Origin of the sequence: Streptomyces griseochromogenes, assembly GCF_001542625.1 — a bacterium.
GTDB lineage: Bacteria > Actinomycetota > Actinomycetes > Streptomycetales > Streptomycetaceae > Streptomyces > Streptomyces griseochromogenes.
In genome coordinates, this window is record NZ_CP016279.1 from 2,680,567 (window position 1) to 2,795,909 (window position 115,343).

101 protein-coding genes and 1 pseudogene (2 of these 102 only partly in view) are annotated in these 115,343 nt (G+C 71.7%); 61 read left to right on the plus strand and 41 right to left on the minus strand.

Annotated features, from left to right (window positions below; all coding sequences use genetic code 11):
• Both AVL59_RS11400 and AVL59_RS11405 read left to right on the plus strand, forming a co-directional pair.
• A protein-coding gene (locus tag AVL59_RS11400; RefSeq protein WP_067302348.1) for a nuclear transport factor 2 family protein crosses the window boundary here: on the plus strand, positions 1 to 63 show its final stretch. It extends 306 nt beyond the left edge of the window; the window shows 63 of its 369 coding nt (coding positions 307–369); its start codon lies beyond the left edge, outside the window; the stop codon is at positions 61 to 63.
• Between the two features lie 92 nt (positions 64 to 155).
• On the plus strand, positions 156 to 1,727 hold the full coding sequence (locus tag AVL59_RS11405) for an MmgE/PrpD family protein (protein WP_079146643.1): 1,572 nt from the start codon (positions 156 to 158) through the stop codon (positions 1,725 to 1,727).
• 9 nt (positions 1,728 to 1,736) lie between these two features.
• Here AVL59_RS11405 and AVL59_RS11410 read toward each other — a convergent pair whose 3' ends face one another.
• Together AVL59_RS11410 and AVL59_RS11415 are read right to left on the minus strand one after the other, a co-directional pair.
• A complete protein-coding gene (locus AVL59_RS11410; RefSeq protein WP_067302351.1) occupies positions 1,737 to 2,984 on the minus strand; it encodes a helix-turn-helix domain-containing protein in 1,248 nt (415 codons plus the stop codon).
• A 7-nt stretch (positions 2,985 to 2,991) separates the two neighbouring features.
• Positions 2,992 to 3,789 (minus strand): GntR family transcriptional regulator, encoded by a 798-nt coding sequence (locus AVL59_RS11415; protein WP_067302354.1) that lies wholly within the window; start codon positions 3,787 to 3,789, stop codon positions 2,992 to 2,994.
• Positions 3,790 to 4,102: 313 nt separating this feature from the next.
• Between AVL59_RS11415 and AVL59_RS11420 the strand changes: the two genes are divergently transcribed.
• From AVL59_RS11420 to AVL59_RS11460, 9 genes are all read left to right on the plus strand, one after another.
• Positions 4,103 to 5,383 carry an extracellular solute-binding protein gene (locus AVL59_RS11420; RefSeq protein WP_067302357.1) on the plus strand — a complete coding sequence of 427 codons (1,281 nt, stop codon included), beginning with the start codon at positions 4,103 to 4,105 and terminating at the stop codon, positions 5,381 to 5,383.
• A gap of 91 nt (positions 5,384 to 5,474) precedes the next feature.
• Entirely contained in the window at positions 5,475 to 6,473 is a 999-nt protein-coding gene (locus AVL59_RS11425; RefSeq protein WP_067302360.1) for a carbohydrate ABC transporter permease, read from the plus strand.
• Positions 6,470 to 7,300: a carbohydrate ABC transporter permease gene (locus AVL59_RS11430; protein ID WP_067302363.1), complete on the plus strand. Its 831-nt coding sequence runs from the start codon at positions 6,470 to 6,472 to the stop codon at positions 7,298 to 7,300. Before AVL59_RS11425 ends, AVL59_RS11430 begins: the two co-directional genes overlap by 4 nt.
• 8 nt (positions 7,301 to 7,308) lie before the next feature.
• Entirely contained in the window at positions 7,309 to 8,820 is a 1,512-nt protein-coding gene (locus AVL59_RS11435) for a glycoside hydrolase family 3 protein (RefSeq protein WP_067302365.1), read from the plus strand.
• Positions 8,821 to 9,011: 191 nt separating this feature from the next.
• On the plus strand, positions 9,012 to 10,031 hold the full coding sequence (locus tag AVL59_RS11440; RefSeq protein WP_067302368.1) for a phytanoyl-CoA dioxygenase family protein: 1,020 nt from the start codon (positions 9,012 to 9,014) through the stop codon (positions 10,029 to 10,031).
• Entirely contained in the window at positions 10,028 to 11,341 is a 1,314-nt protein-coding gene (locus AVL59_RS11445; protein WP_067302371.1) for a DUF6271 family protein, read from the plus strand. Before AVL59_RS11440 ends, AVL59_RS11445 begins: the two co-directional genes overlap by 4 nt.
• On the plus strand, positions 11,338 to 12,543 hold the full coding sequence (locus tag AVL59_RS11450) for a type III PLP-dependent enzyme (RefSeq protein ID WP_067302374.1): 1,206 nt from the start codon (positions 11,338 to 11,340) through the stop codon (positions 12,541 to 12,543). Before AVL59_RS11445 ends, AVL59_RS11450 begins: the two co-directional genes overlap by 4 nt.
• 1 nt (position 12,544) lies before the next feature.
• Entirely contained in the window at positions 12,545 to 13,048 is a 504-nt protein-coding gene (locus AVL59_RS11455) for a GNAT family N-acetyltransferase (protein ID WP_067302377.1), read from the plus strand.
• Positions 13,048 to 14,232, plus strand: a complete 1,185-nt coding sequence (locus AVL59_RS11460; RefSeq protein WP_067302380.1) for an MFS transporter — start codon at positions 13,048 to 13,050, stop codon at positions 14,230 to 14,232. Before AVL59_RS11455 ends, AVL59_RS11460 begins: the two co-directional genes overlap by 1 nt.
• A gap of 3 nt (positions 14,233 to 14,235) precedes the next feature.
• On the opposite strand, the gene AVL59_RS11465 is transcribed toward AVL59_RS11460, so the two are convergent.
• Together AVL59_RS11465 and AVL59_RS11470 are read right to left on the minus strand one after the other, a co-directional pair.
• Positions 14,236 to 15,081 (minus strand): SDR family oxidoreductase, encoded by an 846-nt coding sequence (locus AVL59_RS11465; RefSeq protein WP_067302382.1) that lies wholly within the window; start codon positions 15,079 to 15,081, stop codon positions 14,236 to 14,238.
• 43 nt (positions 15,082 to 15,124) lie between these two features.
• A complete protein-coding gene (locus AVL59_RS11470) occupies positions 15,125 to 16,114 on the minus strand; it encodes a GlxA family transcriptional regulator (RefSeq protein WP_067302384.1) in 990 nt (329 codons plus the stop codon).
• Between the two features lie 146 nt (positions 16,115 to 16,260).
• On the opposite strand from AVL59_RS11470, the gene AVL59_RS11475 reads away from it, so the two are divergent.
• The 6 genes from AVL59_RS11475 to AVL59_RS11500 all read left to right on the plus strand — a co-directional run bounded on the left by AVL59_RS11475 (position 16,261) and on the right by AVL59_RS11500 (position 22,280).
• On the plus strand, positions 16,261 to 16,851 hold the full coding sequence (locus tag AVL59_RS11475) for an isochorismatase family protein (RefSeq protein WP_067302387.1): 591 nt from the start codon (positions 16,261 to 16,263) through the stop codon (positions 16,849 to 16,851).
• A 239-nt stretch (positions 16,852 to 17,090) separates the two neighbouring features.
• Positions 17,091 to 18,239: a hypothetical protein gene (locus AVL59_RS11480; protein WP_067302390.1), complete on the plus strand. Its 1,149-nt coding sequence runs from the start codon at positions 17,091 to 17,093 to the stop codon at positions 18,237 to 18,239.
• Between the two features lie 133 nt (positions 18,240 to 18,372).
• A complete protein-coding gene (locus AVL59_RS11485; protein ID WP_067302393.1) occupies positions 18,373 to 19,596 on the plus strand; it encodes a CynX/NimT family MFS transporter in 1,224 nt (407 codons plus the stop codon).
• 103 nt (positions 19,597 to 19,699) lie between these two features.
• The gene (locus AVL59_RS11490; protein ID WP_067302395.1) at positions 19,700 to 21,067 is read left to right on the plus strand and encodes an MBL fold metallo-hydrolase; all 1,368 of its coding nucleotides are present in this window, start codon (positions 19,700 to 19,702) and stop codon (positions 21,065 to 21,067) included.
• A gap of 71 nt (positions 21,068 to 21,138) precedes the next feature.
• Positions 21,139 to 21,537, plus strand: coding sequence for a rhodanese-like domain-containing protein (locus AVL59_RS11495; protein ID WP_067302398.1), 399 nt, complete (start codon positions 21,139 to 21,141; stop codon positions 21,535 to 21,537).
• Positions 21,534 to 22,280, plus strand: a complete 747-nt coding sequence (locus tag AVL59_RS11500) for a sulfite exporter TauE/SafE family protein (RefSeq protein ID WP_067302401.1) — start codon at positions 21,534 to 21,536, stop codon at positions 22,278 to 22,280. Before AVL59_RS11495 ends, AVL59_RS11500 begins: the two co-directional genes overlap by 4 nt.
• A 31-nt stretch (positions 22,281 to 22,311) precedes the next feature.
• Here AVL59_RS11500 and AVL59_RS11505 read toward each other — a convergent pair whose 3' ends face one another.
• Entirely contained in the window at positions 22,312 to 22,599 is a 288-nt protein-coding gene (locus tag AVL59_RS11505) for a metal-sensitive transcriptional regulator (RefSeq protein ID WP_067317157.1), read from the minus strand.
• Positions 22,600 to 22,679: 80 nt separating this feature from the next.
• Between AVL59_RS11505 and AVL59_RS11510 the strand changes: the two genes are divergently transcribed.
• The gene (locus AVL59_RS11510; protein ID WP_067302404.1) at positions 22,680 to 23,267 is read left to right on the plus strand and encodes a rhodanese-like domain-containing protein; all 588 of its coding nucleotides are present in this window, start codon (positions 22,680 to 22,682) and stop codon (positions 23,265 to 23,267) included.
• 101 nt (positions 23,268 to 23,368) lie between these two features.
• Here AVL59_RS11510 and AVL59_RS11515 read toward each other — a convergent pair whose 3' ends face one another.
• Positions 23,369 to 25,102 (minus strand): aminotransferase class V-fold PLP-dependent enzyme, encoded by a 1,734-nt coding sequence (locus AVL59_RS11515; RefSeq protein WP_079146644.1) that lies wholly within the window; start codon positions 25,100 to 25,102, stop codon positions 23,369 to 23,371.
• Positions 25,103 to 25,578: 476 nt separating this feature from the next.
• Here AVL59_RS11515 and AVL59_RS11520 point away from each other — a divergent pair, with 476 nt between their 5' ends.
• From AVL59_RS11520 to AVL59_RS11545, 8 genes are all read left to right on the plus strand, one after another.
• Entirely contained in the window at positions 25,579 to 27,471 is a 1,893-nt protein-coding gene (locus AVL59_RS11520) for an asparagine synthase-related protein (protein ID WP_067302407.1), read from the plus strand.
• Positions 27,452 to 27,709, plus strand: coding sequence for a lasso peptide biosynthesis PqqD family chaperone (locus tag AVL59_RS11525; protein WP_067302410.1), 258 nt, complete (start codon positions 27,452 to 27,454; stop codon positions 27,707 to 27,709). The genes AVL59_RS11520 and AVL59_RS11525 overlap by 20 nt, the downstream gene beginning before the upstream one ends.
• Positions 27,706 to 28,119, plus strand: coding sequence for a lasso peptide biosynthesis B2 protein (locus AVL59_RS11530; protein ID WP_067302413.1), 414 nt, complete (start codon positions 27,706 to 27,708; stop codon positions 28,117 to 28,119). Before AVL59_RS11525 ends, AVL59_RS11530 begins: the two co-directional genes overlap by 4 nt.
• 68 nt (positions 28,120 to 28,187) lie before the next feature.
• Positions 28,188 to 28,310: a lasso RiPP family leader peptide-containing protein gene (locus AVL59_RS52060; protein ID WP_159399895.1), complete on the plus strand. Its 123-nt coding sequence runs from the start codon at positions 28,188 to 28,190 to the stop codon at positions 28,308 to 28,310.
• A gap of 52 nt (positions 28,311 to 28,362) precedes the next feature.
• A complete protein-coding gene (locus tag AVL59_RS51235) occupies positions 28,363 to 28,485 on the plus strand; it encodes a keywimysin-related RiPP (RefSeq protein ID WP_107407362.1) in 123 nt (40 codons plus the stop codon).
• A gap of 122 nt (positions 28,486 to 28,607) precedes the next feature.
• Positions 28,608 to 30,308, plus strand: a complete 1,701-nt coding sequence (locus AVL59_RS11535) for an ABC transporter ATP-binding protein (RefSeq protein ID WP_067302415.1) — start codon at positions 28,608 to 28,610, stop codon at positions 30,306 to 30,308.
• Positions 30,309 to 32,219: an ABC transporter ATP-binding protein gene (locus tag AVL59_RS11540; protein ID WP_067302418.1), complete on the plus strand. Its 1,911-nt coding sequence runs from the start codon at positions 30,309 to 30,311 to the stop codon at positions 32,217 to 32,219. It begins immediately after the preceding gene.
• Positions 32,216 to 32,872 carry a response regulator transcription factor gene (locus AVL59_RS11545; protein ID WP_079146647.1) on the plus strand — a complete coding sequence of 219 codons (657 nt, stop codon included), beginning with the start codon at positions 32,216 to 32,218 and terminating at the stop codon, positions 32,870 to 32,872. Before AVL59_RS11540 ends, AVL59_RS11545 begins: the two co-directional genes overlap by 4 nt.
• On the opposite strand, the gene AVL59_RS11550 is transcribed toward AVL59_RS11545, so the two are convergent.
• Positions 32,855 to 34,168, minus strand: a complete 1,314-nt coding sequence (locus AVL59_RS11550) for a hypothetical protein (protein ID WP_067302420.1) — start codon at positions 34,166 to 34,168, stop codon at positions 32,855 to 32,857. The genes AVL59_RS11545 and AVL59_RS11550 overlap by 18 nt on opposite strands.
• Positions 34,161 to 35,339: a sensor histidine kinase gene (locus AVL59_RS11555; protein WP_159399896.1), complete on the minus strand. Its 1,179-nt coding sequence runs from the start codon at positions 35,337 to 35,339 to the stop codon at positions 34,161 to 34,163. The genes AVL59_RS11550 and AVL59_RS11555 overlap by 8 nt, the downstream gene beginning before the upstream one ends.
• Before the next feature lie 196 nt (positions 35,340 to 35,535).
• Here AVL59_RS11555 and AVL59_RS11560 point away from each other — a divergent pair, with 196 nt between their 5' ends.
• Complete coding sequence (locus AVL59_RS11560) at positions 35,536 to 37,434, plus strand: AfsR/SARP family transcriptional regulator (RefSeq protein WP_067302426.1); 1,899 nt, start codon at positions 35,536 to 35,538, stop codon at positions 37,432 to 37,434.
• Positions 37,435 to 37,518: 84 nt separating this feature from the next.
• Here the strand turns inward: AVL59_RS11560 and AVL59_RS53210 are convergent, their stop codons facing one another.
• Positions 37,519 to 37,695, minus strand: coding sequence for a cold-shock protein (locus AVL59_RS53210; protein ID WP_167549298.1), 177 nt, complete (start codon positions 37,693 to 37,695; stop codon positions 37,519 to 37,521).
• Positions 37,696 to 38,216: 521 nt separating this feature from the next.
• Here AVL59_RS53210 and AVL59_RS11565 point away from each other — a divergent pair.
• On the plus strand, positions 38,217 to 38,405 hold the full coding sequence (locus AVL59_RS11565) for a WD40 repeat domain-containing protein (RefSeq protein WP_067302428.1): 189 nt from the start codon (positions 38,217 to 38,219) through the stop codon (positions 38,403 to 38,405).
• A 110-nt stretch (positions 38,406 to 38,515) separates the two neighbouring features.
• Here the strand turns inward: AVL59_RS11565 and AVL59_RS11570 are convergent, their stop codons facing one another.
• Both AVL59_RS11570 and AVL59_RS11575 read right to left on the minus strand, forming a co-directional pair.
• Positions 38,516 to 40,045: a helix-turn-helix domain-containing protein gene (locus tag AVL59_RS11570; protein WP_067302431.1), complete on the minus strand. Its 1,530-nt coding sequence runs from the start codon at positions 40,043 to 40,045 to the stop codon at positions 38,516 to 38,518.
• Between the two features lie 145 nt (positions 40,046 to 40,190).
• Positions 40,191 to 40,526, minus strand: a complete 336-nt coding sequence (locus AVL59_RS11575) for a hypothetical protein (protein ID WP_067302434.1) — start codon at positions 40,524 to 40,526, stop codon at positions 40,191 to 40,193.
• A 246-nt stretch (positions 40,527 to 40,772) separates the two neighbouring features.
• Here AVL59_RS11575 and acnA point away from each other — a divergent pair, with 246 nt between their 5' ends.
• Both acnA and AVL59_RS11585 read left to right on the plus strand, forming a co-directional pair.
• Positions 40,773 to 43,490, plus strand: a complete 2,718-nt coding sequence (gene acnA, locus AVL59_RS11580; RefSeq protein ID WP_067317163.1) for an aconitate hydratase AcnA — start codon at positions 40,773 to 40,775, stop codon at positions 43,488 to 43,490.
• 170 nt (positions 43,491 to 43,660) lie between these two features.
• The gene (locus tag AVL59_RS11585; RefSeq protein WP_067302437.1) at positions 43,661 to 45,172 is read left to right on the plus strand and encodes a sensor histidine kinase; all 1,512 of its coding nucleotides are present in this window, start codon (positions 43,661 to 43,663) and stop codon (positions 45,170 to 45,172) included.
• Positions 45,173 to 45,178: 6 nt separating this feature from the next.
• Here the strand turns inward: AVL59_RS11585 and AVL59_RS11590 are convergent, their stop codons facing one another.
• Positions 45,179 to 47,872 (minus strand): SpoIIE family protein phosphatase, encoded by a 2,694-nt coding sequence (locus AVL59_RS11590; protein ID WP_079146650.1) that lies wholly within the window; start codon positions 47,870 to 47,872, stop codon positions 45,179 to 45,181.
• A 574-nt stretch (positions 47,873 to 48,446) separates the two neighbouring features.
• On the opposite strand from AVL59_RS11590, the pseudogene AVL59_RS56825 reads away from it, so the two are divergent.
• Positions 48,447 to 48,675: pseudogene (locus tag AVL59_RS56825) on the plus strand (hypothetical protein); the annotation flags it as partial.
• A gap of 66 nt (positions 48,676 to 48,741) precedes the next feature.
• Here the strand turns inward: AVL59_RS56825 and AVL59_RS11600 are convergent.
• Positions 48,742 to 52,545, minus strand: a complete 3,804-nt coding sequence (locus tag AVL59_RS11600) for a GH92 family glycosyl hydrolase (RefSeq protein ID WP_237281481.1) — start codon at positions 52,543 to 52,545, stop codon at positions 48,742 to 48,744.
• Positions 52,546 to 52,886: 341 nt separating this feature from the next.
• Here AVL59_RS11600 and ngcE point away from each other — a divergent pair, with 341 nt between their 5' ends.
• From ngcE to AVL59_RS11615, 3 genes are read left to right on the plus strand one after another with little or no spacing between them, the layout of a single operon-like run.
• Positions 52,887 to 54,332, plus strand: coding sequence for an N-acetylglucosamine/diacetylchitobiose ABC transporter substrate-binding protein (gene ngcE / locus AVL59_RS11605; RefSeq protein ID WP_067302442.1), 1,446 nt, complete (start codon positions 52,887 to 52,889; stop codon positions 54,330 to 54,332).
• A gap of 28 nt (positions 54,333 to 54,360) precedes the next feature.
• Entirely contained in the window at positions 54,361 to 55,287 is a 927-nt protein-coding gene (locus AVL59_RS11610; RefSeq protein ID WP_067302445.1) for a carbohydrate ABC transporter permease, read from the plus strand.
• Between the two features lie 4 nt (positions 55,288 to 55,291).
• Entirely contained in the window at positions 55,292 to 56,215 is a 924-nt protein-coding gene (locus AVL59_RS11615; protein ID WP_067302448.1) for a carbohydrate ABC transporter permease, read from the plus strand.
• Positions 56,216 to 56,221: 6 nt separating this feature from the next.
• On the opposite strand, the gene AVL59_RS11620 is transcribed toward AVL59_RS11615, so the two are convergent.
• Complete coding sequence (locus tag AVL59_RS11620) at positions 56,222 to 56,542, minus strand: hypothetical protein (RefSeq protein ID WP_237281482.1); 321 nt, start codon at positions 56,540 to 56,542, stop codon at positions 56,222 to 56,224.
• 463 nt (positions 56,543 to 57,005) lie between these two features.
• Between AVL59_RS11620 and AVL59_RS11625 the strand changes: the two genes are divergently transcribed.
• From AVL59_RS11625 to AVL59_RS11655, 7 genes are all read left to right on the plus strand, one after another.
• Positions 57,006 to 58,217 carry an ROK family transcriptional regulator gene (locus AVL59_RS11625; RefSeq protein ID WP_067302450.1) on the plus strand — a complete coding sequence of 404 codons (1,212 nt, stop codon included), beginning with the start codon at positions 57,006 to 57,008 and terminating at the stop codon, positions 58,215 to 58,217.
• A 133-nt stretch (positions 58,218 to 58,350) separates the two neighbouring features.
• Positions 58,351 to 59,454, plus strand: a complete 1,104-nt coding sequence (locus tag AVL59_RS11630) for a sugar ABC transporter substrate-binding protein (RefSeq protein WP_067302453.1) — start codon at positions 58,351 to 58,353, stop codon at positions 59,452 to 59,454.
• A 187-nt stretch (positions 59,455 to 59,641) separates the two neighbouring features.
• Positions 59,642 to 60,433 (plus strand): ATP-binding cassette domain-containing protein, encoded by a 792-nt coding sequence (locus AVL59_RS11635; RefSeq protein ID WP_067302456.1) that lies wholly within the window; start codon positions 59,642 to 59,644, stop codon positions 60,431 to 60,433.
• Positions 60,430 to 61,746 carry a sugar ABC transporter permease gene (locus AVL59_RS11640; protein WP_067302459.1) on the plus strand — a complete coding sequence of 439 codons (1,317 nt, stop codon included), beginning with the start codon at positions 60,430 to 60,432 and terminating at the stop codon, positions 61,744 to 61,746. The genes AVL59_RS11635 and AVL59_RS11640 overlap by 4 nt, the downstream gene beginning before the upstream one ends.
• Before the next feature lie 204 nt (positions 61,747 to 61,950).
• On the plus strand, positions 61,951 to 63,888 hold the full coding sequence (gene dxs / locus AVL59_RS11645; protein WP_067302463.1) for a 1-deoxy-D-xylulose-5-phosphate synthase: 1,938 nt from the start codon (positions 61,951 to 61,953) through the stop codon (positions 63,886 to 63,888).
• A 151-nt stretch (positions 63,889 to 64,039) separates the two neighbouring features.
• Positions 64,040 to 65,566 (plus strand): amino acid permease, encoded by a 1,527-nt coding sequence (locus AVL59_RS11650; protein ID WP_067302466.1) that lies wholly within the window; start codon positions 64,040 to 64,042, stop codon positions 65,564 to 65,566.
• Between the two features lie 85 nt (positions 65,567 to 65,651).
• Positions 65,652 to 65,942, plus strand: coding sequence for a hypothetical protein (locus AVL59_RS11655; protein WP_067302469.1), 291 nt, complete (start codon positions 65,652 to 65,654; stop codon positions 65,940 to 65,942).
• Positions 65,943 to 65,957: 15 nt separating this feature from the next.
• Here AVL59_RS11655 and AVL59_RS11660 read toward each other — a convergent pair whose 3' ends face one another.
• Positions 65,958 to 66,350 carry a PIN domain-containing protein gene (locus AVL59_RS11660; RefSeq protein WP_067302472.1) on the minus strand — a complete coding sequence of 131 codons (393 nt, stop codon included), beginning with the start codon at positions 66,348 to 66,350 and terminating at the stop codon, positions 65,958 to 65,960.
• A gap of 72 nt (positions 66,351 to 66,422) precedes the next feature.
• Here AVL59_RS11660 and AVL59_RS11665 point away from each other — a divergent pair, with 72 nt between their 5' ends.
• Positions 66,423 to 67,439: a PLL family lectin gene (locus AVL59_RS11665; protein WP_067302475.1), complete on the plus strand. Its 1,017-nt coding sequence runs from the start codon at positions 66,423 to 66,425 to the stop codon at positions 67,437 to 67,439.
• Between the two features lie 10 nt (positions 67,440 to 67,449).
• Positions 67,450 to 67,842, plus strand: coding sequence for a hypothetical protein (locus tag AVL59_RS11670; RefSeq protein ID WP_067317170.1), 393 nt, complete (start codon positions 67,450 to 67,452; stop codon positions 67,840 to 67,842).
• 59 nt (positions 67,843 to 67,901) lie between these two features.
• Here the strand turns inward: AVL59_RS11670 and AVL59_RS11675 are convergent, their stop codons facing one another.
• The 5 genes from AVL59_RS11675 to AVL59_RS11695 all read right to left on the minus strand — a co-directional run bounded on the left by AVL59_RS11675 (position 67,902) and on the right by AVL59_RS11695 (position 74,637).
• On the minus strand, positions 67,902 to 70,031 hold the full coding sequence (locus AVL59_RS11675; protein WP_067302477.1) for a 3-hydroxyacyl-CoA dehydrogenase NAD-binding domain-containing protein: 2,130 nt from the start codon (positions 70,029 to 70,031) through the stop codon (positions 67,902 to 67,904).
• Complete coding sequence (locus AVL59_RS11680) at positions 70,028 to 71,248, minus strand: thiolase family protein (RefSeq protein WP_067302480.1); 1,221 nt, start codon at positions 71,246 to 71,248, stop codon at positions 70,028 to 70,030. Before AVL59_RS11680 ends, AVL59_RS11675 begins: the two co-directional genes overlap by 4 nt.
• Positions 71,249 to 71,568: 320 nt before the next feature.
• A complete protein-coding gene (locus AVL59_RS11685) occupies positions 71,569 to 72,858 on the minus strand; it encodes a ribonuclease D (protein WP_079146651.1) in 1,290 nt (429 codons plus the stop codon).
• Between the two features lie 158 nt (positions 72,859 to 73,016).
• The gene (locus AVL59_RS11690) at positions 73,017 to 73,676 is read right to left on the minus strand and encodes a response regulator transcription factor (RefSeq protein ID WP_067302484.1); all 660 of its coding nucleotides are present in this window, start codon (positions 73,674 to 73,676) and stop codon (positions 73,017 to 73,019) included.
• Positions 73,677 to 73,956: 280 nt separating this feature from the next.
• A complete protein-coding gene (locus AVL59_RS11695) occupies positions 73,957 to 74,637 on the minus strand; it encodes a DUF3000 domain-containing protein (RefSeq protein WP_067302487.1) in 681 nt (226 codons plus the stop codon).
• 207 nt (positions 74,638 to 74,844) lie between these two features.
• Here AVL59_RS11695 and hemE point away from each other — a divergent pair, with 207 nt between their 5' ends.
• Positions 74,845 to 75,912: a uroporphyrinogen decarboxylase gene (hemE, locus tag AVL59_RS11700; protein ID WP_067302490.1), complete on the plus strand. Its 1,068-nt coding sequence runs from the start codon at positions 74,845 to 74,847 to the stop codon at positions 75,910 to 75,912.
• 10 nt (positions 75,913 to 75,922) lie between these two features.
• Here hemE and AVL59_RS11705 read toward each other — a convergent pair whose 3' ends face one another.
• Positions 75,923 to 76,747 (minus strand): rhomboid family intramembrane serine protease, encoded by an 825-nt coding sequence (locus tag AVL59_RS11705; RefSeq protein ID WP_067302492.1) that lies wholly within the window; start codon positions 76,745 to 76,747, stop codon positions 75,923 to 75,925.
• A gap of 115 nt (positions 76,748 to 76,862) precedes the next feature.
• Between AVL59_RS11705 and AVL59_RS11710 the strand changes: the two genes are divergently transcribed.
• A complete protein-coding gene (locus AVL59_RS11710; RefSeq protein ID WP_067317171.1) occupies positions 76,863 to 77,123 on the plus strand; it encodes a hypothetical protein in 261 nt (86 codons plus the stop codon).
• A 27-nt stretch (positions 77,124 to 77,150) separates the two neighbouring features.
• Here AVL59_RS11710 and AVL59_RS11715 read toward each other — a convergent pair whose 3' ends face one another.
• Positions 77,151 to 78,545 carry an FAD-dependent oxidoreductase gene (locus tag AVL59_RS11715; protein WP_067302494.1) on the minus strand — a complete coding sequence of 465 codons (1,395 nt, stop codon included), beginning with the start codon at positions 78,543 to 78,545 and terminating at the stop codon, positions 77,151 to 77,153.
• Between the two features lie 27 nt (positions 78,546 to 78,572).
• Positions 78,573 to 79,529 carry a DUF4349 domain-containing protein gene (locus AVL59_RS11720; protein WP_067302496.1) on the minus strand — a complete coding sequence of 319 codons (957 nt, stop codon included), beginning with the start codon at positions 79,527 to 79,529 and terminating at the stop codon, positions 78,573 to 78,575.
• A gap of 158 nt (positions 79,530 to 79,687) precedes the next feature.
• On the opposite strand from AVL59_RS11720, the gene hemG reads away from it, so the two are divergent.
• Both hemG and hemQ read left to right on the plus strand, forming a co-directional pair.
• Complete coding sequence (hemG, locus tag AVL59_RS11725) at positions 79,688 to 81,142, plus strand: protoporphyrinogen oxidase (protein WP_067302498.1); 1,455 nt, start codon at positions 79,688 to 79,690, stop codon at positions 81,140 to 81,142.
• A gap of 5 nt (positions 81,143 to 81,147) precedes the next feature.
• The gene (gene hemQ, locus AVL59_RS11730) at positions 81,148 to 81,879 is read left to right on the plus strand and encodes a hydrogen peroxide-dependent heme synthase (RefSeq protein ID WP_067302501.1); all 732 of its coding nucleotides are present in this window, start codon (positions 81,148 to 81,150) and stop codon (positions 81,877 to 81,879) included.
• 103 nt (positions 81,880 to 81,982) lie between these two features.
• Here the strand turns inward: hemQ and AVL59_RS11735 are convergent, their stop codons facing one another.
• From AVL59_RS11735 to AVL59_RS11765, 7 genes are all read right to left on the minus strand, one after another.
• On the minus strand, positions 81,983 to 83,617 hold the full coding sequence (locus AVL59_RS11735) for an alpha/beta hydrolase (protein WP_067302504.1): 1,635 nt from the start codon (positions 83,615 to 83,617) through the stop codon (positions 81,983 to 81,985).
• Positions 83,618 to 83,765: 148 nt separating this feature from the next.
• On the minus strand, positions 83,766 to 84,557 hold the full coding sequence (locus AVL59_RS11740; RefSeq protein WP_067302507.1) for a TIGR04222 domain-containing membrane protein: 792 nt from the start codon (positions 84,555 to 84,557) through the stop codon (positions 83,766 to 83,768).
• 98 nt (positions 84,558 to 84,655) lie between these two features.
• Positions 84,656 to 85,423: a DUF4142 domain-containing protein gene (locus AVL59_RS11745; RefSeq protein WP_067302510.1), complete on the minus strand. Its 768-nt coding sequence runs from the start codon at positions 85,421 to 85,423 to the stop codon at positions 84,656 to 84,658.
• Positions 85,424 to 85,728: 305 nt separating this feature from the next.
• Entirely contained in the window at positions 85,729 to 87,030 is a 1,302-nt protein-coding gene (locus AVL59_RS11750) for an MbnB/TglH/ChrH family RiPP precursor modification enzyme (protein WP_067302512.1), read from the minus strand.
• Positions 87,031 to 87,145: 115 nt separating this feature from the next.
• Positions 87,146 to 87,754 (minus strand): TIGR03086 family metal-binding protein, encoded by a 609-nt coding sequence (locus AVL59_RS11755; protein WP_067302515.1) that lies wholly within the window; start codon positions 87,752 to 87,754, stop codon positions 87,146 to 87,148.
• 77 nt (positions 87,755 to 87,831) lie between these two features.
• Positions 87,832 to 88,470, minus strand: coding sequence for a TetR family transcriptional regulator C-terminal domain-containing protein (locus tag AVL59_RS11760; RefSeq protein ID WP_067302517.1), 639 nt, complete (start codon positions 88,468 to 88,470; stop codon positions 87,832 to 87,834).
• A 9-nt stretch (positions 88,471 to 88,479) separates the two neighbouring features.
• Entirely contained in the window at positions 88,480 to 89,196 is a 717-nt protein-coding gene (locus AVL59_RS11765; RefSeq protein ID WP_067302520.1) for a peptidyl-tRNA hydrolase, read from the minus strand.
• 105 nt (positions 89,197 to 89,301) lie between these two features.
• On the opposite strand from AVL59_RS11765, the gene AVL59_RS11770 reads away from it, so the two are divergent.
• Together AVL59_RS11770 and AVL59_RS11775 are read left to right on the plus strand one after the other, a co-directional pair.
• The gene (locus tag AVL59_RS11770) at positions 89,302 to 90,183 is read left to right on the plus strand and encodes an ABC transporter ATP-binding protein (RefSeq protein ID WP_067317173.1); all 882 of its coding nucleotides are present in this window, start codon (positions 89,302 to 89,304) and stop codon (positions 90,181 to 90,183) included.
• Positions 90,180 to 90,851, plus strand: coding sequence for an ABC transporter (locus AVL59_RS11775; RefSeq protein ID WP_067302522.1), 672 nt, complete (start codon positions 90,180 to 90,182; stop codon positions 90,849 to 90,851). Before AVL59_RS11770 ends, AVL59_RS11775 begins: the two co-directional genes overlap by 4 nt.
• Positions 90,852 to 90,889: 38 nt before the next feature.
• On the opposite strand, the gene AVL59_RS11780 is transcribed toward AVL59_RS11775, so the two are convergent.
• Positions 90,890 to 91,636, minus strand: coding sequence for a dienelactone hydrolase family protein (locus tag AVL59_RS11780; RefSeq protein WP_067302525.1), 747 nt, complete (start codon positions 91,634 to 91,636; stop codon positions 90,890 to 90,892).
• Between the two features lie 112 nt (positions 91,637 to 91,748).
• Here AVL59_RS11780 and AVL59_RS11785 point away from each other — a divergent pair, with 112 nt between their 5' ends.
• Positions 91,749 to 92,231, plus strand: coding sequence for a MarR family winged helix-turn-helix transcriptional regulator (locus tag AVL59_RS11785; protein WP_067302528.1), 483 nt, complete (start codon positions 91,749 to 91,751; stop codon positions 92,229 to 92,231).
• 78 nt (positions 92,232 to 92,309) lie between these two features.
• On the opposite strand, the gene AVL59_RS11790 is transcribed toward AVL59_RS11785, so the two are convergent.
• The 6 genes from AVL59_RS11790 to zapE form a co-directional block, all read right to left on the minus strand.
• On the minus strand, positions 92,310 to 93,188 hold the full coding sequence (locus AVL59_RS11790; protein ID WP_067302531.1) for a polysaccharide deacetylase family protein: 879 nt from the start codon (positions 93,186 to 93,188) through the stop codon (positions 92,310 to 92,312).
• Positions 93,189 to 93,277: 89 nt separating this feature from the next.
• Positions 93,278 to 93,844, minus strand: coding sequence for a YbhB/YbcL family Raf kinase inhibitor-like protein (locus AVL59_RS11795; RefSeq protein ID WP_237281483.1), 567 nt, complete (start codon positions 93,842 to 93,844; stop codon positions 93,278 to 93,280).
• Between the two features lie 10 nt (positions 93,845 to 93,854).
• Positions 93,855 to 94,655 (minus strand): slipin family protein, encoded by an 801-nt coding sequence (locus AVL59_RS11800; protein ID WP_067302534.1) that lies wholly within the window; start codon positions 94,653 to 94,655, stop codon positions 93,855 to 93,857.
• Between the two features lie 438 nt (positions 94,656 to 95,093).
• The gene (locus tag AVL59_RS11805; RefSeq protein WP_067302538.1) at positions 95,094 to 96,611 is read right to left on the minus strand and encodes a SulP family inorganic anion transporter; all 1,518 of its coding nucleotides are present in this window, start codon (positions 96,609 to 96,611) and stop codon (positions 95,094 to 95,096) included.
• Positions 96,612 to 96,619: 8 nt separating this feature from the next.
• Positions 96,620 to 97,198 (minus strand): carbonic anhydrase, encoded by a 579-nt coding sequence (locus tag AVL59_RS11810; protein WP_067302541.1) that lies wholly within the window; start codon positions 97,196 to 97,198, stop codon positions 96,620 to 96,622.
• A gap of 668 nt (positions 97,199 to 97,866) precedes the next feature.
• Positions 97,867 to 98,970 carry a cell division protein ZapE gene (gene zapE / locus AVL59_RS11815; protein WP_067302544.1) on the minus strand — a complete coding sequence of 368 codons (1,104 nt, stop codon included), beginning with the start codon at positions 98,968 to 98,970 and terminating at the stop codon, positions 97,867 to 97,869.
• A gap of 37 nt (positions 98,971 to 99,007) precedes the next feature.
• Here zapE and AVL59_RS11820 point away from each other — a divergent pair, with 37 nt between their 5' ends.
• The 8 genes from AVL59_RS11820 (at position 99,008) to AVL59_RS11855 (ending at position 106,625) form a co-directional block, all read left to right on the plus strand.
• Entirely contained in the window at positions 99,008 to 99,880 is an 873-nt protein-coding gene (locus tag AVL59_RS11820) for a pyrimidine reductase family protein (RefSeq protein WP_079146653.1), read from the plus strand.
• Between the two features lie 127 nt (positions 99,881 to 100,007).
• A complete protein-coding gene (locus AVL59_RS11825) occupies positions 100,008 to 100,481 on the plus strand; it encodes an indole-3-glycerol phosphate synthase (RefSeq protein ID WP_079146654.1) in 474 nt (157 codons plus the stop codon).
• 167 nt (positions 100,482 to 100,648) lie between these two features.
• Positions 100,649 to 102,040 (plus strand): UDP-N-acetylmuramate--L-alanine ligase, encoded by a 1,392-nt coding sequence (murC, locus tag AVL59_RS11830; RefSeq protein ID WP_067302547.1) that lies wholly within the window; start codon positions 100,649 to 100,651, stop codon positions 102,038 to 102,040.
• A 14-nt stretch (positions 102,041 to 102,054) separates the two neighbouring features.
• The gene (msrB, locus tag AVL59_RS11835) at positions 102,055 to 102,462 is read left to right on the plus strand and encodes a peptide-methionine (R)-S-oxide reductase MsrB (protein ID WP_067302549.1); all 408 of its coding nucleotides are present in this window, start codon (positions 102,055 to 102,057) and stop codon (positions 102,460 to 102,462) included.
• 79 nt (positions 102,463 to 102,541) lie between these two features.
• Positions 102,542 to 103,834, plus strand: a complete 1,293-nt coding sequence (locus AVL59_RS11840; protein WP_237281484.1) for a PP2C family protein-serine/threonine phosphatase — start codon at positions 102,542 to 102,544, stop codon at positions 103,832 to 103,834.
• Between the two features lie 345 nt (positions 103,835 to 104,179).
• Complete coding sequence (locus AVL59_RS11845) at positions 104,180 to 105,310, plus strand: ABC transporter ATP-binding protein (RefSeq protein ID WP_067302555.1); 1,131 nt, start codon at positions 104,180 to 104,182, stop codon at positions 105,308 to 105,310.
• Positions 105,307 to 105,960, plus strand: a complete 654-nt coding sequence (locus tag AVL59_RS11850; protein WP_067302559.1) for an ABC transporter permease — start codon at positions 105,307 to 105,309, stop codon at positions 105,958 to 105,960. Before AVL59_RS11845 ends, AVL59_RS11850 begins: the two co-directional genes overlap by 4 nt.
• On the plus strand, positions 105,957 to 106,625 hold the full coding sequence (locus AVL59_RS11855; RefSeq protein ID WP_067302562.1) for an ABC transporter permease: 669 nt from the start codon (positions 105,957 to 105,959) through the stop codon (positions 106,623 to 106,625). Before AVL59_RS11850 ends, AVL59_RS11855 begins: the two co-directional genes overlap by 4 nt.
• A gap of 6 nt (positions 106,626 to 106,631) precedes the next feature.
• On the opposite strand, the gene AVL59_RS11860 is transcribed toward AVL59_RS11855, so the two are convergent.
• The 4 genes from AVL59_RS11860 to AVL59_RS11875 are packed head-to-tail and all read right to left on the minus strand — an operon-like array spanning position 106,632 to position 110,523.
• Positions 106,632 to 107,231: a GTP-binding protein gene (locus tag AVL59_RS11860; protein ID WP_067302565.1), complete on the minus strand. Its 600-nt coding sequence runs from the start codon at positions 107,229 to 107,231 to the stop codon at positions 106,632 to 106,634.
• Entirely contained in the window at positions 107,218 to 107,628 is a 411-nt protein-coding gene (locus AVL59_RS11865; protein WP_067302568.1) for a DUF742 domain-containing protein, read from the minus strand. The genes AVL59_RS11860 and AVL59_RS11865 overlap by 14 nt, the downstream gene beginning before the upstream one ends.
• A 16-nt stretch (positions 107,629 to 107,644) precedes the next feature.
• Positions 107,645 to 108,121: a roadblock/LC7 domain-containing protein gene (locus AVL59_RS11870; protein ID WP_067302570.1), complete on the minus strand. Its 477-nt coding sequence runs from the start codon at positions 108,119 to 108,121 to the stop codon at positions 107,645 to 107,647.
• Positions 108,118 to 110,523, minus strand: a complete 2,406-nt coding sequence (locus AVL59_RS11875) for a sensor histidine kinase (protein ID WP_067302573.1) — start codon at positions 110,521 to 110,523, stop codon at positions 108,118 to 108,120. Before AVL59_RS11875 ends, AVL59_RS11870 begins: the two co-directional genes overlap by 4 nt.
• A gap of 217 nt (positions 110,524 to 110,740) precedes the next feature.
• On the opposite strand from AVL59_RS11875, the gene AVL59_RS11880 reads away from it, so the two are divergent.
• The 3 genes from AVL59_RS11880 to AVL59_RS11895 form a co-directional block, all read left to right on the plus strand.
• The gene (locus tag AVL59_RS11880; RefSeq protein WP_067302576.1) at positions 110,741 to 111,700 is read left to right on the plus strand and encodes an ABC transporter substrate-binding protein; all 960 of its coding nucleotides are present in this window, start codon (positions 110,741 to 110,743) and stop codon (positions 111,698 to 111,700) included.
• 620 nt (positions 111,701 to 112,320) lie between these two features.
• The gene (locus tag AVL59_RS11890; RefSeq protein ID WP_067302580.1) at positions 112,321 to 114,381 is read left to right on the plus strand and encodes an NAD(+) synthase; all 2,061 of its coding nucleotides are present in this window, start codon (positions 112,321 to 112,323) and stop codon (positions 114,379 to 114,381) included.
• A gap of 143 nt (positions 114,382 to 114,524) precedes the next feature.
• On the plus strand, positions 114,525 to 115,343 hold the 5' portion of the coding sequence (locus tag AVL59_RS11895; RefSeq protein ID WP_099053045.1) for an MFS transporter. It continues 609 nt past the right edge of the window; 819 of the gene's 1,428 nt are visible here — the first part of the coding sequence; the start codon lies at positions 114,525 to 114,527; the stop codon falls past the right edge of the window.

Consider the following 115,343-nt stretch of genomic DNA (forward strand, 5'->3'; position numbering starts at 1 on the left):
ACCGACGGCGCGGGCAGGATCAAGGGCGTCTACGGCTTCCTCGACAAGGTTCCGGCCGCCTGAGGCCCCGACTCGGCGGGAGCACCGGGGTGCCGGTGCTCCCGCAGTCGTGTTCCCTCCCTCGACGCACGCACGGCAAGGAAGGTAGCCGCCTCATGACCGCTGTCCTCGCGGAGAGCGTCGCCCGGACCCTGTGCGCCGACTGGGCCGACCTGACCGACACTCTGCCCCGGGCGGCCGCACGCGGCCGCGGGCCCGCCGACACCCCGCTGCGCGAACTCTCCCACTGGGCGGCGACGTTGCGCCCGCAGCACATCCCGTGCCGGGTGCTCAAGCTCGCCGCGAGCCAGGTGCTGTCGCAGATCGCCTCGATCCGGGCCGGTCTCCAGCACCCCCTCGGCAGAAAGCTGGTGGCCGCCTTCGGACATCCGATGCAGCGCGACCCGCGGCAGGCCGCGGGCGTCTTCGCGGCGCTCGGCTCCTGGCTCAACCTCGACGACACCGCGTACGCCGGGCACCTGTCGAACTCCACGGTCGCCGTTCCCCTCGCCTTCGCCCACGCCCGGCAGCTGGACGGACTCTCGCTGCTCACCGCGGTGGTCGCGGCCAACGAGTGCGCGGCGCGTATCACCGCCTCCGCGACCCTCGGCCCCTTGCGCGGCCAGAGCGCGGTGCACACCCATCTGGCCGGTGCGGTGGCGGGCCGGCTGCACTGCGACCGTGCCTCGGCGAGCCTGTTCGAGAACGCCTTCGGACTGGCCTTCGCCATGCCCAACTGGCCGCTGATGCGCGCCTTCCTCGCCAGCGACGCCCGCCTGTTCAACACCTTCACGCCGGTGCGCACGGCGATGGACGCCTGCGACGCGGCGTACGCGGGGCTGCGCGGGGCGCCCGACATCCTGGAGCACGGCGACGGCTTCCTGGCCCGGTTCGCGACCGTGCCGCTTCCGCAGGCGGTGGCGAAGGGCCTCGGCCGGCGCTGGCACACGGACACCCTGTCGTTCAAGATGCACCCGGGCGGGCCCGGCATCGACGCGGCCGTGGACTGCGCGGCCGAGATCCACAAGGAACTCGGCGCCCTGCGGGCGCGGGACGTGACGGAAGTCGTCGTCGAGGCCTCCCTGTACACGCTGTTCGCGGGGGAGCGGGCCGCCCGGTACGTCACCGGCCCCGGCTCCCCGCTGGGCGCGCTGGTCCTGGACGTGCCCTACCCGGTCGCCACCACGCTGCTCACCGGGGAGTTCTCGGTGGACGACTTCTCCTCGCCGTATCTGGACGACCCCGACCGCTGGGCGCTGGCGCAGCGGATCCGGCTGGAGCACGACACGGAGATGACCCGCCAACTGTTCCTGTCCGACGCCCCGTTCGGAGAAGCGGTGCGGGAGGCGGGGGAGCTGGCCGTGCCGTGGCTGCGCGGCTTCGGCGGGGACGAACTCGTGGACCTGGTCGGCGCGTCGCGGGCCGACGACAGGGACTTCTCCCGGTCCACCAAGGCCACCGGCGCCCGGGTCACCGTACGGCTCGCGGACGGCCGCACGGTCTCCCGCACCCGGCTGATCCCGGTGGGCGCCGCCGGTCCGGAGACCCGGGCCGGCCACGCCGACCTGGTGCGGGAGAAGTTCCTGTCGGTCGGCGGCTCCCAGGAGGTGGCGGACACGGTCGGCCGACTGCACCGGATGCGTCCGCGGGCGGTCCGCCGCTGGATCGAGACGGCGTTCCTGGACTGAGCGGTCGCGTCAGGCGCGGTGCGTCACGTACAGGCGCACCGCGTCGTGCAGACGGTGGCGGACCCGGCCGGCCGGGTCCGGCTCGCCGGCCCGGATCATCTGCCGGTGCAGCAGTTCCTCCAGCAGGTCCGTGGCGACCCGCCGGGACGGTGTCACCCGGGACAGCAGCTCGTCGACGCCGAAGTCGCCCGGCACATCCTGGAGTTGGTGCAGCGATGCCTTCAGCGGAGGCGGCAGGGGCCGGTGGTACGCGGCCACGCTCGCCCGAAGCGACAGATCCCCGACGGACAGCGTGTCCAGCCGGTCCCGCTCGTCGGAAAGCCGGTCCGCCAGGTCGCCGAGCCGCCGGTGCGGGCGCGCCGTCAGCCAGAGTCCGGCGATGTGCAGGGCCAGCGGCAGCGCGCCGCAGTACCGCACGATGTCCAGCGCGGCCGGCCGCTCGGCCCGGACGCGTGCCGTACCCACCAGGTCCGCCAGTACCTGATACGCCTCCCGTCGGCCGAGCGTGCCGATCCGGTGGCACAACTGTCCCGGCAGCGCGGGCAGTTCACGGCGCGCGGCCACCAGGACGGCGCTGCGCCCGCCGTCCACGAGCAGCGGACGGACCTGCGCCTCGGTGACGACGTTGTCGAGGACCACCAGCACCCGCCGTGTGCTGAGCGCGTCCCGCAGCCGGGCGCGCGCCTCCTCGGGGCTCAGCGCACCGGACGCCCGGCCGAGGGACCGCAGGACGCGGCGGACCAGCTGGTCGGGGGTGAAGGGGAGGCAGGACGTGGGGTGCAGGTCGACGAAGACCTGGCCGTCGGGGAACCGGCCGAGCGCCGTACGGGCGGTGCGCAGGACCAGTGAGGTCTTCCCGGCGCCCGGGGGTCCCACCACGACAGCGGGGTGGCCCTGACCGGGAAGCCGGGCCGTCAGCGCGTCCGCGAGCGCTTCCCGGCCGACGAGGCGGTGGCGGGGGGCCGGGGGCAGCTCGGCCGGCACGGCACAGCCGGCCGGTGCGGGCGGCTGTCCGTCCCTGGGCAGCCGTAACAGCCGGCGCGCCTCGGCGGGCGCCAGCCCGAGCGCCTCGGCCAGCAGCACCAGCGACTGTCTGCGGGGCCGGGCGGTGTGCCCGGTCTCCAGGTTCCGTATGGCCCGCACGCTCAGCCCGGACCGCACGGCCAGCTCGTCCTGGGTGAGACAGGCCGCCTCCCGCGCCCGCACCAGCGCGACGGCGAGACTCGGCCGGGGCCCCGGGGATTGCTGGAACGTCACCCGTTCGTCACCCGTTCTCCCGGGCGGGCACCACGGACGGTCCGTCCGCCGGCCGGCGCAGCGCGGCGACGAACTTGTAGCGCGAGCCCCGGTACACGGAACGCACCCATTCCACCGGTGTGCCCTCGGCGTCCCGGGAGTGCCGGGACAGCAGCAGCATCGGCAGGCCCACGTCGGTGGCGAGGAGCTGGGCCTCGCGGGGCGTCGACAGCGAGGTCTCGATGGTCTCGTCGGCCTCCGCGAGATGCACGCCGTACACCTCGGCGAGGGCCGTGTACAGCGACGGGTACGTCGCCAGTGACTGCCGCAGCCCCGGAAAGCGCCGTACGGACAGATGGGTCGTCTCGATCGCCATGGGATCGCCGCTGGCCAGCCGCAGCCGCTCGATGCGCAGGACCCGTTCGCCGACGCCGATGCCGAGCAGGCCCGACAGCTCGGCGTCGGCCGCGACCTCGCCGATGTCCAGCATCTGCGAGGCGGGCTCCAGACCCTGGGCGCGCATGTCCTCGGTGTGCGAGGTGAGCTGGAGCGTCCGGTACAGCTTGGGCTGGGCGACGAAGGTGCCCTTGCCCTGGACGCGGTCGAGCCGGCCTTCCCCGACCAGCTCCTGCAGCGCCTGCCGGACGGTGGTGCGCGAGGTGCCGAGCCGGACGGCGAGCAGGCGCTCCGCGGGCATGGCCGAACCGGGCTCCAACGCCCGCGTCATCTCCAGCACCTGCTGCTTGATCCGGTAGTACTTCGGCACGCGCGCGGTGCGACCGGGCGCCCTCATGGGCTGTTGGGCGCTGCTGACGTCGGTGGTCATGCCTGCCTTCCCGGCTGGGTGGGTGGGCTCCCGTTATAGCGACCAACTGCCCTATGGTCTAGTCCAACCGATCCTGGAGGTCTAGTCCAGTAGGCGCGACGCGGCAAAGGGGGCGGACGCGCTCCGATGACTTTCTCGTAACGGCCGGGACCGCTTCCCGAACCACCCTTGACACCTCAAAAGGTCTAGGCCAAGCTCCACCGTACTGGTCTACACCATTAGTGGCCAGGTCCCGAGCCCTACGTGCAACAGCGTCGTACGCAGGTCACCGCCGAGGGCGTGGGGGGTTAGTGGCATCCCTGAGGAGGGTGGCGTGAAGCGCAAGCTTGCTGCCGCGATCGTGATCGCGGGCATGATGGTCTCCGTCTCGGCGTGCGGCGGCGACGACGGCAAGGACACGGGCAAGGACGCGGGACCGGACAGCTGGAAGGGCCAGACGCTGACCGTCTGGACGATGGACGGCTCGGCGCCGCCGCAGTGGACGAAGGACGTCCAGGCGGCTTTCGAGAAGAAGACCGGCGCGAAGCTGAAGTTCGAGATCCAGAAGTGGGACGGGATCCAGCAGAAGATCACCACCGCCCTCTCCGAGTCCAACCCGCCGGACGTCCTGGAGGTCGGCAACACCCAGACCCCGGCCTACGCCGCCACCGGCGGACTCGCCGAACTGGGCGACCTCAAGCAGCAGATCGGCTCCGACTGGACCCCGTCGGTCTCCGCGTCCTCGGTCTACGACGGCAAGCAGTACGCCGCCCCCTGGTACTTCGCCAACCGCGTGGTCATCTACAACAAGAAGATCTGGGCCAAGGCCGGCATCAAGGACACCCCGAAGACCCGTGACGAGTTCTTCAAGGACCTGGAGGCCATCGGCAAGAAGACCGACGCCGAGCCGCTCTACCTGCCCGGCCAGAACTGGTACTTCTTCGACGGCCTGACCATCGGACAGGGCGCCGACCTGGTGAAGAAGAACGGCGACAAGTACGTCTCCAACCTCGCCGACCCGAAGGTCGCCGCGGCCATGGACATCTACAAGAAGTACGCCGCCTACTCCAAGGCCCCCAAGGACAAGGACGAGGCCACCCCGCAGCAGGCCCAGGTCTTCGCCAAGGGCAAGACCGGCGCGTTCATCGGCATGGGCTGGGAGGCCGGCACCGCGATCCAGGCCAACAAGGCCATCGAGAAGGACCTCGGCTACTTCACCATCCCGGGTGCCACGGCCGGCAAGCCCGAGGGTGTCTTCCTCGGCGGCTCCAACCTCGCCGTCGCCCAGGGCAGCAAGAAGCAGTCCCTCGCCCAGGAGTTCCTCAAGCTCGCCCTGTCCGACCAGTACGAGGGCGAGCTGGCCAAGCTGAACGGCGTCATCCCGAACAAGCAGTCCCTTCAGACCAACCTCAAGGGCAACGCCGTCGCCGAGGCCGCCGCTCCCGCCGCGGCGGTCGGCGGCACCACCCCGCTGATCCCCGAGTGGGCCGCGGTGGAGAACACCCCGAACCCGATCAAGTCCTACATGACCGCGGTGCTCGGCGGTAAGTCCCCGGCGGACGCCGCCAAGCAGGTCGAGGGCGAGATCAACAAGCGCCTGGCCCAGCAGAACTGATGACCCGCGCCGGGGGTGCCCGAGGGCGCCCCCGGCTCAGTCGTTCGCAGGGCCGATGCGGCCCAAGCCGCCACGGAAGAGATGGCAACTCATGTCAGTGCAGACCAAAGGCACGGACACGGCCGGGAAGCCCGCTGTCCGCAAAGCCCGGATACCCGGGCCGCCGGCGGGTGAGGACCGCGGCTCCCGGTCCCCGTCCCGCCGCGGCGCAGCCGCCCCCTATCTGCTCCTGCTGCCCGCGCTGCTGGCCACCCTGGTGCTGCTCGGCTGGCCCCTGGTGAAGAACGGCATGCTGTCGTTCCAGAACCTCAATCCGCGCCAGCTCATCCAGCACCTCACCGAGTGGAACGGGGCCGACAACTACAAAGAGGTCCTCACCGGCGCGGACTTCTGGCACGTCGTCGAGCGCTCGGTGGTCTTCACCGCGATCAACGTCGTGCTCATCATGGTGCTCGGCACCCTGATCGGGCTGCTGCTCGCCAGGCTCGGCAGGAAGATGCGGCTGCTGCTCATGGTCGGCCTCGTCCTCGCCTGGGCGATGCCGATCGTCGCGGCCACCACCGTCTACCAGTGGTTGTTCGCGCAGCGCTTCGGCGTCGTCAACTGGGTCCTGGACAAGCTGGGCTGGCACTCCATGGCCGACTACAACTGGTTCGGCACCCAGACCTCCACCTTCTCCGTGATCATCCTGCTGATCGTCTGGGAGTCGGTGCCCTTCGTGGCGATCAACCTCTACGCCGCCACCACCACGATCTCCAAGGAGCTGTACGAGGCCGCGTCCCTGGACGGCGCCGGTGCCTGGAAGAGCTTCACCTCGGTGACCTTCCCGTTCCTGCGGCCCTTCCTGTACGCCACGACCTTCCTGGAGGTCATCTGGGTCTTCAAGGCGTTCCCGCAGATCTTCGCGCTGAACGAGGGCGGCCCGGACCACCTCACCGAGACCCTGCCGATCTACGCCTACGTCCAGGGCGTCGGCAACCAGCACTTCGGGGTCGGCGCGGCGATCTCGTTCCTGACCATCGTGGTCCTGCTCGTCATCACCTCGTACTACCTGCGCATGGTGCTCAAACAAGAGGAGGACGAGCTGTGAAGCGCTCGCTCTTCGGCCGTATCTGGCCCAACGCGACCGCCGTCGTCCTCTTCGCCGGCTTCGTGTTCCCCGTGTACTGGATGTTCGCCACGGCCTTCAAGCCGACCGGGGACATCATCTCCGAGGACCCGGTGTGGTTCCCGGCGAACCTCACCTTCAGCCACTTCCAGAAGGCCGTCGACGCGGACAACTTCTGGACGCTGGTCGCCAACTCGGTCACCGTCACGGTCTGCTCGGTGCTGCTGTCCCTCGTCATCGCCCTGTTCGCCGCCTTCGCCCTCGCCCGGCTGCGGTTCAAGGGCCGGCGCGGCCTCATCGTCACCTTCATGCTGGCGCAGATGGCCCCCTGGGAGGTCATGATCATCGCCATCTACATGATCGTGCGTGACGCCGACATGCTCGACAGCCTGGTCCCGCTCACCGTCTTCTACGCCGTCATGGTGCTGCCCCTGACCGTCCTGACGCTGCGCGGCTATGTGGCCGCCGTGCCGAGGGAGCTCGAGGAGTCCGCGATGGTCGACGGCTGCACCCGCACCCAGGCCTTCGTCAAGGTCATCTTCCCGCTGCTGGCGCCCGGTCTGATGGCGACCTCGCTGTTCGGCTTCATCACCGCCTGGAACGAGTTCCCGCTCGTCCTGATCCTCAACAAGGCCAACGACAAGCAGACCCTGCCGCTGTGGCTGTCGCAGTTCCAGACCGCCTTCGGCGATGACTGGGGCGCCACGATGGCCGCCTCGTCCCTGTTCGCGCTGCCCATCCTGATCCTCTTCATCTTCCTGCAACGCAAGGCTGTCGGCGGTCTGACCGACGGCGCCGTGAAGGGATGACATCGCCGATGACCACATTCGCCACGACGGGATCCGACAGCGGCTCCGCCGCGGGCAACACCCTCACCCGCGACGCCCTCGCGGTGCTGCAGCCGGGCTTCGACGGCACCACCGCGCCGGACTGGGTGCGCCGCCGGCTCGGCGAGGGGCTCGCCTCCGTCGCCCTGTTCGGCCGCAACGTCGTCACCGAGGAGCAGGTCACCGCGCTCACCGCCGAGCTGCGCGCCGAGCGGGAGGACCTGCTCGTGGCCATCGACGAGGAGAGCGGCGACGTCACCCGCCTGGACGTGCGCACCGGCTCCTCCTTCCCCGGCAACCACGCCCTCGGCGCCGTCGACGACCCCGCCCTCACCCGGGGAGTGGCCCGCGAGCTGGGCCGGCGCCTGGCCGCCTGCGGCGTCACCTTCGACTGGGCGCCGTCCGCCGACGTCAACGCCAACCCCGACAACCCCGTCATCGGCGTGCGCTCCTTCGGCGCGGACACCGCCCTGGTGGCCCGGCACACCGCCGCCTGGGTCGAGGGCCTGCAGTCCACGGGCGTCGCCGCGTGCACCAAGCACTTCCCCGGGCACGGCGACACCAACGTCGACTCCCACCACGCGGTCCCGCGCATCGACGTGGACGCCGACACGCTGTACGAGCGCGAACTGCCCCCCTTCCGTGCCGCCATCGAGGCCGGCACCCGGGCCGTGATGAGCGCCCACATCCTCGTCCCCGCCCTCGACGCCGAGCGCCCCGGTACCCTCTCCCGCCGCGTCCTCACCGAGCTGCTGCGCGGCGAACTCGGCTTCCAGGGCCTGATCGTCACGGACGGCATGGAGATGCGCGCCATCTCCGGCACCTACGGCCTGGAGCACGGCGTGGTCCTCGCGATCGCGGCGGGCGCGGACGCGATCTGCGTCGGCGGCGGCCTGTGCGACGAGGCCACCGTGCTGAACCTGAGGGACGCGCTGGTCGCCGCCGTACGCTCCGGTGAACTGCCCGAGGAACGCCTGGCCGACGCGGCCGCCCGGGTGCGGGAGCTGGCCCGGTGGACGGCCGAGACCAGGAAGGACGCCGAAGCCGTCGTACCCGAACCGGAGATCGGACTCGTCGCGGCCCGCCGCGCCCTGGCCGTGACCCGGGCCGGCTCCGCCGCGCCGGTCACCGAACCGGTCTTCGTCGCCCAGTTCAACCCGGCCCCCAATATCGCCGTCGGCGGCCAGACCCCCTGGGGCGTGGCCGCCGAGCTGCGGCGGCTGCTGCCGGGCAGCGCGGAGGGCTCCTTCAGCGGACCCGACGCGGGCGGTGCGGCTCTCGCGGCGGCGGGCGGCCGCCGGGTCGTCGCCGTGGTCCGCGACGAGCACCGGCACTCCTGGATGGGCACCGCCCTCGACGCGCTGCTCGCCGCCCGCCCGGACACCGTCGTGGTCGAGATGGGCGTCCCGCAGGCACCGCCGCGCGGCGCCCCGCACATCGCCACCCACGGCGCCGCCCGGGTCTGCGGCGTGGCGGCGGCGGAGGCCGTCGTCGCGGGCTGAACCACACCGTCACCCGCTCGGGCCGGCACCGGAACCTCACCGGTGCCGGCCTTCGCTTTGCCCAACGGGCGGCAGTTGTGCGGCAGTTGAGGGGCACTTTAACGGGGCTACCGACCGGTAGTCGTTGACAGCTCAATTGGTCTAGTCCAGCTTGAAGGGGCGCTTCGGTTCGATCACCATGGAGTGACGGCATGCACCAGCCCTCCCCCTACCTCCACCGAGCGGCGTCCGGCCGCCCCTACTTCAGCGCGGACGGCGAGAGCTATCTCGCCCCGACCCCTCTGCGCGACCTGGAGAAGTCCCGGCCCCTGCGAGTGCTGTCCGAGGAGGACTTCGCCTTCTGGCAGACCTACGGCTATGTCGTCGTCCGGGAGGCCATCACCCCGGGCGAGGCGAAGGGCCTGCTCACCTTCGCCTGGGACTTCCAGGGCCTCGACCCCGACCGTCCCGAAACCTGGTACGAGGAACCGGAGTTCCGTTCCGAGCTCGACCGGCACCTGTTCATCTACGGCTTCGTGGAGGCCTACCACCACCAGCTCCTGTGGGACAGCCGCCAGACCCGGCGCGTCTACGACGCCTTCGTGGACGTGTGGGACTGCGAGGAGCTGTGGGTCACCCTGGACCGGCTCAACCTCAACCCGCCCAACGTCCGCACCCGTTCCCGCTCCCTGATCGAACCCACCGACGAGGGCTTCGACATCGAGCTGCACTGGGACGTCGACACCACTCTCGCCGTGCTGCCGCAGCGGGTGCAGGGCATCATCGCGCTGGGCGACGCCCGGCCCGAACTCGGCGGCTTCCAGTGCGCCCCGGAGCTGTTCCGCCGCTTCGAGCGGTGGCGGACCGCCCAGCCGGCCGGCCGCGACCCGGTCCGGCCCGGGACCGACCGCGCCGAGTTCCCCGTGGTCCGGCCCGAACTCCAGGCCGGCGACCTGCTGATCTTCAACGGGCTGCTGGCGCACGGCGTGGCGCCGAACAGCTCCGCGGGCGGCGTCCGTGCCGTCCAGTACCTGTCGATGATGCCCGCCCTGGAGGAGCACACGGAGCTTCGCGGATCGCGCGTCGAGTCCTGGCGCACCCTCGCCACCCCCGACTGGAACGCCACCCTGCTCGGCGACGCGCGCAGGCCGGAGGCCCTCCGCTACGGCACCGCCGAACTGAACGACCTGGGGCGGAAGTTGCTGGGACTCGACTCCTGGGCGGCACAGTGAACCGGATCTGCCTGTGCCTGCCCACCAACCGGGCCTGCCCCGCCACCATCACCGCTGTCCACCGGGAAGCGGCCTACGCCGCCGACCGCTTCGGCGCCGACGTCCAGCTCCTGATCCTCGACTCCAGCGACGCCCGCACCCGCGCCGAGCACGCCCGCGTCGCGGCAGCGCTGCCCCGGGCGGCCGGGGTCACCGTGCACCACCTCGACGAGCGGTCACAGCGGGCCTTCCTGCGCCGGGCGATCGCACGGACCGGCCTGCCCGGCCCGGACCGGTTGCTCGGCCTCCTGCTCCCGCCCGGCGTCTCCTACGGCTCCTGCACCGACCGGGCGTTCCTGCTGGCCGCCGCGCTCGGCTGCCACTCGGTGCACCGCCGGGACTCCGACAGCACCTACCAGCTCCTCGACGGTGAGCCGGTCCACCCCGTCCACCACGAACTGCCGTGGCTCGGCCGCCCGGCCGCCGAGGCCTCGGCCGCCGTCACCCGCACGGACCTGGACCCGGCCCACGCCCACCGCCCGGTGTCGATGGCCGGGGCCTCCTTCATCGGCGAACTCTCCGTCGACATCGGTGAGATACGGCACCTGGACGAGGGCGTCTACCACGACGTGGTCGGTCTGTGGGCGCCCGCCGACGCGTCACCGGAGCAGCGGTGCGCGCTGGTCGAGGAGTCCTTCACCGGAGCGGGCACGGCCCCCTTCACCGGCGACCACTCCACCCTGACCCTCGTGGACCCGATGCGGGTCGACATGTGCAACATCGCCTTCCACCGGGACGTGTACGAGCGGATCCCACTGCCCCCGGCCACCGACACCATCGGCAGCGACTACTTCCTCATCCACCTGGTCCACGACGCCACGCTCCCCGGCATCCTGCACAACCGGCACATCGAGAACTTCTACACCCCCGAACGCCGCACCGACGCGGGCTTCTCGGCCTACCAGACGCGCTTCGTGAAGTTCCTGCTGTCGATGCTCCACTTCCACCACGTCTACGACCGGATGACCGCCGAGGGGCCCCGGCTCCTCGACGACCGGCAGCATGTACGGGCGGACCGGATCGTCGCGTTCCTGCGCGACAGCACCTGGCTGGACCCCGCCGAGAACGTGTGGCGCCTGGACCGCCTCGACACCGGCTACCGCAAACTGGGCGGCCGCTACGAGGAGTTCGCCGAGCACCTCGCGGGACGCCGCGAGCGGCTGCTGGCCGAGGCCCGCCGGGACATCGAGGACTTCGCCCTGCTCGTCGAGGCCTGGCCCGCACTGGTCGACGCCGCCCGGCGCACCGGACTCGGACCCGGGGGCCGGTGACCGTGGAGATCAGCGCGCGGCTGGCCGCCGCACTGGCCGCCGCACCGGCCGACCGCCTGGTCTACGACCTCGACGGCATCGAGGCCCAGTACGACCGGCTGCCGGCCGAGTTGCCCGGCGTCCGGGTCCGCTTCGCCCTGAAGGCCTGCCCCGTGGACGAAGTGCTGCGGTGCCTCGCGGACCGGGGTGCCGGCTTCGACGCGGCGAGCCCCGCCGAGATCGTCCAGGCCCTGCACACCGGCGTGCCCGTGGACCGGATCCACTACGGCAACACCGTCAAGTCCGACGCGGACATCGCCGCGGCCCACCGGCTCGGCATCCGCACCTTCGCCACCGACAGCGTGCAGGACGTGCGGGCGATCGCCGAACACGCCCCGGGCGCCCGGGTGTTCTGCCGCCTCGCCACCAGCGGGGACGGTGCCCTGTGGGGCCTGAACCGCAAGTTCGGCTGCTCGGCCGAGGACGCCGTCCGGATCCTCACCACGGCTCGTGCGTGCGGCCTCGTCCCTGCGGGCCTGTCCGTGCACGTCGGCTCCCAGCAGCTGACGGGTGAGGCCTGGCAGCAGGCCTTCGACGCGCTCGCCGGCGTACTGGTGCCGCTCGCGGGGCTGGGGATCGTACCGGACCACGTGAATCTCGGCGGCGGCCTGCCCGCGCTCGGCTACCTCGACCGGCACGGCAACCCCCTCGACGCGCCCCTGGACAAGATCCTCACCGTGATCCGCGAGGGCATGGAGTACCTGAGCGGCCTCACCGCCGCCCCGCTCGCCTTCGTCATGGAACCGGGCCGCCACCTGGTCGCCGACCACGGCGCGGTCCGCGCCCATGTGTACCGGCTGACCGAGCGGGCCCAGCCGGACGGGACGCGCGCCCGCTGGCTGTACCTGAGCGTCGGCAAGTTCAACGGCCTGTACGAGATGGACCAGGTGCGGCACCGGCTGGTCTTCCCCACGCGGGCGGACGCGGACGGCGAAGACGACGCGGCGTACGTGTCCGCCGTCGTCGCGGGCCCGACCTGCGACAGCGACGACGCCTACGGCGGCGGCCGGCATCCGGTGCGCGTACCGCGTGCCCTCGCCTCCGGCGACCCCGTCTGGATCCTGTCCGCCGGCGCCTACGCCACCAGCTATACGACCCAGGGCTTCAACGGCATCCGCCCACTGCCGTGCGTGTGCGCACGCGGCCCGGAAGGACACCACTGACATGAGAGACGTCATACGGAGCATCACCGAGGCCGACTGGCCCGAGGTCGCCGCCCTGGAGGCCGGGGCGTACGCGGACACCGCGCTCGCGGAGGGCGAGGCCGCGCTGCGGTCCCGGGCCTCGGCGGGCACCTGCTTCGTCCTGGACCTCGACGGCCGGCTCGCGGGTTATGTGCTGGCCCTGCCGTACCCGATGTTCCGCTACCCCGACCTGGCCCGGGCGGAGCGGGTCGCCCACCACTCGCCCAACCTCCATCTGCACGACCTCGTCATCAGCGCGCCCCTGCGGCGCAGGGGACTGGGCAGCCGGCTGGTGGGGCACCTGACCGACGCGGCGGGGGCACGCGGCTTCCGGACGATGTCGCTCATCGCGGTCGGCGGCAAGGAGCCGTTCTGGCGGGCCAACGGCTACCGGGCCCACCGCGGGGCCCGGCTGCCGGCCGGTTACGGCAGCGACGCCGTGTACATGTCGACGCGGCTGGCCGCGCACCGGGAGGCGAGCTGATGTCGGACGTCTCCGGCTTCCGCCGCGCCAAGTGGGCGATCGCGGCGCTGTTCTGTTTCCTCGGCTTCCAGTACGCCACCTGGGCCGCCCGGCTGCCCGCGCTGAAGGCCAGGCTCGATCTGGGCGCGGGCGAACTGGGCCTGCTGCTGATGGCCTGCGGCGCGGGCGCCGCTGCCTCCTTCCCGCTCGTCGCCGTCCTGATGCGCCGCCTCGGCTCCCGGCGACTGTCGCTCGCCTCCGCCCTGTGTCTCCTGGCGCTGCTGGCGGCCCTGTCGGTGGTGCCGGACTACCCGCTCGCCCTGCTGGTCATCTGCGGTGACGGCATCGCGGTCGGCTGTCTGAACGTCGCGATGAACGCCCAGGGCGCCGCCCTGGAGACCGAGTACGGCCGCACCGCCATGTCCCAGCTGCACGCGACGTTCAGCGCGGGCCTGCTCGCCGCCGCCCTCCTGGCCTCCGGAGTCACCGCCGTCACCCCGTCCGTGCCGGCCCACTTCGCCGTGGCCGCCGCCCTGTTGCTGCTCCTGCTGCTGTACGCGCGCCGGGGTCTGCTGCCGCACACGGAATCCGCTTCCGCCGGCCCGGACACACCGAAGAAGCGGGCACGGCCGGTCCTGCCGGCCGGCAAGACCCTGCTGATGGGCTGTGCCATGGCGTTCGGCACCATCACCGAGGGCGCCATGAACGACTGGTCGACGCTCTACATGAAGGACGTCGTCGAGGCATCCCCGGCGGTGGCCCCGCTGGGCATCGCGGTCGTCTCGGTCATGATGCTGCTGGCCCGGGTGCGCGCGGACCGCTGGCGCAGCCGCTGGGGCGACGGACGCGTGGTGCGCACCGGCAGCGCCGTGGCGGGCCTGGGCCTCGCCCTCGCCCTGTCGGCCGGAGGGGTGGTGCCCACCCTGCTCGGTTTCGCCTGCGTCGGCCTCGGCGCGGCGGCCGTGACCCCGTGCGTGTACGTCGCCGCCGCCGGACGCGGCTCCGACGCGCTGGCCCTGGTCGCCGCGACGGGCACGACAGGACTGCTGGCGGGACCCGCCCTGATCGGCTTCGTCGCGGGCGTCGGCGGCCTCACCCTCGGCATGGCCACGGTCGCCGCCTCGGCCCTGATCGTCACCCTGGCCGCCACCCGCATCCCGTGGCGGGAGAGGGCGCCGGTGGCGGCCGGGGCGCCGGCGCCGTGACGGTCACTCGAAGAAGCGGCGGTTCTCGCGCACGAAGTCGGCGAACCCGAGGGCCGCACGACCGGTGAGATCGGGCACGGCCGAGGTGACGGTCTCCGCGCCGCCGTCGCGGTAGGCGCGGGCGACCTCGATCAGGGCGTCCACGTGGAACTCCGGCATTCCGCGGCTCAGCATCGCCGCGCGCGCCTCGTGGTCGGGCAGGCCCACATAACGCACCGGCCTGCCGAGGACGCCGGAGAACGCCTCCGCGGCCTCGGCGTAGGTCAGTGCCTCGGGCCCGGTGAGGTCGTAGACGCGGCCGTCGTGCCCGTCGCCGGTGAGCACCCGCGCGGCGGCCCGGGCGATGTCGCCGACGTCGACGAAGCTGATGGGCGCGGTGATCAGCGGCAGCATGAACTCCCCGGCCTCGCGGACGGAGGACTGGCGCAGGAAGTTCTGCAGATAGAAGTTGGGCCGCAGGATCGTCCAGGGCAGCCCGGACGCCACCAGCGCCTCCTCGACGGGCCGGTGCAGCCGGGCGATCGGCGAGAGCCCCTCGTCGGCCCGCCAGACCGACAGCTTGACCACCCGGACGCCCGCCGCCCGGGCGGCTTCGACCATGTTGAGCTCGTGGGCCGTCTGGTCGGGGCCCGTCGCGCCGATGAGGAACACGGTCTCCACGCCCTGGAGCGCGGGCCCGAGCGTGTCCGGCTCGGCCAGATCGAGCGTCACCGCCCGTCCGCCCGACCCGGTCACCTCGGCCGTGGCGCGCGGATCACGGTAGGCCGCCCGCGCGGCCACGCCGTCGGCGTGAAGACGAGCGAGCAGAGCCGTTCCGACATTTCCGCTCGCGCCGGTCACCAGAATCATCGTCACATCCCCCTAGCGGTGCGGTTGCGTACCGTCGGCCACCCTAGACGGAGTGCCTGAAGCGGCTCCGGTACTCCGTCGGGGTCGTGTTGAGCCTGCGCCTGAACGCCCGGATCAGCGTGTCGACGGTGCCGAAACCGCAGACGGACGCGACGCGTTCGAGGGTCTCGGCGGTGGTTTCCAGCCGGTTGCGGGCCACTTCGACGCGGGCGGACTCGATGTAGGCGGCCGGGGTTGTGCCGAGTTCGGTCTTGAAGATCCGGGTGAGCTGCCGTTCGCTGACGTGGGCGTGCTCGGCGAGGTCGGTGATGGTCAGGGGACGGGCGATGTTCTGGGTGATGTGGTGGCGCAGGCCGGCCATGCGCCGGGTGGTCGAGACCGGCTCGATGGGGACGCTGAACTGGCTCTGCCCGCTGGGCCGTTTCAGGTACATCACGAGCTGCCGGGCCACCCGCAGCGCCACGGCCTCGCCGAAGTCCTCGGAGACCAGGGCGAGGGAGAGATCGAGACAGGCGGTGATGCCCGCCCCGGTCCACACGTCGCCCGCCCGGATGAAGATGGGGTCGGCGTCGACCTCGACGGCCGGATGGTCGGCGGCGAGCTGCTGCGCGGTCGACCAGTGCGTGGTGGCGCGCTTGCCGTCCAGCAGACCGGCGGCGGCGAGGAGGTGCGCGCCCACACAGACGGACGCCACGCGCCGGGACCGGCCGGCGAGTTCCTTCACCCGGCCGACCACGGCCGGGTCGGTCAGGGCGTGCACCCGCCGCTGGTCGTCGATGTCGACCGAGCCGGGAACCATCAGGGTGTCGATCCTCTTCCCGGACACCTCCCGGAAGGTGATGTCGGGCAGGACGCGCACCCCGGCCGAGGTGGTGACGGGGTCCATGGTCTCGGCGGCCAGGACGACGTGATACCCCGTCTCGTCGTCGGTCTCCCGCCGCAGCAGGGCGAACACCTCCGGGGGACCGGTGACGTCGAGCAGGTCCACGCCGTCGAAGAGGACGACGACGATCAGCCGTTCCACGCTGCCCAAGGGGGACTCCGTCCGACGCTGGAGAAGGGGTGTCCGTATCTGCAAGTTACATGACATTGCTGCCATGCGGGGCGGCTCCTAGCGTGGAGTCCGGCCGCCGAGGAGTGGCCACGACCTTCCGACGCACAGACCCAGAAGGGGCGGCAATGCCTACCACGACCCTCCGTGAACTCAACGGCTTCGACCAGACCCCGGCCTCGCTGGCCGACGCCACACTGATCCTGATCGACTACCAGAACACCTACACCCGTGGCGTGATGGAGCTGGAGGGATGGGAGCCCGCCCTGGACGCCGCCGCCGACCTCCTCGCCCGCGCCCGTGCCGCCGGTGCGAAGGTCGTCCACGTCATCAACGACGGCGGCGAGGGCACCCCGTACGACATCCGGGCCGAGATCGGCCGGATCCACCCCCGGGTCGCCCCGGCCGACGGTGAGACGGTCGTCGTCAAGCAGGTGCCCAACGCCTTCCTGGACACCGACCTGGGCGACCACGTCGACGCCGCCGGCCACAAGGACGTCGTCGTCGCCGGGTTCATGACCCACATGTGCGTGCTCTTCACCGCCCAGGGCGCGTTCCTGCGCGGCAACCGGCCCACCGTCGTCGCCGACGCCTCCGCGACCCGTCCGCTGCGGACGGCGGTGGCCGAGGTGAGCGCGGGTCAGGTCCACCACGGCGCGCTCGCCACGATCGAGGACCTGTGGGGGGTCGTCGTGCCGTCGGCGGACGCGCTGCGCTAGCTGAGCGCCGCATCCGCGCTCGGAATTCACTGTTCCGAACCCCGGATTTTGAATCCAGGATTCCGAATCGAATACTCCGAATCCTGGATTCCGGAATTACGTGCAGTCTGATCGCACAGGGCGTCAATCGGAGCGCTGTGTCATGGGACGGTATTTTCTTTCCCTCATGGCGGGATAACGTCATTCCCGCCCGGCGCGGATGGGGATCCGCGCACCGTTTCGAGGGGGAGAGAAAGAACGTGGCAACACGCAGAACATTTATCGGCGGCGCCGGCGCGGTCGGTGCCGCGGCACTGGTCGGCAGCACCGCTCCGGCGTCGTCCGCGGCGAGCGGCCCGTCCGCCGCGGACCCGGCGCAGGCACAGAGCCAGGCCCGCGACGCGATCCGCGCGGTCAATGCCGACATGCGGCGCAACTACGCCGCGCTCAAGTCGGAACTGATCACACACCTGGGCCCGGTCATCATCGTCCAGAACGACTCCCGGGGCGGGAAATACTTCCTGGTCCACAATGGCGAGACTATTTCCGAGCAGCCGGTTTCCGAGATATTCGAGCTGGCCAAGTCGATCGCCCACATTCCGCTGGGCATCTTCTCCGTTCTCGCGCCCTATCTGAACAAGCGGGTGCCGGCGCAGCACGCCGACGACATCGACCCGCACGATCTGGAGATGGTCGCGTTCAAGGGTCCCGAGACGGACGGCTGGGTCCAGCCGCTCCAGGACTTCGCCAAGACCGTCACCACCGCCCGGCAGCAGCTGGCGGCGGCCGACCTCCCCGCGAAGCTCCAGGCCTCCAGCACGCACATCCTCGACGGCGCGCTGAAGTTCGTCGACGAGGCCACCAGGCGCCGTGCGTTCGACATGAAGTCCTTCGAGGACTTCTCCGGCGGTGTGTACGGCGACATCCGCACCAACATGTACCACGCGGCCAAGGCGCAGATCGCGGGCGTCAAGGACATCATGACCCGCTGGAGGGCGAAGGTCGGGGACAAGGCGTGGCCGGGCCTCTACGTGGTCGTCCTGTCCATCTGGACCACGTCCGTGCTCAACCAGAACAGCATCATCGTCAAGAACTACATGGACCAGGACCGGGTCGGGACCCATCTGATCGACCTGCCCACCGCCCAGGTCCCGGTCGACCCGGTCCTCATCGCGCTCGACAACCTCGCCCGCATCGTGCAGGACAACGTCGCGGCCGAGATGGTCTTCCCGGTGGACCAGGAGATCGCCGACGCGCTCAAGGGCAAACAGGACCTGCTCTCCACGGAGATCGAGGACCAGCTGGGCGCGGGTGCGAGCGCCGCCGTCGCGGGCGGCGCCGCGGACCCCGCGGCCTGTCCCTTCCGCCACAGGACGGCACAGCGCGCGGGCGCGCGGCTGAACGCGTAACAGTCATCGGGCGCGCCCGGCTGGGGGGCCGGGCGCACCGGTGAGACACCGGACACGGCTTCCTCCCGGGCGGGCCGGCGCGAACCGCCGGCCTCGGGAGGGAGCCGTTGTCATGTGACCGACGGGGGGACCCATGGCCTTCGCTCTCACCATCAAACGTCTGTCCGCTCTGTGGCCCGTCGCCGGGCTGGTGCTGCTGGCAGTGAACCTCCGCGCGGCGATCACGGGAGTCCCGCCGCTGCTGGACCAGCTGCGGGCCGTGACCGGGCTCAGCGGGCTCGACGTGAGCGTGCTCTCCACACTGCCCGTGCTCTGCCTGGGCGGATTCGCCTGGCTCGCACCGCCGTTGGCCCGCCGGGTGGGCCTGGACGCGGCGCTGGCGGGCGGCCTCGCGCTGATCGCCGGGGGAGTGCTGCTGCGGTCGGTGCCGTCACCGCTCGCGCTGTTCGCCGGCACCCTGCTCGCCGGCGCCGGTATCGCCATCGGAAACGTCCTCATGCCGGTGGCCGTCAAGCGTCATTTCCCCGACCGGACAGGGGTGTTCACGGGGCTCGCGATGATGCTGATGGCCGCCAGCGGCGCGCTGGCGGCCGCCATGGCCGTACCCCTCGGCACCCTCGCCGGCTGGCGCGTGGCCCTTGCGGTGTGGGCGGCCCCCGCCCTGCTCGCCGTGCCGGCCTGGGCAGTGCCGGCCTGGCAGGGCCGTCGTGAACGCCCCGAGCCGTTCCCGTCCGCGCCGCGGGCCGCGCAGGGTTCGCTGCTGCGCTCCCCGCTCGCCTGGTCGGTGGCCGCTTTCCTGGGCACCGTGTCCCTGATGTTCTACGTGCTGGTGGCCTGGCTGCCCACGATCATGCGCGACCACGGCTTCCCGCCGGCCGAAGCCGGAGTGATGGTCTCGGCCCTCCAGATCATCAGCATTCCCCTGGGTCTCGCCGTCCCCGTGGCCGCCGCCCGGATGTCCGGCCAACGGCCCCTGGTCATCGGCGTGGTCGTCGCCATGGCGGTGGGACTGGCCGGTCTGCTCCTCGCGCCCGCGGCGGGCTGGCTGTGGGTGGCCGTCCTCGGGCTCGCCACCGGAAGCGCCTTCCCGCTGGCCTTCACACTGCTCGGCCTGCGCTCGCCGAGCCCGCAGGTCGCCGCGCGCCTGTCGGGCATGGCGCAGACCATCGGCTATCTGACGGCCGGCGCCGGCCCGCTGACCGTCGGTGTGCTGCACGAAGTCACCGGCGGCTGGCGGATCCCGCTGCTGCTCCTGCTCGTCCTGCTGCTCCCCGAAACCGCCTTCGGCCTACTGGCCGCCCGCTCCGGCCATGTTCGCCTCTCCGTCGGGGGCCGCCCGCGACACACGACGAGGTGATCCCGAGGCCTTTCCCCGCTCTTGAAAATACCCCCGGGGGTAATCATGCTACCGTCGAAGACATACCCCCTGGGGTAATTCATCGACGGAAGGAGTCACCCCCGTGTTCTTCGTCGACACGATCGAGGTGTCGGGACTCGGCAACCGCTGCTATCTGGCAGGCGGCGAGCGGACGGCGGTGGCGGTCGACCCGCCGCGCGACATCGACCGGGTGATCACGGCGGCGGCGCGGCGCGGGGTGCGGATCTCGCACGTCGTGGAGACGCACATCCACAACGACTACGTCACCGGCGGCCTGGAGCTGGCCCGGGTCACCGGCGCCGCCTACCTCGTTCCCGCCGGGGCCCGCGTCTCCTTCGAGCGCACACCGGTCGGCGACGGCGACCGTACGGTGATCGACGCCGCCGCGGGGTTGACCCTGCGCGCGGTCGCGACGCCCGGGCACACGCCGCACCACATGTCCTATGTGCTGGAGGAAGGCGGCACGGCCGTCTCCGTGTTCACCGGCGGTTCCCTGCTGATCGGCACCGTCGGCCGCCCGGACCTCGTGGAGCCGCGACTGACCGAGCGCCTCGCTCGCGCCCAGCACGCCTCCGTGCACCGCCTGGCCACCGAGCTGCCCGACGAGACGGCGGTGCTGCCCACACACGGCTTCGGCAGCTTCTGCTCGTCCGCCCAGGCACAGGGGCAGTCCACCACGATCGGCAAGGAGAGGGCGTCCAACGAGGCCCTCACCCGGGACGTGGACACCTTCGTCGCCGACCTGCTGGCGGGCCTGGACGACATACCGGCGTACTACACGCACATGGGTCCGGCCAACGCCGCCGGGCCCGCGCCCATCGATCTGACCCCGCCCGCCGTGGCGGACGCGGACGAGATAGCCGCCCGGCTGGCCGCGGGGGAGTGGGTGGTGGACCTGCGCAACCGGGTCGCGTTCGCCGCGGGGCACGTCCCGGGCTCGTTCAACTTCGAGGCGGTGGGCCAACTCGCCTCCTATCTGGCCTGGCTGATCCCGTGGGGCAAGCCGGTCACACTGCTCGCGGAGTCCGCCGAGCAGCTCGCCGACGCGCAGCGCGAGCTGGTCCGCGTCGGCATGGACCGCCCGGCCGCCGCGGCCACCGGGGAACCGGGCGGCTGGGTCCGCCCGCACGAAGCCCTGGCCTCCTTCCCCCGGGCCGCCTTCGCCGACCTCGCCGGCCGGTACCCGGCGCCGGACGTCGTCCTCCTCGATGTGCGGCGGACCTCGGAGCGCTCGGGCGGGTTCGTCGAGGGCTCGCTCCACATACCGGTGCACACCCTGCACCGCCGCCTCGGCGAGATACCCGCCGGCCGCGTGTGGGTGCACTGTGCGGGCGGCATGCGCGCCGCCATCGCCGCCTCCCTGCTGGACGCGGCCGGCCGTGATGTCGTCGCCGTGGACGACGTCTTCGGCGCGGCCGAGGAGGCCGGGCTCCCGGTCCGCACCGGTTGAGCGCGCCGGATGCCGGACACATCCGCGACGACACTCCGTACCGACGAGGGAAACAGGAGCGCAGAGCCACGATGAGCGACTTCCGATCAGACCCGCGCGTCCCCGGCCGGGTGACCGTCCAGGAGGCTGCGACCCGCACCGGCCACGGGAACACCGTCGAACGCGGTGCGGGCGGTGCGGACTCCGTGCTGCTCGACGTCCGCGAGCCCGCCGAGTGGGAGGCGGGCCATGTGCCGGGAGCGGTGCATCTGCCGCTGTCCGCGCTGGCCGCCGGGGCCGGGCTGCCCGCGCCCGCGCAGGCGCGGCCGCTGGTCGTGATCTGCCGTTCGGGCAACCGCTCCCGGCAGGCGGCCGAGCTGCTCGTCGCGCGGGGCGCGGACGCCGTGGACGTGATCGGCGGCATGCGGGACTGGGCCGGCGCGGGACTGCCCGTGGTGGACGCGCGAGGCGGGAACGGGACCGTCGCGTGAGCGCTGTGCTGTTCGCGCTGGCCGCCGGGGCCGTCATCGGCCTGGCGCTCGGCGCGCTCGGCGGCGGCGGCAGTGTCCTCGCCGTCCCGGCCCTGATCTACCTGCTCGGCTTCACCCCGGTCGCGGCCACCACCGCGAGCCTCGTGGTCGTCGGAGTCACCTCCGCCACCGCGCTGTCCGCGCACGCCCGGGACGGCCATGTCCGCTGGCGTACCGGGCTGTTGTTCGCCGCGGCCGGGACCGTCCCCGCGATGCTGGGCGGCGCGCTCGCCGGGCGCCTGCCCGCGGCCGTTCTGACGGCGGCCTTCGCCGTGGTGGCAGCGGCGGCCGCGGTGCGGATGCTGCGGCCCCGGCCCGCGTCGGACACCGCGGTGCCGGTGCGACCGGGCCGGGCGGCGGCCGCGGGCGCGGGGCTCGGCGCGGTCACGGGTGTCCTCGGCGTGGGCGGCGGCTTCCTCGCCGTGCCCGCGCTGGTGAGCGTGCTCGGCATGCGGATGCGCGACGCGGTGGGCACCAGCCTGCTGGTGATCACCGTCAACTCGCTGGCCGCGCTGGCGATGCGGGCCGGTACGGCCGACGGTCTGGACTGGGCCGTCATCGCGCCCTTCGCCGGAGCCGCGATCCTCGGCGCCTGGGACGGCAAGCGGCTGGCCGCCAAGGTGTCCGGATCCGCACTGCAGCGCACCTTCGGCCTGGTGCTCCTGGGCGTGGCCGCGTTCATGATGGTCGACGCGGTGCTGTGATGCGCGGTCGCACAACGGCCCGCGCGGGCCCTCATGCCAGCGACAGGAAGAGCCTCTCCAGACGGGCCCGCATCTGCTCGGGATCCTCGCCGCTCTTGGCGCCGGACTCCATGTCGGCGATGCACCGCTGCAGGCCGGTCGCGATGATCGCGAAACCGGCGCGGTCGAGTGCCCGCGACGCGGCGGCCAGCTGTGTGACCACCTCCTCGCAGTCGCGGCCCTCCTCGATCATCCGGATCACGCCGGAGATCTGGCCCTGCGCGCGGCGCAGACGGTTCAGGACGGACTTCAGCTCCGCACCCGCGAGTTCCAGTTCCACCATCGCTCCTCGAACAATACCCCTAGGGGTACTGTACGTCCCGGTTCGGGACGGCGTCGACCACCAAGGATCTCCTTGCCATGACCGCTCCCCTCGCCCCCGTCACCCTTCACACCGACCAGGTCCACGCCCGGCTGCCCGAGCTGACCGTCATCGACGTGCGCACCCCCGGTGAGTACGCTTCCGGCCATCTGCCCGGGGCCCTCAACATCCCCCTGGACCGGGTCCGGCGCGCCCTGCCCGAGCTCCGGTACGTGGCCGGGCGCGGCGGCGTCCTGTTCGTGTGCGCCTCCGGGGCCCGCTCCGAGAACGCCGCCAGGCTGCTGGCCGGGCAGGGGGTCCCCGCCGCCACCCTGGCCGGCGGCACCGGCGCCTGGGCCGCGGCGGGCCAGGACCTGGAGCGGCCCGCGGCCTGCGACACCCGGGCCGGGTGGAGCATGGAACGGCAGGTCCGCTTCACCGCGGGGGCGCTGGTGCTCGTAGGGATCGCCCTCGGCCTGCTGGTGCATCCGGCCTTTCAGATCCTGTCGGCGGGCATCGCGGGCGGTCTCGTCTTCTCCGCGCTCACCGACACCTGCGGCATGGCGGCCGTGCTCGGCAGGCTGCCGTACAACCGGCCGCGCGCGGCCGATCTCGACGCCGTGCTCGCCGCGCTGCGCGGCCGCTGAGCCGCGCGCACCGAGGGCGCCCGCGTACACCGCGCGGGCGCCCTCGGCCGTCGTGACGGTGCTCCGCACCCTCCTCCCGTATACCCTGGGGGGTATATCCGTCAGCCGGTGCCGAGCGGGGTCCGTTCCAGGCAGACGGGAGGCAGCGGGAACCAGCGCATGCGCTCGAAGTCCTCGGACAGCCCGGTGGGGCCCTCGTCGAGGCGGCCGGAACGGGAGCGAAGCAGTTCGCGGGCGCGGTCGAGCTGGCCGGCCAGCGCGTCCTCGCTCAGCCGGCGGCGAGGGGCGGCCGGGGCGGTGATCCGTCCGTCGGCGGCGAAGCGCACATCGGTCAGCCGCAGCAGGCGGCCGGCGGCGCCGGCGTGGTGGTGCCACTGGCCCGTGTGCGGGTCGAAGCGGTAGTCGGGCAGGAGCCGGTGGCCGTGCGTGGCGATCAGATCGACGGCGTCGACCAGATAGTCGCGCACGGCGTCGCTGATGAAGTAGTTGAAGTTCAGGCGGATCCAGCCGAGTTTGATGCCGTCGCAGCCGCGCGCGACCTCGTCGAGCAGGGCGTGCGAGGTGGCGGCGTCGATCGCCAGCAGACGGTGTCCGTACGGGCCCGCGCAGGAGCAGCCGCCGCGGGCCTGGATGCCGAACAGGTCGTTGAGCAGGGCGACGACGAAGTTGTGGTGCAGATGCGAGCCGTCACGGTGGCGGATGCGGAAGGAGACGATGGACAGCCGGCGGGCATGCCGGTTCCCGAGGATCTCCATGCGGGGGTTGGCGGCCCAGCGTGCCAGCGCATGGCGCAGATGGCGTTCCTCGGCGGCCTGGATCGTGGCCGTGCCCACGGCCTGCTTGAGCGTGAAGACCAGCCCGGCCCGGACGGACTCGACGATCGCCGGTGTGCCGCCCTCCTCGCGGGAGACCGGGTCGTCGAGATAGCGATGGCCGAGCGGGTCGACGAAGGTGACCGTACCGCCGCCGGGCGTGGTGGGCACACGGTTGCGGATCAGGTCCCGGCGGATGACGAGGACACCCGGAGTCTGCGGGCCGCCGACGAACTTGTGCGGGGACAGGAAGACCGCGTCTTTGTGGTCACCCGCGCCCGGCGCGCTCGCCGCGACCCGGATCGGGACGTAGGGGGCGGCGGCCGCGTAGTCCCAGAACGACAGGGCGCCATGGGCGTGCAGCAGCCGTGCCACCCGGTCGGTGTCGGTCAGGATCCCGGTGACGTTGGAGGCGGCCGAGAAGCTGCCGATGCGCAACGGGCGGTCGGCGTACCGGCGCAGGCCCGCCTCCAGCGCGCCGAGGTCGATGTGGCCGTCGGGGTCCTCGTCGATCACCACCACGTCGGCGACGGACTCGCGCCAGGGCAGTTCGTTGGAGTGGTGCTCGTACGGCCCCACGAACACCACGGGCCGTTCGGCCGGGGGCGGCGGGTCCGGGCGGCGCAGTTCCAGGATGCCGACCAGCTTGTTGACCGCGGCGGTGGCTCCCGAGCCGCAGAAGATCACGAGGTCGTCGTCGGTGCCGCCGACCGCGTCCCGGACGATCCGGCGGGCGTCCTCGCGCAGCACGGTCGTCTGCAGTCCGGTACGGGAGCTCTCCGTGTGGGTGTTGCCGTAGACCGGGAGCACCCGCTCGCGGATGAAGTCCTCGATGAAGTCGAGCGAGCGGCCGGAGGCGGTGTAGTCGGCGTAGACGATCCGCTTCGGGCCGTACGGGCCGTCCAGCACCTCGTCGTCGCCGACGAGCCCGCGGCGTATGCGCTCCAGCAGCGCCGACGAGGCCGGTAACGACGAGGCGCTCACGACCGCGGCCCGATGTCGCTCGTGGGCGGCCGTCGGCATATGTCCACTTCTATGTCTGCTTCATGGCGCTGCGCTGAGCTGCCGGTCATGGCCGGGCCTTTCGCGTCGGCGCCGGCCGCTGCCGACGTCCGGTCGGCCGCGGACGGCGCGGCGGATCAAGAGGTCGACGGGGCGCGGCGAGGACCGTGACGCCCTCGTGCGAACCGTCGCGAGAACATACCCTACCGGGTATCCCGCCAGGGGGAACGGGGTGAATCAGCCGCCCGCCCGGACGAGGCGCACGACGGGCGAAGAGCCGTGCCGAGCCGTCTGCGCACCCCTGGACACCCCTGCTGTCCGCAGGAGTTCGCCGTCGCCGGCGCGGCCGGCACGCCGACCCCCACGGCTCGCGTGGCCTCTTCCCCCGAGCGGTTTCGGCCGCCGGCCACAGGAGTGCCACGGCAGTGCCACCGCGCCCGCGAAGGATGAAGTCATCGCCACCGAGGCGAACGGACTCGCAGAGGAGGGATGCGCTCGTGGACGGCTGGTTCTTCGTGGTCCTGCCCGACTGCGAGGGCGCACGGCACATCGCCGGGCGGCTCGCACCGCACACACGGCTGGTCCAAAGCCACCCATCGGGCCGCCCGCTGCTGCTGGCCGACGTGCCCTCGGCGCAGTTGGTGACGGCGCGGCGGGGGCCCGCGGCGGCGGCCGTGATCGGAATGTCGTCGGCGACCGAGCGGCTGCTGGGCGGAGCGCTGGGCGCCCACCCGACCACGGACGTGCTCGACCGGCTCGCCCACCGCCTGGCCGGCAGCTTCCATCTGGTCGCCGCGGACGGCGACCGGCTGCGGGTGCAGGGGTCGGCGAGCGGACTGCGGCGGGTGTTCCACGCCGTGATCGACGGGGTGCGGGTGGTCTCGGACCGGGCGGACGTGCTGGCCCGGCTCGGCGGATTCCCGCTCGACGACACCTCGCTCGCGGTACGCCTGCTGCGGGTGCTGCCGCATCCCCTGGGGGAGCGGCCGATGTGGCGCGAGGTGAGCGCCGTACCGCCGGGATCCGCCCTCCTGCTGGACGCCCCGGGCGGGCGGACCCGTACGACCGTCTGGTGGCGCCGCCCCGAGCCCGAACTCGACCGGCGCTCCGGTGCCCTCGGACTGCGGGCCGCCCTCGAAGCGGCGGTGCAGGTCCGCACGTCGGCCGGTGGCACGGTGCACTGCGACCTGTCGGGCGGCCTGGACTCCACGCCACTGTGCTTCCTCGCGGCCGAGAGCGGCGCGGACGTCGTCGCCACGACGATGTACAACGACGACCCCGGCGGACGCGAGGACCTCCTCTGGGCCCGCCGGGCCCTGCCGGCCATGCCGGGACTGCGGCACGAGGTGGGCCGCCTCGACGACATGCCGCAGTTCTTCGAGGGCATGGAGGGGATCGGGCAGCGCCTGGACGAGCCCTCGCAGGCGTACCTGACGTCACCCCGCATCCGGTACAGCGTCGAACGGGCGGCCGCGAACGGAGCCACGGTCTACGTCAACGGCCTGGGCGGCGACCATCTGCTGCACGGCCTGCCGGTGTGGGAGCACGCGCTGCTGCGCCGCCGTCCGCTGCTCGCCCTGCGCCGGGTGCGCACCACCATGGGGCTCGACGGCCGGCCGGTCCTGCCGGTCCTGCGGGAACTGCTCGACCGCGAGGGCTACGGCGCGTGGCTGCGGCGCTCGGTCGGCGCCGCCCGCCCGGTGCGCGAACAGAAGTCGGACCTGCGCATGGAGTGGGACCAGCCGGTCGCGCTGCCCCGCTGGCTGACCCCGGACGCCACCGGCGCGCTGCTGGCCCGGCTGCGCGAACTCGCCGCGGACGCCGAGCCGCTGGGACCGGACCGGGCCCGGCACGCGGAGCTGGCCATGGTGCGCGACGGCAGCCGGATCGTACGGGGCACGCAGCAGTTCGCGGCGACCCTGGACATGCCCTTCGAAGCACCCTTCTTCGACGACCGGGTCATCGAGGCGTGCTTCGCGGTACGTCATGAGGAACGCGACTCCCCGATGGAGTTCAAACCGCTCGTGAAGGCGGCCATGCGGGGCGCGCTGCCCGACGCATTCCTGCGGCGGGGTACGAAGATGGGCGGCAGCGTCCAGGCCGCCCGAGGACTTCGCGACCACTGGCCCACCGTCCTCGCCCTGTGCGAGCACTCACCGCTCACCACCCGCGGTGTCATCGACTTCTCCGCCCTGGCCTCGGCCGAGTCGCCCGAGCACATGGGGACCCGCGACGCGTTCCTCGACGCGACCGTCAACTGCGCGGTGTTCGCCCGCAACCAGGAGGCGCCCGAGGACCGGGAGGGGACCCGGAGCCCACGGCGGCACGAGGCCGGCCCGGATCGCGACCACGACAGCAAGGAGCACACCCATGACCCTGCGGCTGCATGACCACGTGTCCACGACCGAGACCGAGTACGGCGTGGTCGCCCTCGACCAACGCACCGGCCGCTACTGGCAGCTCACGGCCTCCGCCGCCGTGGTGGTCACCGCCCTGGCACGCGGCGCCACCGCGGAGGAGGCGGCGAAGGCCCTCACCGACCGCTACGACGTCGACGCGGAGCGGGCGCGCGGGGACGTGGAGGCCCTGATCGGATCGCTGCGCTCGGCCGGGCTGGTGGCGCGATGAGCATCCCGGTCCTGCCCGCCGAACCGGTCCGTGTGCCACTGGGGCGGCGCCTGGCCACGCACGCCGCGGTGGGCGCGGCGCGGGTGCTCGCCCGCCGCCCGCCCCGCCAGATCCGCGCGGTGCTGCTGCGGGTGCGGCGCGGCGCGCGCCCGGCGACCGTCACGGAGGCCTCCTGGGCACGGGACACCGTGCTCACGGTCAGCCCGCGGTGCTGCGGCTCCCGCGCGTGCCTGGTGCGCTCGATCGCCACCTGTCTGCTGTGCCGGACCCGTTCGGCGTGGCCGGTCTGGTGCGTCGGGGTGCTCAAGGCCCCGCCGTTCGCGGCGCACGCCTGGGTGGAGGCCGAGGGCGAGCTGGTCGACGAGGCCACGGACGGCTCCTGCTACACGCGCCTGATCACCGTCGAGTGACAGGCCCCGGACTTCCGCCGGAATCCCGGCGGTGTACGACGACGAACCGCGGAAGGGAGGTGAACGGCATGGACAAGGAGACCTACGAGGTTCCCGCCGTGGTGGAACTCGGCTCCTTCGGCGAGGAGACCGGTGTCTTCGGCATCCGCAACGGTGACGAGATCACCTGGTTCTTCGACACCTGGCAGTGAGCCCGAGGCACCGACCACCGCTTTCACAACACCGTATGAGGAGGTGACACAGATGCAGAAGGACGTTTACGAGGTGCCGGCGCTGGTCGAGCTCGGCACGTTCGAGGAGGAGACCGGATTCTTCCGGAACGGGGCCAACGAGGCCTTCTTCTTCTTCCAGAACCAGAACGACTGACCCTCGTCGGTCGGCTGGTGAGACGGTCCGCCGGGTGCGGTGGGACACGCCCGTGTCCTCACCGCACCCGGCGGGCCTCGCGAGAACGGACGGGACGAGCGATGGACGGGGGAAGGGGGCGCATGCGCGCGAGTGACCGGCTGCTGCTGTCGACGGTGGCACGCCAGAAGGGGCTGTTCGCGGCCCTTGCCGCGGTCCGGCTGTGCGAGACGGCCGCCGGCCTGCTCCTGCCGTACGCCGTCGCGCGGGCGATCGACACGGTACTGCGCCGCGGCGACACGATCGCCCCCCTGGTCCTGGTCTGCGCCCTGCTGCTCCTGACCACCGTCACGGAGATGGCCGGCCAGATCGCCGAGGCGCGGGTGCGGGCCGGCAGCACGGCGCGGCTGCGCGACGACACGTTCGCGCACCTCTTCCGCGTGGGGCTCGCGGTGCGCGGCCGGTTCGGCTCCGGCGACCTGCTGAGCCGTGCGACGGACTCCACCGCGCAGGCCGGCGGCGCCGGACCCGGCCTGCTGCAGGCACTGTTCTCCGCGCTGACCGCCGCCGGAGGACTCGTGGCCCTGCTGCTCATCGACTGGCGGCTGGTGCTCGTCTTCGTCCTCGGGATTCCGGTGGTCGTGCTGCTCGCGCGGGTGCTCATCCGCCGCAGCACCGTGCTGACCCTCCAGTACCAGCAGGCGCAGGCGGAACTGTCCGAGCGGTTCGTCGACGCCGTCGGCGGCGCGCGCACCATCCGCGCGGCGGCCGCCGTGGAGGGGGAGACCGCGCGGGTCCTGGTCCCGCTTCCCCGTCTGCGCGCCGCGGGGACCGGATTCTGGGAGGCCCAGCGCCACGCCGGGTGGTATCTGGCGCTGCTGGCCCCGAGCCTGCAGATCGGGGTGCTGGCCACCGGCGGGTACGGGGTCGTCTCCGGACGCCTCACGGCAGGTCAGCTGCTGGCCGCCCAGATGTACTTGACGTTCGCGATGCGGCTGATGTCACAGGTCGGGATCTTCGCCGAGCTCGGGCGGGTGCGTGGCTCGGCCGAGCGACTGCGGGAGGTCTTCGCCGTGCCCGCCCCGCGCACCGGGAACGGCGCGCTGCCGCCCGGGGAGGGCACGCTCGTGCTGTCCGGCGTCACGGTGCGCACCGCCGACGGGGTGCCGGTGCTGGACCGGCTCTCGCTCAGCGTGCCCGCCGGCGGCACCCTCGCGGTGGTCGGCGCCTCCGGCGCGGGCAAGACCACCCTGGCGCTGGTCGCCGGGGGTGTGCTGGAACCGGACGAGGGGACGGTGACGCTCGACGGCGCAGACCTCGCCGCGACCCGCCGGTCCGAGGTCGGCGCCGCCGTCGCGTACGCCTTCGAACGCCCGCATCCGCTCGGTGGCACCGTCGCGGAGATGATCGGCTACGGCGACCGGCCGCCGCCCGCGTCCGCGATCCGCGCCGCCGCACGCGCGAGCCGGGCCGACGGCTTCATCCGCCGTCTGCCCCGGGGCTACGACACGCCCGTTGACGAACTGCGGCTGTCCGGCGGGGAGTTGCAGCGCCTCGGGATCGCCCGCGCGGTGTGCCGCGGCGCCCGGGTCGTGATCCTGGACGACGCGATGTCGAGCGTGGACACGGCGACGGAGAGCGAGATCGCCCGGGCCCTGCGCGAGTCGCTGGGCCGCACCACGCGCATGGTGGTGGCCCACCGGATGTCCACGGCCGCGGCCGCCGACCGGGTGGCGTGGCTGGAACGGGGCCGGATCCGGGCCGTCGGCCGGCACGACGAACTCTGCGCCGATCCGGCCTACCGCGCCGTATTCGGCGTCGGCGCCCAGAACGCGGAGGTCTGAGTGCCGAACTCGCCACGTCACGCACACGACCGGCAGGACCAGCAGCACAACGCGGCGGGCGGCCCCCTGACGGTCCGCCGGCTGATCGGGCCGGTGCTGCGCTCCCACCGCGGGCACCTCGGTGCCCTCGCCGCCTGGTCCGTCGTCGAGACCGGGCCCGTCCTGCTGTCCGGCACGATCGTCGGGGCCGCGCTCGACCGCGGGTTCCTGGCCGGGCGCCCGGGCCTGGGACTGCTGCTCCTGCTCGGATACGGCGGCTGCCTGGTGCTCGGCACGTTCGGCACCCGCCAGGCCATGCCGCACGCGGCGGCCGTCGTGGAGTCGCTGCGCGACGCCCTGACCCGGCACGTGGTCCGGGCCGGGCTGTGCCGCGCCGTGTACGGCGACGGTGCGGCCCCGGGGCCGTCCGCCGACGTCTCCGCCGTCACCCGGGCGACCCGTCAGGTGGAGACGGTCCGGCAGCTGGCCGGCGGGCTGCTGCTGACGCTGCGCACGGTGGCCTTCGGCGTGGTCGCCGCCCTCGTCGGCCTGTTCGCGCTCGATCCGGTCATCGCGGCCGTCACCGGCGGCTCGGTGCTGGTGGCCGGCGCGCTCATGACCCGGCTGACCCCGCTGCTCAGGCGGCGTCATGTCGCCCTGCTGGAGGCCCAGGAGGAGCTGGCCCGGCGGGCGGGACCGCATCTGTCGGGCATCCGGGACGTGGCGACCTGCGGCGCGTGGGAGACGGCGACGCGGACGGTGGGCGGGTGCGTCGACGCCGAGGCGGCGGCCCTGCTGGCGGAGGCCCGCGCCGGTACCGGACGCATCGCCGTCATCGCGGCGGGCGCGCGGCTGCCGTTCGCGGTGGTTCTGCTGTGCTCGGCCTGGCTGGTCCGCTCGGGGCTGCTGACACCGGGCGCGCTGATCGGCGCGATGGTGTACCTGCTGCAGGGCATCGAACCGGCGCTGCGCGCCTTGGTGCAGACCGTCGGCACCATGGGGCTGCAACTGTCGGTCACCCTGCGCCGCACGGCCGCGTTCGCCGACGTCGTCCCGCCCCGCCCGGGCGGTACCGCCCCGGTCACCGGCTCGGACGTCGCGCTGACCGACGTGTCGTTCGCCTACGGCCCCCACGCCGAGCCCGTCCTGTCCCGGGTGACGCTTCGGGTTCCGGACGGCTCGCATCTGGCGGTGGTCGGGCCGAGCGGCGTCGGCAAGTCCACGCTCGCCCTGCTGATCGGCGGCATCGAGCATCCGGCCGGCGGAACGGTGACGCTCGGCGGCACACCGGTCGGCCTGCTGGACACCGCGGAATTGCGCCGTCACGTCGCCGTCGTCCCCCAGCAGTCGTACATCTTCGCCGGGACGCTGCGGGAGAACCTCACGATGCTCTCTCCCCACGCCACCGACACCGAACTCGAAGCCGCTATCAGCCTGTTGGGCCTGGAGGGGACCGTGCGGCGGCTCGGCGGGTACGGCGCCCGGATCTCCGGATCGGCGCCCCTGTCCCAGGGAGAGCGTCAACTGATCACCCTCGTACGGGTGTATGTCTCCCGCGCCCGGATCGTGATCCTCGACGAGGCGACCTGCCATCTGGAGCCGGTGGCCGAGAAGCGGGCGGAGGAGGCCTTCGCCGCCCGGCCCGGCACCCTGATCGTGGTGGCACACCGGCTCTCCTCGGCGCTGCGCGCCCGCCGGATCGCCGTGGTCGCGTCGGGCCGCCTCACCGTGGGCACACACGCCGAACTCCTGGACCGCGCACCGGAGTACGCGGCGCTGATCGGCCACTGGCGGTCCGGTGATCCGCTCGGCCGGAGGGAACCGGTGCGGTACGGCCCCGTCGGTAGAGTCGGAGCGCGTCCGGGTACCCGCACCGGTGGCGGGACCGCCCCGGCCGCCCTGACGGAGCCGGACGTGGAGGCAGAGCCGTGAGCAGTGACCGTTCCATCGGCGTCGTGCTCATCGACGACCATCCGGTGGTGCTGGCCGGTATCGAGTCCTGGGTGGCGCACGCGGACACGGGGGTACGGGTGGTGGCCAAGGGCGCCGATGTGTCGGTCGCGGTCACGGGAGCGGGGCGGGACGCCGACGTGGTGATCCTCGATCTGCAGCTCGGCTCGGGGGTGCCCGCGTACGCCGCCCTGCGCCGGCTCGTCGCGGAGCACCGGCAGGTGATCGTCTACACCATGCAGGACAGCCCGCAGGCGGCCCTGACCTGTCTGGACATAGGCGCGTTCACCTACCTGACGAAGGCGGAGGGTGAGGAGCACCTGCTCCAGGCCGTGCTGGCCGCGGCCGAGGGAGTGCCGTACACACCGCCCGCGCTGGCCGGGGCGTTCGGCAGCGACACCCGGCGCGAGCGCCCGCGGCTGGCCTCCCGCGAGATCGAGGTGCTCCTCGAATGGTTCCAGTCGGAGTCCAAGGCGATGGTCGCCGAGAGCCTCGGCATCTCGGTGCGTACCGTGAACACCTATCTGGACCGGGTGCGGATCAAGTACGCGAACGCGGGACGGCCCGCGACGACCAAGGCGAACCTGGTCGCCAAGGCGGTGCAGGACGGGCTGATCTCACTGGAGGAACTCTGACCGGTCCGTCCGCGGGGCGGCCGGATGCGCGTGGCCCTCGACGACGTACACGGACTCCACCCACAGCCGGCCGCGGTCCTTGACCGTGCGGATGCGCACGCCGTGACCGGGGTCCGGCACGGGCGGCGCGTCGGCACGGTCGATGACCGCGCTGACCCGTACCAGACGCGCACCGCGCACGACCGTGGTCCTGGCGGTGTGCTCGGCCGCGACGAGCGCCGCGAGCACCGGTTCCGTCAGCGCCTGCCGCACCGGCCGGGGCAGCTCCACCGGGTCGCCGCGCACGGCCAGATGAACGCTGGCGCCGCCGCGTTCGGCGGCGTCGATGCACGCGCGCAGCTCGTGCACCAGGGGGTCGGCGGCGTAGTCGTGCTCCGCGAACAGCCTGCGCAGCCTGGTGGCCTGGAGCGCGCACCGGCGCCGTACGGACTCCTCGCGCGGGTCGACCGAGCCGTCGGCGAGCCCGGCGAGCAACGGCAGCACACTGCGGTCCAGATCGTGGTAGCGGGCCTGCTGGTCGGCGTGCATGTGCGCGGCGACGGCCGCCTCCGTCTCCCACCGCTCCCGCTCGCGCAAGGTCGCCGAGGCCCGGGCCGCACGGTCCGAGAGGAGCTGTACGGCGAGCGCCGTCGACACCTGGAAGGTACAGATCGCCAGCGCGCTCACGGACATGCCCGCGATGACGGAGCGGGACGGCAGCCCCGCGTGCACCAACTGCCCCACCGTGACGGCCAGATGGCAGCCGAGGAACAGCCAGGTAGCCGTGCGGGGCCGGTCGAGCAGGAGGACGACACCGAACCAGCCGACCTCGAGGAACGACCAGTGGGCGTTGCCCATGAAGGACTCGGCGGGCAGCCGGCTCGTCGCGGCGACGGACGCCGCGAGCGTGACGGCGACCATGGCCGCCGTCCAGCCGCGGGAGGCGGGCCCCGCCGTCCCCGGGCGGGCGCGGGCCTTGCGGCGGAGCCAGGGCCCCTGGCGCAGGTTTCGCCAGGCATCCGCCGCGAGAACGGCGCTGAGCAGGGCGAACGCGGTGAGGTCCAGCCAGGCGCCGGAGTGGTCGCCGAGGTGGGCGAGCATGAAGGGAAGGGCGAGGCCGCAATGGATGACGGCGAGGATCAGCAGCGCCGCGAGGTGCAGCCCGCCGCGCATACGGGCCTCGATCTGCCGGGCCACCTCGACCTGGCGGGACGCATCCGCCCGTCCGGTCGCCCCGGGGCCGCGGGGCGTCTCGGCGTCCTGCCCCCGACCGGCCCGCTCGGGCGGCTCGTGCCCCTCGGCCGACGGGTCAGCCACGAGGCCACTCCATCCGTACGGTCGTCCCTTCACCGGGCCGCGAGGCGACCGTGGCGCGGCCTCCGACGGTGTGCATGCGCGCGACGACGGACCGGGTGAGCCCGTGCCGATGGCCGGGCACGACGGCGGAGTCGAAGCCGACGCCGCGGTCCCGGACGGTGACGACGGTGCGGTGACCGTCCCGGCGCGCGCTGACCTCGGCACGGTCGACTCCCGCGTGCCGTGCCACATTGCGCAGGGCTTCCCCCATGCTGCCGCGCAGGGCGTCGGCGGCCGGCCGCCAGGTGGACCCGAGGTCCGTGCCGAACCGGACGCTGACCTGCAGCGGGTGGGCGCGGATCTCCTCGTGGAGCAGCACGGCCAGATCGACGTCGCCCGTCCCGTCCTGCTCCTGCGTGAGCCGCTCCAGGTCCCGGCGCGCCTGGGCGCGCAGCACCTCGGGGCGCAGGTCCGAGCGGGGCAGCGAGGCCATGAGCAGGGTGGCGCAGGCGGTGTCGTGCAGCGTGGCCAGATACTCCCGTTCCGCGGCGTGCCGGGCCGCGGCGACCCGCAGATCGCGCCGGACCGCGGCAGCGGAGGCGGCGGCCTCGTCGGCCGCGCGGGACCGCCTGAGCAGAAACCCGTAGAAGGCGCGGGCCAGCGCGGACTGCACCAGGAGCCACAGCACGTTGGGCAGGGCGGCGCCCCACGTGGCCGGGCGGTCCAGGACCACGCCGGCGAGATCGGCGCCGGCCAGCAGCAGCGCCGCCGCCGTCCCGGTCGGGCCCGGCCGGGTCATCTGGTAGGTGACGGCCACGATGCTGACGGTGACCAGAATCCAGGTGTTGCCGTGCCTGCCCTCACTCGCGGGCACGGTGTACGTCTGGCTGAGACAGAACCCGCTGACCAGGGTGAGGTCGACCACGGTGAGCAACCGAGGGCGCAGGCCCGAGCGCAGCCAGAAGAAGTACCCGACCGCCCAGGCGACCGCCACGGCGGCGATCGCGCCCGCGAGCGGCAGCTTCGCCGCCGGCACCGCGATGACACCGCACACGGCGGCGCCGACCGTGACCAGCCGCGACCAGGCGGACGTCGTCACGGCATAGCCCTCGAACTGCCGCTCCATGACCCGCACGCCCCTGGGCGTGCGGGTGTCCGAGGGGGAGGTTCGAGGTGAGGAGTCAGTGGTCACCAGGAAAGATGATGCGGGGGATCGGTGGCTCGCCGACAGTTCAATTTGCGACATGGAATGACGGGTATGCGCGGCATGTGGGTTGATTGACCGTCACACTCCGTCGACCACCGATATTAGCGTTCTGTCCGTACCACCTGATGACGGCGGCCCTTCGACCGGGGGCGGCCGGATCAGCACAAGGGGGAACGGACGCGTGCACAAGATCGGCGTACGACTGCTCGGTTCACTGGAAGTGACGTATGGCGCCCTGCGGTTGACCGTTCCGGCCGGCCGTCCGCAGGCGCTGCTCGCGACTTTGTCCGTCCGGCACGGGGAGCTCGTGACCGTGGACGAGATCGCGGCGCGACTGTGGGACGACGATCCGCCCGGCGCCGCGCGGACGACGGTCCGCGGTCATGTCAAACGGCTGCGCAAGGTGCTGGACAGCGCCCAGCCCGGCGCCGACTCGGTCATCGACGGCGGACGCGGCGGATACCGCCTCAGCGCCGGGCGGACCGAGGTCGATGTCACGGAGTTCCGCCGGCTGATGAGGGAGGCCACCGGGCCCGGGCTGCCGGCGGGACCCGAGGCGGAGGTGCTGGACCGGGCGCTGGCGCTGTGGCGCGGCCCGGTGCTGGCGGGAATCGACGCGCCCGCGCTCCAGCGCGACGAGGTGCCGCCGCTGGAGGAGCTGCGGCTTCGGGCCGTGCACCGGCGCGTCGCGATCGGGATCGACGAGGAGGACCCGGGCGACCACATTCCGCTGCTGCGGCGGACGCTCGCCCGCGACCCCCTCCAGGAACGGTTCTGGGCTCAGCTGATCCTGGCGTTGTACCGATCGGGCCGCCCCGCGGAGGCGCTGCGCGAGTACGACAGGTGCCGTCGGCTGCTCGGCGACCGGCTCGGTGTCGATCCCGGCCCGGAACTGGCCGGGCTGCACCAGAAGATCCTCACCGGCAGCCCGGATCTCGCGGCGCCGCCCCGCCGGGTACGCCGTACCGCGTCCGTGCGGACCACCCCGGTCGCCGCGCCCGTCGCGGCGTCCCCGGGCGGGTGTCCGGTACCCCGCCAGCTCCCCTCCTGCGACACCCACTTCGTCGGCAGGGACGCCGAACTCGGCGCGCTGGACGACGTGTTGCTGCCGCAGGGCGGGCCGCACGCCGCGGACGCGGGACGGGTGCTGCTGCTGGACGGTCCCGCGGGCGTCGGAAAGACGGCACTGGCCGTGCACTGGGCCAACCGGCGCCGCGACCGGTTCCCCGACGGCCAGCTGTACCTCGACCTCGACGGGTTCAGCACCGGCCGCCCGATGCACCCGGACGACGCGCTCCAGGCCCTGCTCATGGGCCTGGGCGCGGCGGCGGACAGGCTGCCCTCCCGCACCTGGGAACGCGGCGCGCTGCTGCGCACCGCGCTGGCCGACCGGCGGGTGCTGCTGGTGCTGGACAACGTACGGTCCCCGGAGCAGGTGCGACCGCTGCTGCCCGGCGCCGCCGGTACGGCGCTGATCACCAGCCGCAGTCGGCTGCGGTCGCTGGTGGTCAGGGGCGGGGCGCACCGTCTCACGCTCGATCCGCTCGGTCCCTCGGCGGCGACGGCGCTGCTCGGCGAGCTGCTGGCCGACGGGCTCGGCGGCCGCGGCGGTCCGGTGGCGCCGGAGGTGCTGCGCGAACTGGGCGAGTTGTGCGGCGGGCTGCCGCTCGCGCTGCGCATCCTCGCCGAACAGGGTCGGCACCGGCCCGATGTGACGCTGCCCCGGCTGGCCGCGCGGCTGCGCGGCGGCCGCGGCGCACAGGACGTGTTCCGTCTGGGCGAGGACAGCACGGACCTGCGCACGGTGATGTCCTGGTCGCTGCGCGATCTCACCGAGGGAGCCGCCCGGCTCCATGAGGCCCTGGAGGTACGGGCGTCCGGCGCGACGACGTCGGTGGGACCGGCGGACGCGGCCGCCGTCCTCGGGGTGCCCCGGCACACGGCGGCCCGGCTGCTGGACGAGCTGGTGCAGGTCCACCTCCTGGAGCACCAGGACGACGACCGCTACCGCCTGCGCGGGCCCTTCCCCTCGGTCTCGGAGCACGACGACGCACGGCACTCGGTGGGCGCGGCGACCTGACGCCGCGGGAATGGAGAAGCGGAACCGGAACAGCGCCGCGCCCCGTTCCCGACGACCGGGGCGGGGCGCTGCCGAGCGGGCGGTTCATCGAACGGCGATGACGTTGGTGGCCTTCGCACCGACGATCTCGAAGACGACCCGCTGACCCTCGCGGGTGGTCTGTGTCTCCATGCCGGAGAACGGGCGCCGCTCGCCGTCCTCGTCGGCGATGATGCCCACACCGTCCGCCCTGTTGTAGAAGGCGATCGTTCCAAGAGGCATCGTCATTTCCTCCGTGGGTTGGTCGTGAAGCAACTGATCTCCCCCGGTGAGCAGAGCATCACGCAACGTGTCCGGCGGAGGAAGGGGTCCATCGGCGCGTCGGCCAGGGTTTGACCGGATGTCAGCGGGGTCTGGGTCTTGGTTCCCTTTGTCAAGATCCAGCCGCCGGCTTCCCGCCCCTGCTCCCAGGAAGGAGCCCACGCATGCGACGCAGAGCACGCTCCGCCGGCGCGATCGCCCTCGGGCCGGCCCTCGCCGGCCCGTTGGCTCCCGCCGCCGCACAGGCCGCGCCGGCGAGCCACGCAGGACCGTCGCACCGCTCGGTTCCGGCATCCCGTGGACGACACCGGTCTGTACTTCCTGATGCCGTCTCCATGAAGCCGGCGCTGTTCCACTGCTCGGCGCGTTCGGGCAGGGCGGCCGCGTCCTGGCGACGGCGAGCGAACGATCGGTGCGGCTGTGGGACGTGACGAACCGGCGAGCTGAGCACCCTGCCGGATCAGCGGGCCGCGCCGACGTGGGTGGCGTTCCGGCCCGGCGGCGATGCCATCGCCACCGGCCACTCCGACGGATCGACACGGCTGTGGGACACCGGCCTGGACAGGGTCGCCGCCCGCATCTGCGCCGGCGCGTACCCGCGGATCACCAGAGCCGAATGGGCACGGTACTTCGCGGCGGTCGACTACGACCCACCCTGCCCCACCACCTGACATCCGCCTCCACGCATCCGGAGCCCACAGGGCACACAAGCCGCCGCACCCCTCCTGGCCCACATTCATGCGGGCCAGGAGGGGTGCGGCGGTCGTTTTCCCGAAGGTGCTCAGATGTCCCGGAAGATCTCGATCTGCGCCCCGATCGAGTTCAGGCGCTCGGCGAGGTCCTCGTAACCCCGGTTGATGACGTAGACGTTGCGCAGGACCGACGTGCCCTCGGCCGCCATCATCGCCAGCAGGACGACCACCGCGGGGCGCAGTGCCGGCGGGCACATCATCTCGGCGGCGCGCCAGCGGGTCGGGCCCTCGACCAGCACCCGGTGCGGGTCCAGCAACTGCAGCCGGCCGCCGAGGCGGTTGAGGTCCGTGAGGTAGATCGCGCGGTTGTCGTAGACCCAGTCGTGGATGAGGGTCTTGCCCTGCGCGACCGCCGCGATGGCCGCGAAGAAGGGGACGTTGTCGATGTTCAGGCCCGGGAAGGGCATGGGGTGGATCTTGTCGATCGGCGCCTCCAGCTTGGAGGGCCGGACCGTCAGGTCCACCAGGCGGGTGCGGCCGTTGTCCGCGAAGTACTCGGGGCTGCGGTCGTGGTCGAGGCCCATCTCCTCCAGGACCGCCAGCTCGATCTCCAGGAACTCGATGGGGACGCGGCGGACGGTCAGTTCCGACTCCGTGACCACCGCCGCGGCCAGCAGGCTCATCGCCTCGACCGGGTCCTCGGAGGGGGAGTAGTCGACGTCGACGTCGATGTTCGGCACGCCGTGCACGGTCAGCGTGGTGGTGCCGATGCCCTCGACCTTGACGCCGAGCGCCTCCAGGAAGAAGCACAGGTCCTGGACCATGTAGTTGGAGGACGCGTTGCGGATGACCGTCACCCCGTCGTACCGGGCGGCGGCCAGCAGCGCGTTCTCGGTGACCGTGTCCCCGCGCTCGGTCAGCACGATCGGGCGGTCGGGGCGGACCGTGCGGTCGACCTGCGCGTGGTACTGGCCCTCGGTGGCCGCGATGTCCAGGCCGAACCGGCGCAGCGCGATCATGTGCGGCTCGATGGTGCGCGTGCCGAGGTCGCAGCCGCCGGCGTACGGCAGCTTGAAGTGGTCCATGCGGTGCAGCAGCGGACCGAGGAACATGATGATCGAGCGGGTGCGGACGGCCGCCTCCGCGTCGATCGCCGCCATCTCCAGCTCGGCCGGCGGGACCAGCTCCAGGTCGACACCGTTGTTGATCCAGCGGGTGCGCACGCCGATGGAGTTGAGCACCTCCAGAAGGCGGTACACCTCCTCGATCCGGGCCACCCGGCGCAGCACCGTGCGCCCCTTGTTCAGCAGCGAGGCGCACAGCAGGGCCACGCACGCGTTCTTGCTGGTCTTCACGTCGATGGCGCCGGACAGTCGACGGCCGCCGACCACGCGCAGATGCATCGGACCCGCATAGCCCAGCGACACGATCTCGCTGTCCAGGGCTTCGCCGATTCGGGCGATCATCTCAAGGCTGATGTTCTGGTTCCCGCGCTCGATGCGGTTGACGGCGCTCTGGCTGGTGCCGAGCGCCTCCGCGAGCTGCGTCTGTGTCCAGCCTCGGTGTTGCCGGGCGTCACGGATGAGCTTGCCGATGCGTACGAGGTAGTCGTCTGACATGAGGTTGAGGCTATCTCAGATATGAGATGGCGCCTGTTGGGGGGTCCATTCGGGTGATACGGCGTCAGTGACCAGTGCGTTTGCGGGAAGTATCGTAGTTGGGGATGGTTAGTCCGATATCAATTAGACATGCCGGTTTCTCACACTATTGGCCGGATATCGCGGAAGTCCTCGCGTATTCCCGGGCGAAGAACAGGGGTGGCTCGAAGGTGACGGCGGGTACGGGGTCCGTCGTGTACACCGGTATGGCGGTGACGACGGCGTAACGGACCCGTTCGACGCGGCCGTACTCGTCGCACACCTCCAGCACGCCCGGCTCCGGGCAGTGCCAGGAGAAGCGTGTGGCGTCGTCCCCCAGGGCGTTGGCCACCGTGCCGGTGCCGCGTCCGTCGTCCAGGAACTCCAGCTCCGAGGCTTCCATGACGCCGTGGTCGAAGGGGGAGCTGTCCCAGTGGCCGGTCAGTGCGTTGTCGAGGGGCATGCGGCGATCCTCGCTCATCGCGCTGTGGCGCATGCCACCGGAAAACGGCGGCGCCGGACCCGGCCGGACATGACCAGCCAGCCCCCATGTACTAGAGTTATCTCGACATCGAGATATCTGCACGAGGCGCACCGCAGCCGCCGCGCCAGTAAGGGCTACCTAACTTAGCCTTACCTTAGCGGATTGGCCAGATCGGCGTGGCGGCAGGATTGCGGTGGTACGCGCACATCAATGAAGGAGACTGTCGTGTCGGCGAACAGCTTCGACGCCCGCAGCACGCTGCAGGTGGGCGACGAGTCGTACGAGATCTTCCGGCTGGACAAGGTCGAGGGCTCCGCGCGCCTTCCCTACAGCCTGAAGGTCCTGCTGGAGAACCTGCTCCGCACGGAGGACGGCGCGAACATCACCGCCGACCACATCCGCGCCCTCGGCACCTGGGACTCCCAGGCCCAGCCCTCGCAGGAGATCCAGTTCACGCCGGCCCGCGTGATCATGCAGGACTTCACCGGCGTCCCCTGTGTCGTGGACCTCGCGACCATGCGTGAGGCCGTGAAGGAGCTGGGCGGCGACCCGGCGAAGATCAACCCGCTGGCGCCGGCCGAGCTGGTCATCGACCACTCCGTCATCGCCGACAAGTTCGGCACGAACGACGCCTTCAAGCAGAACGTCGAGCTGGAGTACGGCCGCAACAAGGAGCGCTACCAGTTCCTGCGCTGGGGCCAGACCGCCTTCGACGAGTTCAAGGTCGTCCCGCCGGGCACCGGCATCGTCCACCAGGTGAACATCGAGCACCTCGCTCGGACCGTCATGGTGCGCAACGGCCAGGCCTACCCCGACACCCTCGTCGGCACCGACTCCCACACCACCATGGTCAACGGCCTCGGCGTCCTCGGCTGGGGCGTCGGCGGCATCGAGGCCGAGGCCGCCATGCTCGGCCAGCCGGTCTCCATGCTGATCCCGCGCGTCGTCGGCTTCAAGCTGACCGGTGAGCTGCCCACCGGCACCACCGCCACGGACCTCGTGCTCACCATCACCGAGATGCTCCGCAAGCACGGTGTGGTCGGCAAGTTCGTCGAGTTCTACGGCGAGGGTGTGGCGGCGACGAGCCTCGCCAACCGCGCCACCATCGGCAACATGTCGCCGGAGTTCGGCTCCACCGCCGCCATCTTCCCGATCGACGGCGAGACCCTGAAGTACCTGCGCCTGACCGGCCGCTCCGACCAGCAGGTCGCGCTCGTCGAGGCGTACGCCAAGGAGCAGGGCCTCTGGCTGGACCCGTCGGCCGAGCCGGACTTCTCCGAGAAGCTGGAGCTGGACCTCTCCACGGTCGTCCCCTCCATCGCCGGCCCGAAGCGTCCGCAGGACCGCATCGTCCTCGCCAACGCCGCCGAGCAGTTCAAGACCGACGTCCTGAACTACGTCACCACCGCCGACGAGGCGGGCGAGGAGTCCTTCCCGGCCTCCGACTCCCCGGCCGTCCACCCGAACGGTGCCCCGTCCAACCCGGTCCAGGTCACCGCCCCCGACGGCACGACCTACACGATCGACCACGGTGCGGTGACGGTCGCGGCCATCACCTCCTGCACCAACACCTCGAACCCGTACGTCATGGTCGCCGCCGCCCTGGTGGCCAAGAAGGCGGTCGAGAGGGGCCTGACCCGCAAGCCGTGGGTCAAGACCACCCTCGCCCCGGGCTCCAAGGTCGTCACCGACTACTTCGACAAGGCGGGCCTGACCCCGTACCTCGACAAGGTCGGCTTCAACCTCGTCGGCTACGGCTGCACCACCTGCATCGGCAACTCCGGCCCGCTGCCGGAGGAGGTCTCCAAGGCCGTCAACGACCACGACCTCGCGGTCACCTCGGTCCTGTCCGGCAACCGGAACTTCGAGGGCCGGATCAACCCCGACGTCAAGATGAACTACCTGGCCTCCCCGCCGCTGGTCGTCGCGTACGCCCTCGCGGGCTCCATGAAGGTGGACATCACCAAGGACGCGCTGGGCACCGACCAGGACGGCAAGCCGGTCTACCTGACCGACATCTGGCCGACCGAGGCCGAGGTCAACGACGTCGTGGCGAACGCCATCGGCGAGGACATGTTCAACAAGTCCTACCAGGACGTCTTCGCGGGCGACGCCCAGTGGCAGGCGCTGCCCATCCCGACCGGCAACACCTTCGAGTGGGACGCCGAGTCGACGTACGTCCGCAAGCCCCCGTACTTCGAGGGCATGGCCATGGAGCCGGCTCCGGTCGTCGACATCGCCGGCGCCCGTGTGCTCGCCAAGCTGGGCGACTCGGTCACCACCGACCACATCTCCCCGGCCGGTGCCATCAAGGCCGACACCCCGGCCGGCAAGTACCTCACCGAGCACGGTGTGGAGCGTCGTGACTTCAACTCCTACGGCTCCCGCCGAGGCAACCACGAGGTCATGATCCGCGGTACGTTCGCCAACATCCGCCTGCGCAACCAGATCGCGCCGGGCACCGAGGGCGGCTACACCCGGGACTTCACCCAGGCCGACGCTCCGGTGTCGTTCATCTACGACGCCTCGCGCAACTACATCGAGCAGGGCATCCCGCTGGTCGTCCTGGCCGGCAAGGAGTACGGCTCCGGCTCGTCCCGCGACTGGGCCGCCAAGGGCACCGCGCTGCTCGGCGTCAAGGCCGTCATCGCCGAGTCGTACGAGCGCATCCACCGCTCGAACCTCATCGGCATGGGTGTCCTGCCGCTCCAGTTCCCGGAGGGCGCCTCGGCGGAGTCCCTCGGCCTGACCGGTGAGGAGACCTTCTCCTTCGCCGGCGTCACCGAGCTGAACGACGGCACCACGCCGCGCACGGTCAAGGTCACCACCGACTCCGGTGTCGAGTTCGACGCGGTCGTCCGCATCGACACCCCCGGTGAGGCCGACTACTACCGCAACGGCGGCATCATGCAGTACGTGCTGCGCAACCTGATCCGCAAGTAAGCGGCAGGCAAGCGGTACAGGGCCGCATCCCCGGTGACGGGGGTGCGGCCCTTCGCCGTACCGTGACCGGGTCATCGTCCCGGCTCAGGTGGAGCACAGGCTTCCCCCAGCGGACCGGGACAGAATCGCTACATGTCCGTCACCCCAGGGTCCTTCGCGGAGCGCGGCAGATGAGCCACCGCCCGTGGAGCCGCTCACTGCGCACACGCCTGCTGGTCCTCGTCACCGCCACGCTCGTGTGCCTGTGCGCCGCGCTCGCCCTCACCAGCGTCCTCGCCCTGCGCGCCTACCTGCTGGGCAACCTGGACGACCGGGTCGACGACGCCGCCGCACGCAGTGCGGGCGGGGCCGCGCTCCACCCCGAACTCCCCGCCGGCCTCGCCTTCCCCGACGAGGGCGGCCGGCCCGAGGGGCTGCTCGCCGCCCGGCTGGACGCCGACGGACACCTCGTCTCCGCCGCGGTCGTCACCCGGGACGCGGCCCCACGCCCCCTCACCGGCGCCCAGCGCGCCGCCCTCACCGGCATCAGGGCCGACGGCTCGCCGCACACCCGCACCGTGCCCGGCCTCGGTACCTACCGGGTCACCGCCCTCGACGCGAGCGGCATTCGCGTCCTCACCGGCCTGCCCATGGACGACGTCCGGGCCACGCTGCGCAGGCTGGCCGAGATCGAGGGGGTCGTCGGCGCCGCCGGACTCGCCGTCGCCGTCGGCGTCTGCGCGGCCATCATCCGGCGCCGGCTGCGCCCCCTCGGCCGTGTCGCGGCCACCGCCGTCGAGATCTCCCGGGTGCCGCTCGCCCACGGCCGGGCCACCGCACTGCCCCGGGTGCCCGAACGCGACACCGGACCCGGCAGCGAGACCGGTCGGGTCGGCGCCGCCCTCAACCTCATGATCGACCACGTCGAGGCCGCGCTCGCCGAGCGCCGGCGCGGAGAGGAGCGCATGCGCCGCTTCCTGGCCGACGCCAGCCACGAGCTGCGTACCCCGCTCGCCTCCATCGCCGGATACGCCGAGCTGATGAACCGTGTCGCGCCCGATGCCGCCTGGCGCCGGGTCGGTGCCGAGTCGGCACGCATGACCGCCCTGGTCGAGGACCTGCTCCTGCTCGCCCGCCTGGACGAGGGCCGGCCCCCGCCGGCCGAGGAGGCGGATCTGGCGGACCTGGTCACCGAGGCCGTACGGCACGCCCGGACGACCGACACCGGCCACCTCTGGCAGCTCCACCCGCCTCAGCCCGCGCCGGTCACCGGCGACGCGACCGGGCTGCGCCGACTGGTGGCCGCCCTGCTGGCCAACGCCCGGACGCACACCCCGCCCGGTACCACGGTCACGGTCGGCGTCGAGTCCACCGCCACCCACCACGTCGTCCGCGTCCACGACGACGGCCCCGGCATCCCGCCCACTCTCCTGCCCGCTGTCTTCGACCGTTTCACCAGGGCCGACACCTCGCGCTCCAGGGCCCCCGGGTCCGCGGGCGGTGCGGGCCTGGGCCTCGCGGTCGCCGCGGGGATCACGGCGGCACACGGCGGCCGGATCCGCGTGGACAGCGTCCCGGGTCACACCGAGTTCACGGTCGAACTCCCGGCGGCCGCCCCGGCGCACACGGCCGGACCACCACCCCGGAACAGGATGCCGGCCACCCCGCCCCCGGCCCCCCTGCCCCTCGGCAGCTCCGCCTGAGTCCCCTCACTCCGCCAGCAGACCCGTGATGTCCGGCAACGTCACCTCGGCCCAGATCACCTTGCCCTGCGGCGTGTACCGGGTGCCCCAGCGCTCGGTCATCTGCGAGACCAGGAACAGACCCCGGCCACCCTCGTCGGTCGTCGCGGCATAGCGCAGATGCGGCGAGGTGCTGCTGCCGTCGGCCACCTCGCAGATCAGCGTGCGGTCACGGATCAGCCGCACATGGATCGGCTCGGAGCCGTAGCGGATGGCGTTGGTGATCAGCTCGCTCAGGACGAGCTCCATACCGAAGCCCAGCTCGGCCAGGCCCCACTCCTGCAGCTTGTCGGACACGGCGCCGCGCATTCCCGACACGGCCGCGGGATCGCGCGGTACGTCCCAGTCGGCGACGTTCCCGGGCGGCAGCGCCCGGGTGCGCGCGATGAGCAGCGCCACATCGTCCTTGGGGCGCGCGGGCAGCAGCTCGTCCAGCACCGCCTGGCAGCTCACCTCCGGCGGCCGGTCGGGGTGCCCGGCCAGCGCCCGGCGCAGCAGCTCCATGCCCACGTCCAGGTCACGCGAACGGTCCTCGACGAGGCCGTCGGTGTACAGGACGAGCTGGCTGCCCTCGGGCAGTTCCAGCTCGGCCGTCTGGAACGGCATGCCGCCCAGGCCCAGCGGCGGCCCGGCCGGCAGATCGGGGAAGGTGGCGCTGCCGTCGGGATGGACCAGCGCGGGCGCCAGGTGCCCGGCACGGGCCATGACGCAGCGGCGCGTGACGGGATCGTAGATCGCGTACAGACAGGTGGCGCCCACGATCTCCGCGGCCTCCGCCGCGCAGGCCTCGTCCTGGTCGATGCGGCCGACCAGGTCGTCCAGATGGGACAGCAGCTCGTCGGGCGGCAGGTCGAGCGTGGAGAAGTTGTGCACCGCGGTGCGCAGCCGTCCCATGGTCGCGGCGGCGTGCAGGCCGTGCCCGACCACGTCGCCGACGGCCAGCGCCACCCGGCTGCCCGGCAGCGGGATCACGTCGAACCAGTCCCCGCTCACCCCCGACTGGGCGGGCAGGTAGCGGTAGCCGACCTCCAGGGCGCTCTGCTCGGGCAGTGCCCGCGGCAGCAGGCTGCGCTGAAGCGTGACCGCGAGGGCGTGCTCCCGGGTGTACCGGCGGGCGTTGTCGATGCTGATCGCGGCCCGGGCCACCAGCTCCTCCGCCAGCGACAGTTCCTCCTCGTCGAACGGGTCCCGCTTGGAACGCCAGAAGTTGGCCATGCCGAGCACGACGCCGCGGGCCTGGATCGGCGCGGCGATGAGCGAGTGGATGCCGTACTCCAGGATCTGCCGGGTGCGCTCCGGGTCCTGGATGTGCCAGCCCGTCGCCGTCGACAGGCTGGTCACCAGCTCGGTGTGGCCGGCGTCGTAGCCGCGCGCCTGGGGCGTGGAGGGCAGGAAGTCGATCAGCCGGCCCTTTTCGTACAGCGGGTGGTCTTCCTGGATGCCGTGAACGGCGACACGCCGCATGTCCGTCGCCGAGGGGCCCGGCTCCTCGCCGTGCAGCACGGCGTCGGCCAGGTCCACGGTGACGAAGTCGGCGAAGCGGGGGACGGCGACCTTCGCCAGCTCGTCGGCCGTGCGGACCACGTCGAGGCTGGTGCCGATGCCCAGCCCGGCATCGTACAGAAGTTCGAGCCGCTCGCGTGTCACCTCCGCCCTGCCCGAGACCGCCTGGAGTTCGGTGGAGTCGCGCAACGTCACCACGGTGCCCCGGGGGCCTCCCGCGCGGTCCGTGGGCCGCTGATTGACCGCCAGCAGCCGTCCCCCGGCGAAGTGCACCTCGTCGGTGGCCTCGCGCCCGGAGGCCAGCAGCTGCGCCATCTCAGGGTCGAGCGCCGACAGCTCCCGCACGTCGTGCCCCTCGGCCTCCGGGGGCAGCTCCAGCAGCCGGCGGGCCTCGTCGTTGGCCAGCAGCAGCTGCCCGTCGTCATCGACGATGAGCACGCCTTCCCGCACCGAGTGCAGCACCGTGTCGTGGTGCTCGTACATCCGGGTCATCTCGGCCGGGGCCAGGCTGTGGGTCTGGCGGCGCAGCCGTCTGCCCACCAGTGCCGTCCCGCCGGTCGACAGCACGAACGCTCCGGCGCCGGCAGCGAGGATGATCGGCAACTGCCGGTCCACCTCGTTGGTCACGTTCTTGACCTTCAGTCCGGCGGAGACGAGGGCGATCACCTTCCCGTTGTCGCCGTAGATCGGAACGGTCGCCTGTACCTCGTGGCCGAGCGGGCCGTGGACGCTCTCGGTGTAGACCTTCCCGTGCAGCGACGGTTCGATCGTGCCCACGAACCGATGGCCGATCTTGCTCGGGATGGGGTGGGTGTAGCGGATGCCCTTGGTGTCCATGACCACGATGAAGTCGACGCCCGCGGCCTTGCGCCCGGCCTCGGTGAGCGGCTGGAGCACCTTGGACGGGTCGGGGGTCTCCAGGGCCTGCTGGACGCCCGGAGCGTGCGCGAAGGTCTGCGCGACGGCTATGGACCGGCGCTTGGCCTCCGTGGTGGTGTCGCGTTCCGATTGCAGGACGAGTGCGATGACGCCGCAGGCCACGAGTACGACCACCAGCGCCACCTGGAGGACGAACACCTGCCCGGCGACGCTGCGCGGACTCTTGCCGGCGAGGGAGCGCCAAGAGATTCGCCTGAATCGGCCAATAAGGTCCGACATGCGATATTTCTAGCACCGGCATTTCCGGGTGGCTATGGCTGGTCCGGGTGATGGACGGTAAAAGGTGCCGATATGTGGCACGTACGGCTGCTCTGGGCGGACCCGGTGGCCGTGCACACCGGGTCCGCGAGCCGGGCAGGTGAGGGGGTGGTGGTGTCCCTGCCCAGGTGGTGCCGGCTTGTGGTGGCGAGACCTTGAGCGAGTCTCACCCTGTGGACGCGACAACGTTGTCGTGTGGTCTGTACATGACTCTACCGCCTCAATAGACAACGATGTCAAGCAACTTGAGGTAGCCCGACCGGGTGGTCCTTGGCTGTGTCTGCCGGGGCGTATGTGGTCTCCCGTGCTAAGGGTGGCGCGCGTTAACGTCCCCGCGGCTTGTGCGACCTGAGGTGCGCGATCCGTCCGTCAGGAGGAAGGGCCGCGGGATGTCGTCGCTGCCGCCCGCGCAGCCCGTGCCGGGCATGTGGGTCAGGCTGAAGCCGCGGATGCGGGTGGCGTCGTACTGGACGGCGGCGGCGGACCCGAGGTGCGCTTCCGGGGCCGGACCCCCGCCGGGATCACGGCCAGGCCCGCCGAGGGCACGGTCACCGACGGCACGACCGACACCGTGGACCTCTCCTTCACGACTGGACCGTCGGCGGCTCAGGACCGCGTACCGCAATGTCGCGGGCGCCGGCAAGGACCCGGTGGCGACATACGTCTTCGCCACCGAGCCGTTCACTGCGCCGGCCGGCAGGGCCGTCAGGAGCGTCCGGCTCCCGCGGAACACCGATCCGCACGTGTTCACCCTGGCCACCGGCCGGGCCCGTACGTGCCGAAGGGGCGGGCCCGCGAGGGACCCGCCCCTTCCTCGTGCCCGCGCTGGGTCAGGCCAGCAGCTCCACCTCTGCCAGCGCCGACGCGCCGTCCAGGACCAGGCGGTACTTGGCGTACGAGCCTGGTGCGGCGATGGTGAACGGCCGGGTCTGGCGGTCCCAGGTGAACGATTCGCCGGAGCGTTGGTCCAGGGTCTTCCAGGTCTTGCCGTCCACGGAGCCCTGCAGGGTCCAGCCCGACGGTGCCATGGTGCGGTCGGCCGACGAGGTCAGCGTGTACTGGACGGGCTTCACGGCACCGCCGACCGGCAGATCCACCGAGGTGACCGTCGCGCTCGTCGCCGACGTGTTGTCGAACAGGGCCCCGTCACCCTTCAGCACGTCCGCGCGCGGCGTCGGTACCTTGTCGTCCTGGGCGACGGAGACCGGGGCCGCGTTCTTGCCCGTGCCCCAGGTCGAGGGCTTGGACCCCATGAAGAACTCCAGCACCCCGCCCTTGGACAGCAGCGAGTGGGGGAGCGAAGTCGACGTCCAGGGGCGGCCGTCGACCTTCACGCCCTGCACGTACACGTTCTGAGCGTTGTTGCGCGGCGCCTCGATCACCAGGTCCCGGCCGTTCTCCAGGTGCACGGTCGCCTTCTTGAACAGCGGGGAGCCGATCGCGTACTCGCCGCTGCCCATGACCAGCGGGTAGAAGCCGAGCGAGGAGAAGAGGTACCAGGCCGACTGCTCGCCGTTGTCCTCGTCGCCGTGGTAACCCTGCCCGATCTCGCTGCCGGTGTAGAGCCGGGACATCGCCTCGCGCACGTACTCCTGCGCCTTCCAGGGCTCGGCGGCCGCGTCGTACATGTAGATGACGTGGTGCGCGACCTGGTTGGAGTGGCCGTACATGCCCATCCGGACGTCCCGGGCCTCGGTCATCTCGTGGATGACACCGCCGTAGGATCCGACGAACTCCGGCGAGGCGGTCTCCGGGGTGGCGAAGTACTCGTCCAGCTTGTCCGCGAGACCGCTACGGCCGCCGTACAGACTGGCCAGGCCCCGGCTGTCCTGCGGGGCGGTGAAGGCGTAGCCCCAGCCGTTGGTCTCGGTGTAGTCGTAGCCCCATACGCGCGGGTCGTACTTCGCGGAGTCCAGGCGCCACTTGCCCTGGGCGTCGCGGCCCTGGAAGAAGCCCGCCCTGGAGTCGAAGAGGTTCACGTAGTCCTGGGCGCGGTTGAGGAAGTAGCGCGACTCCTCCTTGTAGCGCTTCTCACCGGTCTTCTCGTAGAGGGCCTCGCCCATCTTCGCGATGCCGTAGTCGTTGACGTAGCCCTCCATCGCCCACGACAGGCCCTCGTGCGTGTCGGTGCTGGTGTAGCCGAGGAACGGCGAGGTGGCCATGCCCTTGCGGCCCACCCCGGAGGTGGGGGGAACGACCGTCGCGTTCTTCACCGCCGCGTCGTACGCCGCCTTCGCGTCGAACTTCACGCCCTTGACGTACGCGTCGGCGAACGCCACGTCCGAGGAGGTGCCCGTCATCAGGTCGGCGTAGCCGGGGGAGGACCAGCGCGAGGTCCAGCCGCCGTCCTTGTACTGCTGCACGAACCCGTCGACCATCTCGCCCGCCTGGGACGGGGTCAGGAAGGAGTAGGCCGGCCATGTGGTCCGGTAGGTGTCCCAGAAGCCGTTGTTGACGTAGACCTTGCCGTCGACGATCTTCGCCCCGGTGTGGGTCGGGGTGTCCTGGCCCGGCATGGGGGAGAAGGGCGAGGCGTACCGGTCCTTGCCGCCGGCCCGCTCGAAGCCGGAGTTCGGGTACAGGTACAGCCGGTACATGCTGGAGTACAGGGTGGTCAGCTGGTCCGGGGTCGCGCCCTCCACCTCGACCTTGCCGAGCAGCTCGTCCCAGGTCCGCTGGGCCCGCGCCTTCACGGTGTCGAAGGAGGTGCCGTCCGGGATCTCCTGGCGCAGGTTGTCCTTCGCCTGGTCGACGCTGATCAGGGAGGTGGCCAGGCGCAGGGTGACCGTGCGGTCGGCGCCCGCGGCGAAGCGCAGATAGCCCTTGACCCCGGCGGCGGACCCGTCCGTCACCGGCTTGTCGAAGACTCCGTACACGAACAGCCGGGTGGCGCCCGTGGACAGCCCCGACTTCACGTCCGAGTAGCCGGTGACGACGCCGTGCTCCTTGTCCAGGGTCAGGCCCGCCTGCTCGGTGACGTTGTCGAAGAGCACGCTCGCGTCGTCGCCCGGGTAGCTGAAGCGCAGCACGGCCGCGTGGTCCGTCGGCGTCATCTCCGCCTTCAGGCCGTTCTCGAACCGCACCCCGTAGTAGTACGGCCGCGCGGTCTCGTTCTCGTGCCGGAAGGCCAGGGCGCGCGCCTCGCGCCCGGTGTCCGGCGTGCCGCTCGCGGCGGACGGCATCAGCTGGAAGGTCTGCCGGTCGCCCATCCACGGGCTCGGCTCATGGCTCGCGCTGAACGCCTGGATCGTCGGCAGGTTGTCGTCGTTGTTCGCACGTGCGTACTCGTACAGCCAGCTCAGCGAGGACGCGTTCGTCACCGGCGTCCAGAAATTGAAGCCATGGGGGAGGGCCGTCGCCGGGAAGTCGTTGCCGCGCGAGAAGCTTCCGCTGGAGTTGGTGCCGCGGGTGGTCAGCGCGTAGTCCGACAGATGCGCCTTCGGCTTCTCGGGCGCCACCTGCCGGAGGGCGACGTCGTCTATCCAGCCACGGAACTTCGCCGGGCCGTCCGGGGAGTCGTACGCCACCAGGATCCGGTCGACGGTCTTGCCGGCCGCCACCGAGCCGATCCGCGAGGCCACGTTGTTCCACTGGTTGACGTACAGCGCCTTCGCCTCGCCCTGCCCGCGCGGTGACAGCGGGAAGCCGTGCTGGTCGATCGCGCCCAGGTCGCTCAGATAAGTGCCGTCGGTGAAGGCCAGGTCCACGGCGACGTCGGTGGCGTCGTAGTCGCGGTCGCCGTCGGCCATCGAGGGGAAGATCCGGTACGACAGCCGGGTGTCGGGGCGGACCGGCACGTTCACGTCGAAGACCTTGTTGTACGAGTACGCCCGGCCGGCCGCCGTGTGCCGTCCGGCGTAGCGCAGGGCCCGCTTTCCGGTGAATCCGGCCCGCGCCTTGGCCGTCGGCGAACCGCTCGGGCCCTTGTCGACCAGCGACAGCATGTCCTGCGGCACCGGGCCGCCCCCGCCGCCCGTGGAGAACTGCACATCGGCGATCTGCAGGATGTCCGGGGCGCCGTTGTTCTTCGTCACCTCCAGCCGGAAGTGCTGGTACTCGGCCGGCTGGGCCAGATCGTACGATTTCGTCTGGAACCGCTCCGAGAAGGTCTCGCCCGAACGGGTGTCGAGGGTCTTCCAGTTCTTGCCGTCCACCGAGCCCTCGAGCGTCCAGTCCTTCGGGTCGCGCCCGTCGAAGTCGTTGGCCGAGGTGAGCGCGTACGTCATCAGCTTGACGGGCTTGTCCAGGTCGAACTCGGCCCAGCCGGTGGGCTGGAAGGTCAGCCACTTGGTGCCGGGCTCGCCGTCGACGAGGTTCTCCTTCACCTCGCCCGCGCCCGTGTTCTCGCCGCTCGCCCGGACTTCGGTCACATGGTCGGTGGCGTTGCCCGGAATGCCGGTGCTGTAGCCGCCGTCCACCCCCGAGGCGCGCTTGCTCCCGTCCGCCTCCGTGTCGACGGTGTTCAGCCAGTCCGGCGCCGGATCGCCGCTCTCGAACGAAGATGCGAACTCCTGGTCGGCCGCCGCGGCCCGGGCGGGCAGGGCGACCACCGCACCCTGCCCGCCGAGGGCCATGACAAAGGCGGCCGTGAGCACGACCGCCGGACCGTATCTGTGCCGAGTTCTCCGCTGCATCTACGGATTCCCCTCCTGCGCCCACGTGAGACAACGTTGTCAGCTTCGATGCGCAGGAACCAGTAGGTCGTCAAGTGGCCCTTGATGTCAAGGGTGTTGGGTGTGGCATTCAGGGGCCTATGTCGTGAATTCCCCCGGCGGAGCGCCCGCAGGTCGCTCATATTTCCGACAGGTCTCAACTCGGAAAAGACCCACGGCCAACCTTGCATTCGATCTTGCTCAGCTGGCGGGAAGTGGACTATACCTGTCGGCGTTTCCTGCACGACCCAGCACTACCCGACCGCGGTGCCGGGGAGGATCCGGTTCACCGCCTGAGTCCTGGAGAAGGCGAGGACTTGAGCATGGGATCCACTGCGCACCACGGTGGCGACGGTGTCGGCCGCCGTGATCTGATCAAGCGTTCGGCCGCGCTCGGCCTGGTGGCGGCCCCCGGAATGAGCCTGCTGTCCGCCTGCGCCAGCAGCGGCGGCGGTGGGCAGACCAAGGACAAGGCGGGAAAGAAGACCGCCAAGAACCCGCTCGGCGTCAACGAGAGCGCCAAGATGGAATTCGTCCTCTTCGACGGCGGCTTCGGCAAGGAGTACGCCGAGGACGCGGTGAAGATCTATCAGAAGGACTTCCCCAAGGCTTCGGTGAAGTTCTCCGCGACCCAGAAGATCCAGTCCACGCTCCAGCCCCGCTTCAACCAGGGCAACCCGCCGGACCTCATCGACAACTCCGGCGCCGAGCAGATGGACATGGGCGTGCTCGTCGGCAAGAACCAGCTGGCCGACCTCACCCCGCTCCTCGACGCGCCCTCCTACGACGACCCGAACAAGAAGGTCCGCGACACGCTGCGCCCCGGCATCGTGGAGATGGGCCAGTTCGACGGCAAGCCGGTCTGGATCCTGTACTACGCCTACACGGTCTACGGCGTCTGGTATTCGCAGAAGGCACTGGACTCGCTGGACGCGCAATACCCGCAGACCTGGGACCAGATGCTCGCCGTGTGCGAGAAGGCCAAGAAGAAGGGCATGGCGGGCTGGACGTACGCGGGCAAGTACCCGTACTACCTCCCCTTCTCGCTGTACCCGATGATCGGCAAGGTCGGCGGCCGCGAGGTGCTCGACGCCATCGACAACCTGGAGCCGAACGCCTGGAAGCACCCGGCCGTCAAAGCCTGTTTCGAGGCCTACTACGAGCTGTACAGGAAGGGCTACATCCTCAAGGGCACCCCGGGCCTGGACCACATCCAGTCGCAGACCGCCTGGGCCAAGGGCAAGGCGCTGTTCATCCCGAACGGCTCCTGGGTGGAGAACGAATCGGCCAATGTCATCCCGGCCGACTTCAACCTCGCGGTCTCGGCGCCCACCGGCATCGACGCCTCCGACAAGCTGCCGTTCGGCACCATCTGGGCCTCCGGCGGCGAGCCCTTCATCGTGCCCGCCAAGGCGGCGAACGCCGAGGGCGGCATGGAGCAGCTGCGCATCATGCTCTCCGAGGCGTCCTCGAAGAACTTCACCGCCAAGGTGAAGTCCCTGACCGCTTACAACGGCGGCACCACCGGCATCTCCCTCACCCCGGGTCTGAAGTCGGGCGTGGCGGCGCTGGACAAGGCGGGGTCCAACGTGGTGAACCCGCGCCTGCAGGACTGGTACGTGCAGCTGCAGAAGGAGAAGATCGGTGTGGCCGGACTCGGCGAGATGATGGCCGGCCGCCTCACCCCGGCCGAGGCCATCAAGAAGATCCAGGGCTTCGCCGACGAGGCCGCGAAGGACACCTCGATCAAGCACTACAAGCACCAGTAACCGGCACCCTCAACGCACCGGAGTGGCGATGCAGCACGGCAAGTACCGGTTCATCGTGGGGTTTCTGGCAGCGCCCCTGGGACTGTACGCGCTCTTCGTGGTGTGGCCGTTCATCCAGTCCATCTATTACTCGTTCACGGACTGGACCGGCCTCAGCCCCGAATTCAAGATGGTCGGCTTCGACAACTACAAGAGGATGTTCCACGACGACATCTTCTGGAAGTCGTTGCAACACAGTCTGCTCTTCGCTCTGGTGCTGCCCCTGGTGACACTGAGTCTGGCGCTGTTCTTCGCCTTCATGATCAATGTGGGCGGACGACGGAGAAGGGGCGGCCCCGTGGTCTCGGGCGTACGGGGCTCCTCCTTCTACAAAATCGTCTATTTCTTCCCGCAGGTGCTCTCGATCGCGATCGTCTCGCTGCTGTTCGCCTTCGCGTACAACCCGGACAGCGGCGCGATCAACTCACTCCTGCGCGGCATCGGCCTCGACAACGTCCAGCCGTTGTGGCTGGGCGACCCGAGCCTCGCACTGTGGTGCGTGATGGCGGTGCTCGTGTGGTCCACGGTCGGTTTCTTCGTGGTCCTCTTCTCCGCGGGCATGGCGTCGATCCCGGCCGAGCTGTACGAGGCGGCACTGCTGGACGGAGCGAGCCGCTCCACCACGTTCTTCCGCATCACCCTGCCGCTGCTGTGGGACACCGTGCAGTCCGGCTGGGTCTACATGGGCATCCTCGCGCTCGGCGCCGAGTCGTTCGCGGTCGTACAGATCATGACGACCGGGCCGGGCGGGCCGGACTACTCGACCACGGTGATGGTCCTGTACGTGTACCAGAAGGCGTTCCGGGACGGTCAGGCCGCCTACGCCACCACCATCGGCGTCGCCCTGCTCGTCGTCACGCTCGCGTTCGCCGCGATCGTGATGCGGCTGGGCCGTCGCGAGCGGCTGGAGTACTGAAGCGATGAAGACGACCGAGACCCCCGCCCCGCTGCCGGCCGAGTCCGGCGCGACCGTCTCCAAGATCGACGTGGCACCGCCGAAGCCCCCCGCGCGGAAGAAGGAGGGCGGCGTCCTCAACGTCTTCTCCCACGGGATGCTGATCCTGTGGGCGATCATGGTGGTCATGCCGCTGCTGTGGGCGGTGATGACGTCCTTCAAGGACGACAGCTCCATCTTCGGCTCGCCCTGGTCCCTGCCGGACAAGCTGCACTTCGACAACTGGTCGCGGGCCTGGACCCAGGCCAACATGGGCGACTACTTCCTGAACACGATCCTGGTGGTCGGCGGCTCGCTGATCGGCACCCTGGTCCTCGGGTCGATGGCCGCCTACGTGCTGGCCCGCTTCGACTTCCCCGGGAACCGCTTCATCTACTACCTCTTCGTCGGCGGCATGAGCTTCCCGATCATGCTGGCGCTGGTCCCGCTGTTCTACGTCGTGAACAACATGGGACTGCTGAACACCATCCACGGCCTGATCCTGGTCTACATCGCCTACTCGCTGCCGTTCACGGTCTTCTTCCTGACCGCGTTCTTCCGCACCCTGCCCACCTCGGTGGCGGAAGCGGCCTTCGTCGACGGCGCCTCGCACACCCGTACGTTCTTCCAGATCATGCTGCCCATGGCCAAGCCGGGCTTGATCAGCGTGGGCATCTTCAACTTCCTGGGCCAGTGGAACCAGTACATGCTCCCCACGGTCCTCAACACCGACCCCGACAAGCGCGTCCTCACCCAGGGCCTGGTCCAGCTGGCGGTCAGCCAGGGCTACAAGGGTGACTGGTCCGGCCTCTTCGCGGGCCTGGTGATGGCGATGCTGCCGGTGCTCGCGGCGTACATCGTCTTCCAGCGCCAGGTGGTCGCGGGCCTGACGGCGGGCGCGCTGAAGTAGCGGACCTCACGAGCGCGCCCAGGTCAGCTGTGCCTCACTCAGCGGGGGAGTGAAGCCTGCCGGGAACATCAGCATGCGCGGGTCCGGCAAGAAGTTCTCGGGCCCGTGCTCCCGGCAGTGCAGGGCGATCAGATGGGCGCCGTCCCCGCAGGCCTCGTGCCGGTAGGGGCGCTCGTGCGTCCGGCAGAAGTACCAGAACACCGAGCAGTCGTCCGCGTCGGCCGGCTCGTGGAAGCCGGGATCGCGGACGATCACGGTCACCGGCTCCTGCCGGTTGAACCGGGGGGCGGGCCGGGGGTCGCGCCAGAGCAGTCGGGGCGGGAGCACATGGCCGATCCTGCCCGAGCGCCGGACCCCGCTCCAGCCCTTTACCGAGGCACCACCACCTCGGCCGTTCACCGGGGCTCTGCCCCGGCACCCGGTGCTGCTTCGCACCTGCGATCCGCTTCAAGGGCTCCGGACTCGTTCACGACCGGGTGATGCCGGCCCCGGATTCCGCGGGTGAACGATCCGTCGGCCCCTGCGCGACAACTCTGCCGCACCCCTCGATCCCCGCCCGGAAACCCGGCCGGCGCGCGCTTCCGCCCTGCTCGGGGTGGCTTTCACATGTCCGCGAGGTGTCCGACGCGGACCACGGAAGTGACAGCGATTTCCGTCAAGGACTTGACTGCGGTAACCCGTACAGCCGAGCTTGGAGTTCATAACTTGTAAGTGGCCCGGTTCCGCAGATGTGACCTGGGCCACGGGCGGCACTGGGGCCGCCCGGCCGATGGCGGGAGTGGATGGGTCGATGGAGACTCCGGGGTCGCAGTCGTCGCTGCACCGAGCCAACCTGGAACGAGTCGTACGGGCCGTGCGGCTGGCGGGGTCGCTCACGCAGGCGGAGATCGCGCGCACGACCGGCCTGTCCGCCGCGACGGTCTCGAACATCGTGCGGGAGCTCAAGGACGGCGGAACCGTCGAGGTCACGCCCACCTCGGCCGGCGGCCGACGGGCCCGCAGCGTGTCGCTGAGCGGGGACGCCGGGATTGTCATCGGCGTCGACTTCGGGCACACCCACCTGCGCGTCGCGATCGGGAACCTCGCGCACCAGGTGCTGGCCGAGGAATCCGAGCCGCTGGACGTCGACGCCTCCTCCACGCAGGGCTTCGACCGGGCGGAGGAGCTGGTCAACCGCCTGATCGCGGCAACCGGCGTCGACCGGTCCAAGGTGGCCGGCGTCGGGCTCGGCGTGCCCGGCCCGATCGACGTGGAGTCCGGGACCCTCGGGTCCACCGCGATCCTGCCCGGCTGGGGCGGCACCAAGCCCGCCGAGGAGCTGCGCGAGCGCCTCGGCGTGCCCGTCCACGTGGACAACGACGCCAACCTCGGCGCCCTCGGCGAGCTGGTCTGGGGCAGCGGCAAGGGCGTCCGTGACCTCGCCTACATCAAGGTCGCCAGCGGTGTCGGCGCCGGCCTGGTGATCGACGGGAAGATCTATCGCGGTCCCGGCGGCACCGCGGGTGAAATCGGGCATATTACACTCGACGAATCCGGCCCGGTCTGCCGTTGCGGCAACCGCGGCTGCCTGGAGACCTTCACGGCCGCGCGCTATGTGCTCCCGCTGCTCCAGCCCAGCCATGGCGCCGATCTGACGATGGAAGGCGTCGTGCGGCTGGCCAGGGACGGAGACCCGGGCTGTCGTCGGGTGATCGCCGATGTCGGCCGCCATATCGGCAGTGGAGTGGCCAATCTCTGCAACCTTCTGAACCCGAGCCGGGTGGTCCTGGGCGGTGATCTCGCCGAGGCCGGAGAGCTCGTTCTCGGGCCCATCAGGGAGTCCGTCGGCCGCTACGCCATTCCCAGTGCGGCGCGCCAACTGTCCGTTCTCCCGGGGGCACTTGGCGGCCGTGCGGAGGTGCTCGGAGCGCTGGCTCTCGCCCTCAGCGAGATGGGCGATTCGACCCTTCTGGACGGTTCTGTCACGGGCGTCCTGCCCGCGGCGGCGCCTGCCTTCACTTAGAGAACGGATGGCACCGTTGCCATCTCGTTAAGGATTTACTTCTTGACGTCGCACGTGTGGCCGAGTTGACTTCCAGCCACCTCGGCCGCAACGACGCGGCCTCGTCAGGGAGGTTTCTAGAGTGAACACGCGCATGCGTCGTGCCGCCGTCGTCGTTGCCGCTGGTGCGATGGCAGTCTCGCTGGCCGCCTGTGGCAGTGCCAAGGAGTCCAAGGGTGGCGACAGCTCTTCCTCGGCGTCCGCCAAGAAGGGCGACAACATCAAGGTCGGCCTCCTCCTTCCGGAGAACAAGACCGCCCGTTACGAGAAGTTCGACCGCCCGCTGATCGAGAAGAAGATCAAGGAGCTGACGAACGGCAAGGCGACGATCCAGTACAACAACGCCCGCCAGGACGCGAACCTGCAGGCCCAGCAGGTCGACACCATGATCACCAACAAGGTGGACGTCCTGATCGTGGACGCGGTCGACGCCAAGGCCATTCAGAACTCGGTTCAGAAGGCCAAGGACGCCGGTATCAAGGTCGTCGCCTACGACCGTCTGGCCGAGGGACCGATCAGCGCCTACACCTCGTTCGACAACGAGGAGGTCGGCAAGACCCAGGGCGAGGCCCTGCTGAAGGCGCTGGGCAGCAAGGCCGCCAAGTCTTCCAAGATCGTCATGGTGAACGGCTCGGTGACCGACCCGAACGCCGCCCAGTTCAAGAAGGGCGCGCACTCGGTCCTCGACAGCAAGGTCACCGTCGCCAAGGAGTACGACACCAAGGAGTGGTCGCCGGACAACGCCAACTCCGAGATGGAGGCGGCGATCTCCGCGGTCGGCAAGGACAAGATCGCGGGTGTCTACTCCGCCAACGACGGCATGGCCGGCGGTATCATCACCGCCCTCAAGGCCGCGGGCATCAACGTCCCGGTGACCGGCCAGGACGCCGAGCTGGCCGGTGTGCAGCGCATCGTCGCCGGTGACCAGTACATGAGCGTCTACAAGCCGTACGCCCCCGAGGCCGAAGCCGCCGCCACGATGGCCGTGTACCTCGCCCAGGGCAAGTCGCTGGACTCCGTCGCCAAGGACAAGGTCTCCTCCGGCTCCCAGAAGGACGTCCCGTCGGTCCTGGTCCCCGTCACCGCGCTGACCAAGGACAACATCAAGGACACCGTCATCAAGGACGGCGTCTACACCACCGCCGAGATCTGCACGGGCAAGTACAAGTCCGCCTGTGACAAGATCGGCCTCAAGTAAGCAGCGTCAAGTCCCTTCCCGTACACGGGCGTTCGTCCTTGAATGCCCGTAGGGAAGCCGACTGACGGCTCACAGTCTCCTCCGGCGCCCCGCGCATTCACACAGCCCCGCAAGCTCGGCGCGGGGCGCCGGACGGAACTTCCCCAAACTTCTGCACAACCTCCCGCCGGGTCAGGCGGCGAAGGAGATGGTTCACGTGTCCGCTACGCCCGTGCTGGCGTTGCGCGGGGTCTCCAAGCGGTTCGGTGCCGTTCAGGCGCTCACCGACGTAGAGCTTGAGGTCCACGCCGGTGAGGTGGTCGCCCTGGTGGGCGACAACGGTGCCGGAAAGTCCACGCTGGTCAAGACGATCGCCGGCGTGCACCCCATCGACGAGGGCGCCATCGAATGGGATGGCAAGCCCGTGTCGATCAGCAGGCCGCACGACGCCCAGGCCCTGGGCATCGCGACGGTGTACCAGGACCTCGCGCTGTGCGACAACATCGACGTCGTCGGCAACCTGTTCCTCGGCCGTGAGCTGAGGAAGTGGGGCGTCCTGGACGAGGTCGAGATGGAGCGCCGCGCCCGCGAGCTGCTGACCACGCTCTCGATCCGCATCCCGAGCGTCCGCATCCCGATCGCCTCGCTCTCCGGCGGTCAGCGCCAGACCGTGGCCATCGCCCGTTCGATGCTCGGCGACCCCAAGCTGGTCATCCTGGACGAGCCCACCGCCGCCCTCGGCGTCGAGCAGACCGCCCAGGTCCTCGACCTCGTGGAGCGCCTGCGCGAGCGCGGTCACGCCGTCATCCTCATCAGCCACAACATGGCGGACGTGAAGGCGGTGGCCGACAAGGTCGCCGTGCTGCGCCTCGGCCGCAACAACGGCGTCTTCGAGGTCAAGACGACCTCGCAGGAGGAGATCATCTCCGCCATCACGGGCGCCACCGACAACGCCGTGACCCGCCGTGCGGCGCGCACGTCCGGGGAGGTTTCCAAGTGAGCATCGACAAGACTTCCGCGAACCTCGACAAGTCCTCCGAGGCTCCCGAGGCCTCCAAGGACGTCGTGAACCCCGAGGCCGCGGCCGCCGCGGTCACCGCGGTCGACCCGCGCCTGCTGGTGCAGGAAGAGGGTCTGCTCGGCTACTGGACCGAGTTCAAGCGCAAGATGAAGGCCGGCGAGCTGGGCTCCCTCCCGGTCGTCCTGGGCCTCGCGATCATCTGCATCATCTTCCAGGTCCTGAACTCCAACTTCCTGTCCGCGCAGAACATCAACGACATCACGATCACGATGGTCGGCACGGGCATGATCTCGGTCGGCATCGTCTTCGTGCTGCTGCTCGGCGAGATCGACCTGTCGGTCGGCTCGGTCAGCGGCGCGGCCAGCGCCCTCGCGGGCGTCCTCGCGGTGAACCAGGGCTGGCCCGAGTGGGCGGCCGTGCTCGTCGCCATCGTCGCCGGTCTCGCCATCGGCGCGCTGCACGGCTTCTTCTTCGCGGTGCTCGGCGCCCCCGCCTTCGCCGTGACGCTGGCCGGTCTGCTGTTCTGGCTGGGCTTCATGCTGAAGGTGCTGGGCGAGGACGGCACGATCAACCTCGACAGCGACGGTCTGATCGGCAAGCTGACCACGTACTACTTCTCGGACGTGGCCGCCGCCTACGGACTCGCGGTCGTCGTGGTCGCCCTCTTCTTCGTCTCCTCCTTCCTCGGCAACCGGCGCCGGGAGGCCGCGGGCGTCCCGTCCCGGCCGCTGAGCGACACGGTCCTGCGCACCGTGCTGCTCGCCGTGGTCGCCTTCGCCGCGGCCTACATGTACAACCAGTACAAGGGCCTGCCGCTGGCCACCGTGATCTTCCTCGGGTTCCTGGTGGGCACCGACTTCTTGCTGCGCCGTACCTCCTACGGCCGCAAGATCTTCGCGCTCGGCGGCAGCGTGGAGGCCTCCCGGCGTGCGGGCATCAACGTCACGGCGGTGCGGATCTCCGTGTTCGCCATCTCCGGTGGCTTCGCGGCGATCGGCGGTCTGTTCCTGGCCTCGAAGATCGCCTCCGCCAACCAGAGCGCCGGTACCGGTGACCTGCTGATGAACGCGATCGCCGCGGCCGTCATCGGTGGTACGTCGCTGTTCGGCGGGCGTGGCCGCACCTGGAACGCGCTGCTGGGTGTGCTGGTGATCGTGTCCATCCAGTACGGTCTGCAGCTGGAGTCCATCGCGGAGCCGGTGAAGTACATGATCACCGCGGCGGTTCTGCTGACCACCGTGGTCATCGACTCCATCACGCGCAAGACGCAGAAGACGGCGGGGCGTGCGTAACGCCTAGCCGCCGTGGGGGCGCGGGTGTGATTGCGGGTGCCGGTCCGTGTGGGCCGGCCGCGCAGTTCCCCGCGCCTCTTTCAGGTGGCTCATTCTGCCCGGTGCCTCAAAGGTGCCGGGCACTGTCGTGTCCTACAAAGCCGGAACATTAGACTCGTCAAGCCCGGCAACAGCTCGATCAGCTCTACTTGCAAGGAGGCACGGGTGCCGCTGCTGACCCGCATCAGGGGACCGCGCGATCTGGACCGGCTCAGCCTGGAGGAGCTGGAACAGCTGGCAGAGGAGATCCGGACCTTCCTCGTCGACGCCGTCGCCAAGACAGGCGGCCACCTCGGCCCCAACCTGGGCGTGGTCGAGCTCACCATCGCCCTGCACCGCGTCTTCGAGTCCCCGAAGGACAAGGTCCTGTGGGACACGGGGCACCAGTCGTACGTGCACAAGCTGCTCACCGGCCGGCAGGACTTCTCCAAGCTGAAGATGAAGGGCGGCCTGTCCGGCTACCCCTCGCAGGCCGAGTCCGAGCACGACGTCATCGAGAACAGCCACGCCTCCACGGTCCTCGGCTGGGCCGACGGCATCGCCAAGGCGAACCAGCTGAGGAAACGGGACAGCCACGTCGTCGCCGTCATCGGCGACGGTGCCCTGACCGGCGGCATGGCCTGGGAGGCGCTGAACAACATCGCCGAGGCCAAGGACCGCCCGCTCGTCATCGTCGTCAACGACAACGAGCGCTCCTACGCCCCGACGATCGGCGGACTCGCCAACCACCTGGCGACCCTGCGCACGACCGACGGTTACGAGCGCTTCCTCGCCCGTACGAAGGACATCCTCGACCGCACCCCGGTCCTCGGGAAGCCGCTGTACGAGACCCTGCACGGCGCCAAGAAGGGGCTGAAGGACTTCATCGCGCCGCAGGGCATGTTCGAGGACCTGGGCCTGAAGTACGTCGGCCCCATCGACGGACATGACATCGAGGCGCTGGAGTCCGCGCTGGCGCGGGCCAAGCGGTTCGGCGGGCCGGTCATCGTGCACTGCCTGACCGAGAAGGGCCGCGGCTACCAGCCCGCCCTCCAGGACGAGGCCGACCGCTTCCACGGCATCGGTCCCATCCACCCCGACACGGGTGTGCCGGTCAAGGCCTCGGGCGCCGACTGGACCTCCGTCTTCGGCGACGAGATGGTCGAGCTGGGCAAGGAGCGCGAGGACATCGTGGCCATCACGGCGGCGATGCTGCAGCCCGTCGGCCTGAAGAAGTTCGCGGACACCTTCCCGGACCGGATCTACGACGTCGGCATCGCCGAGCAGCACGGCGCCGTCTCCGCGGCCGGTCTGGCCCACGCCGGTGTGCACCCGGTCTTCGCCGTCTACGCCACCTTCCTCAACCGCGCCTTCGACCAGGTCCTCATGGACGTGGCCCTGCACAAGTGCGGCGTGACCTTCGTGCTGGACCGGGCCGGCGTCACCGGCACCGACGGTGCCTCCCACAACGGCATGTGGGACATGTCGATCCTGCAGGTCGTGCCCGGACTCCGGCTGGCCGCCCCGCGCGACGCCGACCAGGTGCGGGCGCAGCTGCGCGAGGCCGTCGCCGTCGACGACGCGCCGACCGTGGTGCGCTTCTCCAAGGGTGCCGTCGGCCCCGCCGTACCGGCCGTGGGCCGCGTCGGCGGCATGGACGTGCTGCGCGAGCCGGGCACCGACCGGCCGGACGTGTTGTTGGTCTCGGTGGGTGCCCTGGCCCCGATGTGCCTGGAGATCGCCGACCTGCTCGACAAGCAGGGCATCTCCACCACCGTGGTCGACCCGCGCTGGGTCAAGCCCGTCGACGAGGCCATGGCCCCGCTCGCCGACCGGCACCGCGTCGTCGTCACCGTCGAGGACAACAGCCGCGTCGGCGGTGTCGGCTCGGCGATCGCCCAGGCGCTCAGGGACGCCGGTGTGGACGTGCCGCTGCGTGACTTCGGCATCCCGCCGCGCTTCCTCGACCACGCCTCCCGCGCGGAGGTCATGGCCGAGATCGGGCTGACCGCGCCCGACATCGCCCGCCAGGTCACCGGCCTGGTGTCCAAACTGGACGGTCGTTTCGAGGACGCGGCCGACGCGGCCGACGCCGTGGACTCCGTCGAACCGGCGCGCGACTAGGTACGCCCGGGAAAGCACCCGTAGGGCCGGTTTCGCCTCCTTCCCCGGTGGCGGAACCGGCCCGTCTGCGTGAACCTGCCTGTGCCGGGGCATACGCATCCCCAGCTCTCTCGATCATGTCGAGGACGACGAGCGTGTGGGAGGTAGGCCCGTGAGCAGCACCCTCTTCCGAACGAAGAAGGTCGAACAGTCCATCCTCGACACCGAGGAACCGGAGCACGCGCTCAAGAAGTCCCTGTCCGCGCTGGACCTGACCGTGTTCGGTGTCGGTGTCATCATCGGCACCGGCATCTTCGTGTACACCGGGTCGGTCGCCAAGACGACCGCGGGCCCCGCGATCTCCCTGTCCTTCGTCGCCGCGGGTGTCGTCTGCGCCCTGGCCGCGCTCTGCTACGCCGAGTTCGCCTCCACCGTCCCGGTGGCCGGGTCCGCGTACACCTTCTCCTACGCCTCGATCGGCGAGCTGCCCGCCTGGATCATCGGCTGGGACCTGGTCCTGGAGTTCGCGCTGGGCACGGCGGTGGTCGCCGTCGGCTGGTCCGGCTATTTCCGGTCGTTCCTGGTCAACAACATCGGCTGGCACGTGCCCGAGGTGATGGGCGGGCGGGACGGCGCCTCCGGCTTCGGCTTCGACCTGTTCGCGGCCCTGCTGGTCCTGGTGCTCACGGCCGTGCTCGTCATCGGCATGAAGCTGTCCGCGCGGGTCACCCAGGTGGTCGTGGCGATCAAGCTGGTCGTCGTGTTCATCGTGATCATCGCCGGGGCGTTCATCGTCGACACGGCCAACTACCACCCCTACATCCCGCGGTCCGAGAGCGCGGCGGCCGGCGGCAGCCTCAAGGCTCCGCTGATCCAGCTGATGTTCGGATGGGCGCCCTCCAACTTCGGTGTGATGGGCGTCTTCACCGGCGCCTCGATCGTGTTCTTCGCCTTCATCGGCTTCGACGTGGTGGCCACGGCCGCCGAGGAGACCCGCAACCCGCAGCGCGACATGCCGCGCGGCATCATCGGTTCGCTGTTCATCTGCACGGTGCTCTACGTGGCGGTCTCGATCGTCGTCACCGGCATGCAGAAGTACCGGGAGCTGTCCGTACAGGCCCCGCTCGCGGAGGCCTTCAAGGCCACGGGGCACCCCTGGTACGCGGGCGTGATCAGCTTCGGCGCCACCATCGGCCTGATCACCGTCTGCATGATCCTGCTCCTGGGCCAGACCCGGGTGTTCTTCGCGATGAGCCGCGACGGGCTGCTGCCGCGGTTCTTCTCGCACACCCACCCGCGCTTCAGGACGCCCTACCGTCCGACCATCCTGCTCGGCGTGATCATCGCCGTAGTCGCGGGCTTCACCAGTCTCCGCACGCTCGGTGAACTGGTGAACATCGGCACGCTGTTCGCCTTCATCGTCGTCGCGATCAGCGTCATCATCCTCCGCAGGACCCGCCCCGACCTGCACCGCGCCTTCCGCACCCCATGGGTCCCGGTCATCCCGATCCTGTCCGTGTGCGCCTCGCTGTGGCTGATGCTCAACCTGCCCGCCGAGACCTGGCTCCGGTTCGCCATCTGGATGGTGATCGGTTTCCTCGTCTACTTCCTCTACGGCCGCACGCACAGCCGCCTCGCCCGGGACGGGGAGACCGCCGTCGGCGAGGTCACGCGTCCGCCGAACGGCGGCACCCCTTGACCGGTCACCCGTCGGCCGCGGTGCCGGGCGGACCCGCTGCTATGCTCGCAGCAGCTATTTGAACGCGTTCAAATCGGGGGATCTCATGTCCGCACCGCTCGCGCCCGGCCACAAGGACGCACCCGCCGTCGCCCTGGGCCCCACCTCACTCGTCCTCGGGGCCGTCGCGGCCACCGGCGTATGGCCCTCCCTCGCGCTGGCCATGCTGCCGTGGTCGTTCATCGCGGGCCCACTCGCCCTCGCCTTCGGCCTCGCCGGCGTCCACTACGCCCGCCGGGGCATCGGCCGCATGTGGACCGCCGTCGTCGGAACCGCCCTCGGAGCCGTCTCAGTGGCCGGCCTCCTCACCCTGATCGTGGCGCTCACCGCGTGGTAGGGCGGCCCCGCGCGTTCAGCCGATGACGGCGCGCGGCCCGGTGACCTCCGCGCCCAGCTCGGTCACCCGGCGCCGCAGCTCACGGTCGGCCGTGACCACCAGGCGGGGCCGGCCGGGCTGCCCGGCGGCCAGCTCCACGATCCGGTCGTCCCCGCTGCCGGACGCGGACTCCACCCGGACCCCCGGCACCGACTCCACCCCACGGGCGGCACCCTCGACCACGAGCACGATCTCCACGGCACCGCCGTGACCCGGCAGCCCCGCACCGGCCAGCCGGTCCCGCAGCCGCTCGGCGGCGCCCCTGCGGTCCCGCCACCAGCCGTCGGGGCGCGATCCGACGACGTTGGCGCCGTCGACGATCACCAGCACAGGGCCGTCCGGGTCCGGGGAGCCGAGAGGGTCGTTCATGGGGCAAGGGTCCCACGGCGCCCGTGCGGGGGCGGGATCCGGCACCTCACACGGGCGGCTTAAAGTGAACCGGTGAACGGCGACTGGCTCATGCGCGGCCGCGACGGCCGGCTCAGTGTCTACCAGCTGTCGGGCGAGGCCGTCCTGTGCCGGGTGGAGCGCGGGCCCGGCGGCCCCTGGACCGACCCCCGCACGGTGGGCGGCGACCAGAAACTCCACCCCGTCCTCGCCCTCGGGCAGGGCGCCGACGGCTATGCCCACCTGGTCTCCTGGCGGCCCACCAAGAAGGGCGAGTCCGGGCTGGTGCACTCCACCCACTTCCGCCCCCGCCTCGCGGCGCTGGACTGGAACCCGATCGGCCACCCCGACAGGACGGGCGACCGCACCGGACGGCCCGCCGTCGCCGTGGACGCCCAGGGCCGTGCCCACGTCTTCGTACGCAACGGCGACGGCGGGGTGAGCCTGCTCGCCCAGAAGGAGAAGGGCGGCTGGGAGCCCTGGCGCGACCTGAAGGGCCGGGACATCCAGGACGGCCTGGCGGCGGTGACGGGGGAGCGGGGCCGGATCGACCTGTACGCGGCCGCCCCCGGAACCATCCTGTACTGGCGCCAGGAGGAGCCCGGCGCCCAGCCGGTCCTCCAGGAGGCACTGGAGACGGGCGTCCGCCCCGGCACCCTGCGCGCCCTGGCCACGTCCGCCGACCGCACGACCGTCTTCTACACCGACGACTCGGGCGATCTGTGCGCCTGGCGTCCCGGCGGCAAGCCGGCCACCCTGCTGCCCTCGGCGGGCCCCGGCCCGGTCACGGCGGTCCGCTGCGAACTCGACGGCCACGACTGCACCTTGCTGGCCCAGCGTTCGGCGAGCGGCCGTGTGGCCTTCGCCGCCTATCCCACCGAGCTGGAGTCGGCGGGCGCGTGGTGGACGGAGTCGGGTCCGCGTCTGCCGGTGGACGCCCTGGTGTCGCTGGCCCTGGACGAGGACGACCGGCTGGTGGCGGCGACGTTGTCCCCGTCGACCGGCCAACTCCTGCTGACCGGACGGAAGGACGAGCCGGGGCTGGCGCTGGAGGCGTGGCGGCAGCTGTGAGTGCGCCATGATGGCGGTCGTGGACACCGAGACACTCATCGGCGCCTGGCGGCGTCTCCTTGGCGGCTCCGGAAAATCGTGGGTGCTCTACGAGCACGGCACCTGTGTGGTGCTGGAGGAACCCGAGGGACCACTCGCCGACCGGGCCACCGAGATCCTGCGCGAGTTCGGTCCCGCGCACGTGGGCGGCCCGGCGGGCGACTTCCGGGTGCTGGAGCTCAAGAGCGGGGAGGGCTGGCTGGTGACGGGCCACCATCCGGACGTGGTCACCTTCGTCGCCCTCGACGAGTCCGAGGACCCTGGGCATCTGGCGGTCGGGATCCACGGGCGGTCCAAGCGCGACCTGGACGGCAGGGAACTGCACGTCGTCCATGTCGAGGACGCGCGCTCTCCCGCCCCCTGACACGCCGGTGCCCGGCACACCCCGAGGTGTACCGGGCACCGCAGACCGTACGAAGGCCGTTACTGCGGGACGCTCGCCACGCCCGGAGCCAGGAACTTCTTGCCGTTCACGCGCTCCGAGACGCCCTCGCGGTCCAGGTACGGCGTGATGCCGCCCAGGTGGAAGGGCCAGCCGGCACCCGTGATCAGGCAGAGGTCGATGTCCTGGGCCTCGGCGACGACGCCCTCGTCGAGCATGAGCCCGATCTCCTGCGCCACCGCGTCGAGCACGCGCTCGCGCACCTGCTCCTCGGTCAGGACGACATCGCCCTGCTTCAGCAGCGCGGCGACCTCCGGGTCCAGCTCCGGCTTGCCGCTGTCGTAGACGTAGAAGCCGCGCTTGCCCGCCTTGACGACGGCCGCGAGGTTCGCGGAGACCGTGAAGCGGTCCGGGAAGGCCCGGTTGAGGGTCTCCGAGACGTGCAGACCGATCGCAGGGCCGACCAGCTCCAGGAGGACCAGCGGGGACATCGGCAGACCGAGCGGCTCGATCGCCTTCTCGGCGACCTCGACCGGGGTGCCCTCGTCGATGACGTTCTGGATCTCGCCCATGAAGCGGGTCAGGATGCGGTTCACGACGAACGCCGGGGCGTCCTTGGTGAGGACCGCGGTCTTCTTCAGCTTCTTGGCCACCGCGAACGCGGTCGCGAGCGAGGCGTCGTCCGTCTTCTCACCGCGGACGATCTCGAGGAGCGGGAGGATGGCGACGGGGTTGAAGAAGTGGAAGCCCACGACCCGCTCGGGGTGCTGGAGCTTCGACGCCATCTCCGTCACCGACAGCGAGGAGGTGTTGGTGGCGAGGATCGCGTGCGCCGGGGCGACCGCCTCGACCTCCGCGAACACCTGCTGCTTGACACCGATCTCCTCGAACACGGCCTCGATGATGAAGTCCGCGTCGGAGAAGCCCTCGGCCTTGTCCAGGACACCGGTCACCAGCGCCTTGAGACGGTTGGCCTTGTCCTGGTTGATCCGGCCCTTGCCGAGCAGCTTGTCGATCTCGGCGTGGACGTAGCCCACACCCTTGTCGACGCGCTCCTGGTCGATGTCGGTCAGGACGACCGGCACCTCCAGACGGCGCAGGAAGAGCAGGGCGAGCTGGCTGGCCATCAGACCGGCGCCGACGACACCGACCTTGGTGACCGGGCGGGCCAGGTTCTTGTCCGGGGCGCCCGCGGGACGCTTGCCGCGCTTCTGCACCAGGTTGAACGCGTAGATGCCGGAGCGCAGTTCGCCGCCCATGATCAGGTCGGCGAGCGCCTTGTCCTCGGCGTCGTAACCCTGCTGCAGGTCGCCGTTCTTGGCGGCCGCGATGATGTCAAGGGCACGGTAGGCGGCCGGGGCCGCGCCGTGCACCTTGCCGTCCGCGATGAAGCGGCCCTTGGCGACGGCCTGGTCCCAGGCCTCGCCGCGGTCGATCACCGGACGCTCGACCTCGATGTCGCCCTTGAGCACCTGGGCGGTCCAGATCAGCGACTGCTCCAGGAAGTCGGCGCCCTCGAAGATGGCGTCGGCGATGCCGAGGTCGAAGACCTGCTGGCCCTTGAGCTGCTTGTTCTGGTTGAGGCTGTTCTCGATGATGACCGAGACGGCCTTGTCGGCGCCGATCAGGTTCGGCAGCAGGGCGCAGCCGCCCCAGCCCGGGACCAGGCCCAGGAAGACCTCGGGCAGCGAGAACGCCGGGATGGCCTTGGACACCGTGCGGTAGGTGCAGTGCAGGCCGACCTCGACGCCGCCGCCCATCGCGGCGCCGTTGTAGTAGGCGAAGGTCGGGACCGCGAGGGCCGCGAGGCGCTTGAAGACCTCGTGGCCGCCCTTGCCGATGGCCAGCGCGTCCTCGTGCTTCTTCAGCAGCTCGACGCCCTTGAGGTCGGCGCCGACGGCGAAGATGAACGGCTTGCCGGTGACACCGGCGCCGACGATCGTGCCTTCGGCCGCCTCCTTCTCGACCTGGTCGATGGCGGTGTTGAGGTTCGCCAGCGAGGCCGGGCCGAAGGTGGTCGGCTTGGTGTGGTCCAGGCCGTTGTCCAGCGTGATCAGGGCGAAGCGCCCGGCACCGAACGGCAGGTCGAAGTGGCGCACGTGCGCCTGGGTCACGACCTCGTCCGGGAACAGCTCGGCCGCGCCCTTCAGGAGTTCAGCGGTGGTGCTCACTTGTCGCCTCCGTCGAAGTGCGGGTTCTCCCAGATGACCGTCGCGCCCATGCCGAAGCCGACGCACATGGTGGTCAGGCCGTAGCGGACGTGTCGCTGCTCCTCGAACTGGCGGGCCAGCTGCGTCATCAGCCGGACGCCGGAGGAGGCCAGCGGGTGACCGAAGGCGATCGCGCCGCCGTACTGGTTGACGCGCTCGTCGTCGTCCGCGATGCCGTAGTGGTCGAGGAGGGCCAGCACCTGGACGGCGAAGGCCTCGTTGATCTCGAAGAGACCGATGTCACCGATGCCCAGACCCGCCTTGGCGAGGGCCTTCTCGGTCGCCGGGATCGGGCCGTAGCCCATGACCTCCGGCTCGACGCCCGCGAAGGCGTACGAGACGAGGCGCATCTTGACCGGCAGGCCGTTCTCGCGGGCGAAGTCCTCGCTCGCGATGATCGAGGCGGTGGCGCCGTCGTTCAGACCGGCCGCGTTGCCCGCGGTGACCCGGCCGTGGACGCGGAACGGCGTCTTGAGGCCGGACAGGTTCTCCAGGGTCGTGCCCGGGCGCATCGGCTCGTCGGCGGTGACCAGACCCCAGCCGGTCTCGCCGGCCTCCGGGCTGGTGCGGCGCACCGAGATCGGCACCAGGTCCTGCTGGATCTTGCCGTTGGCGTACGCCTTGGCGGCCTTCTCCTGGGAGCGCACCGCGTACTCGTCGGCGCGCAGCTTGGTGATGTGCGGGTAGCGGTCGTGCAGGTTCTCGGCAGTCATGCCCATGAACAGGGCGGACTCGTCGACCAGCTTCTCGCTCACGAACCGCGGGTTCGGGTCCACGCCCTCGCCCATCGGGTGGCGGCCCATGTGCTCGACACCACCGGCGATGACGGCGTCGTAGGCGCCGAAGGCGATTGAACCGGCGGTGGCCGTCACGGCGGTCAGGGCGCCGGCGCACATGCGGTCGATCGAGTAGCCGGGGACCGACTGGGGCAGACCGGCGAGGATGCCGGCCGTGCGGCCGAGGGTCAGACCCTGGTCACCGATCTGCGTGGTCGCGGCGATGGCGACCTCGTCGATCTTCTTCGGGTCCAGACCGGGGTTGCGGCGCAGCAGCTCCCGGATCGCCTTCACGACAAGGTCGTCGGCGCGGGTCTCGTGGTAGATGCCCTTCGGGCCCGCCTTGCCGAACGGGGTGCGGACGCCGTCGACGAAGACGACGTCCCTGACGGTACGAGGCACGATGGCTCTCCTCCAGGGTGCGGGACGCTGAGCGCTTGCTTACGACCATGCTACTTATGAGTAACGTGGCTGCACAGTCCTGGTGGGGGGAGCGGCGAACGTCACACCAGAGGCTTCGCTCGAGCGGGGGGACCCCCATCGCCGCGCGGAACGACCGCCCGCGGCCGGGCACGGCAAGGTGGCAGGATCTTGGCGCGATCTCGACGTACCGGAGGCGCCCCGAAGGAGCGCGGGACCGTGTCGATACGCGGCTCCGCCGTGTGGGCGCGAGCGGCCACGGTGAACCCGCGGCCGCCGTACGTGATCAAGTCCTGCGGTGGCTAGACACCGTTCGCGGACAGCGCCGCAACCAGTGCGGCCGTCACCTGGTCCACCTGCCACGCCCGCGCGCCGTACCCCGCCAGCGCGGCACCCACGGACCCGGCGTCGACCACCTTCGGCGGCTCCCAGCAAAGACGCCGCACCGTGTCCGGAGAGATCAGGTTCTCCTGCGGCATGCCGAGCTGCTCGGCCAGCGTCGAGACCCCGGCCCGGGCGGCGGACAGCCGGGCCGCCGCGGCGGGGTCCTTGTCGGCCCACGCCCGTGGCGGCGGCGGCCCGGTGACAGGCTGGCCGGGCTGCGGCAGCGCACCGTCGGGAAGGGCCTTGGCCCGGTCCACCGCGGCCTGCCACTGCTCCAGCTGCCGCCGCCCCACCCGGTGCCCGAACCCGTTCAGCGCGGCCAGCGCGTGCACACTGCCCGGCAAGGAAAGCGCGGCCTCCACGATGGCCGCGTCCGAAAGAACCTTGCCCGGCGACACGTCCCGCCGCTGGGCGATCCGGTCCCGTGTCTGCCACAACTCCCGTACGACGGCCAGCTGCCGGCGCCGCCGCACCTTGTGCATGCCGGACGTACGGCGCCAGGGATCCTTGCGGGGCTCGGCCGGCGGCGCGGACGCGATCGCGTCGAACTCCTGGCGGGCCCACTCCAGCTTGCCCTGCCGGTCCAGCTCCTTCTCCAGAGCGTCGCGCAGGTCGACGAGGAGTTCCACGTCCAGCGCGGCATAGCGCAGCCAGGGCTCGGGCAGCGGGCGGGTGGACCAGTCGACGGCGGAGTGGCCCTTCTCCAGGACGAAGCCGAGGACGCTCTCGACCATGGCGCCGAGGCCGACCCGGGGGAACCCGGCGATCCGGCCGGCCAGCTCGGTGTCGAACAGCAGCGTCGGCACCATGCCTATCTCGCGCAGGCAGGGCAGATCCTGGGTGGCGGCGTGCAGCACCCACTCGACGCCGGACAGCGCCTCGCCGAGGCCGGACAGGTCGGGGCAGGCGACGGGGTCGATCAGCGCGGTGCCGGCCCCCTCGCGGCGCAGCTGCACCAGGTAGGCGCGCTGGCCGTAGCGGTAGCCGGAGGCGCGCTCGGCGTCGACGGCCACAGGGCCGGAACCGGCGGCGAACGCGGCGATCACCTCGGCGAGGGCGGCCTCGTCGGCGATCACGGGCGGAATGCCCTCGCGGGGTTCGAGTAGTGGAGTCGGCGCCCCCGTCACAGACGATCCGGCGTCGTCCGGAGGGGTGCCTCCGGTGGTGCGCAGGGAAGCGTCTGCTGCGGTGTCTTGGGCGTCGGTCACATGTCAAGGGTATCCGTGTATGGACAGCACCCGTCGCCGGAACGTTCCGGCGACGGGCACCGGAGGGTCATAAACCAGTCAGGCCGGTGAACGCCCGGTTCACATGGTGGAACCGGCGCTGCCGGCGAGCGGCCCGGCGCAGGGTGCGGCCGAGGGGGTCAGTGGATGATTCCGGTGCGCAAGGCCACGGCGACCATGCCGGCCCGGTCGCCCGTGCCGAGCTTGCGCGCGATACGGGCGAGGTGGCTCTTCACGGTCAGTGCGGACAGGCCCATCGAGACGCCGATCGCCTTGTTCGACTGGCCCTCGGCGACCAGCCGCAGCACCTCGACCTCGCGTCCGGACAGCTCCCGGTAGCCGCCCGGGTGGCTCGGGGCACCCGGGGGGCGGCGGTGCATACGGGCGCCGGCGCCGAGGGGAGCGGCGCCGGGGCGGGCGGGGAGCCCGATGTTCGTCCGGGTACCGGTGACGACGTAGCCCTTGACCCCGCCCGCCAGGGCGTTGCGGACGGCGCCGATGTCGTCGGCGGCGGAGAGCGCCAGCCCGTTGGGCCAGCCCGCCGCGCGGGTCTCGGACAGCAGGGTCAGGCCGGAGCCGTCGGGCAGGTGGACGTCGGCGACGCAGATGTCGCGGGGGTTGCCGATGCGGGGACGAGCCTCCGCGATGGACGAGGCTTCGATGACATCGCGCACACCGAGCGCCCACAGGTGACGGGTGACGGTGGAGCGGACGCGCGGGTCGGCCACGACCACCATGGCGGTCGGCTTGTTCGGGCGGTAGGCGACCAGGCTTGCGGGCTGCTCGAGGAGAACGGACACCAGGCCTCCTGGGGTGGGGGAAGGGGCCGGCTTTGGGGAAGAAGCCGGGACGAACCGTGCTTTCAAGGTCACAGTCGTCTTCGGCAGCAAACCCGTCCGCCTTTAGAGAATGATCACGATCTAGTGAGTAACAATCCGTGCAATTCGGACACGCGATCGATCATCCGAAGATCGAGTCGGTCCGGGCCGGTGCGATTCGAGTGCGGAAAGTGGCCGTATCGACAAAGAGATGGTCAATTGGGCGTTCGCGGGGGTTAAGCCGGCCGGACCGGTCGTGACATCACCGGGACTGCGGACCCCTGCGCCGCTGCGGCAGGGTCACCACCGAGGCGTCACCCGGACCGGCCGGGGGCAGCCCGCCGACCTGGGCCAGCAGATCGCACCAGGAAGCGAGGTGCCCTGCGGTGTCCGGCACCCCGGCGAGGCTCTCGCGGGGCGTCCAGGAGGCGCGGATCTCGATCTGCGAGGCGGGCGGCCGCTCGGCCAGCCCGCCGAAGTAGTGCGAGCCCGCGCGCGTGACGGTGCCGCTCGGCTCGCCGTACGTGAGACCGCGCGACTGCAGCGCGCCGGTCAGCCACGACCAGCACACCTCGGGCAGCAGCGGATCGGCCGCCATCTCCGGCTCCAGCTCCGCGCGCACCAGGGTCACCAGCCGGAACGTGCCGCGCCAGGCGTCGTGCCCCGCCGGGTCGTGCAGCAGCACCAGCCGCCCGTCGGCCAGATCCTGGTCACCGTCGACCACCACGGCCTCCAGCGCGTACGCGAACGGGGCGAGCCGCCGCGGGGCGGGCGTCGTCTCCACCTCGACCTGCGGCCGCAGACGGCTGCCGCGCAGGGCTTCGACCGCGGCACGGAAAGCCGGCGGACCCGAACTGTCGGAGTGCCGGTCCGCCTCCCCGGTGTCCTTCTCGTCGTCCGTACCGTCAGCACTGTCCGACATTCGTCCCTGAGCCGCAGCCATGCGGGAAGGGTAAGGGAGCCGGTGCTCGGTGCCGGACTAGACACCCCGCTCCGGCACTGCCGCGCCGTCCGGGGGCCGCCGCCCCGAGCCCCCGCTTCGGCCCTGAACGGGCCTCGTCCTCGCTCTCCCCGCTCTCGGCTCCGCCTGAGCGGGGGGACCCCCGGACAGGCTGAATTCCGGTGACCCGTGTCGTGCGAGACTGGCCCCGTGAGTGCCAACGGAAGCCCCACGGGCCAGCAGCCGACAGCGACGTACGACAGCGCCTTCCTCAGGGCGTGCAGGCGCGAGCCCGTGCCGCACACCCCCGTGTGGTTCATGCGCCAGGCCGGTCGCTCGCTGCCGGAGTACCGCAAGGTGCGCGAGGGCATCCCCATGCTGGAGTCCTGCATGCGGCCCGAGCTGGTCACCGAGATCACGCTGCAGCCGGTGCGCCGGCACGACGTGGACGCCGCGATCTACTTCAGCGACATCGTCGTCCCGCTCAAGGCCATCGGCCTCGACCTCGACATCAAGCCCGGCGTCGGCCCGGTCGTCGAGCAGCCGATCCGCACCCGCGCCGACCTCGCCCGGCTGCGCGACCTCACCCCCGAGGACGTCCCCTACATCACCGAGGCGGTCGGCCTGCTCACCCGCGAGCTGGGCGCCACTCCGCTGATCGGTTTCGCGGGCGCGCCTTTCACCCTCGCGAGTTACCTCGTCGAGGGCGGTCCGTCCCGCACGTACGAGAACGCCAAGGCGATGATGTACGGCGACCCGCAGCTGTGGGCCGACCTGCTGGACCGTCTCGCCGACATCACCGCCGCCTTCCTGAAGGTGCAGATCGAGGCGGGCGCCTCGGCCGTGCAGCTCTTCGACTCCTGGGTGGGCGCGCTGGCCCCGGCCGACTACGTGAAGTCCGTGATGCCCGCCTCGGCGAAGGTGTTCGAGGCCGTCGCGGGCTACGGCGTCCCGCGCATCCACTTCGGTGTCGGCACCGGTGAGCTGCTGAAGCTCATGGGCGAGGCCGGTGCGGACGTCGTCGGCGTCGACTGGCGCGTCCCGCTGGACGAGGCCGCCCGCCGCGTCGGCCCCGGCAAGGCGCTCCAGGGCAACATCGACCCGACCGTCCTGTTCACCGACAAGGACACCGTCGAGGCCCGGGCCCGTGAGGTGCTCGACGCGGCCACCGGCCTGGAGGGCCACGTCTTCAACCTCGGCCACGGCGTGATGCCGAACACCGACCCGGACGCGCTGACCCGGCTCGTGGATTACGTCCACACGGCGAGCGCCCGCTGAGCGGACCCGCTCACCACACCTGACGGGGCCGGGCCCGCCTGCCGAAGAGCAGACGGGGCGGCTCCGGCGGGGGCGGGGTGCCGGGCTTGAGCGGCCAGGCCAGCAGCATGCCCGCCGCGAAGCCGACCACATGGGCCGCGTACGCCACGGTTCCGGCGCCGGAGACCCCGTGCCCCGAGGAGTACACCGCCTGGAGCACGAACCAGAAGCCCAGCACCAGCCAGGCGGGCAGCCTGAGCGGCAGGAAGACCAGGAACGGGACGAGGACCCAGACCCTGGCCGTCGGATACAGCACCAGATAGGCGCCCAGCACCCCGGCGATCGCTCCGGACGCGCCGATCAGCGGGTCGCCGGAGGCGTCGTTGAGCAGCGCGAACCCGTAGCCGGCCGCGTAGCCGCAGACGACGTAGAAGAGGAAGTAGCGGATGTGGCCCATCCGGTCCTCGACGTTGTTGCCGAAGATCAGCAGGAAGAGCATGTTGCCCAGCAGGTGCAGCCAGCCGCCGTGCAGGAACATCGCGGTGAACACGGACAGCGGCGGGGACTTGTCGTAGCCGGGTGGCGCCACGACACAGCCCGGGCCGTGCGGGCCCACGCCCACGCCGCCCGTGGGCACCAGCCGGGGCATCTGATGGTGGATCAGCTCCCGGGGGACCGCCGCGTAGTGGTCCACGAACGCCTGGAGGTGACACAGCCGCGCCAGATCGCCGCCTGCGGCCACGGAACCGGCAGCGCCCGGGGTGGCGAGGAAGACGAGGACGTTGGCCGCGATGAGCGCGTACGTCACATAGGGCGTGCGGCGCAGCGGGTTCACGTCATGGACGGGGATGACCACACAGAAGTAGTGCCCGCGAAGCGGCACGTGAATCGGTGAACGCGGCCGGGCACGCGTGCGTATCTGTTCTCAACCGACGTGAGGACAGGCGATGAACGTTCCGCAGGTTTCGGCGATGCATGCTCTCCCCGATGGTGAGGCAGAGCTGTCTTTGGTGCTACGGCTTCCCTGGGAGGATGTCGCGCGGCTCGGTCAGGAAGCGGGGCGGCTCGCTTCGCAGATGCAGCGGCCCGTGACGCTGGACGAGGCGGTGAGCCACCGGCTGCGGTCGGCTCGCCCCGCGGCGTCTCATGCCAAGCCGGCGGGTGAGCAGCCTGCCGCCGTGACGTCGAGTGCGGCCGTCACTTCCTTGCCGCGGATCAGCGGGACGGCCTAGGAGCGGTGCGGGGTGCGGGTGCGTGCCCTACGCCCGCCTGATCGCTGCCGTTGCCTTTCTCGCCGCCACCAGAACCGGGTCCCACACCGGTGAGAACGGCGGAGCGTAGCCCAGGTCCAGGGCTGTCATCTGCTCCACCGTCATCTGCGCGGTCAGCGCGACCGCCGCGATGTCGACGCGCTTGGCCGCACCCTCCCTGCCGACGATCTGTACGCCGAGCAGGCGGCCCGTGCGGCGCTCGGCGAGCATCTTGACCGTCATCGGGGCGGCGCCGGGGTAGTAGCCGGCGCGGCTCGTCGACTCGATGGTGACGGTCTCGTACCGGAGGCCGACCCGGCGGGCGTCCTTCTCGCGCAGGCCGGTGCGGGCGATCTCCAGGTCGCAGACCTTGCTGACCGCCGTGCCCACGACGCCCGGGAAGGTCGCGTAACCGCCGCCGGCGTTGGTGCCGATGACCTGGCCGTGCTTGTTGGCGTGGGTGCCGAGCGGGACGTACTGCTCCTGGCCGGAGACCAGGTTGAGCACCTCGACGCAGTCGCCGCCCGCCCAGATGTTCCGGTGGCCGCGCACGCGCATCGCGAGGTCGGTGAGCAGGCCGCCGTGCGCGCCGAGCGGGAGGCCCGCCGCCTCGGCGAGGGCGGTCTGGGGACGTACGCCGATGCCCAGGATCACGATGTCCGCCGGGAACTCGGCGTCCTCCGTGACCACCGCCCGCACCCGGCCGTCCTCGCCGGTCAGGACCTTGGTGACCTCGGCGTCGTTGACCATGGTGATGCCCAGGCCCTCCATGGCGCGGTGCACGAGGCGGCCCATGTCGGCGTCGAGGGTCGACATCGGCTCCTTGCCGCGGTTGACGACCGTCACCTCGAAGCCCCGGTTGATGAGGGCCTCGGCCATCTCCACGCCGATGTAGCCGGCTCCCACGACGACCGCACGACGGCCACGCGTGTGTACCAGCGAGTCCAGCAGTGCCTGGCCGTCGTCCAGGGTCTGCACGCCGTGCACGCCGGGTGCGTCCGCGCCCGGCATGTCCGGGCGGATCGGGCGGGCGCCGGTGGCGATCACGAGCTTGTCGTACGACGTCCAGGACTCGTCCCCGGAATCGACGTCACGCGCGCGTACCCGGCCGCCCGCCACGTCGATCTCCGTGACCTCCGTGCGCATCCGCAGATCGATGCCCCGCGCGCGGTGCTCCTCGGGTGTACGGGCGATCAGCCGGTCCCGCTCCACGACGTCACCGCCCACCCAGTACGGGATCCCGCACGCCGAGAAGGAGCTGAAGTGGCCGCGCTCGAAGGCCACGATCTCCAGCTCCCCGGCGCCCCGCAGCCGGCGGGCCTGCGACGCCGCGGACATCCCCGCGGCGTCGCCGCCGATCACCACCAGCCGTTCCCTGCCCTCGCGCTCACCGTTCATGGTCATGCGAACACGCTACGGGGCCGGGGCATTTCAGTCCCGGCCTCCCTCGCCGGAGGGGTCCGGCACAGCACGCGCCTGCGGCAGCGGGCCCGGCGCCGTCATCGCGGGCCCGGGCTCCGCGCGGCGCCGCAGGCGCGGGCGCACGGCCCGCAGCCACAGCAGTGCCAGCAGCGCCGCGAGCGCGGCGAACGGCAGGATCGCGCCGAGGGCCAGGGCGATCCAGAGCAGCATGGTGACGAACACGTGCCAGCCGCCCGACAGCGCGTCCACGAAGCCCGGCGTGTCGTCCCCCGCGGCCTTGTGCACGGGCTTCTCGGACAGCGACAGGCTGATGGTCGCGAGGCTCGTGCGGTCCTTCAGGGACGCCTGCTGCGCCAGCAGCGACTCCAGGTCCGCCTCGCGGCTGCTCAGCTCCCCCTCCAGGGTGACGACGTCGCTCAGCCTGGTCGCCCGGTCCATCAGCGTGCGGATCCGGTCCACGCTCGCCCGCTGCGACTTGATCCTGCTGTCCACGTCCACGACCTGGTCGGTGACGTCGACCGCCTTCGCGGTGCGCTCGACGAGCTTGCCGGTGCCCTGCAGACCGGCGAGGACCTCGTCGTACTTCGCCGTGGGCACGCGCAGGACGACCCGGGTCCGCTCATGACCGTCGGAGTCCCGGCTCGTGCTCTCCTGGCCGACGTAGCCGCCCGCGCTCTCGGCGGTCGTACGAGCCTCCTCCAGAGCCTTGGCCGCGTTCTTGACCTCGACGGTGAGGGAGGCGGTGCGGATGATCGCGCTCGGCGTGAGCTTGGGCGCCCTCCGAGCGGACTTGGCGCCGCCCGCCGTGCCGCCGGTGGCGCCCGGCTGCCGCGCTTCGGCGCCGGCGGCGGACTTGGCGGAGCCGCCCTGGTCGTTCTCGCCGCTGCATCCCGCGAGCGCGAGGGAGGCGGCGAGCAGGATGCCGGTCAGCAGCCGGACCGGTCGTGCGGAACGTGGTGTGCGCATGGGCGGTACCCCCGAGGACGGTGATCCGTGACGCTTCTTCGACGCCCGGGTGCGCACGGACGTTGGGCGTTCCCGGTCCCGATGCGGTCACGGTCCGGACTCGTCCGGGACACCGGGCGGGGGCGGGAGTGCCGGTGGGGTCTGAGAGAGTGGGGGGCATGAGCGCAACGGGTACGAGCACGGGGCATGTCGTCGTCATCGGAGCCGGTGTCGCAGGGCTGGCCGCCGCCCACCGGCTGCTCGGGCGCGGGACCCGCGTGACCGTCCTGGAGGCGTCCGACCGGGTCGGCGGCAAGCTGCTGCCCGGCGAGATCGCGGGCGTCCGGGTCGACCTGGGTGCCGAGTCGATGCTCGCCCGTCGCCCCGAGGCGGTGGCCCTCGCCCGCGAGGTCGGCCTCGCCGAGCGGCTCCGGCAGCCGGCCACCGCGACCGCCTCGATCTGGACCCGCGGCGCCCTGCGTCCGATGCCCAAGGGCCATGTGATGGGCGTCCCCGGCACCGCCGCGGCCCTGGCCGGAGTCCTGTCCGACGAGGGCCTGGCCCGGATCGAGCGCGACGCGGGCCTGCCCCGCACGGAGATCGGCGACGACGTGGCCGTCGGGGAGTACGTGGCGGCCCGGCTCGGCCGCGAGGTCGTCGACCGCCTCGTCGAGCCCCTGCTGGGCGGGGTGTACGCGGGCGACGCGTACCGCATCTCGATGCGCTCGGCCGTCCCGCAGCTCTTCCAGGCGGCCCGCGCCCACGACTCCCTCACCGCGGCCGTCCGGGACATCCAGGCCAAGGCCGCCGGCCACCAGCAGACCGGGCCCGTCTTCATGGGCATCGAGGGCGGAGTGGGCCGGCTGCCGCTCGCGGTCGCCGAGTCGGTGCGGGCCCGCGGCGGCGAGATCCTGACCGGGACACCGGTCACCGGGCTGCGCCGGGAGGCGTCGGGCGGCTGGCGGGTCGCCACGGGGGAGCGCGCGCTGCACGCCGACGCGGTGGTCGTCGCCGTACCCGCCCCGGCCGCCGCCGCTCTGCTGCGGGCCGAGTCCCCGGCGGCCGCCACCGAGCTGAGCGCCGTCGAGTACGCCTCCATGGCGCTGATCACCCTCGCCTACCGGCGCGCCGACCTCGCCCTTCCGGAGGGCAGCGGCTTCCTCGTGCCGCCGGTCGACGGGCACACCATCAAGGCCTCGACCTTCGCCTCCCAGAAATGGGGCTGGATCGCCGAGGAGGATCCCGACGTGGTCGTGCTGCGCACCTCCGTGGGGCGCCACCGCGAGACGGAGATCCTGCGGCGCGAGGACACGGAGCTGGTCGACGTCTCCCGGCACGACCTGCGCGAGGCCACCGGCCTGGACGCCGTTCCCCTCCGGACCCGGGTCACCCGCTGGACGGACGGCCTGCCCCAGTACCCCGTCGGCCACCACGCGCGCGTGGCGCGCATCCGCGAACACGTCGCCAAGCTGCCGGGCCTCGCGGTGTGCGGCGCGCAGTACGACGGCGTCGGCATCCCCGCCTGCATCGCGAGCGCGTACGCGGCGGTGGACCAGCTGGGCGGCGACCTGAGCGGGGCCGAAGAGCTGACGGCCAACCCGGTGCAGAGCCTGCACGGCGGAGCGGGAGAATAGGGACCATGAGTGACGACGCCCCCACCACCGAGTCCGGCAGGATCCCGAACAAGGGCAAGCTGGCCAAGGACCTCAACGAGGTCATCCGCTACACCCTGTGGTCGGTCTTCAAGCTGAAGGACGTGCTGCCCGAGGACCGCGCGGGTTACGCCGACGAGGTCCAGGAGTTGTTCGACCAGCTCGCCGCCAAGGACGTGACGATCCGCGGCACCTACGACCTCTCCGGCCTGCGTGCCGACGCCGACGTCATGATCTGGTGGCACGCCGAGACCAGCGACCAGCTCCAGGAGGCGTACAACCTCTTCCGCCGCACGAAGCTGGGCCGCGCCCTGGAGCCGGTCTGGTCGAACATGGCGCTGCACCGCCCCGCCGAGTTCAACCGCTCGCACATCCCGGCGTTCCTCGCCGACGAGACGCCCCGCAACTACGTGAGCGTCTACCCCTTCGTGCGCAGCTACGACTGGTACCTGCTGCCCGACGAGGACCGCCGCCGGATGCTCGCCGACCACGGCAAGATGGCCCGCGGCTACCCGGACGTGCGCGCCAACACGGTCGCCTCGTTCTCGCTCGGCGACTACGAGTGGGTCCTCGCCTTCGAGGCCGACGAGTTGTACCGCATCGTCGACCTCATGCGTCACCTGCGCGGCTCGGAGGCTCGCATGCACGTCCGCGAAGAAGTTCCCTTCTTCACCGGCCGCCGCAAGTCGGTGGCCGAGCTGGTGGCCGGGCTCGCCTGACCGGTGGCGGCTCCTCTGCCCGGCCGGGGGTCCGGGGGTTGTCCCCCGGGAGATGCAGCACCGGCCGCCGCAAGTCGGTGGCCGAGCTGGTGGCCGGGCTCGCCTAGGCGGACTTGCCCTTGAGGGAGTCCCGTAGGGGCTGCTTGGGGGCTCGGTGTTTGGGGGTTTCGGGCTTCGGCTCCGGGTGCGGTGCGCAGAACGCGCGCCGCCCCGGGAGGCGGCCCTCCAGCAGGTAGGCGTCGAGGTGTCCGTTCACGCACTCGTTGCGGCCGCCCCCGATCCCGTGCGTGCCCGCGTCCCGCTCGGTCACCAGCACCGAGCCGGACAGCCGCCGGTTCATCTCCAGCGCGCCCGCGTACGGCGTCGCCGCGTCCCGCTCGGCCGCCAGGATCAGCACCTGCGGCAGCTCACCCGGGCCGGTGCGCACGTCCAGCGGCCGCTGCCGGGGCGCCGGCCAGTAGGCGCACGGCAGGTTCATCCACGCGTTGTCCCAGGTCTCGAACGGCGCCACGCGTGCCAGCCGCGTGTTGTCGCGGTCCCACACCTTCCAGTCCGTCGGCCAGGCCGCGTCGTTGCACTCGACGGCCGTGTAGACCGCGCCGCTGTTCTCCGCCTCGGCGGCCGTCTCCGGGCTCGGCGCGGCCAGCTCGATCAGCGGCTTCGCGTCGCCCTTCAGATAGGCCGACAGCGCGGCGGCCCGGCCGGGCCAGAAGTCGTCGTAGTACCCGGCGGTCAGGAACGCGCTCTGCAGCTGCGCCGGCCCCACCTTCCCGCCCGCCGCCTTCGCGGCCAGCCGGCTGCGCGCGGTGTCGTAACTGCGCTGCACCTTCGCCGCCGTGTCGCCGAGCCGGTACACGTCGTCGTGCCGGGCCATCCACTCGCGGAAGTCCGTCCAGCGGTCCTCGAACGCGGCCGACTGGTCGAGGTTGTCGCGGTACCAGACCTTCTCCGGGGCCGGGTTGACCGCCGAGTCCAGCACCATCCGCCGCACGTGGGAGGGGAACAGCGTCGCGTACAGCGCGCCGAAGTAGGTGCCGTACGACGCGCCCATGAAGGTCAGCCGGTCCTCGCCCAGCGCCGCCCGCAGGACGTCCAAGTCGCGGGCGTTGTTGAGTGAGTTGTAGAACCGCAGCTTGCTCCCGGAGCGCTGGGCGCAGCCGCGCGCGTACGCCTTCGCCTGGGCGATGCGCTGCCGCTTGTACTGCTCCGAGGGGTGGGTCGGCGTCGGGGCGGGTGCCGGGAAGAAGTGCTTGGGGTCCACGCACGACAGCGGCGCCGAGCGTTCCACCCCGCGCGGGGCGTAGCCGATCAGGTCGTAGGCGGCGGCGATCCCCTTCCACTCGGGCAGCGTGCCGACCAGCGGGAAGAGCATGCCGGACGCGCCGGGGCCGCCCGGGTTGTAGACGAGGGAGCCCTGCCGGGGCACCTTCCGCTTGCTGTTGCGCGGGTCCGTGTGGGTGGCCCGCGCCCGGCTGACCGTCAACTGGATCTGCTTGCCGTCGGGGTGGGCGTAGTCCAGCGGGACGTTCACCGTGCCGCACTGCATGGCGGCGGGCGCGTCCTTCACGGCGGAGCACGTGCCGAAGTCGATGCCGACCGCGCGGGCGCGGGCGGCGGCCACCGCCGCCCCGCGCAGCTCGGCCCTGCCCGGCACATCGGGCGCGCCGCCCGCGGGCGCCGCGGCCAGAGAAGTCAGGAGCAAGGATCCGGCGGCCGAGTACAGGGCGGCAGCTCTCATCGCGTATCCCTTCGGTGCACGGCGGCGATGGCACGGCTGCCACGGCCCGGTCACGACAGAAGGGATGTTTCGATCGGTCGTGGGCGAAGGCAAGCACCACCCCGCCGGTGTCGCCGTCAATGCCCCTTATGCGCCCCCGGAGCCGGCTTCACTCCCGCCAGGGCGGGTCGCGGTGGGTGAAGGCGGCCCGCAGCTCCGGCTCGCCGATGGCGCGGATGCCGCGCACGGCGACGGAGGTGAGGAAGGCCCCCTCGTCGCCGCCGTCCCCGGCCTGCCGACGGGTGCCGAGGGCCCCGAGCAGCCGCTGTCCGGCGGGAGAGGCCCAGCGCGTGTACGGATACGCCTCGACCCGGGCTATGGCCAGGCAGCTCAGGGAGAGCGTGAGGGGGAGCGCGAACCACAGGCTCACCAGCAGGCGCGGCATGCCGGTCTGGGCGGGCATCAGCAGCGCGGTCAGACCCAGTCCGAGCGTGACCAGCGCGGCGGCCCGCACCTGGCGGATCCCGGCGGCCACGGTCGTCCGTGCGCCGTCGGGCACCGCGAGGCCCGCGCGCACCAGCCGGTCGGCGAGCCGCCTTACGGCCTCGGCTCCGGCCGCGGTGGCCCGCACGGGAGCGATCCGGGACTGCCCCTCGGGGCCGATCGCCCCTATGACGGACTGCTCCATCTCGTCACGGCCCCGCGGGTCCACCACCGTGGCCCACCCGGTGTGCGCGAGCAGCAGCCGCCGCCCGCGGGCCATGGACACCATGGTCACATCGGCGACCCGCGCCGGTCCGCCGGACAGGAACGCCGTCTCGTACAGCGTCAGATCGTGCTCGTGGTGCGCCGTCGCGGCCTCCGCGTCACCGGCCGCCGCGCGTACGGCGGCCAGGCACAGCCGGGTACAGGCGATGCCGGCGAACGCCCAGGCCAGGAGGAGGAGAAGGACCCAGAACATGAAGTGATTTCTATGCCACCGGGCCCCGCGATCGCCATGCCCCGTTCACTATCCGGACAGAGTGTGGCCGGTATGTGACGTTCCGAACGTGCCGCGGGTCAGGGGCTGTTCGCCGGTGGGGGGCTGGAGGCGGCGGGCGGCAGGGAGGAGGCCGCGGACGGTGAGGGCGCGACCGGAACCGCGGAGGAGGGGTCGACGGCGGGGGGTGTGGGCACGGGGGAGGGGGACGCCGCCAGGTCGCGGGCCAGCGCGGAGAAGTCGACGTACCCCGTCGCCTCCAGGATCTTGATGTGGTCCAGTACGGTCGCGTTGGCATCGTCGGCGAGGTCGCGGACGAGCGAGTTCTGGGTGCCGGCGCGGACCTGGGCGACGAGGGAGAACACCCGGCCGTGGGCGAGCCTGAGGATGCCCGCGAACTGCCGGTCGAACTCCTGGCCCTGGGCCGAGGTCAAGGTGGCGAGCCACTGCCTCTGCTGCTGGTTGGGCACGTTGGGCAGGGGCACACCGAGCTGGGAGGCCGTGGTGCGCACATGCGCGTCGAGGGAGGTGTGCCCGTCGACCAGGTGCTGCCCGGCCTCGCGTACGGCCGTTGTGGTGCCCTTGCGTTCCGCCAGCTGACCTGCGGGGAGCTCCCACAGACCCGCGAGACGGACCTTGGTGATGAAGTCCCGGTCCTGCGCGGACAGCGGGCCGTACGGGGTCGTCACGGTCTGTGCGCTGAGTACGTTCGCGCCGGTCGCGTTCGTTCGGTCGGCGTAGGACCAGATCGGAAAGAGCAGCGCTGCGGCTGTCGCCGCCAGGCCCACGATGATGAGCCCGGTGCCGCTGAATATGCCTCGGCCCTTGATGGCGGGTCGCGGTCGCATGGTGCCTCCTGCTCCGCACTCCAGGGTGCTGCGGGTGCGGGCTTGGCATATTACTGCGGGGTCGGGGCGGCCTGGCGCGGCGCCGTCGAGCCGCGAGCGGTCCTTCGGGCGCGGGTGCGTGGGGGCGCGCCCACGCGGCGGAGCCGCACATCGATACGGCCCCGCGCCCCTGGGCGGTTGCGGCTCCGTCGGCATCAGGCGACTGCGGGCCGTCGTGCTGCCGGGGTGCTGTGCACCTGCCTGGGCCGCAGGCGGTACGGTTCGGTGCGGCACCCCCCCGCCGGCGCCGCTGAGCGTGCCCCGGCTCAGTCCCGCCGCAGCAGCACCTTCGCTCGGGCCGTCAGGCCATGGGGGCGCGGGGACGGGCCCGCGCGGTCCAGCCACCAGTCCCGCAGCCGGCGTCGTACCTTCGCGTTCTCCGGCCGCCCGGTCTTCAGCAGCTGCTCCACGAAGTCCAGCGCGTCCTGCCGGTACCCCCCGCTCATCGGCCGCGCCCGCGCGTACTCCAGGAACGCCGCCCGGTACCCCTCCCCGAGCAGCACCGGCAGCTCGGGTGCCACGTGCGCCACCACACCCGCCCGCTTCGCCGCGAGCGCCCGCGCCTGCACCCCCATCCGCGCCCGGTCGAACCCTTCCGGCACCGGCGTCCCGGCCACCAGCGAGGACAGCACCGCGGCCTGGGCGACACCGAGCCGCTGCCGGGCCTCGGGCGGGGCCAGGACGGTGACGCCCCCTCCCGTGCCGGCGGTGCCCGCCGCCCCGGGACGGCTCGTGCGGGTCGCCCGGCCCGCCGCCACGGCCTCCCGGATCGCGTCCAGCTCCCGCTCCAGCTCGGCCGGTTCGGGGAAGTCCTCGTCCCGCTCCAGCAGCACCCCGGGCGGCGCGACGCGCGAGGCGAGGTCGGTCAGGATGTCGAGCACCGGGCGCGGCACGGGGTGCGCGTGGCTGTCGTGCCAGACGCCGTCGCGCTCGAAGCCGCCCGCGACATGCACGTAGGCGAGCGCCTCCAGGGGCAGCGCGGCCAGCGCCTCGGCGGGGTCCTCGGCACGGTTGACGTGATTGGTGTGCAGGTTGGCCACATCGATGAGCAGCCGTACCCCGGTCCGCTCGACCAGCTCGGCCAGGAACTGCCCCTCGGTCAGCTCCTCGCCCGGCCAGGAGAACAGCGCGGCGATGTTCTCCAGGGCCAGCGGCACCGGCAGCGCGTCCTGCGCGATCCGCACGTTCTCGCACAGCACGTCGAGGGCGTCCCGGGTGCGCGGCACGGGCAGCAGATGGCCCGCCTCCAGGCGCGGGGAGGCGGTGAGCGCGCCGCCCGCCCGTACGAACGCGATGTGCTCGGTGACCAGCGGCGCCCCGAGCGCCTCCGCCCGCTCGGCGAGCGCCGCGAGCCGGCCCTCGTCGGGGCGGTCCGCGCCGCCGAGGCCGAGGGAGACGCCGTGCGGGATCACGGTCACCCCGCGTTCGAGCAGCCGCAGCAGCGAGTCCGGGAGGTGGCCGGGGCAGACGTTCTCCGCCACGACCTCCACCCAGTCGATGCCCGGCATGCGCTCCACGGCGTCCGCGATCTCCGGCCGCCAGCCGATCCCCGTGCCCAGTCGCCGCATGGTCCTCCGTCCCCTCCCTCGAATGACGGGGGTATGGCCCCGGCGGGGTCCGCCGAATCCCCGCCGGGGTGCCTTCAGAGGAACATTTGAGGTTCCGGATCGCGCCGTGCGGGCGTCACCGCCGTACGGGCCACTCCCGCGGGTCCCGGCCCAGCAGGCACAGCGTCTCCTCCAGGGGCCCGGACCCCGGCGGCATCCGCAGCACCGGGGCGAAGGCGGATCCCGGCCCGCGCCGGGCGGGGTCGGCCGGCACGCGCCGGGCCACGGCGAGCGCGGCGTCGAGGACGTGCTCCGGCAGCTCCAGGCGCACCCCGAGGGCCGCGGCGACGTCCCAGGAGTGCACCACGTAGTCGAGGAAGTGGAAGCCGACCGCCCGCGCGCCCGGGAAACCTCCGCCGAGCTCCGGCAGCATGAACTCCCGCTCGGTCGCGCCGGGTTCGGCGAAGGCGGAGAGTACGGCGGTGGCGGCCGCCCGGTGCACCCGGGCCGGCTCGCGCGGGTCCTCCGGCTCCTTCCAGTACACCGCCTCGTGCCCCGCCCCCCGCGCCGCCGCCGCGAAGCCGAGGTGCTGCGCGGCCATGTGGGACGCGAGCCGCCGCAGGGTCCATCCCGCGCACGGGGTGTCCCGCTCCCAGTCCTCCTCCCGCGCCAGTCCCGCCACCCGCACGGCCTCGTACACGGCGATGCGGTCGAGTTCCACGATGTCGATATCGGTGTCGGTCATACGGCGAGCATAAAACTGTGCGAACGATCGTGCAGATTTTTTTCGGCGCGCGCAACCGGCTGCAACATCCGTCCCGCTCACGGGACTTGGGGAAGGGCCACCCCGTCCACGGCCGCGTCCCGCAGCCGCCGGGCGATGCCCGCCCGCGCCCTGCGATAGGCGGTCTCCTCGTCGTGCAGCACGGACAGGGCGTTCGCCGTCTCCAGCAACGCGATCAGCTCGAAGGCGAGTTGCGCGACATCCGTGCCGGCCCGCAGCTCACCAGCGCCGCGGGCCTCGTCGAGCGTGCGCTCCACATGGGCCGACCAGTCACGCTGGGCGCGCACCACGGCGTCGTGCACCGGACCGGTGCGCGCGTCGAACTCGGCCATGACGCCGTAGAAGAAGCAGCCGCCCGGAAACACCCGGCCCCGCGAGTACTCCAGCCACAGCTCGCAAAGCCGCCACACGCGTCCCGCGCCGGCCGGCACCTCGCCCGCCGGGCGGATCACCCGCTCGGTGAAGATCCGGGCCGCTTCCCGCACGGTGGCCAGCTGCAGCTCCCGCTTGGAGCCGAAGAGCGCGAACACCCCGCTCTTGCTCAGCTCCAGCTCGGTGGCGAGCCGGCCCACGGTCAGCGCCTCCAGCCCCTCGACCGAGGCGATGTCCACGGTCCGGCGCAGCACCAACTGCCGGGTGCGGTTGCCCCGTTCGACCCGTCCGTCGAGCCGTGTCACCGCGGACCCCTACCGCAGCGCGGGATGATCGGCGACCACCGTGCAGGAGCCCGGTGCGATCTCCGTGAACCCCGCGTCCCGCACGACCGGCAGCCCGCTGCCGGTCAGCCGGCGCCACTCGGCGGGGTCGGCGGTCCGTACCGCCAGCGGGAAGCCCGCCTCACGCCAGGCGGTGCGCGCTTCGTCGGACAGCGCCCACCAGGCGAGCTGGGCGCCGTGCCCCGCCTGGGCCATCGTCTTGCCGGCCGACATCTCCAGCTCCGGGTTCAGCCACAGCACCGGCTGCCCGCGATCGGCCTCGACGGGCGTCTCCGGATCGTCCAGCTCCGTGCCCGACACCTGCAGCTTGGCCAGGTCCTTGGGCCAGCCGTCCAGCGGAACCGGCGGGAACACCCGTACCTCCGCGGACTTGCCGGTCACCGTGATCCCGGGCAGCGCCTCGGCCCGCCGCCACTCGGCGCCCCGGGCCCGCCGCACCACCTTCCGGATCCGCGCGTCCTCCCAGTCCCGCACGGCCCCGGCCCATTCCCCGTCCCCGGTGGCCCGCTCGTCACCGAGCAGGACGAGCACGGCGCGCGCGGCCGTCTCCAGCGCATCGGTACGGGCCGGAGGAGCGCTCCGCTCGATCCGGACGACGAGGGGCAGCACGTATTGGGGCGCCTCGTCGCGAAGGCTGCGCTCGGAGTGGAAGGGACTGTCACCGGGGGACGCTGGAACATGGCTCACATCCGCCAACCCTAAGGGGCGCGGGGAACCGAGCGACCGGCCACCGACGTCTCGCACACCGGACCCGTGATCAACACCTACGGCGGGACCGGACAGAATCACCCCATGCAACACGACCTACGGCTGGTCGGCGTCGGCCGCCGCTACGGCATCCGCGGCCCCTGGGTGCTGCGTGGCATCGACTTGGTGGTGGCGCCCGGGACCCTCATCCGCGTCGAAGGAGCGAACGGCACCGGAAAGTCCACCCTGCTGCGTCTGGTCGCCCGCCTGGACACCCCGACCGAGGGCCGCATCACCGGCCGCCCGCACACGGCCTACGTCCCGGAGAGGTTTCCCGCGAGCCTTCCCTTCACCGCCCTGGGCTACCTGACTCACCTGGGCGCCGTGCACGGCCTGTCCCGCACCGCCGCGCACCAGGCCGCGGGTGACGTACTGGAGCGCTTCGGTGCCGCCGCCTACGCGGACACCCCCATGTCCCGCCTGTCCAAGGGCACCAGCCAGAAGGTCGCCGTGGCACAAGCCCTTCTCGCCGAACCGGAACTGCTGGTGCTGGACGAGGCATGGACCGGGCTGGACGCGCCCGCGCGGGCCGAGCTGGAGCGGGCGGTGGCCGAACGGACCGCTGCCGGGGGCGCCGTCGTCTTCGTGGACCACGACCCGCGCCGCCTGGCGGGGGCACCCGACGCGACGTACACCGTCGTCGAGACAGGCCTTGAACGCCGTACGGACAGCGGGAGTTCACCGGAGCCCGGCACCGGGCCGGTCGCCTTCGTCGTGGTGCAGGGCCCGCCGGGGAGGCAGTTGCCGCCCGAGGCGGTGCGGATCGCCGCCGCGGCGGAGTCCGCCCCCGGCACCCACCATCTCACCGTCCCCGGCTCTCACTCGGACGTCCTCCTGCGCGCCCTGCTGACGGCCTCCCCGCCGTGGCACGTGGTGAGCGTCGGACCGGACGGCACCAGACCTCACGACCCCGGAAGCCGCTCATGACCGCTCTTCTGCGCTACCAGGCCGACCTGCTCCTGCGCTCCCAGCGCTGGCTGCCGCCGGTGATCCTCTACGCCGCCTTCCTCGCGATCGGCGTGCAGAGCGGCCAGCCGGTGCTCGACTCGCTCGGCTACGCCGCCGGCGGGCTGCTGCCGGTGGCCGCCTGGCTGGTGCGGATCTGTGTCACGGGTGAGCCGGACGCCGCCCGTGCCTGTGTCGCCGCGGCGCGCGGCCCCGCCCGCGCCCACCTGGCCTGTCTGCTGACGGCGCTGATCGGCTCGGCGGTGCTCGGGGTGGTCGCGACCCTGGTCGTGACGCTGGTCAGCGCCCCGGCGAGCAACGGCCACCGGATCCACGTCCCGCCGCTCGGGGCGGGCGCGGCCGGACTCCTGGCCGCCCTCGTCTGCGCCCTGCTGGGCAGTGCCGTCGGCGCGCTGACCAACCGGCCGCTGCTGCGCTCCACCGGCCGCGCGGTGCCGGCGATGCTGCTGGCCGCGCTGCTGTCGGTGGTGCTCGCGGGCTCTCCGGCCCAAGCCGCGGTCAGCGGCCTGGTGACCGGTTCGCAGTCCGGCCGGATACCGGTGCCGCTGCTGCCGCTGGCCGGGGCGGTCCTCGTCACCGCCGGGGCCTTCGCGGCGGCCTGCGCGCTCACCGCCCGCCGGTCACCCTGACGGGACCCCCTGGCGTACGGCGGCCCACGGCCGGGGCCTCAGCCGTTGGCCAAGGTGCGGTCGAGGAGGGGGAGCAGGCGGTCCCAGTGGCGCTTCAGCCCGAAGGCACTGAAAGCGTCGGTGTCGGACATGGTGAAGCCGTGGACGGTGCCGGGGTAGATCTCGGAGGTGTGGTCGACACCCGCGGCGTCCAGGGCCTGGTTGAGCTCGCCGAGAGCCTCGGGCGTCATGTCGGTTTCGGCGTGGCCGAGGTGGACCTGGGCGGTGAGCGTGGAGAGGAGGCGCTGCAGGCCGTCGGGCCCGTCGGCGCCCACGGGGCCGTGGAATCCGGCGACGGCGGCCACCTGGCCGGGGTGGGCCGCGGCCGTGCGCATCGCCAGGAGGCCGCCTATGCAGTAGCCGGTCACCGCGACCGGTCCGGCGCCGACCTCGGGCCGGGTGGTGAGGAACCTGAGGTAGGCGTCGGCATCGCTCAGGACACGTTCGCTGGTGTGCGCCTCGATCAAGGGCATCAGCTGGGCGGTGATCGCGGGCCGCACCTCTTCGCCGATGTACTCGGGAAGCTCGACCACCGGTGCCGGGCCGTGCCGGTAGAAGAGGTTGGGGACGAGCACGTAGTAGCCGTGCCCGGCCAGTTCGCGGGCCATCTCCCGCAGCACGGGCCGGATACCGAAGCCGTCCGCGTACATCAGCACGCCCGGGTGCCGCTCGCCGTCGTCGGGGAAGGCGGCGAAGGCGTCGGCCTGACCGTCAGGGGTGGGAATCTGCAGTTTCTCGGTGGGAATGGCGGAGCTTCCTTCCTATAGTTCGCTCAACTAACGTTAGTTGCACTAACGCTGTTGGCGCGAGTGAACGTATATCGTTAGTCGGACTAACGCAATGGATAGAATCGGTGCCATGACCAGAGCCGAGGCCGCGGACCCGCCGGACGACGGCGCGCGCAGAACGCCCGACAGGCTGCGCCGACGGGCGAGCCGACTGCTGTCGCAGCTGACCGCGCGGTCGGACCGGCTGATCAACGAGGGGCTGGCCCGGGCCGACGCCCGCAAGTGGCACTACGCCGTGCTCGCCTCACTGCAGGACTTCGGGCCGGGCAGCCAAGCGGCGCTGAGCGGGCGCACCGGCATCTACCGCAGCGACATGGTCGGCGTGCTCAACGAACTGGCCGAGCGCGACCTCGTCGAGCGGGCGCCGGATCCCGACGACCGGCGCCGCAACGTCATCACGATCTCCGCTCGGGGCCGCCGTCACCTGCGCCGCCTCGACAAGGTCCTGGACGACCTCCACGAGGAACTGCTCGCACCGCTGAGTCCGGCCGAACGCGACCAGTTCGTCCGGTTGCTCACGCGCCTGCTGGACCACCACGCCCGGACGTCATGACGCCCGGCCCGCAAGTGCGGCATCTCCGGGGAGAGCCGCCGCGGGCGGGCTCGTACCATCGACGGCAACGGGTGACTTTCAGCCAGGGGTCAGGGATCCGGGACGGTTGCCGCCCTGGCCGTTCGTCTCGCCGATCAGGTCGGAGACCTTCACGAACCGGTAGCCCTGCTTGCGCAGTTCCGGCACGATCGTGCGCACTACGCGCTCGGTCGTCGGAGCGGCGCTGCGCGTGCAGTGCATGATCACCACCGAGCCGGGCTTCACACCGTCCAGGACCTGCCGGGCGACCGCGTCGGCGTCCGTGGCGAACGCGTCACCGCTCACCACGTCCCACTGCACCGCGGTGACCCCGATCCCGCTGAGGGCGCGCAGCGCCTGGTGGTCGTAACAGCCGCCGGGGAAGCGGAAGTACGGCAGCGGGTTGGGCACGCCCGCCTTGCGGATGGCCGCGTACGCCCGCTCGACATCCGACTTCATCCGGTCCGCGCCGATGGTCGGCAGGCCGTAGCAGTCGTCGGTGAACGCGTAGTGGCTGTAGGAGTGGTTGGCGACCTCGAACTGCGGGTCATGGCCGAGGGATCGCGCCTGGGCCGGGTACTCCTCGGCCCATCGGCCGGTCATGAAGATGGTCGCCGGGACCTTCAGCGTGCGCAGCGTGCCGATGAGGCCCGGGTTGTCGAAGTGCTCGCCGGTGGCGGCACGAGGCCCCTGACCGGCGGTCATGTCGGCGTCGAAGGTCAGCGCGACGGTCTTGCCCAGGGTGCGCGGACCGTGCTCGAACACCGGGGTCAAGTGGCCCGGGCCCGGGGTGAGCACGGGGGTACGCGTGGCGGACGGGGAGGCGGCGGGCCTGGCATGGGCCGGGCGCGCGCCGTCGGGGGTGCCTGCGGTACCGCAGGCGGCGAGGGCCGCGCCCAGGGCGCAGGCGGCGGTGACACTGCGTGCTACTGAAATCACAATATGAAAGTATTACTAATTGACCGGACCTGCGGTCCTATGCACCCATGCGTGGCAGTACCGTCACCCGTGCAGGTGGCGGCGGGCTGCTAGCGGCCGTACCGGCCCGTCAGGGTGCCCGTCGCGAGAGTGTGACCGGACAGGGCGCGCAGGAGGTCGTCCGGGGTGGCGGTGGGAGCGAGGTCCGGGCGGCCGTCGCCGGCGTAGACGGTGAGGACGTAGCGGTGCGGGTGGTCGCCGCGGGGCGGGCAGGGGCCGCCGTAGCCCGTCCCGCCGAAGCCGTTGCGGCCCTCCGCCGCCCCCGTCGGGTGTTCGCCGGCGGTGAGGTGGGTGGTGTGCGGGTCGATGTCCCACGCCATCCAGTGGGTGAAGGTCCCGCGCGGGGCGTCGGGATCCTGGAGCAGGAGAGCCAGGGACGTGGTTCGCGTGGGTACGCCGTTGACGGCGAGCGGGGGCGAGACGTTCTCGCCCTCGCAGGTGTAGCGCCGAGGGATCGTGCCGGAGTCGGGGTACGCGGGGCTCGTGACCGTGAGCCGGTGGGCGGTGGTGGCGGAAGTGGGGGGAGAAGGGGAGGAGGCGGACGTCGAGCCGCCGTCGCCCCCGCACCCCGATACGACGGCCATCGCGGCCACGGCGATCACCCAACCCTTGCGCATGCCCGGCACGCTAGCCGGAACGCTGCCCTCCGTCACCGTTCGGCGCGGTGTTCTGCTGGCCCTTCTCCAGGAAGTGCAGCAACTCCACCGGAATGGGCAGGACCAGCGTGGAGTTCTTCTCGGCCGCCACCGCCATCACCGTCTGCAGCAGCCGCAGTTGGAGCGCGGCCGGTTGGTCGGACATCTGCGCGGCGGCCTCGGCGAGCTTCTTGGAGGCCTGTAGCTCGGCGTCGGCGTTGATGATCCGGGCCCGGCGCTCCCGGTCGGCCTCGGCCTGGCGGGCCATGGACCGCTTCATGGTGTCCGGCAGCGACACGTCCTTGATCTCCACCCGGTCGACCTGGATGCCCCAGCCGACGGCCGGGCTGTCGATCATCAGCTCCAGGCCCTGGTTGAGCTTCTCCCGGTTGGAGAGCAGGTCGTCCAGGTCGCTCTTGCCGATGATCGACCGCAGCGAGGTCTGTGCCATCTGTGAGACCGCGAACTTGTAGTCCTCGACCTTCACCAGCGCGCTGGTCGCGTCGACGACCCGGAAGTAGACGACCGCGTCCACCCGCACGGTGACGTTGTCGCGGGTGATGCCCTCCTGTGCCGGGACCGGCATGGTCACGATCTGCATGTTCACCTTGTGCAGCCGGTCCACGAACGGGATCACCAGATTCAGGCCCGGATCGCGTACCTCGCCCGTGACCCGGCCCAGCCGGAACAGCACGCCGCGCTCGTACTGCTTGACCACGCGTGCCGCCATCGCGAGATACACGACGCCGACGGACCCGAGCGCCGCGGCGGCGCTCAGCAGTTCCTGGAGCATGGTGACCTCCTCACCGAGAGGCCTACGTTCTGTCCGCTGATGTAACGATATGCCCGGCCCGAGGCGGAAGCCATGGGCCGGGCGGCAGAGGCCGGACCGGGGTGCCGAGGGGCGTCGGCGCCCCGGCCCGGGGCAGTGCTTGGCCGCACCAGGGGGCTCCGCCCCTGGACCCCCGTCCTGTGCCACCCACCACCCGACTCGGTGGGCCGAGGTGTCACGTCGGCTCGGTGGGCCGAGGGGTGGGTGTCACGCCTCCTCGGTGGGCCGAAGGGTGAGCGTCATGCCTCCTCGGTGAGCCGAGGAATGGGCGTCACGTCGGCTCGGTGAGCCGAGAAGTGGGCGTCACGCCTCCACGGCAAGGCGGGGCATACGCGTCACGTCGACTCGGTGCGCCGAGAAGTAGGCCTCGTGCCGGCTGGGTGAGCCGGGACGTGGGCCTCACACCCGCTCGGTGGGCCGGGACACGGCGCCGGCTCTCGGCGGCTCCTCCCGCTCTGTGACCTGCACCGGCTCCGTACCCGCCGCGCTGTGCCGTTCCGCCCAGTTCTCCAGGGCCTTACGGCAGGCGTGGTCCAGGTGATGCAGGCCGGACAGGTTCAGGCGCACCGGGCGGTCCTGGGGGAGTGACTCCAGGCTGTCGAGGATCTTCGGCAGCCGCAGGAAGGTCGCGTTGCCCGACAGATACGCCTCGATGGGGCCCGCGCCCTTGTCGACGACCTCGAGCCGCACGTGCGAGGCCTCCCAGGCCGTCTTGACGATGGCCAGGGCGAGTCCGATGAGCACGCCCTCGAACATGCTGACCGCCACGATCGACACGGCGGTGACGCCCAGGATCAACGCCTCGCCGCGGTGCTCGCCCCACAGCGCGGCCAGCGCCCTGACCGGCACGAGCTTGGCGCCGGAGTAGACCAGGATGCCCGCGAGGGCCGGGATCGGGATGTAGGCGAGCACGCCGGGCAGCAGGGCGGCGAACAGCAGCAGCCAGACGCCGTGCAATACGCGGGAGGCCTTCGTGCGGGCACCCGCCTGCACATTGGCCGCGCTGCGCACGATCACCGCGGTCATCGGCAGCGCGCCGAGCAGCCCGCAGATCGTGTTGCCCGCGCCCTGGGCCACCAGTTCCTTGTCGTACCGGGTACGCGGCCCGTCGTGCAGCCGGTCCACCGCCGCCGCGCTGAACAGCGACTCGGCGGAGGCGATCAGCGTGAACGCGACGATCGTACCGAGCACCCCGACGCTCGCGAGGTCGGTGAAGGCGCTCAGCGGCGGCGGCTGGACGGCGCCCAGCAGCCCCTTCACCTCGACGGTCGCCACCGGCAGGCTCAGCGCCGACGCGGCCAGCGTGGCGAGGCCGACCGCGGCGAGCGGACCGGGCACCGTACGCAGCTTCGCCGGCACGTGCTTCCACAGCGCCAGGATCGCGACGGTGCCCGCACACAGGGCCAGCGAGGCGAGCGCCTCGCCGTCGCCGGGCGCGTCCAGGAACGCGCCCGGCAGCCCGGCCATCTTGCCGAGGCCCGAGTCGGGAGCCTTGGCGGCCAGGGCCGGGTAGAGCTGACCGGCGATCAGGACCAGACCGATACCGGCCAGCATCCCCTCGACGACCGAGACCGAGATGGCCCGGAAGTACCGGCCCAGCCTCAGCACGCCCATGAGGACCTGGAGCAGGCCGGTGACGAGCACGATGGCGCCGAGCACCGGCAGCCCGAACTCCTCGACCGCCTCGAAGACGAGCACGGTCAGCCCTGCGGCCGGCCCGGACACCTGCAGACTGCTGCCGCGCATCAGCCCGGTGACGAGGCCGCCCACGATGCCGGTGACCAGGCCGAGCTCGGCCGGCACCCCGGAGGCCACGGCCACGCCCACGCACAGCGGAAGCGCGACCAGGAAGACCACGAGGGAGGCGGCGAAGTCCTGCTTGAGATGAGGGAAACGGGATATGAGGGTGTTGTTCATCGGCGCGCTCACAGGGCTTCGAAGGTGTCGGTCTGCGGGCGGTGGGCGCGTACGGCGCCGGTGTGCACCTCGTAGTACCAGGCGTGCAGGCCCAGCCGGCCCTGCGCCAGCTTCCGGGCGATGCACGGGTACGAGCGCAGGCGCAGCAGCTGGGTCAGGACATGGCTCTGCACGCCCTCGGCGACCTCCGGGTCCTCGGCCGCGCCGGCCGGGCGCGGGGTGGCGTGCGCCAGCCAGTCGCGCACGGCGGGTACGGCGGTCAGGTCGTCGCCGCGCACCAGCGCGCCGACGGCGCCGCAGTGCGAGTGGCCGCACACGACGATGTCGCGGACGCCGAGCACCTCGACGGCGTACTCGATGGTGGCGGCCTCGCTGGTGGGGTGCTGCGAGGTGTACGGCGGGACGATGTTGCCCGCGGTGCGCAGCTCGAAGAGCTCGCCGGGGCGGGCGCCCGTGATCAGGGCCGGGACGACCCGGGAATCGGAACAGGTGATGAACAGCACCTGCGGGGACTGGCCTTCGGCGAGTTTGGCGAACTCCTCAGGGCGCTGTCCGAAGGTACGGGCGTTGTCGATGAGGGGCTGCATGATGCGTGGATTCCTCCTGGCGCGCCGCACTGGCGCGTCGGGCTTGCACGACGTTCGTGAGGGCGAGCCGGCTCTCAGCAGCGGAAGACCTGAAGCGCTGCCGCGGAGTGGGCTCTGGAGGATCTCGTGGTGCGGTGGTGCGGGGCGCCGGATGCGGCCGGTGTCTGCACTGCGGCCGCCTGCCGGGATATGGGTGGGCGCTCCGGCGCCCACCCGAAGGGGCAGCCGCGCTGCCGGTCGCGGATGTGCTGGGTGCCCAGGGGCTGCGGTGAGCAACCGCTGTCGCGGAGAGTGTCCGTCCCGTTGCGCACGGGTTTCGGTGAGGGAACGGTTCCGGATACGGCCTTGGCCTTCGCATGACTGAGCGTGTGCGCGGATGCGAAGGTTCCGCTGGATGTGAAGAACTGCAGGCCGAGCAGGGCAACGGTAAAGAGGGTGATCACGGTCCGGGCCGTTGTACCTCGGAACATGCGCCCCCCTTCCGGAAGTTCGCGCCTCTTGCCCGCGCCAAGCATTGGTCAATGGATGGTCAAGAAGAACAGTAACCCTGCAAAGTCGTTTGCAGGGTTAACTGGGCGTTACACGCCAAAGAGAGCGTGAAAAGAGCCGGTCGCGTGGCGCGATCCGGCTCTTGACTGGTTGGGTGCTGATCGAATAAGGGGCGTCGGCTATGAGGTAACGAGGCCCTTGGCGTCCCGGGCCAGCGCGGTGAGCCGGGATATCGCGCGGAAGTACTTCTTGCGGTAGCCGCCGTTCAGCATCTCCTCGCTGAACAGCCGGTCGAACGGCAGCCCGGAGGCGAGCACCGGGACCTCACGGTCGTACAGGCGGTCCGCCAGCACCACCAGCCGCAGTGCCGTCGACTGGTCCGGAACCGGCCGCACATCGGTGAGGCACACCGCCGTCACCCCGTCGGTCAGGGCGCCGTACCGGCTCGGGTGCACCCGGGCCAGGTGGTCCAGCAGATGCGGGAAGTCGTCCAGCGAGGCACCCTCGGCGGCGTACGCCGCCTTCGTCACCTCTTCGTCGGTGAACGGCGCCGGGGCCTCGGGCAGCCCGCGGTGGCGGTAGTCCTCGCCGTCGATGCGCAGAGCGCGGAAGTGGGCGGACAGGCCCTGGATCTCGCGCAGGAAGTCGGCCGCCGCGAACCGGCCCTCGCCGAGCTTGCCGGGCAGCGTGTTGGAGGTGGCCGCGAGTGCCACGCCCGCCTCGACCAGCTTGCCGAGCAGGGTGGAGACGAGCACGGTGTCACCGGGGTCGTCGAGCTCGAACTCGTCGATGCACAGCAGACGGTGGCCGCTGAGCGTCCGTACGGTCTGCTGGAAGCCGAGGGCGCCGACCAGGTTGGTCAGCTCCACGAAGGTGCCGAACGCCTTGAGCGCGGGCTCGGCCGGGGTGGCGTGCCACAGGGAGGCGAGCAGATGGGTCTTGCCGACGCCGTAGCCGCCGTCCAGGTAGACACCGCGGGGGCCGGCCGGGGTCTTGGGCGCCTTGGCCCTGCCGAAGCCGAAGAGGCCGCGCCGGCCGGCGCCGGAGGCGTGCGCGCCGCCGAGCCCGGCCGCGAAGCCCTCCAGCACCCGCACGGCCTCGGTCTGGCTCGGCTGGTTCGGGTCCGGGATGTACGTGGCGAAGCGGACCGAGTCGAAGCGCGGCGGCGGCACCATCTCGGCGACCAGACGGTCGGCGGGTACGTGCGGCTCGCGGGCGCACAGGGACTGGGGGCCCGCGTCGGGCAGGGAGCCGGAACCGGGAGCGGCGGAGGAGGACGACACGGTTGTCCATGCTAAGCGCCGTGTCACACTGCACGTCATGCGACGCCTGTTCCCTGTGACCTACGAAACAGCAGCCCAGGCCTTCGGCGGGGGCTCGGAGGGGGAGGAGACGCATGGGGCCGCCGGTGCTCGGGCGGCTCATGCGCTCGGTGAGCCCGCCAGGGCCCATCTGCTCATGAACCGTGAGTGGAGCCTGGCCGAGCTGGCCGCCGCCTACGCCTACCCGGAGCCGGGCACCGGCGCCCGCGGGCCGTGGCTGCGCGCCAACATGGTCTCGACCCTGGACGGCGCCGCCCAGCACGAGGGGCGCTCCCAGCCCATCTCCAGCGCGGCCGACATGCGTGTCTTCGGCACCCTGCGCGCGCTCGCGGACGTGATCGTCGTGGGCGCGGAAACGGTACGGCAGGAGGGGTACCGCCCCGCACGCGCGCGTGCGGAGTTCGCGGCGGCCCGCGAGGCCGCCGGGCAGGCCCCGGCCCCGGCGATCGCGGTCGTCACCGCCGGCCTGGAGCTGGACTTCTCCCTCCCGCTGTTCACCTCGCCCCTGGTGCCCACGGTGATCCTGACCGGCGCGGCCGCGCCCCCGGACCGGGTCGCCGCCGCCGAGAAGGCCGGCGCCCGGGTGGTCGTCGCCGGTGACGGCACGGGGATCGACCCCGCCCGCGCGGTACGCGCCCTCGCCGGCCTCGGCCACACCCGGCAGCTCACCGAGGGCGGGCCCCGGCTGCTCGGCCGGCTGGTGGCCGCGGGGGTGCTGGACGAGCTGTGCCTGACCCTCTCGCCGATGCTCACCGCGGGGGACGCGCAGCGCATCGCCGGCGGGCCGTCCGTCGCCGTGCCGCGCCGTTTCGAACTCGTCTCCCTGCTGGAAGAGGACGGATTTCTGTTCAGTCGCTACCGTCGGTCCTGAAACAAGCGGAATATCCCATTCCGCTTGGCTTGCGGCGGGCACACTTAGTCCGGCACTACCCGTGCGATCGCGGGGCAGGATGGTTTCCGCAGGGCCCTGCCGGGCCCACGGAGGAGAGAGGCGCCTGGTGTTCACAAGCGTTCTGATGATCGAGAAGGCCCTGACGTCCGCCGACGTGGAGTTCGTCACCACCTTGCACGGGGACGAGCAGGTCACCTTCCACGTCCTGCTCCAGCCTCGCGGCGACCAGGCGGACCGTCTGCTGCGGGCCATCGACGACATCGCCCTCGGCGAATTGGACGAGGCGGTACGCGAGGGCGCGACGCCCGAGGGTGAGCAGGCCAGGAGTGTGGGGCAGCAGGCGCTCGACGTGTCTTTGACGGGGCTGCGGGCCGCGGGCAGCGAGGCGGAGGGGCGGTTGGTCGAGGATCATCCGCTGGACGCGCTGAAGTCCCTGGTCGCCGAGATCGGTGCCGATGAGGTCATCGTGCTGACCGATCCTCACTATGTGGAGGAGTTCTTTCACCGGGACTGGGCGTCGAGGGCTCGGCACAAGGTGGGTGTGCCCGTGCTCAAGCTGTTCTCGCACAGCAAGGCCTAGGCGCCGTTCGGGGTGCGGCGCGTCTTCGGGTGCGGGTGCGTTGTGGCTGGTCGCGCAGTTCCCCGCGTCCCCGCGGGTCGGCGGGCCCTCTCCCCTTGCGAAGTGGCCCGTGTCCGAGCGCATAGGCTAGGGCCGCTCAGCTCGTACCGGATCTTATGGAGACACGCATGGCAGCCGGCCTTCCCACCGCCATGGACCGACCGCACTTCATCGGCATCGGCGGCGCCGGGATGTCGGGGATCGCCAAGATTCTCGCGCAGCGTGGGGCCGAGGTGGCCGGGAGCGACGCCAAGGAATCGGCGACCGCCGAGGCGCTGCGGGCGCTCGGCGCGACCGTGCACATCGGGCATGCCGCCGCGCACCTCGCCGACGACGCGAGCTGTGTCGTCGTGTCGTCGGCGATCCGAGAGGACAACCCGGAGCTGGCCCGCGCCGCCGAGCTGGGGATCCCGGTGGTGCACCGATCCGACGCGCTCGCCGCGCTGATGGAGGGCCTGCGGCCGATCGCCGTGGCCGGTACCCACGGCAAGACCACCACCACCTCGATGCTGGCCGTCTCGCTCTCCGAGCTGGGGCTGAACCCGTCGTACGCCATCGGCGGCGACCTGGACGCGCCCGGCTCGAACGCGCTGCACGGCGAGGGCGACATCTTCGTCGCCGAGGCGGACGAATCGGACCGCAGCTTCCACAAGTACGCGCCCGAGGTCGCCATCGTCCTCAACGTCGAACTGGACCACCACGCCAACTACGCCTCGATGGACGAGATCTACGAGTCCTTCGAGACCTTCGCCGGCAAGATCGTGCCCGGCGGCACGCTGGTGATCTCGGCCGATCACGAGGGTGCCCGGGAGCTGACGCGGCGGCTGGCCGGGTCGGTGAAGACCGTGACGTACGGGGCGGCCGAGGACGCCGACGTCCGGGTGCTCGCCGTCGTGCCCCAGGGACTGAAGAGCAAGGTCACCGTCGTGCTCGACGGGCAGGAGCTGACCTTCGCCGTCTCCGTGCCCGGCCGTCACTACGCGCACAACGCCGTCGCGGCGCTCGCCGCCGGTGCCGCGCTCGGCATCCCGGCCGACGAGCTGGCGCCCGCGCTGGCCGCCTACACCGGCGTCAAGCGGCGCCTCCAGCTCAAGGGCGAGGCCGCCGGGGCGCAGGTGATCGACTCCTACGCCCACCACCCCACCGAGATGACCGCCGACCTGGAGGCCATGCGGGCCGCCGCCGGTGACGCGCGCATCCTCGTCGTCTTCCAGCCGCACCTCTTCTCCCGCACCCAGGAGCTGGGCAAGGAGATGGGCCAGTCGCTGGCCCTCGCCGACGCCTCCGTGGTGCTGGACATCTACCCGGCCCGCGAGGACCCGATCCCCGGGGTGACCAGCGAGCTGATCATCGACGCCGCGCGTGCGGCGGGCGCCGACGTCACCGCCGTGCACGACAAGGCGGAGATTCCGGCGGTGATCGCGGGAATGGCGAAGCCCGGTGATCTCGTTCTCACCATGGGCGCGGGCGACGTGACCGACCTGGGCCCGCAGATCCTGGACCGTTTGTCGCAGCAGTAGAGGGGCTGAAGCTCATGTCGTACGACGTCGAGAAGCCGGACGAGCAGTGGCGCGCGGAGCTGACCCCGGCCGAGTACGCCGTGTTGCGGCAGGCCGCCACCGAGCCGGCGTTCACCGGTGAGTACACGGACACCAAGACCCAGGGCGTCTACTCGTGCCGGGCCTGTGGTGCCGAGCTGTTCACCTCCACGACCAAGTTCGAGTCGCACTGCGGCTGGCCGTCCTTCTACGACCCGAGGGACACCGACGCGGTGGAGCTGATCGAGGACCGCACCCACGGCATGGTCCGTACCGAGGTGCGCTGTGCCCGGTGCGGTTCCCACCTCGGCCATGTCTTCGAGGGCGAGGGCTACCCGACCCCCACCGACCAGCGGTACTGCATCAACAGCATCTCGCTGCGGCTCACCCCGGACGAGAACTGAGGCTTCGGGGGCTCCAGGGGCGGCCGGGATGCCAGGGACTGGTGCCCGGCCCGCTCCGGTTTGAGATTCTGTGAGTGTGATGGGTGTCGCGCGCTGGATCCAGGCCCGGCGCAGGCCCATGTCCGACGGCCACCGTCGGGAGGACGGGGTCGGTGAGACGGAGAGCGACGGGGTGCGCATGGAGGCGCTGCGGGCCGCCGCCGGCGGGATCGGCACCACGCTCGACGAGGAGACGACCTGCGCCGAGCTGACCCGGGCCGCCGTGCGGCTGACCGGCGGCGGGGCCGCGATCATGCGGCGGATCGGGAAGACCGTCTCCGGGTACCAGGCGATCGCAGGGGAAGCGGACGTGCTGCCCGACATCCGGTGGACCACGGCGGTGGCCCGGGAGGCGGGCACCCCGGCGGCCGACAGACAGCCGGAGCCCTGGACCGAGCAGCCGCCCGGCATGCGCGGCCTGCCCGCCATCTGCGTGCCTCTGACCAGCGGCAGCGATCACTACGGCGTACTGGTCTCGGCGCGGCACGGAGCGCGCTTCACCCGTTCCGAGGCCGAGCAGCTCGCTCTCATCGCCGAACGCGCCGCCTCCCACATCCGGCACGCCCGCGCCTACGACCAGGTCAGCCGCACGGCCGGTGACCTGCAACGCGCACTGCTGGCCGAGCCCGGCCGGCCGCACCCGAACCTGGACGTCGCGATCCGCTACCTCCCGGCCGGCAGCAGCAGGGTGCTGGTCGGCGGCGACTGGTGCGAGACCGTACGGCTCCATTTCGGCCGCACCCTGCTGGTCGTCGGCGATGTGATGGGCCACGGTCTGGAGGCCGCCGTCGACATGAGCGCCTACCGCTCCTCGCTGCGCTACATCGCCTCCTCCGACCTGCCGCCGCACCGGGTGCTGCGGCAGATGGACGACATCGCCTCCGGAGAGGCCGACCGCAGGCCGGCCACCTGTCTGCTCGCGCGCATCGACCCCGGCCGCGGGCAGGTCACGCTCGCCAGCGCCGGTCATCTGCCGCCCGTGCTCATCAGCGGGGACGGCCTGGGCGCACCGCTGCCCGTCCCCGTCGGGCCGCCGCTCGGCACCGGCTTCGGCGGCTACGAGTCGGCCACCCACAAGCTGGCCCCCAACCAGACCCTGGTGCTCTTCACCGACGGGCTCGTGGAGCGCCGCGGCGAGGACATCGACAGCTCCCTGGCCCGCCTGTCCGCCCTGCGCTTCTCCGCCGAGCACGGCGTGGACGACGTCCTGGACACCATCCTGAGCACGTTGGACGCGCGCCACGCGGAGGACGACGTGGCGGTGCTCGCGGCACGGCCGCGCCCACGGCCGACGGCCGCCGAGATGCTCGACGGCGCCGAGGCGACCGGCTGAGCGGCCGTCCCGGGGCCCCTCGGCCCGGCAGGGTCATCGTGAACACCGTGAGCCCGTCCTCCCGGTCCAGCCGCAGACTGCCACCGGCGACCCGCACGGATGCCGTGCCGCACCCGGTCCGGGGCGGTCCGGGCGGGGGGGGCGGGTGCTGCGGACAGGGGGGGCCGGTGGCGTACCGACGTCCGCGCGCACCGGACGAGACCCGGACAACTCGCACGTCAGACACGGTCCGTTCACACCGGGCTGCCTGCACTGTCCCGCCAAAGTGCTGAAACACTCGCCGTCTAGACTCTCCCGGCAACGGCAACGGCCAGGCTCAGCCAAAACCGAAGGGTACGCGGCGTTTTGATACGGATAGAGTCAGTCACGAAACGGTACCCGGACGGCACGGTGGCCGTCGACGGTCTGTCGTTGGAGATACCGGACCGCGCGATCACCGTCCTCGTCGGCCCCTCGGGCTGCGGCAAGACGACGACCCTGCGGATGATCAACCGGATGGTGGAGCCCAGCGAGGGCAGCATCCTCCTCGACGGCCAGGACATCCGGCAACAGCCGGTCAACACCCTGCGCCGGTCGATGGGATACGTCATCCAGAACGCCGGTCTCTTCCAGCACCGCACCATCGTCGACAACATCGCCACCGTGCCCCGGCTGCTCGGCTGGAGCAAGCAGAAGGCGCGGGCGCGGGCAGCGGAACTGATGGAGCGGGTCGGGCTCGACACCTCGCTCGCCAAGCGGTACCCCTACCAGCTCTCCGGCGGCCAGCAACAGCGCGTCGGCGTGGCCCGGGCGCTCGCCGCCGACCCGCCGGTGCTCCTGATGGACGAGCCGTTCTCCGCCGTCGACCCGGTGGTGCGCAAGGGCCTGCAGGACGAACTCCTGCGCATCCAGGACGAGTTGGGCAAGACGATCGTCTTCGTCACACACGACATCGACGAGGCCGTCAAGCTGGGCACGATGGTCGCCGTGCTGCGCACCGGCGGCAGACTCGCCCAGTTCGCCCCGCCCGCCGAACTGCTCAGCGCCCCCGCCGACCCCTTCGTGGAGGACTTCCTCGGCGCCGACCGGGGCATCCGGCGGCTGTCCTTCTTCTCCTCGGGCGAACTGGAGTTGCAGACCGCTCCCGTCGTCGCGATCGACGCGGACGCGGACAAGCTCGCCTCGCCGGGCGCGGCCGCCCCCCATCTCCTCGTGACGGACACCGACGGCAGACCGCTCGGCTGGGGCGCGCCGGACGACCTCACCGCCGGAGCGATCGACCGGGACCGGCTGCTGCCGTTCGGGCGGCCGTTCGTGCCCGGCAAGGACTCGCTGCGCACCGCGCTCGACGGGGCCGTCCTGTCGCCCACCGGCTGGGCCGTCGCGGTGGACGAGGAGGGGCGCGCCGCCGGTGTCGTCTCCCAGCAGATGATCGGCGAGGCGATCCGCGCCGCCCACGCCGAGGGCGGCCCGCAGGATGCGAAGGCCGCGCGATGAGCGGCTTCTTCGACATCCCGAGCGACCTCCAGCACAGCTACTCCGGGCTGATCGGCCTGCATCTGAGAGAGGCGCTGATCCCGGTGCTGGCCGGGCTGCTCGTCTCGCTGCCGCTGGCCCAGCTGTGCGTACGGTTCCGCTGGCTGTATCCGCCCGTGTTCGGTGTGACCACCGTGCTGTACGCGATCCCGTCCCTGGCCTTCTTCGTCGTCCTCATCGACTACACCGGCATGACCGAGACGACGGTGATGATCCCGCTCGCGGTGTACAGCCTGGTGGTGCTGGTCCCGGCGATCGTGGACGGCGTCCGCTCGGTGCCACCGGAGACCCTGGCCGCCGCCACGGCCATGGGCCTGGGGCCCGTACGGCGCTATCTCCAGGTCCAGTTGCCCATCGCCGTACCGGCGATCATCGCGGGCCTGCGGGTGGCGACCGTGTCGAGCATCTCCCTGGTCAGCGTCGGCATGCTCATCGGCAACCAGGGCGCCCTCGGCAACCTGCTCAACGACGCGCAGATCTACCACCGGCCCGAGCTCGCCGTGAACTCCGTGGTGACCACCGCCGTGCTGGCGATCCTCGTCGACGCCCTGCTGGTCCTCGTCCGTCTCCTGCTGACCCCCTGGATGCCACGGAAGGGCGTCACCCGGTGAACGTACTCCACTTCGTCCAGGCCTTCTTCGGCGACGGCGCGCACTGGCACGGCCAGGACGCCATCCCCACCCGCGTCACCGAACACCTGCTCTACTCCCTGGAGGCCCTCGCCGTCGCCGCCGCGATCGGACTGCCCGTCGGCCTGGTCACCGGCCACTACGGGCGCGGCGGCAACGCCCTAGCGCTCATCGCCACCGCCGCCCGGGCGCTGCCCAGCTTCGGCCTGCTGGTGCTGATGTTCACCTGGCTCGGGTTCGGGCAGCTGCCGGTGATGATCCCGCTGGTCGCGCTCGCCGTACCGCCGATCCTGGTCACCTCCTACGAGGCGATCCGCTCCCTCGACCCGTCCCCGGTGGACGCCGCGCGGGGCATGGGGATGTCCGAGGCGCGGGTGCTGGTGCAGGTGGAACTCCCGGTCGCGCTCCCGCTGGTGCTCAGCGGGCTGCGCACGGCGGCCGTCCAGATCGTCTCCACCGCCACCATCGCCGCCTACGTCGGCTTCGGGGGCCTGGGCCGCTACATCATCGACGGTCTCTACCAGAAGGACTACGAGAAGGTCGTCGGCGGTGCCACCCTGGTCGCGGGGATGGCGCTCGCGACGCTCCTGGTGTTCTGGGCGGTGTCCCGTTTCGCGGTCTCGCCGGGGGTGCGCCGGGGCGGCTGAGCGCGCTCAGCTCCCGGTGCGGGCCAGCGCCTGTTCGAGGACGACGAGCAGGGCGTCCCGCACCGAGCCGCGCTCGCGGGCGTCGAACACCACGACCGGGACGCCGTCGGAGACGTCGAGGGCCCAGCGGACCTCGTCCAGGGTGTGCTCCACCTTGCCGTCGAAGGCGTTGACCGCCACCGCGAACGGGATGTCCTTGTGCTCGAAGTAGTCGACGGCCGCGTAGCAGTCGTCCAGCCGGCGGGTGTCGACGATGACCAGGCCGCCGACCGCGCCCTCCACGATGTCGTCCCACATGAACCCGAACCGCTCCTGCCCGGGGGTACCGAACAGATACAGCTTCAGCGTCGGGTCGATGGTGATGCACCCGAAGTCCAGCGCCACCGTGGTGGTGGTCTTGCGCGGGGTGTGCGTGAGGTCGTCCACGCCCGCCGCGACCTCGGTGATCGAGGCTTCGGTGGTCAGCGGCTCGATCTCCGAGATCGAGCCGACGGTGGTGGTCTTGCCCACGCCGAAGCCGCCCGCGATCACCATCTTGACCGGCAGCGGCGGCCGTACGGCGGTGGGTGCGGCCGCGCCCCCGGTCAGCGGTTCAGTCGGTGTCACTCGGTACCCCTCGGGAGTCGGGAATGGCCCGCAGGCCGTCGATGACCCTGCGCAGCACGGAGGCGTCGTGGGTGGCTTCGGCATCGGGTACGTGGACCGCCAGCTGCCCCGCCTCGCGCAGGTCTTCGGCCAGCACACGGACCACGTTGAGGTGCAGCCGCAGCCGGGCCGCGAGTTCCGCGACCGACTGCGGCAGCCGGCAGGCGGCGACGATGTCGTGGCGCTCGAAGGAGAGCCGGCCGAGCGCGTCGAGACCGGCGGCGGTGGCCACCACCTGGGTCTCCACGGGCAACGACCGGCCGGGCACGGCGTCCGCCACCCGGCCGGCGGTGACCAGGAACGGCCGTACGGCGGGGGCGGGGCCGACCGGGTCCGGGCCCGGGGTGCCGTCCGCCATGAATACCTTCTCTTCCTCAGCGTGCCGACGCCGCGCCGACGCTGTTCTTCAGCTCCAGCACCAGCTGCGGGCTGAGCGCGGCCCCCGCGCGGTTGGCGAACAGCGTCATCTCGTAGGCGATGTTGCCGAGCTTGGCGTCCTTGTCGGCGACCACGCCGAGAACGGCGCCGCTGCCGATCGCGGAGACGATGACATGGCCGCCCTCCAGGTCGATGATGACCTTGTTCAGGCCGCCCAGGCCGTAGTTGCCGGAGGCGCCGGCGGCCAGGCTGGTGATGCCCGAGACGATCGCGGCGAGCCGCTCCGAGTGGGCGCGCTCGCGCAGCTCGGACACGGCGATCAGCAGGCCGTCGGAGGAGACGGCGATGGCGTCGACGACGCCCGCGGTCTCGGTCGCGAATCGGTTCAGCAGCCAGGTGAAGTCGGCCGCGGCTGCCTGCAGGTCGGTCGGCGTGGTGTCGCCGTTCGGGGTGTCACCTGTCGACGTGCTCACTGCTCGGCTCCTTCCGGAAGGTGGATCTGGTCGTGCGGCGGGGTCGGCTTGGGGGCGGGAGCGCTCTCGGGGCGGGGACGAGCGTGGCTCCCGGTCTCACAGTCCTGGTGGGCGCGTTCCACCGCGGCCTCGAACTCCTCCAGTGCGCTGCGCTCGGCCTCCGCGTCCCGGGGACGGGCCGCCTGCGGCACGGCCTGGGCGGCGCCGGTGGTCGTGCGCAGCGTGGCCCCGCGCACCCGGCGGCGCAGCGGGCGGGCGGTGCCGGAGGGGGCGAGCCGCGGCTCCTCCTCGGGGGCGGCGGCCTCGCGGCTCGGGACACGGCGGGGCAGGGGGCCGGCGGCGTCGGTCTTCTCCCCGGCGGAGCCGGACGCCACCGGTCCGGAGGCGGCGTCCGCGTCCGCCGGTGCCACGGCGACGGGCCCGGCCAAAGGGGCTGCCGCCGGGCTCGGCGTCAGCAGGTGGGCGGCGGGCAGGGTCACCTCCGCCGTCACACCGCCGCCCGCCGTGCGGGTCAGCTCGACCCCGACCTCCCAGCGGCGGGCCAGCGCGCCGACCACGAACAGGCCCAGCACCTTCGTCGGCATCAGGTCCAGGCGCTCGCGGCGGATCAGCCGGGCGTTCTCCTCGGCGAGGCGCTCGGCGCTCATGCCGAGGCCGTGGTCGGTGACGACGACATGCGCGCCGTCGGCACCGGAGCGCACGGTCACCTCGACGGGGCTGTCCTCGGGGGAGAAGGACACCGCGTTCTCGACGAGTTCGGCCATCATCAGGGTGAGGTCGCCGATGATGTCCGGCTCGACCAGGGCGTCCGAGGCGGCGTACAGCCGTACCCGCTGATAGCCCTCGATCTGCCCGAGCGCGGCCCGTACCACGTTGGAGAGCTCGGTGGGCCCGCCGTCCAGCCCCGTCTCCCGGATGCCCGCGAGCAGCATCAGGCTGTCGGCGTTGCGGCGCAGGCGTACGGCGATGTGGTCGATGGAGTAGAGCCGCTCCAGCAGTGCCGGGTCGGTCTCGCCGCGCTCCACGGCGTCGATCAGCGCGAGTTGGCGCGTGGTCAGGTTGCTGACGCGGCGGCCGACGTTGCCGAACATCTCCGCGGTGTTGCGGCGGCTGAGCACCTGGCGTTCCAGCAGGGCGGCGGCGGTGGTCTGCACCCGGTTGAAGGCCTCGGCCAGGTCGCCGATCTCGTCGCGGGCCGTGACCGGCATGTCCCGCAGCCGGGGCGGCCCGTCGTCCTCGGCGTCATCGTCCGCGACCCGGGCCAGCTCGCGCCCCGCCACCTCTTCGACCTCACGTGCGGCCTCGGTGAGGGCCTGCACCGGCCGGACCACCGAGCGGCGCACCAGCACCGTGAAGGCGATCCACAGCGCGAGGCCGATGAGCGCGCCGTACAGCAGCAGTCCCGCGCGCCACTTCGCGGAGGAGGCGGCGGTGTCGGCGCGGTGGGCGATCTGGTCGATCAGCGCGGTGGTGATCTTCAGCCGGGCGGCGGCCTGTTCGGGGTAGGCGGGATAGTCGCCCAGCGCGTCCTGGACCGCTCGGCGGATCTCCTCCCGGCCACCGGCCTCCAGTTGGGTGGGATCGATCTGCAACTCGGCGTACGACTGCCCGATCTTCTGCTGCGCGGAGGTGTGGTCGATGGCGTCCAGCTGCTGGGCCTGGCGCTCGGTGGCGAACCGGGAGAAGCGGTCCTTCTGGTGGGTGTACAGGTCGTACGCACCGACGGCGTTGGTGAACTCGATCAGCGCGTTGGTGTCCCCGGTGCTAGCCGAGAACACGCTGGTCTCGAAGGCGCCGTGGGCGGCGTCCGCGCGCAGCAGGGAGTCCAGCAGGTTGCCGGTGAAGGTCGTCGCGAGCGCGGTGGTGCGGTCGAGGTCGAGGCCGTCGATGACGCCGCCGGCCGCGTCCGTGTAGGAGGGGTCGATGTTGTCGGCCGGGAGATAGCCCCGCTCGACGCTCTGGCGCAGGCTGGAGAGGCCGTCGACGTCCCTGAGTGCCTGCGCCTCGGCGTCCGGCAGCCGGCCGCGGAAGGTCCCGCGCACCTTCTCGGCCTGGTCGTCCACCGCCTCCTGCGCCGCGCGGTACGCGGCGAGCGAGGGCTTGGAGTAGCCGGACTCATAGCGCGCGGACAGCAGGATCGCCTGCTGGTGCTCGGCCTCCACGCGGTCCACCAGCCGGGCCACCTGCGCGCTGTCCCGCACCAGCCGGGCCGCAGACTCCGCGCTGTCCGACTGCTGGACCAGGTCCGTGACCGGGTACCACAGCAGGACGGCGACGACGGCGAGCGGGATGCCGACGAGCAGGTTGAGTTTGCGCCGGAAGGGCCAGCGGTCCGCGAAGCCTCGTACACCACTGCGTACGGGGGCATACCGGAAAGACGCGTCCACCTGGTTCGTGGACACCGGGCCTCCTTCTGGGGTGCCTTACGACGGAAGCGGGCCCCGTGCACCGCTGTGGCCGATTTCAACTGCTGTGAGACTACCGTGCTCTTGAAGCCTCAATGAGCTTGGCCTTTATCAAGAATCAGTTACGAGGTGCTGTCAATTGATCGCAGATCGAAGCCAATCGGTGATCTGGCGCCACTTGACTGGCTGAGAACTGGCTGTATTGGATCAGCGTGTGACTTTCACCAAGCGCAACAGCAGGCCCATCCTCAGGAACCGAAGCGCGGCGGCGGTCGCCCTCGCGGCGACGACGGCCCTGCTGGCGGGCTGTGGTTCCACCGACGGCAAGGGCAGCAATCCCCTTTCGGACAGCAAGGCGAGCGGCGACACCGTGGTCGTCGGATCCAACAACTTCGCCGAGAGCATCCTGCTCGCGGACATCTACGGCGAGGCCCTCAAGGCCAAGGGCATCAAGGTCACGTACAAGCCGAACATCGGCAGCCGCGAGACCACCTACGGTCTGCTCAAGAACGGCTCGGTCAAGGTCCTGCCCGAGTACAACGGCGCGTTGCTGGCCTACCTCGACCAGAAGGCCGCTCCGAAGACCGTCGAGGCGACCACGTCGGCCATCGAGGCCAAGCTGGACTCCGGACTGACCCTGCTCAAGCCCTCGCCGGCGCAGAACAAGGACTCGGTCACGCTCAACGCGAGCACCGCGAAGAAGTACCACCTCACCGAGAAGTCCTCCATCGCCGATCTGAAGGGCATCGCCAAGGACCTGGCCATCGGTGCCTCGCCGGAGTTCCAGACCCGCCGGCAGGGCCTGGTCGGCCTGAAGGACGTGTACGGCCTGGAGTTCGAGTCCTTCAAGGCGCTGGACGCGGGCGGCCCGCTGACCCAGACGGCGCTGAAGAAGGACACCGTGCAGGCGGCGGACATCTTCACCACGGACGCGACCATCTCCAAGGAGAAGTTCGTCGTCCTGCAGGACCCGCAGAACCTCTTCGGCTTCGAGAACGTGCAACCGCTCGTCCACAAGGGCGCCCTGTCCCAGAAGGGCGCCGACGCGCTGAACGCCGTCTCGGCCAAGCTGGACACGAAGACCCTGCTGGACCTGGACACCCAGGTGCAGACGGAGAACAAGGACCCGCTGGACGTCGCCACGGCCTGGCTGAAGTCCGCCGGTCTCGACTGACCGGCCGCGGCGCGGACGCGACCGCGGGCCGGACGACGCGGGTGCCCCGGGAAACCGGGGCACCCGCGTCGTGCTCTACGGCACCGGGCCCCGACTTCCCGCGCCGGTCCGCCTCGCCGACGGCGCCGCCGATCGCGCAGTGGACCCCGGCTCTGCGCCGGCCCCACCACGCCCGCGAACGGGCCGACCGACGCACCGCCACCGGCCGCCGGTGCGGCCGCGGCCCGGGCGTCGGTGCGCACCGCTCGGTGACCGTAGACCCGGCCGAGGAACCCGCCCACGGCCCGCGACTCCGGCTCCACCGAGGTCTGAGCCGGCGTCTTCGCCCGCCCGGGCGCCCGGAGGGGAGCCGTAGTGCGCCGTGCCGTGCCGGACCGCCGAGGCTGAGACCGACCGCCCCCGGCAGCACCCGGTCCGCCCCGCCGCGGACCGCCCGGTTCTCGGCCGGACCGCCTGGCTCTCGGCCGGACCGCCCGCCGGCCGGAGGCATCACGACGGCGGCCGAACCGCCGCCCCGACGCACGCGGCTGTGAGCACCGGTGCCCCGCCGACGACGGCGTGCGCCCCGGATGTGATCCACTGAAGGGTGTCCTTCCGTCTGTTCTCCTGAGGAAGCCCCGTTGAACTTCTGGTCGATCTACCAGCACGGCTTCGCACGCATCGCCGCGTGTACGGGCCACTCCGCCATCGCCGACCCGCACACCAATGCCGAGTCCGTTCTGCGGCAGGCGCGCCGGTGCGCCCAGGAGGGGGTCGCCGTCGCCGTCTTCCCCGAGCTCTGTCTGACCGGCTACTCGATCGAGGACCTCCTGCTCCAGGACGCGGTGCTCGACCAGGTCGAGGAGGCGCTCGAAACCATCGTGGCCGCGTCGGCGGATCTGCTGCCGGTCCTGGTCGTCGGGGCCCCGCTGCGCCATCGCCACCGGATCTACAACTGTGCGGTCGTCGTGCACCGCGGCCGTGTCCTCGGCGTCGCGCCCAAGTCCTACCCGCCGAACTACCGCGAGTTCTACGAGCGCCGGCAGATCGCCTCGGGCGAGGACGAACGCGGCGGCACCCTCCGGGTGGCCGGCGCGACCGTCCCGTTCGGCGTGGACCTCCTCTTCGAGGCGGAGGACGTTCCGGGCCTGGTGCTGCACGCGGAGATCTGCGAGGACATGTGGGTCCCGGTGCCCCCGAGCGCGGAGGCGGCGCTGGCCGGCGCGACCGTGCTCGCCAACCTCTCGGGCAGCCCCATCACGGTCGGCCGCGCCGAGGACCGGCGGCTGCTGTGCCGCTCGGCGTCCGCGCGCTGCCTCGCCGCGTACGTCTACGCCGCGGCCGGACTGGGCGAGTCGAGCACCGACCTGTCCTGGGACGGCCAGACCATGATCTACGAGAACGGTGCGCTGCTGGCCGAGACCGAGCGGTTCCCGCTCGACGACCAGTTCGCGGTGGCCGACGTCGACCTCGACCTGCTGCGCCAGGAGCGGCAGCGGATGGGCACGTTCGACGACAACCGCCGCGCCCACTCCACGCGTACCTCAGGCTTCAGGCGGGTGCCGTTCCGGCTCGACCCGCCGACCGCCGACCTCGGGCTCAGGCGCCGCGTCGAACGCTTCCCGTTCGTGCCCGCCGACCCCGACCGTCTCGCCCTGGACTGCTACGAGGCATACAACATCCAGGTCGCGGCCCTGCAGCAGCGGCTGGCGGCGATCGGCGGCCCGAAGGTCGTCATCGGGGTCTCCGGCGGCCTCGACTCCACGCACGCGCTCATCGTCGCCGCCCGGGCGATGGACCGCGCGGGCCGCCCGCGCAGCGACATCCTCGCCTTCACCCTGCCCGGCTTCGCGACCAGCGAGCACACCAAGGACAACGCCCACCAGCTGATGCGCTCGCTCGGCGTCACCGCGGCCGAGCTGGACATCTCGCCGACCGCACGGCTGATGCTGCAGGAGATGGGCCACCCGTTCGCCTCCGGCGAGCCGGTGTACGACGTCACCTTCGAGAACGTGCAGGCCGGGCTGCGCACCGACTACCTGTTCCGGCTGGCCAACCAGCGCGGCGGCATCGTGCTCGGCACCGGGGACCTCTCGGAGCTGGCGCTCGGCTGGTGCACCTACGGCGTGGGCGACCAGATGAGCCACTACAACGTCAACTCCGGTGTGCCGAAGACCCTCATCCAGCACCTGATCCGCTGGGTCATCAGCAGCGGCCAGGTCGACGAGGGCACCGGCCGGACGCTGGCCGCGATCCTCGACACCGAGATCAGCCCGGAGCTGGTGCCCGGCGAGGAACTGCAGTCCACCGAGTCGAAGATCGGCCCGTACGCGCTGCACGACTTCACCCTCTTCCACGTGCTGCGCCACGGATTCCGGCCGTCGAAGATCGCATTCCTGGCCTGGCACGCCTGGCACGACCGGGACGCCGGCGCCTGGCCGCCCGGCTTCCCCGAGTCCGAGCGGGGGGCGTACGACCTGCCGGAGATCCGGCGCTGGCTGGAGGTCTTCTGCCGCCGCTTCTTCGCGTTCGCGCAGTTCAAGCGCTCGGCCATGCCGAACGGGCCGAAGGTCTCGGCCGGCGGCTCCCTTTCGCCGCGCGGCGACTGGCGCGCCCCGTCCGACAGCACGGCCCGGGCCTGGCTGCGCGACCTCGCCCGCTTCGACATCCCGGACGACGGGCACCAGTCGCACCACTCGTGAGATTTCCGCACCGGGGACGGGTGTGAGGGAAGAATTCCTCACCCCTCCCCGCCTGGTTGGAGTTCGCCTCTCTCACGCTCGCACGCTGGCCCATGACCGGCCCGGTCCCGGGCCGGTGCGTGACGAGTGCGAGAGGAACCCTCATGACCACGGAACGCGTGACCACGGAACGCGTGCTGCCCGCCGAGTCCTACCGATGGCGCTGGCCCGCGCTCGCCGCCCTGCTGCTGGGCGAGGCGATGAACCTGCTGGACGCGACCGTCGTACAGGTCGCCGCGCCCGCCGTCCACGCCGGTCTGGGCGGCTCGGTCTCCGACATCCAGTGGTTCGGCACCGCCTACACCCTGCCGTTCGCGGTACTGCTGATCACCGGCGGCCGGCTCGGCGACCTGGCCGGCCGGCGCCGCCTGTTCGTCCTTGGCGTCGCCGCCTTCACGGCGGCCTCGGTGGCCTGCGCCCTGGCGCCCACGGCGGGCCTGCTGATCGCCTTCCGCGCGGTGCAGGGTGCGGCGGCGGCCCTGGTCATTCCGCAGACCATCGGACTGATCAAGGCGATGTTCTCGGGGGAGGAGACGGCGAAGGCACTCGGCAGCATCGGTCCCGTCATGGGCCTCGCCGCCGTCTGCGGACCCGTCCTCGGCGGTGTGCTCACCCACGCCGATCTGTTCGGCTCCTCCTGGCGGGCCGCGTTCCTGGTCAACGTGCCCGTGTCCGCCGTGGTCCTGGCCCTCGCCCCGCTGCTCCCGGAGGACCGGGCGCCGGTCCGGCCGGCCTTCGACTGGCCGGGCACCGCACTGGTGGCGGCCGGCACCGGGCTCGTGGTGTACCCCCTCATCGGCGCGGATGTCACTCGACTCCCGCTGTGGCGCTGGGCGTTGCTGCTCGCCGGACTGCTCGCCCTCGCCGTGTTCGCGCGGCACCAGCGGCGCTCGGCCCGGCCGCTGCTGGAGCCCAGCCTCTTC

Coding starts and splice junctions, on each gene's coding strand:
- AVL59_RS11405 (WP_079146643.1), top strand. CDS start 156: ATGACCGCTGTCCTCGCGGAGAGCGTCGCCCGGACCCTGTGCGCCGAC.
- AVL59_RS11415 (WP_067302354.1), bottom strand. CDS start 3,789: ATGACCACCGACGTCAGCAGCGCCCAACAGCCCATGAGGGCGCCCGGT.
- AVL59_RS11425 (WP_067302360.1), top strand. CDS start 5,475: ATGTCAGTGCAGACCAAAGGCACGGACACGGCCGGGAAGCCCGCTGTC.
- AVL59_RS11435 (WP_067302365.1), top strand. CDS start 7,309: ATGACCACATTCGCCACGACGGGATCCGACAGCGGCTCCGCCGCGGGC.
- AVL59_RS11440 (WP_067302368.1), top strand. CDS start 9,012: ATGCACCAGCCCTCCCCCTACCTCCACCGAGCGGCGTCCGGCCGCCCC.
- AVL59_RS11455 (WP_067302377.1), top strand. CDS start 12,545: ATGAGAGACGTCATACGGAGCATCACCGAGGCCGACTGGCCCGAGGTC.
- AVL59_RS11460 (WP_067302380.1), top strand. CDS start 13,048: ATGTCGGACGTCTCCGGCTTCCGCCGCGCCAAGTGGGCGATCGCGGCG.
- AVL59_RS11465 (WP_067302382.1), bottom strand. CDS start 15,081: ATGATTCTGGTGACCGGCGCGAGCGGAAATGTCGGAACGGCTCTGCTC.
- AVL59_RS11475 (WP_067302387.1), top strand. CDS start 16,261: ATGCCTACCACGACCCTCCGTGAACTCAACGGCTTCGACCAGACCCCG.
- AVL59_RS11485 (WP_067302393.1), top strand. CDS start 18,373: ATGGCCTTCGCTCTCACCATCAAACGTCTGTCCGCTCTGTGGCCCGTC.
- AVL59_RS11495 (WP_067302398.1), top strand. CDS start 21,139: ATGAGCGACTTCCGATCAGACCCGCGCGTCCCCGGCCGGGTGACCGTC.
- AVL59_RS11510 (WP_067302404.1), top strand. CDS start 22,680: ATGACCGCTCCCCTCGCCCCCGTCACCCTTCACACCGACCAGGTCCAC.
- AVL59_RS11515 (WP_079146644.1), bottom strand. CDS start 25,102: ATGCCGACGGCCGCCCACGAGCGACATCGGGCCGCGGTCGTGAGCGCC.
- AVL59_RS11525 (WP_067302410.1), top strand. CDS start 27,452: ATGACCCTGCGGCTGCATGACCACGTGTCCACGACCGAGACCGAGTAC.
- AVL59_RS11530 (WP_067302413.1), top strand. CDS start 27,706: ATGAGCATCCCGGTCCTGCCCGCCGAACCGGTCCGTGTGCCACTGGGG.
- AVL59_RS52060 (WP_159399895.1), top strand. CDS start 28,188: ATGGACAAGGAGACCTACGAGGTTCCCGCCGTGGTGGAACTCGGCTCC.
- AVL59_RS51235 (WP_107407362.1), top strand. CDS start 28,363: ATGCAGAAGGACGTTTACGAGGTGCCGGCGCTGGTCGAGCTCGGCACG.
- AVL59_RS11535 (WP_067302415.1), top strand. CDS start 28,608: ATGCGCGCGAGTGACCGGCTGCTGCTGTCGACGGTGGCACGCCAGAAG.
- AVL59_RS53210 (WP_167549298.1), bottom strand. CDS start 37,695: ATGCCTCTTGGAACGATCGCCTTCTACAACAGGGCGGACGGTGTGGGC.
- AVL59_RS11570 (WP_067302431.1), bottom strand. CDS start 40,045: ATGTCAGACGACTACCTCGTACGCATCGGCAAGCTCATCCGTGACGCC.
- AVL59_RS11575 (WP_067302434.1), bottom strand. CDS start 40,526: ATGCCCCTCGACAACGCACTGACCGGCCACTGGGACAGCTCCCCCTTC.
- AVL59_RS11585 (WP_067302437.1), top strand. CDS start 43,661: ATGAGCCACCGCCCGTGGAGCCGCTCACTGCGCACACGCCTGCTGGTC.
- AVL59_RS11590 (WP_079146650.1), bottom strand. CDS start 47,872: ATGTCGGACCTTATTGGCCGATTCAGGCGAATCTCTTGGCGCTCCCTC.
- AVL59_RS11600 (WP_237281481.1), bottom strand. CDS start 52,545: ATGCAGCGGAGAACTCGGCACAGATACGGTCCGGCGGTCGTGCTCACG.
- ngcE (WP_067302442.1), top strand. CDS start 52,887: ATGGGATCCACTGCGCACCACGGTGGCGACGGTGTCGGCCGCCGTGAT.
- AVL59_RS11610 (WP_067302445.1), top strand. CDS start 54,361: ATGCAGCACGGCAAGTACCGGTTCATCGTGGGGTTTCTGGCAGCGCCC.
- AVL59_RS11615 (WP_067302448.1), top strand. CDS start 55,292: ATGAAGACGACCGAGACCCCCGCCCCGCTGCCGGCCGAGTCCGGCGCG.
- AVL59_RS11625 (WP_067302450.1), top strand. CDS start 57,006: ATGGAGACTCCGGGGTCGCAGTCGTCGCTGCACCGAGCCAACCTGGAA.
- AVL59_RS11630 (WP_067302453.1), top strand. CDS start 58,351: ATGCGTCGTGCCGCCGTCGTCGTTGCCGCTGGTGCGATGGCAGTCTCG.
- AVL59_RS11635 (WP_067302456.1), top strand. CDS start 59,642: ATGGTTCACGTGTCCGCTACGCCCGTGCTGGCGTTGCGCGGGGTCTCC.
- AVL59_RS11655 (WP_067302469.1), top strand. CDS start 65,652: ATGTCCGCACCGCTCGCGCCCGGCCACAAGGACGCACCCGCCGTCGCC.
- AVL59_RS11660 (WP_067302472.1), bottom strand. CDS start 66,350: ATGAACGACCCTCTCGGCTCCCCGGACCCGGACGGCCCTGTGCTGGTG.
- AVL59_RS11670 (WP_067317170.1), top strand. CDS start 67,450: ATGGCGGTCGTGGACACCGAGACACTCATCGGCGCCTGGCGGCGTCTC.
- AVL59_RS11695 (WP_067302487.1), bottom strand. CDS start 74,637: ATGGCTGCGGCTCAGGGACGAATGTCGGACAGTGCTGACGGTACGGAC.
- AVL59_RS11710 (WP_067317171.1), top strand. CDS start 76,863: ATGCATGCTCTCCCCGATGGTGAGGCAGAGCTGTCTTTGGTGCTACGG.
- AVL59_RS11715 (WP_067302494.1), bottom strand. CDS start 78,545: ATGACCATGAACGGTGAGCGCGAGGGCAGGGAACGGCTGGTGGTGATC.
- AVL59_RS11720 (WP_067302496.1), bottom strand. CDS start 79,529: ATGCGCACACCACGTTCCGCACGACCGGTCCGGCTGCTGACCGGCATC.
- hemG (WP_067302498.1), top strand. CDS start 79,688: ATGAGCGCAACGGGTACGAGCACGGGGCATGTCGTCGTCATCGGAGCC.
- hemQ (WP_067302501.1), top strand. CDS start 81,148: ATGAGTGACGACGCCCCCACCACCGAGTCCGGCAGGATCCCGAACAAG.
- AVL59_RS11735 (WP_067302504.1), bottom strand. CDS start 83,617: ATGAGAGCTGCCGCCCTGTACTCGGCCGCCGGATCCTTGCTCCTGACT.
- AVL59_RS11740 (WP_067302507.1), bottom strand. CDS start 84,557: ATGTTCTGGGTCCTTCTCCTCCTCCTGGCCTGGGCGTTCGCCGGCATC.
- AVL59_RS11745 (WP_067302510.1), bottom strand. CDS start 85,423: ATGCGACCGCGACCCGCCATCAAGGGCCGAGGCATATTCAGCGGCACC.
- AVL59_RS11750 (WP_067302512.1), bottom strand. CDS start 87,030: ATGCGGCGACTGGGCACGGGGATCGGCTGGCGGCCGGAGATCGCGGAC.
- AVL59_RS11755 (WP_067302515.1), bottom strand. CDS start 87,754: ATGACCGACACCGATATCGACATCGTGGAACTCGACCGCATCGCCGTG.
- AVL59_RS11770 (WP_067317173.1), top strand. CDS start 89,302: ATGCAACACGACCTACGGCTGGTCGGCGTCGGCCGCCGCTACGGCATC.
- AVL59_RS11775 (WP_067302522.1), top strand. CDS start 90,180: ATGACCGCTCTTCTGCGCTACCAGGCCGACCTGCTCCTGCGCTCCCAG.
- AVL59_RS11785 (WP_067302528.1), top strand. CDS start 91,749: ATGACCAGAGCCGAGGCCGCGGACCCGCCGGACGACGGCGCGCGCAGA.
- AVL59_RS11795 (WP_237281483.1), bottom strand. CDS start 93,844: ATGCGCAAGGGTTGGGTGATCGCCGTGGCCGCGATGGCCGTCGTATCG.
- AVL59_RS11800 (WP_067302534.1), bottom strand. CDS start 94,655: ATGCTCCAGGAACTGCTGAGCGCCGCCGCGGCGCTCGGGTCCGTCGGC.
- AVL59_RS11805 (WP_067302538.1), bottom strand. CDS start 96,611: ATGAACAACACCCTCATATCCCGTTTCCCTCATCTCAAGCAGGACTTC.
- AVL59_RS11810 (WP_067302541.1), bottom strand. CDS start 97,198: ATGCAGCCCCTCATCGACAACGCCCGTACCTTCGGACAGCGCCCTGAG.
- AVL59_RS11820 (WP_079146653.1), top strand. CDS start 99,008: ATGCGACGCCTGTTCCCTGTGACCTACGAAACAGCAGCCCAGGCCTTC.
- murC (WP_067302547.1), top strand. CDS start 100,649: ATGGCAGCCGGCCTTCCCACCGCCATGGACCGACCGCACTTCATCGGC.
- msrB (WP_067302549.1), top strand. CDS start 102,055: ATGTCGTACGACGTCGAGAAGCCGGACGAGCAGTGGCGCGCGGAGCTG.
- AVL59_RS11840 (WP_237281484.1), top strand. CDS start 102,542: ATGGGTGTCGCGCGCTGGATCCAGGCCCGGCGCAGGCCCATGTCCGAC.
- AVL59_RS11850 (WP_067302559.1), top strand. CDS start 105,307: ATGAGCGGCTTCTTCGACATCCCGAGCGACCTCCAGCACAGCTACTCC.
- AVL59_RS11865 (WP_067302568.1), bottom strand. CDS start 107,628: ATGGCGGACGGCACCCCGGGCCCGGACCCGGTCGGCCCCGCCCCCGCC.